The sequence below is a fragment of the Nocardiopsis sp. N85 genome (assembly GCF_028882275.1).
In the GTDB taxonomy this organism is placed as follows: Bacteria; Actinomycetota; Actinomycetes; order Streptosporangiales; family Streptosporangiaceae; genus Nocardiopsis; species Nocardiopsis lambiniae.
In genome coordinates this window covers 40,422-155,764 of the sequence record NZ_JARBUT010000008.1, presented here as the reverse complement: position 1 = coordinate 155,764, position 115,343 = coordinate 40,422, and the positions used below count along the sequence as shown (strand labels likewise).

107 protein-coding genes and 4 tRNA genes (1 of these 111 only partly in view) are annotated in these 115,343 nt (G+C 70.2%); 81 read left to right on the top strand and 30 right to left on the bottom strand.

Annotated elements, in window-relative coordinates; all coding sequences use genetic code 11:
* Together PWG71_RS13690 and PWG71_RS13685 are read left to right on the top strand one after the other, a co-directional pair.
* Window positions 1–151: the 3' end of an L-aspartate oxidase gene (locus PWG71_RS13690; RefSeq protein ID WP_274810070.1), read on the top strand. It extends 2,441 nt beyond the left edge of the window; the window shows 151 of its 2,592 coding nt (coding positions 2,442–2,592); its start codon lies off the left edge, out of view; its stop codon occupies window positions 149–151.
* An 85-nt stretch (window positions 152–236) separates the two neighbouring features.
* The gene (locus tag PWG71_RS13685) at window positions 237–1,019 is read left to right on the top strand and encodes a type III pantothenate kinase (protein ID WP_274810069.1); all 783 of its coding nucleotides are present in this window, start codon (window positions 237–239) and stop codon (window positions 1,017–1,019) included.
* A gap of 125 nt (window positions 1,020–1,144) precedes the next feature.
* Here PWG71_RS13685 and PWG71_RS13680 read toward each other — a convergent pair whose 3' ends face one another.
* Entirely contained in the window at window positions 1,145–2,104 is a 960-nt protein-coding gene (locus PWG71_RS13680; RefSeq protein ID WP_274810068.1) for a cation diffusion facilitator family transporter, read from the bottom strand.
* Window positions 2,105–2,203: 99 nt separating this feature from the next.
* Between PWG71_RS13680 and lysX the strand changes: the two genes are divergently transcribed.
* The 7 genes from lysX (at window position 2,204) to PWG71_RS13645 (ending at window position 11,101) form a co-directional block, all read left to right on the top strand.
* Entirely contained in the window at window positions 2,204–3,772 is a 1,569-nt protein-coding gene (gene lysX, locus PWG71_RS13675; RefSeq protein ID WP_274810067.1) for a bifunctional lysylphosphatidylglycerol synthetase/lysine--tRNA ligase LysX, read from the top strand.
* 712 nt (window positions 3,773–4,484) lie between these two features.
* The gene (locus tag PWG71_RS13670; protein WP_274810066.1) at window positions 4,485–4,805 is read left to right on the top strand and encodes a LuxR C-terminal-related transcriptional regulator; all 321 of its coding nucleotides are present in this window, start codon (window positions 4,485–4,487) and stop codon (window positions 4,803–4,805) included.
* A gap of 152 nt (window positions 4,806–4,957) precedes the next feature.
* Window positions 4,958–5,557: an amino-acid N-acetyltransferase gene (locus tag PWG71_RS13665; protein WP_274810065.1), complete on the top strand. Its 600-nt coding sequence runs from the start codon at window positions 4,958–4,960 to the stop codon at window positions 5,555–5,557.
* A 464-nt stretch (window positions 5,558–6,021) separates the two neighbouring features.
* Window positions 6,022–6,303: a hypothetical protein gene (locus PWG71_RS13660; protein ID WP_274810064.1), complete on the top strand. Its 282-nt coding sequence runs from the start codon at window positions 6,022–6,024 to the stop codon at window positions 6,301–6,303.
* Window positions 6,304–6,519: 216 nt separating this feature from the next.
* Window positions 6,520–6,861 carry a histone-like nucleoid-structuring protein Lsr2 gene (locus tag PWG71_RS13655; protein WP_274810063.1) on the top strand — a complete coding sequence of 114 codons (342 nt, stop codon included), beginning with the start codon at window positions 6,520–6,522 and terminating at the stop codon, window positions 6,859–6,861.
* Window positions 6,862–7,604: 743 nt separating this feature from the next.
* Window positions 7,605–10,115 carry an ATP-dependent Clp protease ATP-binding subunit gene (locus PWG71_RS13650; RefSeq protein WP_274810062.1) on the top strand — a complete coding sequence of 837 codons (2,511 nt, stop codon included), beginning with the start codon at window positions 7,605–7,607 and terminating at the stop codon, window positions 10,113–10,115.
* A 380-nt stretch (window positions 10,116–10,495) separates the two neighbouring features.
* Window positions 10,496–11,101, top strand: coding sequence for a DUF3105 domain-containing protein (locus tag PWG71_RS13645; protein ID WP_342455973.1), 606 nt, complete (start codon window positions 10,496–10,498; stop codon window positions 11,099–11,101).
* Between the two features lie 6 nt (window positions 11,102–11,107).
* Here the strand turns inward: PWG71_RS13645 and PWG71_RS13640 are convergent, their stop codons facing one another.
* Complete coding sequence (locus PWG71_RS13640; RefSeq protein ID WP_274810061.1) at window positions 11,108–11,983, bottom strand: A/G-specific adenine glycosylase; 876 nt, start codon at window positions 11,981–11,983, stop codon at window positions 11,108–11,110.
* A 64-nt stretch (window positions 11,984–12,047) separates the two neighbouring features.
* On the opposite strand from PWG71_RS13640, the gene PWG71_RS13635 reads away from it, so the two are divergent.
* Both PWG71_RS13635 and PWG71_RS13630 read left to right on the top strand, forming a co-directional pair.
* Window positions 12,048–12,806, top strand: a complete 759-nt coding sequence (locus PWG71_RS13635) for a hypothetical protein (protein WP_274810060.1) — start codon at window positions 12,048–12,050, stop codon at window positions 12,804–12,806.
* A 99-nt stretch (window positions 12,807–12,905) separates the two neighbouring features.
* The gene (locus PWG71_RS13630; protein ID WP_274810059.1) at window positions 12,906–13,274 is read left to right on the top strand and encodes an SSI family serine proteinase inhibitor; all 369 of its coding nucleotides are present in this window, start codon (window positions 12,906–12,908) and stop codon (window positions 13,272–13,274) included.
* An 18-nt stretch (window positions 13,275–13,292) separates the two neighbouring features.
* Here PWG71_RS13630 and radA read toward each other — a convergent pair whose 3' ends face one another.
* Window positions 13,293–14,645: a DNA repair protein RadA gene (radA, locus tag PWG71_RS13625; RefSeq protein ID WP_274810058.1), complete on the bottom strand. Its 1,353-nt coding sequence runs from the start codon at window positions 14,643–14,645 to the stop codon at window positions 13,293–13,295.
* A 167-nt stretch (window positions 14,646–14,812) separates the two neighbouring features.
* Between radA and PWG71_RS13620 the strand changes: the two genes are divergently transcribed.
* Both PWG71_RS13620 and PWG71_RS13615 read left to right on the top strand, forming a co-directional pair.
* Window positions 14,813–15,742: an SGNH/GDSL hydrolase family protein gene (locus PWG71_RS13620; RefSeq protein WP_446725023.1), complete on the top strand. Its 930-nt coding sequence runs from the start codon at window positions 14,813–14,815 to the stop codon at window positions 15,740–15,742.
* A gap of 240 nt (window positions 15,743–15,982) precedes the next feature.
* Entirely contained in the window at window positions 15,983–16,543 is a 561-nt protein-coding gene (locus PWG71_RS13615; RefSeq protein ID WP_274810056.1) for a C40 family peptidase, read from the top strand.
* 98 nt (window positions 16,544–16,641) lie between these two features.
* Here PWG71_RS13615 and PWG71_RS13610 read toward each other — a convergent pair whose 3' ends face one another.
* Window positions 16,642–17,334 carry a class I SAM-dependent methyltransferase gene (locus PWG71_RS13610; protein WP_274810055.1) on the bottom strand — a complete coding sequence of 231 codons (693 nt, stop codon included), beginning with the start codon at window positions 17,332–17,334 and terminating at the stop codon, window positions 16,642–16,644.
* Between the two features lie 80 nt (window positions 17,335–17,414).
* Between PWG71_RS13610 and PWG71_RS13605 the strand changes: the two genes are divergently transcribed.
* From PWG71_RS13605 to ccsB, 10 genes are all read left to right on the top strand, one after another.
* Window positions 17,415–18,347, top strand: coding sequence for a sugar phosphate isomerase/epimerase family protein (locus PWG71_RS13605; RefSeq protein ID WP_274810054.1), 933 nt, complete (start codon window positions 17,415–17,417; stop codon window positions 18,345–18,347).
* 91 nt (window positions 18,348–18,438) lie between these two features.
* The gene (proC, locus tag PWG71_RS13600; RefSeq protein ID WP_274810053.1) at window positions 18,439–19,233 is read left to right on the top strand and encodes a pyrroline-5-carboxylate reductase; all 795 of its coding nucleotides are present in this window, start codon (window positions 18,439–18,441) and stop codon (window positions 19,231–19,233) included.
* A gap of 636 nt (window positions 19,234–19,869) precedes the next feature.
* The gene (locus tag PWG71_RS13595; protein ID WP_342455972.1) at window positions 19,870–21,321 is read left to right on the top strand and encodes a DUF1109 domain-containing protein; all 1,452 of its coding nucleotides are present in this window, start codon (window positions 19,870–19,872) and stop codon (window positions 21,319–21,321) included.
* Between the two features lie 223 nt (window positions 21,322–21,544).
* Window positions 21,545–22,705, top strand: a complete 1,161-nt coding sequence (locus PWG71_RS13590; RefSeq protein WP_274810178.1) for an acetoin utilization protein AcuC — start codon at window positions 21,545–21,547, stop codon at window positions 22,703–22,705.
* 233 nt (window positions 22,706–22,938) lie between these two features.
* Window positions 22,939–23,739 carry a phosphatase gene (locus tag PWG71_RS13585; protein ID WP_274810177.1) on the top strand — a complete coding sequence of 267 codons (801 nt, stop codon included), beginning with the start codon at window positions 22,939–22,941 and terminating at the stop codon, window positions 23,737–23,739.
* Window positions 23,740–23,989: 250 nt separating this feature from the next.
* Window positions 23,990–24,193: a helix-turn-helix domain-containing protein gene (locus PWG71_RS13580; RefSeq protein ID WP_013155995.1), complete on the top strand. Its 204-nt coding sequence runs from the start codon at window positions 23,990–23,992 to the stop codon at window positions 24,191–24,193.
* A 268-nt stretch (window positions 24,194–24,461) separates the two neighbouring features.
* Window positions 24,462–25,154 (top strand): TlpA family protein disulfide reductase, encoded by a 693-nt coding sequence (locus PWG71_RS13575; protein WP_274810052.1) that lies wholly within the window; start codon window positions 24,462–24,464, stop codon window positions 25,152–25,154.
* Window positions 25,154–25,954: a cytochrome c biogenesis CcdA family protein gene (locus tag PWG71_RS13570; protein WP_274810051.1), complete on the top strand. Its 801-nt coding sequence runs from the start codon at window positions 25,154–25,156 to the stop codon at window positions 25,952–25,954. The genes PWG71_RS13575 and PWG71_RS13570 overlap by 1 nt, the downstream gene beginning before the upstream one ends.
* Complete coding sequence (gene resB, locus PWG71_RS13565) at window positions 25,954–27,561, top strand: cytochrome c biogenesis protein ResB (protein WP_274810050.1); 1,608 nt, start codon at window positions 25,954–25,956, stop codon at window positions 27,559–27,561. The genes PWG71_RS13570 and resB overlap by 1 nt, the downstream gene beginning before the upstream one ends.
* Window positions 27,558–28,553: a c-type cytochrome biogenesis protein CcsB gene (gene ccsB, locus PWG71_RS13560; RefSeq protein ID WP_274810049.1), complete on the top strand. Its 996-nt coding sequence runs from the start codon at window positions 27,558–27,560 to the stop codon at window positions 28,551–28,553. Before resB ends, ccsB begins: the two co-directional genes overlap by 4 nt.
* A gap of 6 nt (window positions 28,554–28,559) precedes the next feature.
* Here ccsB and PWG71_RS13555 read toward each other — a convergent pair whose 3' ends face one another.
* Window positions 28,560–29,531: a LacI family DNA-binding transcriptional regulator gene (locus tag PWG71_RS13555; RefSeq protein ID WP_274810048.1), complete on the bottom strand. Its 972-nt coding sequence runs from the start codon at window positions 29,529–29,531 to the stop codon at window positions 28,560–28,562.
* A gap of 162 nt (window positions 29,532–29,693) precedes the next feature.
* Between PWG71_RS13555 and PWG71_RS13550 the strand changes: the two genes are divergently transcribed.
* Complete coding sequence (locus PWG71_RS13550; protein ID WP_274810047.1) at window positions 29,694–30,989, top strand: pectate lyase family protein; 1,296 nt, start codon at window positions 29,694–29,696, stop codon at window positions 30,987–30,989.
* A 79-nt stretch (window positions 30,990–31,068) separates the two neighbouring features.
* Here the strand turns inward: PWG71_RS13550 and PWG71_RS13545 are convergent, their stop codons facing one another.
* The gene (locus tag PWG71_RS13545; RefSeq protein WP_274810046.1) at window positions 31,069–31,425 is read right to left on the bottom strand and encodes a PLD nuclease N-terminal domain-containing protein; all 357 of its coding nucleotides are present in this window, start codon (window positions 31,423–31,425) and stop codon (window positions 31,069–31,071) included.
* Window positions 31,426–31,664: 239 nt separating this feature from the next.
* Window positions 31,665–31,865, bottom strand: a complete 201-nt coding sequence (locus tag PWG71_RS13540) for a BldC family transcriptional regulator (RefSeq protein WP_017535950.1) — start codon at window positions 31,863–31,865, stop codon at window positions 31,665–31,667.
* A 419-nt stretch (window positions 31,866–32,284) separates the two neighbouring features.
* Here PWG71_RS13540 and PWG71_RS13535 point away from each other — a divergent pair, with 419 nt between their 5' ends.
* Complete coding sequence (locus tag PWG71_RS13535; protein WP_274810045.1) at window positions 32,285–32,644, top strand: DUF4229 domain-containing protein; 360 nt, start codon at window positions 32,285–32,287, stop codon at window positions 32,642–32,644.
* Here PWG71_RS13535 and PWG71_RS13530 read toward each other — a convergent pair.
* Window positions 32,641–33,867, bottom strand: coding sequence for an MFS transporter (locus PWG71_RS13530; RefSeq protein ID WP_274810044.1), 1,227 nt, complete (start codon window positions 33,865–33,867; stop codon window positions 32,641–32,643). The two genes, PWG71_RS13535 and PWG71_RS13530, sit on opposite strands and share 4 nt — an antisense overlap.
* On the bottom strand, window positions 33,864–34,451 hold the full coding sequence (locus PWG71_RS13525; protein ID WP_446725027.1) for an ArsR/SmtB family transcription factor: 588 nt from the start codon (window positions 34,449–34,451) through the stop codon (window positions 33,864–33,866). Before PWG71_RS13525 ends, PWG71_RS13530 begins: the two co-directional genes overlap by 4 nt.
* Window positions 34,452–34,642: 191 nt before the next feature.
* Here PWG71_RS13525 and PWG71_RS13520 point away from each other — a divergent pair, with 191 nt between their 5' ends.
* Window positions 34,643–35,068: a hypothetical protein gene (locus PWG71_RS13520; protein WP_274810042.1), complete on the top strand. Its 426-nt coding sequence runs from the start codon at window positions 34,643–34,645 to the stop codon at window positions 35,066–35,068.
* A gap of 36 nt (window positions 35,069–35,104) precedes the next feature.
* On the opposite strand, the gene PWG71_RS13515 is transcribed toward PWG71_RS13520, so the two are convergent.
* Entirely contained in the window at window positions 35,105–36,367 is a 1,263-nt protein-coding gene (locus tag PWG71_RS13515; RefSeq protein ID WP_446725022.1) for a hypothetical protein, read from the bottom strand.
* Between the two features lie 147 nt (window positions 36,368–36,514).
* Here PWG71_RS13515 and PWG71_RS13510 point away from each other — a divergent pair, with 147 nt between their 5' ends.
* From PWG71_RS13510 to PWG71_RS13430, 17 genes are all read left to right on the top strand, one after another.
* Complete coding sequence (locus PWG71_RS13510; RefSeq protein WP_274810041.1) at window positions 36,515–37,225, top strand: demethylmenaquinone methyltransferase; 711 nt, start codon at window positions 36,515–36,517, stop codon at window positions 37,223–37,225.
* Between the two features lie 504 nt (window positions 37,226–37,729).
* Window positions 37,730–39,046, top strand: coding sequence for a geranylgeranyl reductase family protein (locus PWG71_RS13505; protein ID WP_274810040.1), 1,317 nt, complete (start codon window positions 37,730–37,732; stop codon window positions 39,044–39,046).
* A 146-nt stretch (window positions 39,047–39,192) separates the two neighbouring features.
* Window positions 39,193–39,552, top strand: coding sequence for an NADH-quinone oxidoreductase subunit A (locus PWG71_RS13500; protein WP_274810039.1), 360 nt, complete (start codon window positions 39,193–39,195; stop codon window positions 39,550–39,552).
* 64 nt (window positions 39,553–39,616) lie between these two features.
* Window positions 39,617–40,162, top strand: coding sequence for a NuoB/complex I 20 kDa subunit family protein (locus PWG71_RS13495; RefSeq protein ID WP_274810038.1), 546 nt, complete (start codon window positions 39,617–39,619; stop codon window positions 40,160–40,162).
* A gap of 1 nt (window position 40,163) precedes the next feature.
* On the top strand, window positions 40,164–40,904 hold the full coding sequence (locus tag PWG71_RS13490) for an NADH-quinone oxidoreductase subunit C (RefSeq protein ID WP_274810037.1): 741 nt from the start codon (window positions 40,164–40,166) through the stop codon (window positions 40,902–40,904).
* A 34-nt stretch (window positions 40,905–40,938) separates the two neighbouring features.
* Entirely contained in the window at window positions 40,939–42,234 is a 1,296-nt protein-coding gene (locus tag PWG71_RS13485; RefSeq protein WP_274810036.1) for an NADH-quinone oxidoreductase subunit D, read from the top strand.
* Entirely contained in the window at window positions 42,231–42,980 is a 750-nt protein-coding gene (gene nuoE / locus PWG71_RS13480; RefSeq protein WP_446725021.1) for an NADH-quinone oxidoreductase subunit NuoE, read from the top strand. The genes PWG71_RS13485 and nuoE overlap by 4 nt, the downstream gene beginning before the upstream one ends.
* Window positions 42,977–44,296 carry an NADH-quinone oxidoreductase subunit NuoF gene (gene nuoF, locus PWG71_RS13475; RefSeq protein WP_274810035.1) on the top strand — a complete coding sequence of 440 codons (1,320 nt, stop codon included), beginning with the start codon at window positions 42,977–42,979 and terminating at the stop codon, window positions 44,294–44,296. Before nuoE ends, nuoF begins: the two co-directional genes overlap by 4 nt.
* Entirely contained in the window at window positions 44,293–46,752 is a 2,460-nt protein-coding gene (locus tag PWG71_RS13470; RefSeq protein ID WP_274810034.1) for an NADH-quinone oxidoreductase subunit G, read from the top strand. The genes nuoF and PWG71_RS13470 overlap by 4 nt, the downstream gene beginning before the upstream one ends.
* Window positions 46,749–48,116: an NADH-quinone oxidoreductase subunit NuoH gene (gene nuoH, locus PWG71_RS13465; protein WP_274810033.1), complete on the top strand. Its 1,368-nt coding sequence runs from the start codon at window positions 46,749–46,751 to the stop codon at window positions 48,114–48,116. Before PWG71_RS13470 ends, nuoH begins: the two co-directional genes overlap by 4 nt.
* Window positions 48,109–48,660, top strand: a complete 552-nt coding sequence (nuoI, locus tag PWG71_RS13460; RefSeq protein ID WP_274810032.1) for an NADH-quinone oxidoreductase subunit NuoI — start codon at window positions 48,109–48,111, stop codon at window positions 48,658–48,660. The genes nuoH and nuoI overlap by 8 nt, the downstream gene beginning before the upstream one ends.
* Complete coding sequence (locus tag PWG71_RS13455; RefSeq protein ID WP_274810031.1) at window positions 48,657–49,613, top strand: NADH-quinone oxidoreductase subunit J; 957 nt, start codon at window positions 48,657–48,659, stop codon at window positions 49,611–49,613. The genes nuoI and PWG71_RS13455 overlap by 4 nt, the downstream gene beginning before the upstream one ends.
* Complete coding sequence (gene nuoK / locus PWG71_RS13450; protein WP_274810030.1) at window positions 49,601–49,900, top strand: NADH-quinone oxidoreductase subunit NuoK; 300 nt, start codon at window positions 49,601–49,603, stop codon at window positions 49,898–49,900. Before PWG71_RS13455 ends, nuoK begins: the two co-directional genes overlap by 13 nt.
* A 14-nt stretch (window positions 49,901–49,914) precedes the next feature.
* Window positions 49,915–51,858, top strand: coding sequence for an NADH-quinone oxidoreductase subunit L (gene nuoL / locus PWG71_RS13445; protein ID WP_274810174.1), 1,944 nt, complete (start codon window positions 49,915–49,917; stop codon window positions 51,856–51,858).
* Window positions 51,859–51,861: 3 nt separating this feature from the next.
* A complete protein-coding gene (locus PWG71_RS13440; protein ID WP_274810029.1) occupies window positions 51,862–53,481 on the top strand; it encodes an NADH-quinone oxidoreductase subunit M in 1,620 nt (539 codons plus the stop codon).
* An 8-nt stretch (window positions 53,482–53,489) separates the two neighbouring features.
* Complete coding sequence (gene nuoN, locus PWG71_RS13435; protein ID WP_274810173.1) at window positions 53,490–55,121, top strand: NADH-quinone oxidoreductase subunit NuoN; 1,632 nt, start codon at window positions 53,490–53,492, stop codon at window positions 55,119–55,121.
* A 188-nt stretch (window positions 55,122–55,309) separates the two neighbouring features.
* On the top strand, window positions 55,310–56,314 hold the full coding sequence (locus PWG71_RS13430) for a polyprenyl synthetase family protein (RefSeq protein WP_274810028.1): 1,005 nt from the start codon (window positions 55,310–55,312) through the stop codon (window positions 56,312–56,314).
* Window positions 56,315–56,541: 227 nt separating this feature from the next.
* Here PWG71_RS13430 and PWG71_RS13425 read toward each other — a convergent pair whose 3' ends face one another.
* From PWG71_RS13425 to rarD, 3 genes are all read right to left on the bottom strand, one after another.
* The gene (locus tag PWG71_RS13425; protein WP_274810027.1) at window positions 56,542–57,915 is read right to left on the bottom strand and encodes a hypothetical protein; all 1,374 of its coding nucleotides are present in this window, start codon (window positions 57,913–57,915) and stop codon (window positions 56,542–56,544) included.
* A gap of 207 nt (window positions 57,916–58,122) precedes the next feature.
* Window positions 58,123–59,010: a hypothetical protein gene (locus tag PWG71_RS13420; protein ID WP_274810026.1), complete on the bottom strand. Its 888-nt coding sequence runs from the start codon at window positions 59,008–59,010 to the stop codon at window positions 58,123–58,125.
* A gap of 119 nt (window positions 59,011–59,129) precedes the next feature.
* A complete protein-coding gene (rarD, locus tag PWG71_RS13415; protein ID WP_274810025.1) occupies window positions 59,130–60,110 on the bottom strand; it encodes an EamA family transporter RarD in 981 nt (326 codons plus the stop codon).
* Between the two features lie 78 nt (window positions 60,111–60,188).
* Here rarD and PWG71_RS13410 point away from each other — a divergent pair, with 78 nt between their 5' ends.
* Window positions 60,189–61,064: a phosphorothioated DNA-binding restriction endonuclease gene (locus PWG71_RS13410; protein ID WP_274810024.1), complete on the top strand. Its 876-nt coding sequence runs from the start codon at window positions 60,189–60,191 to the stop codon at window positions 61,062–61,064.
* Window positions 61,065–61,118: 54 nt separating this feature from the next.
* Window positions 61,119–61,274 (top strand): hypothetical protein, encoded by a 156-nt coding sequence (locus PWG71_RS13405; protein WP_274810023.1) that lies wholly within the window; start codon window positions 61,119–61,121, stop codon window positions 61,272–61,274.
* An 11-nt stretch (window positions 61,275–61,285) separates the two neighbouring features.
* On the opposite strand, the gene PWG71_RS13400 is transcribed toward PWG71_RS13405, so the two are convergent.
* Both PWG71_RS13400 and PWG71_RS13395 read right to left on the bottom strand, forming a co-directional pair.
* Entirely contained in the window at window positions 61,286–61,537 is a 252-nt protein-coding gene (locus PWG71_RS13400) for a phosphatase domain-containing protein (protein ID WP_274810022.1), read from the bottom strand.
* Window positions 61,538–61,621: 84 nt separating this feature from the next.
* The gene (locus PWG71_RS13395; protein WP_274810021.1) at window positions 61,622–62,086 is read right to left on the bottom strand and encodes a winged helix-turn-helix transcriptional regulator; all 465 of its coding nucleotides are present in this window, start codon (window positions 62,084–62,086) and stop codon (window positions 61,622–61,624) included.
* Window positions 62,087–62,217: 131 nt separating this feature from the next.
* Between PWG71_RS13395 and PWG71_RS13390 the strand changes: the two genes are divergently transcribed.
* The 4 genes from PWG71_RS13390 to PWG71_RS13380 all read left to right on the top strand — a co-directional run bounded on the left by PWG71_RS13390 (window position 62,218) and on the right by PWG71_RS13380 (window position 64,693).
* Window positions 62,218–63,093 carry an aldo/keto reductase family oxidoreductase gene (locus tag PWG71_RS13390; protein WP_274810020.1) on the top strand — a complete coding sequence of 292 codons (876 nt, stop codon included), beginning with the start codon at window positions 62,218–62,220 and terminating at the stop codon, window positions 63,091–63,093.
* A 248-nt stretch (window positions 63,094–63,341) separates the two neighbouring features.
* Entirely contained in the window at window positions 63,342–63,635 is a 294-nt protein-coding gene (locus PWG71_RS28805) for a Scr1 family TA system antitoxin-like transcriptional regulator (protein ID WP_446725026.1), read from the top strand.
* Complete coding sequence (locus PWG71_RS13385; RefSeq protein WP_274810019.1) at window positions 63,632–63,805, top strand: DUF397 domain-containing protein; 174 nt, start codon at window positions 63,632–63,634, stop codon at window positions 63,803–63,805. The genes PWG71_RS28805 and PWG71_RS13385 overlap by 4 nt, the downstream gene beginning before the upstream one ends.
* Window positions 63,806–64,039: 234 nt before the next feature.
* A complete protein-coding gene (locus PWG71_RS13380) occupies window positions 64,040–64,693 on the top strand; it encodes a DUF4333 domain-containing protein (protein WP_274810018.1) in 654 nt (217 codons plus the stop codon).
* Between the two features lie 152 nt (window positions 64,694–64,845).
* Here PWG71_RS13380 and PWG71_RS13375 read toward each other — a convergent pair whose 3' ends face one another.
* From PWG71_RS13375 to PWG71_RS13365, 3 genes are read right to left on the bottom strand one after another with little or no spacing between them, the layout of a single operon-like run.
* A complete protein-coding gene (locus tag PWG71_RS13375) occupies window positions 64,846–66,405 on the bottom strand; it encodes a tripartite tricarboxylate transporter permease (RefSeq protein ID WP_274810017.1) in 1,560 nt (519 codons plus the stop codon).
* The gene (locus PWG71_RS13370; RefSeq protein WP_274810016.1) at window positions 66,405–67,001 is read right to left on the bottom strand and encodes a tripartite tricarboxylate transporter TctB family protein; all 597 of its coding nucleotides are present in this window, start codon (window positions 66,999–67,001) and stop codon (window positions 66,405–66,407) included. The genes PWG71_RS13375 and PWG71_RS13370 overlap by 1 nt, the downstream gene beginning before the upstream one ends.
* Window positions 66,998–67,990 (bottom strand): Bug family tripartite tricarboxylate transporter substrate binding protein, encoded by a 993-nt coding sequence (locus PWG71_RS13365; protein ID WP_274810015.1) that lies wholly within the window; start codon window positions 67,988–67,990, stop codon window positions 66,998–67,000. The genes PWG71_RS13370 and PWG71_RS13365 overlap by 4 nt, the downstream gene beginning before the upstream one ends.
* A gap of 232 nt (window positions 67,991–68,222) precedes the next feature.
* Here PWG71_RS13365 and PWG71_RS13360 point away from each other — a divergent pair, with 232 nt between their 5' ends.
* Window positions 68,223–69,923: an ATP-binding protein gene (locus PWG71_RS13360; RefSeq protein ID WP_274810014.1), complete on the top strand. Its 1,701-nt coding sequence runs from the start codon at window positions 68,223–68,225 to the stop codon at window positions 69,921–69,923.
* Window positions 69,920–70,603, top strand: coding sequence for a response regulator (locus PWG71_RS13355; RefSeq protein WP_274810013.1), 684 nt, complete (start codon window positions 69,920–69,922; stop codon window positions 70,601–70,603). Before PWG71_RS13360 ends, PWG71_RS13355 begins: the two co-directional genes overlap by 4 nt.
* Window positions 70,604–70,793: 190 nt before the next feature.
* Here the strand turns inward: PWG71_RS13355 and PWG71_RS13350 are convergent, their stop codons facing one another.
* Entirely contained in the window at window positions 70,794–71,948 is a 1,155-nt protein-coding gene (locus tag PWG71_RS13350; protein WP_274810012.1) for an FAD-dependent oxidoreductase, read from the bottom strand.
* Between the two features lie 5 nt (window positions 71,949–71,953).
* Entirely contained in the window at window positions 71,954–72,877 is a 924-nt protein-coding gene (locus PWG71_RS13345) for an RNA polymerase sigma-70 factor (RefSeq protein WP_274810011.1), read from the bottom strand.
* A gap of 101 nt (window positions 72,878–72,978) precedes the next feature.
* Here PWG71_RS13345 and PWG71_RS13340 point away from each other — a divergent pair, with 101 nt between their 5' ends.
* Entirely contained in the window at window positions 72,979–73,515 is a 537-nt protein-coding gene (locus tag PWG71_RS13340; protein WP_274810010.1) for a GNAT family N-acetyltransferase, read from the top strand.
* A 59-nt stretch (window positions 73,516–73,574) separates the two neighbouring features.
* On the opposite strand, the gene PWG71_RS13335 is transcribed toward PWG71_RS13340, so the two are convergent.
* The 6 genes from PWG71_RS13335 to PWG71_RS13310 form a co-directional block, all read right to left on the bottom strand.
* On the bottom strand, window positions 73,575–73,787 hold the full coding sequence (locus PWG71_RS13335) for a hypothetical protein (RefSeq protein WP_274810009.1): 213 nt from the start codon (window positions 73,785–73,787) through the stop codon (window positions 73,575–73,577).
* Between the two features lie 92 nt (window positions 73,788–73,879).
* The gene (locus tag PWG71_RS13330) at window positions 73,880–74,092 is read right to left on the bottom strand and encodes a hypothetical protein (protein WP_274810008.1); all 213 of its coding nucleotides are present in this window, start codon (window positions 74,090–74,092) and stop codon (window positions 73,880–73,882) included.
* Between the two features lie 270 nt (window positions 74,093–74,362).
* Window positions 74,363–74,881, bottom strand: a complete 519-nt coding sequence (locus tag PWG71_RS13325) for a hypothetical protein (protein WP_274810007.1) — start codon at window positions 74,879–74,881, stop codon at window positions 74,363–74,365.
* A 179-nt stretch (window positions 74,882–75,060) separates the two neighbouring features.
* Entirely contained in the window at window positions 75,061–75,723 is a 663-nt protein-coding gene (locus tag PWG71_RS13320; protein ID WP_274810006.1) for an NAD(P)H-binding protein, read from the bottom strand.
* A 148-nt stretch (window positions 75,724–75,871) separates the two neighbouring features.
* On the bottom strand, window positions 75,872–76,858 hold the full coding sequence (locus tag PWG71_RS13315; RefSeq protein ID WP_274810172.1) for a 2-oxoacid:ferredoxin oxidoreductase subunit beta: 987 nt from the start codon (window positions 76,856–76,858) through the stop codon (window positions 75,872–75,874).
* A gap of 64 nt (window positions 76,859–76,922) precedes the next feature.
* Window positions 76,923–78,767, bottom strand: coding sequence for a 2-oxoacid:acceptor oxidoreductase subunit alpha (locus tag PWG71_RS13310; protein WP_274810005.1), 1,845 nt, complete (start codon window positions 78,765–78,767; stop codon window positions 76,923–76,925).
* Between the two features lie 435 nt (window positions 78,768–79,202).
* Between PWG71_RS13310 and PWG71_RS13305 the strand changes: the two genes are divergently transcribed.
* Together PWG71_RS13305 and PWG71_RS13300 are read left to right on the top strand one after the other, a co-directional pair.
* The gene (locus tag PWG71_RS13305) at window positions 79,203–80,060 is read left to right on the top strand and encodes a M48 family metalloprotease (protein ID WP_274810004.1); all 858 of its coding nucleotides are present in this window, start codon (window positions 79,203–79,205) and stop codon (window positions 80,058–80,060) included.
* A 1,191-nt stretch (window positions 80,061–81,251) separates the two neighbouring features.
* Window positions 81,252–81,680, top strand: coding sequence for a tyrosine-type recombinase/integrase (locus PWG71_RS13300; protein WP_274810003.1), 429 nt, complete (start codon window positions 81,252–81,254; stop codon window positions 81,678–81,680).
* A gap of 36 nt (window positions 81,681–81,716) precedes the next feature.
* On the opposite strand, the gene PWG71_RS13295 is transcribed toward PWG71_RS13300, so the two are convergent.
* A complete protein-coding gene (locus PWG71_RS13295) occupies window positions 81,717–82,214 on the bottom strand; it encodes a YajQ family cyclic di-GMP-binding protein (protein WP_274810002.1) in 498 nt (165 codons plus the stop codon).
* 235 nt (window positions 82,215–82,449) lie between these two features.
* Here PWG71_RS13295 and PWG71_RS13290 point away from each other — a divergent pair.
* The 17 genes from PWG71_RS13290 (at window position 82,450) to PWG71_RS13210 (ending at window position 97,917) form a co-directional block, all read left to right on the top strand.
* Window positions 82,450–82,531: transfer RNA gene (locus tag PWG71_RS13290), tRNA-Tyr, on the top strand.
* Window positions 82,532–82,951: 420 nt separating this feature from the next.
* The gene (locus PWG71_RS13285) at window positions 82,952–83,197 is read left to right on the top strand and encodes a hypothetical protein (protein ID WP_220563428.1); all 246 of its coding nucleotides are present in this window, start codon (window positions 82,952–82,954) and stop codon (window positions 83,195–83,197) included.
* A 56-nt stretch (window positions 83,198–83,253) separates the two neighbouring features.
* Window positions 83,254–83,505: a hypothetical protein gene (locus PWG71_RS13280; protein WP_274810001.1), complete on the top strand. Its 252-nt coding sequence runs from the start codon at window positions 83,254–83,256 to the stop codon at window positions 83,503–83,505.
* An 11-nt stretch (window positions 83,506–83,516) separates the two neighbouring features.
* Window positions 83,517–83,765: a hypothetical protein gene (locus tag PWG71_RS13275; protein WP_274810000.1), complete on the top strand. Its 249-nt coding sequence runs from the start codon at window positions 83,517–83,519 to the stop codon at window positions 83,763–83,765.
* A gap of 10 nt (window positions 83,766–83,775) precedes the next feature.
* Window positions 83,776–84,060 (top strand): hypothetical protein, encoded by a 285-nt coding sequence (locus tag PWG71_RS13270; RefSeq protein WP_274809999.1) that lies wholly within the window; start codon window positions 83,776–83,778, stop codon window positions 84,058–84,060.
* A gap of 127 nt (window positions 84,061–84,187) precedes the next feature.
* On the top strand, window positions 84,188–84,694 hold the full coding sequence (locus PWG71_RS13265; protein WP_274809998.1) for a hypothetical protein: 507 nt from the start codon (window positions 84,188–84,190) through the stop codon (window positions 84,692–84,694).
* 157 nt (window positions 84,695–84,851) lie between these two features.
* Complete coding sequence (locus tag PWG71_RS13260; protein WP_274809997.1) at window positions 84,852–85,967, top strand: DUF2397 family protein; 1,116 nt, start codon at window positions 84,852–84,854, stop codon at window positions 85,965–85,967.
* Window positions 85,967–87,325 (top strand): TIGR02678 family protein, encoded by a 1,359-nt coding sequence (locus tag PWG71_RS13255; RefSeq protein WP_274810171.1) that lies wholly within the window; start codon window positions 85,967–85,969, stop codon window positions 87,323–87,325. The genes PWG71_RS13260 and PWG71_RS13255 overlap by 1 nt, the downstream gene beginning before the upstream one ends.
* The gene (locus PWG71_RS13250) at window positions 87,291–91,814 is read left to right on the top strand and encodes a TIGR02680 family protein (RefSeq protein ID WP_274809996.1); all 4,524 of its coding nucleotides are present in this window, start codon (window positions 87,291–87,293) and stop codon (window positions 91,812–91,814) included. Before PWG71_RS13255 ends, PWG71_RS13250 begins: the two co-directional genes overlap by 35 nt.
* 109 nt (window positions 91,815–91,923) lie before the next feature.
* The gene (locus PWG71_RS13245; RefSeq protein ID WP_446725020.1) at window positions 91,924–94,017 is read left to right on the top strand and encodes an AAA family ATPase; all 2,094 of its coding nucleotides are present in this window, start codon (window positions 91,924–91,926) and stop codon (window positions 94,015–94,017) included.
* A 249-nt stretch (window positions 94,018–94,266) separates the two neighbouring features.
* Window positions 94,267–94,342 (top strand) — tRNA-Thr (locus PWG71_RS13240).
* Between the two features lie 99 nt (window positions 94,343–94,441).
* Window positions 94,442–94,517: transfer RNA gene (locus tag PWG71_RS13235), tRNA-Met, on the top strand.
* A gap of 121 nt (window positions 94,518–94,638) precedes the next feature.
* Complete coding sequence (rpmG, locus tag PWG71_RS13230; protein WP_013156089.1) at window positions 94,639–94,803, top strand: 50S ribosomal protein L33; 165 nt, start codon at window positions 94,639–94,641, stop codon at window positions 94,801–94,803.
* 133 nt (window positions 94,804–94,936) lie between these two features.
* Window positions 94,937–95,380 carry a MaoC family dehydratase N-terminal domain-containing protein gene (locus PWG71_RS13225; protein ID WP_274810169.1) on the top strand — a complete coding sequence of 148 codons (444 nt, stop codon included), beginning with the start codon at window positions 94,937–94,939 and terminating at the stop codon, window positions 95,378–95,380.
* Between the two features lie 35 nt (window positions 95,381–95,415).
* Window positions 95,416–95,844 (top strand): MaoC family dehydratase, encoded by a 429-nt coding sequence (locus PWG71_RS13220; protein ID WP_274809995.1) that lies wholly within the window; start codon window positions 95,416–95,418, stop codon window positions 95,842–95,844.
* 27 nt (window positions 95,845–95,871) lie between these two features.
* Entirely contained in the window at window positions 95,872–96,966 is a 1,095-nt protein-coding gene (locus tag PWG71_RS13215; protein ID WP_274809994.1) for a UDP-N-acetylmuramate dehydrogenase, read from the top strand.
* A 357-nt stretch (window positions 96,967–97,323) separates the two neighbouring features.
* On the top strand, window positions 97,324–97,917 hold the full coding sequence (locus PWG71_RS13210) for a TMEM165/GDT1 family protein (protein ID WP_274809993.1): 594 nt from the start codon (window positions 97,324–97,326) through the stop codon (window positions 97,915–97,917).
* A 12-nt stretch (window positions 97,918–97,929) separates the two neighbouring features.
* Here PWG71_RS13210 and PWG71_RS13205 read toward each other — a convergent pair whose 3' ends face one another.
* Together PWG71_RS13205 and PWG71_RS13200 are read right to left on the bottom strand one after the other, a co-directional pair.
* Window positions 97,930–98,979, bottom strand: coding sequence for an adenosine deaminase (locus PWG71_RS13205; protein ID WP_274809992.1), 1,050 nt, complete (start codon window positions 98,977–98,979; stop codon window positions 97,930–97,932).
* A 265-nt stretch (window positions 98,980–99,244) separates the two neighbouring features.
* On the bottom strand, window positions 99,245–100,453 hold the full coding sequence (locus tag PWG71_RS13200) for a pyridoxal phosphate-dependent aminotransferase (protein WP_274809991.1): 1,209 nt from the start codon (window positions 100,451–100,453) through the stop codon (window positions 99,245–99,247).
* A 223-nt stretch (window positions 100,454–100,676) separates the two neighbouring features.
* Here PWG71_RS13200 and PWG71_RS13195 point away from each other — a divergent pair.
* From PWG71_RS13195 to rplA, 5 genes are all read left to right on the top strand, one after another.
* A tRNA-Trp gene (locus PWG71_RS13195) sits at window positions 100,677–100,749 on the top strand.
* A gap of 99 nt (window positions 100,750–100,848) precedes the next feature.
* On the top strand, window positions 100,849–101,103 hold the full coding sequence (secE, locus tag PWG71_RS13190; RefSeq protein ID WP_274809990.1) for a preprotein translocase subunit SecE: 255 nt from the start codon (window positions 100,849–100,851) through the stop codon (window positions 101,101–101,103).
* 250 nt (window positions 101,104–101,353) lie between these two features.
* Window positions 101,354–102,160 carry a transcription termination/antitermination protein NusG gene (gene nusG, locus PWG71_RS13185; protein ID WP_274809989.1) on the top strand — a complete coding sequence of 269 codons (807 nt, stop codon included), beginning with the start codon at window positions 101,354–101,356 and terminating at the stop codon, window positions 102,158–102,160.
* Window positions 102,161–102,411: 251 nt separating this feature from the next.
* Window positions 102,412–102,840 carry a 50S ribosomal protein L11 gene (gene rplK / locus PWG71_RS13180; protein ID WP_220563411.1) on the top strand — a complete coding sequence of 143 codons (429 nt, stop codon included), beginning with the start codon at window positions 102,412–102,414 and terminating at the stop codon, window positions 102,838–102,840.
* A 125-nt stretch (window positions 102,841–102,965) separates the two neighbouring features.
* Entirely contained in the window at window positions 102,966–103,643 is a 678-nt protein-coding gene (gene rplA, locus PWG71_RS13175; protein WP_274809988.1) for a 50S ribosomal protein L1, read from the top strand.
* Between the two features lie 110 nt (window positions 103,644–103,753).
* Here the strand turns inward: rplA and PWG71_RS13170 are convergent, their stop codons facing one another.
* The gene (locus PWG71_RS13170; RefSeq protein WP_274809987.1) at window positions 103,754–104,599 is read right to left on the bottom strand and encodes a hypothetical protein; all 846 of its coding nucleotides are present in this window, start codon (window positions 104,597–104,599) and stop codon (window positions 103,754–103,756) included.
* Window positions 104,600–105,056: 457 nt separating this feature from the next.
* On the opposite strand from PWG71_RS13170, the gene rplJ reads away from it, so the two are divergent.
* The 5 genes from rplJ to PWG71_RS13145 form a co-directional block, all read left to right on the top strand.
* On the top strand, window positions 105,057–105,584 hold the full coding sequence (rplJ, locus tag PWG71_RS13165; protein WP_274809986.1) for a 50S ribosomal protein L10: 528 nt from the start codon (window positions 105,057–105,059) through the stop codon (window positions 105,582–105,584).
* Between the two features lie 97 nt (window positions 105,585–105,681).
* The gene (gene rplL / locus PWG71_RS13160) at window positions 105,682–106,071 is read left to right on the top strand and encodes a 50S ribosomal protein L7/L12 (RefSeq protein WP_274809985.1); all 390 of its coding nucleotides are present in this window, start codon (window positions 105,682–105,684) and stop codon (window positions 106,069–106,071) included.
* A gap of 692 nt (window positions 106,072–106,763) precedes the next feature.
* Window positions 106,764–110,231, top strand: coding sequence for a DNA-directed RNA polymerase subunit beta (rpoB, locus tag PWG71_RS13155; protein WP_274809984.1), 3,468 nt, complete (start codon window positions 106,764–106,766; stop codon window positions 110,229–110,231).
* Window positions 110,232–110,265: 34 nt separating this feature from the next.
* Window positions 110,266–114,144, top strand: a complete 3,879-nt coding sequence (locus PWG71_RS13150) for a DNA-directed RNA polymerase subunit beta' (RefSeq protein WP_274809983.1) — start codon at window positions 110,266–110,268, stop codon at window positions 114,142–114,144.
* A 118-nt stretch (window positions 114,145–114,262) separates the two neighbouring features.
* Window positions 114,263–115,343, top strand: a 1,081-nt coding sequence (locus PWG71_RS13145) for a hypothetical protein (RefSeq protein WP_446725019.1), incomplete at its 3' end; no start/stop codon positions are given.

The following is a 115,343-nucleotide window of genomic DNA, read 5'->3' as shown; positions in this document are numbered from 1 at the left end:
CCTCGTCGCCGGGCGCGCCCGTCTGGAGTCCTCGGGCGGCCTGACCCTGCAGGTGGCCGCCGCCGTGGCCCGCACCGGGGTCGACCTCCTGGCGGTCGGAGCCCTCACCCACTCCAGCCCCGCCCTGGACATCGCGCTCGATCTGGTGTGACCGGATACACCTCCGGACTTTCCGCGAAGGGCGGGATTGGGGGAGGATTCCCTGAGAACACACACTTCGACCAGGATGAGGCTCCATGCTGCTGGCGATCGACGTCGGTAATTCCGAGACGGTCTTCGGTCTCTTCGAGGGCGAGGACCTCTTGGAGCACTGGAGGGTGGGGACCGACCCCCGGCGCACCGCCGACGAATGGTCGGTGGTGCTGCGCGGACTCCTGGAGAGCGGCGTCCACGGCGGCGTCGACGACGTCGACGGGCTGGCCCTGTGCTGCTCGGTCCCCTCGGTCCAACACGAGATGCGCGACATGTTCCGCCGCCACTTCGACGGCGTCGCGGCCGTGATCGTCGAACCCGGTGTCAAGACGGGCGTGCCGATCCGGATGGACAACCCCAAGGAGGTCGGCAGCGATCGCATCATCAACGCGCTGGCCGCCGATCACCTCTACGGCGGGCCGGCCGTGGTGGTGGACTTCGGGACCGCGACGACGTTCGACGCGGTGAGCGTCAAGGGGGAGTACGTGGGCGGCGCGATCGCCCCGGGGATCGACATCTCCGTGGACGCGCTGTCCCGGCGCGGCGCCCAGTTGCACATGGTCGAGATCGTCCGGCCCCGGGCGGCGATCGCCAAGAACACCACGGAGGCGCTGCGCTCGGGGATCGTGTTCGGTTTCGCCGGTCAGGTGGACGGGATCGTCGACCGCATGGTCGCCGAACTCACCGACAACCCCGACGACGTGACGGTGGTGGCCACCGGAGGCCTGGCCTCCACGGTGGTGGGGGAGTGCGAGACCATCGACGTCCACCAACCGTGGCTGACCCTCATCGGGTTGCGCCTGGTGTTCGAGCGCAACACCGGTTGAGTCGTCCCGGGGAGGGCCGCGGCCCTCCCCGAGGGGTTCTCCACACCGCCGAGGGACTCGGCGGTGATCGGTCCGGTGAACGCCTCCGGTGGTGACGCGCGGAGAACGTCACCACCGGAGCGGGATCACGCGGGCGTCGTGCCCGTCGTCGTCACCGTGTCGGCGTCCGCCTCCGGGCGGTACAGGTCGGGCTCGATGTAGATCATCCGCGCGATCGGCACGGCGGCGCGGATCCGACTCTCGGCCTCGTCGATCGCCCGGGTCACCCGCGTGGCGTCGTCCTCCGCGTCCACCGCGACCTTGGCCGCCACCAGCAGTTCCTCCGGGCCGATGTGCAGCGTCTTCATGTGGATGAGCCGGTCGATGTCCTCGACCGAGATCAGCGCCTCCTCGATCTGCCGCACGTGCTCGTCGGTGGCGGACTCGCCGATGAGAAGGCTCTTCATCTCCACGGCCAGCACGATCGCGATGATGACCAACAGCACACCGATGGCGACCGTGCCCAGGCCGTCCCACAGGCCGTTGCCGGTGATCAGGGTCAGGCCCACGCCGAACAGCGCGAAGACCAGACCCAGCAGCGCGCCCGCGTCCTCCAGGAGGATGACCGGCAGCTCCGGCGATTTGGCCCGGCGCACGAACTGCACCCAGTTCGCGTTGCCGCGCACCGCGTTGGACTCCTTGACCGCGGTGTACATCGCGAAGGACTCCAGCGCGACCGCGACCAGCAGGACGACGATGGGCACCCATCGCCACGCGGTGATCGGCTCGGGGTGGGAGATCTTGTGCCAGCCCTCGTACAGCGCGAACAGGCCGCCCACGCTGAACAGGACGATCGCCACGATGAAGGAGTAGACGTAGCGCTCGCGGCCGTAGCCGAACGGGTGCTCCTTCGTCGCGGGCCGTCGGGCCCGCTTGCCGCCGACCAGCAACAGCGCCTGGTTGCTGGAGTCGGCGACGGAGTGGATGGACTCGGCCAGCATCGCCGACGATCCGGTCAGGAGGTAGGCCCCGAACTTCGTCGCGGCGATTCCCATGTTCGCGCACAGGGCCGTGATGACGGCCTTCGTGCTTCCTTCAACGCTCACCGATGGTTTCCGTCTCTTGAAAAGGGGTGGTGCGGGGATGCCGGTGCGGGGCAGTGTGATCGTAGTGAGCGGGGCGCCGGTTCTCATCCCCGTGGCCGCTTGTGGCTCCCCCCTGCGGGCCGGGTCGCCCAGGCCTCCCGCGCCGGTAGGATCGCGTGTGTGAATCACACGCACGACGACACCTACGACGACCTGCCCGAACAGATGAGAGTTCGGCGCCAGAAACTGGACCGCCTGCGCGAGGAGGGCATCGACCCCTTCCCCGTGCTCTTCGCGCGGTCCACGTCGATCGGCGCCGTGCGTGACAAACACGCCGATCTTCCGCCGGACACCGGCACCGGGGTGGAGGTCTCCATCGCCGGCCGGGTGATGCTGTACCGCACCGGTGGCAAGCTGTGCTTCGCCACCCTGCGCGACGAGACCGGCGACATCCAGATCATGCTCTCCCTCGACCGGGTCGGCCAGGACCGCCTGGACGCCTGGAAGACCGACATCGACCTGGGCGACCACGTGGGCGTCGAGGGCGAGGTCATCACCTCTCGCCGGGGCGAGCTCTCGATCATGGTGAGCTCCTGGACGCTCACCGCCAAGTGCCTGCGTCCGCTCCCGGAGAAGCACAAGGGCCTCACCGACCCCGAGGCCCGGGTCCGCCGGCGCTACGTCGACCTCATCGTCAATCCCGAGTCCCGTGAGATGGTCCGCCGCAGGTCGGCCGCCATCCGCGCGATCCGGGACGGGCTCACCGCACGCGACTACATCGAGGTCGAGACCCCGATGCTGATGCAGGTGCACGGCGGCGCCACGGCGCGACCGTTCACCACCCACATCAACGCCTACGACATGGACCTGTACCTGCGGATCGCCCCGGAGCTGTCGCTGAAGCGGCTGGTCGTCGGTGGTCTGGAGCGGGTCTTCGAGGTCAACCGGAACTTCCGGAACGAGGGCGCGGACTCCACGCACAACCCCGAGTTCACGATGCTGGAGTTCTACCAGGCGTACGCCGACTACAACGTCATGGCGGACGTCACCCGCGAGCTCATCCAGGAGGCGGCCCGCGCCGCGTTCGGCACCACCGTGATCGAGCGCGACGGCGAGACCTACGACCTGGCCGGGGAGTGGCCGCAGGTCACCCTGTACGGGGCCGTGTCCGAGGCGCTCGGCGCCGAGGTCGACCCGCGCACCCCGATCGAGGAGGTCCGCCGCCTGGTCGAGGCCGAGGGCGTCGAGTACGACCCGGCCTGGGGGCAGGGCAAGCTCATCGAGCACGTCTTCGAGGAGCTGGTGGAGCACACGCTGATCCAGCCGACCTTCGTACGGGACTTCCCGGTGGAGACGAGCCCGCTCACCCGTCGGCACCGCGAGGACCCGTTGCTCACCGAGAAGTGGGACCTCATCGGCTTCGGCATGGAGATGGGTACGGGGTACTCGGAGCTGGTCGACCCGGTGGAGCAGCGCCGGCGCCTCACCGAGCAGTCGCTCATGGCCGCCGACGGCGACCCGGAGGCGATGCAGCTCGACGAGGACTTCCTGCGGGCCCTGGAGTACGGCATGCCGCCGACCGGCGGCGTGGGCGTCGGCATCGACCGCCTGCTGATGGCGTTCACGGGCAAGAACATTCGGGAAACTGTCCTTTTCCCGATCGTGAAGCCTGCGGGGGACGACGCCTGACCACGTCATCACGGTCATGACCCCTCATTTGCCGGGACCTTATCCCGGAGGGGTGGATGTCCGAAAGTGGGGATGAGGGGGCCGCACGCTTCGTGCGGTGTCCCATCCCCCTTCGCGTTCCCGGCGCAGGTGGGGAGTGCGGTGGCGGTGACCGGAGGCCGTGGGGCGTCGTGACGACCGGTGTGCCCCGGAGGCCTCGGTGAAGTTTTTCCCGGTGGGGGCACCGCCTGCGGCATCGTCGAGGTGGGTATCGTTTGCGCAGGTCAGTATCGAGATGGATTTTCCCCTATCGTGAATCTGTGGCTGATGGTCTCCGTGTGGTCACACATGGTGATTTATCTGGCCTTGACGGTATCTTCTCCTCCGCCTAGCGTGCTGAGAGCGGGCAGAGCCCCGTGAGTTCGCCGAAGTGGATCGAGTAACGCGGAGGAGCGCGAGGCAAAGCGGAGCCCGAAAGAGCACCGATCGCGCACACGCAGGACCCACCGGTGCGGTCTGTCCGTCCCAGACCGCAACGCATCAGGGATCGTGCGACCCGTGCCCGAACATCTCCCACCCCTGTGCCAGAGGGGTGATCCGAGGGGTTCGCGCCACGGGGCCGTGCGTCACCGGGACGATCGCGCAAGACGATCGAGGAACCCGGCCCGACGCACTCGCATCTCACCAGGTGACGAGTTGATGTTCCGCACTCACATCGATGAGGGAGGACGGAGTGGAACAGGCCACACTCGTACGACGCACCGTTGAGGATCAGAGCGCCCTGCCGACCCGGGAGCACCGTGAGAACGCGGTCCCGTTGCAGAGCCGCCCGCGCGAGGCCGCTGTCGGCCCCTACGCGCCGGTCGAACTGAGCCATGAGGAGATCGAGCTCCTCGCCGAGATCGCGACCGGTGTCACCACCGAGGTCGCGGCCCGGCACCTGGAGCTGAGCGCCCGCACGCTGCGTCGTCGCATCCGAAACATCTGCGACGTGCTCGGGGTCAACACCCCCATCGAGGCGGTCGTCTGGGCCGCCAGGCGGCAGCTGATCTGACGATCCGAACAGAATGAACCACCCTCTCCCGGCCCCCCGGCCGGGAGACCGACCACGGGCATGCCGGCCCGGCGCACATGGGACCCGCGTTCACCGGACAAGAGCGAGCCGGTGGACCCCAGCGGGTCCCATGGGCATAGTCTGGTCCGGCTATGCCCGTTCGTCATGTACAGGTGCGGCGTGCCCGCACCGGCGATGTCTCCCACATCCGCCGCCTCGTCGACACCTACACCGCCGATCGGCGCGTGCTCTCCAAGAGCACGGTCAACCTCTACGAGGACGTCCAGGAGTTCTGGGTGGCCGAGGCGGAGATCGCCCACGACGATCCGGGCGCTCCGGAGACCGTCCGTCCCGAGGCCGACGAAGGACGCACCGAGCACCGCGTGGTGGGCTGCGGGGCCCTGCACGTCCTCTGGGAGGACCTGGCGGAGGTCCGCACCGTCGCGGTGGACCCCTCCCTCCGAGGTTTCGGTATCGGCCATCGGATCGTCGACGCCCTTCTGGACACCGCGCGCGGTCTGGGTGTGCGCCGTGTGTTCTGTCTGACATTCGAGACCGTTTTCTTCGCCCGCCACGGCTTCGCTCCGATCCAGGGGACACCGGTCTCGGCCCGGGTGTACGAGGAACTCCTGCGCTCCTATGACGAGGGCGTCGCCGAATTCCTCGACCTCGAACGCGTCAAACCCAACACGCTCGGGAACACGCGGATGCTCGTACACCTCCGCGATGGAGTCGAGAACACCGACGGCTAAAGGTTTTCACACTCTCTTGGGACCGCGTTCCCGCAATGTGATCCGCAAACGGTCCGTGCGGCCGATCCCCTTGCCTGCTCTGGTGGCGACGATTGGGCACACCGGGTGGTATGGAAGTGGAAGAGGGAAGGTAATGTGTACCTGCGCCCGGTACCGACCGGACCCGCCGGAAGGAGTTCGGCGACGAGTTCGGTGGAGCGCGGTGACGAAGGGTCGTGATTTCACCCGATCCGGTGACCGATGCGGTTCCTTCGTCGCAGGACGCCGAAGCCCGGTCCGCATTGGCGCCGTCCGGTTTGCGGCCACGGTCCAGGTACCGTCTCGGTCAAAGCAGGGGATACGGTGTCTATGATGTCCGGTATGCGTTTGCCCGCCCCCTCGGGCGCCATCCCCCCGGGAGTGTCCCGACACTGAGTCGGGTATTTGCTGCAATAAGTAACAACCAGGAAGGGTGGCCTGCTTCGATGGGTGATTTTTTGTCCTCGGTGCTCCCCTCCGGTCTGCTCGACGTATTGTCGGCGCTCATCCCTCCGGTGGTCGTCGCCTTCGTGTTCTGCTACTTCATCATCAAGTTGCTGCGCCGTGAGATGGCGCCGCGCAGGATGGACGGAAGCCTGGTGGGCAAGGGTGCGCCCAATGCCTCCGGTGCCGCGGACGAGAGCACTCCGGTGACCCGGGAGACCGACGCGGTGAACGAGACGCCGATTGTCCGGAGCGCGGAAGGCACCGAATCCGACGATCGTTGATACGGTGCTTGATCGATCGTATCCGGGGACCGGCTTCGACAAGCCGGTTCTTCGTGTGAGCACCCCACCGTCGAGCGGCCCGACCGCTCCGGTCCCGCCGTCGACCGGAGGTCTCGACGGGTGATTTCCGGCACGTCGCCAATTGTGTTCCGCCTGGGCGCGAGATAGCTTTATATTCAGGTGTGAAGACACCGCTCTTCTGAAAGGTTTGATTCCATGGCACAGAAGGTCCAGGTTTTCCTGGTCGACGACCTCGACGGTGGCGAGGCCGAGGAGACGGTCACGTTCGGTCTGGACGGCTCCGTGTACGAAATCGACCTCAGTGCGAGTAATGCCGCCAAGCTTCGCGAGGCTCTTACTCCGTTCGTCGAGGCGGCCCGCAAGGCTTCGCCGAAGGCGGGTCGTGGCACCGGTCGTCGTACCGCGAGCCGGAATGCTCCCAGCCGTGAGCGCAGCGCCGAGATTCGCGCTTGGGCGAAGGCCGCCGGCAAGCCGGTCAATGAGCGCGGGCGTATCCCCGCGGCCATCGTCGCCGAATATGAGGCGATCAAGGGATAGTTCGCCTCGACCCCCGGTACGCCGAAATGTTGTCAGGTCTTGATCGAATTTCGACCGACGGCCTCCGGGGGCGGACCGATGTCATCGATCCCGTGCCGCACCGCGGCATCGCCGTGATGAGTTCCTCCCCGCCGAGACGGGGAATCGGGCGGAGGGACCGATGGACGGTCACGGGGCCGTGCGCCCCGTTCGGCTCGGACACGGGAACCGTGCCGGGCATCGGTGAGGACGCGTCCCGCCCGCCGCCCACGGGGGCGAGCCGGAATGATGTGCTGAACGCGATGGGTCCGGATCACCCACCGGACCGTCACGGTGGATCCCGAAGGTCCTCCAGAGGTCTCCGTCCATGGGATCACCGAGCGCTTTCCCGCCATTTCGCTTCCGGCTGAACAACGCGGAGGCTGTTCGCTGAGAGCCGATTATCCGGCCTGTACGAGCAACGACCCGGTCACTCCCGGCATGAAGGAGTGGCCGGGTCGTTCGCCTTCGGCGTACAGGGAAATCTGACGCCTCAATCGGTAGTTGGATGTTGGGTGAACGCCCTATCGTCGGGGAAAGTCTCTGGCACGGACGGCTCCGGCCGAACCGTGCGGAGATGTCCGTCCGCTCGGCAGCCGGTCGAACGGTTCGGACGGGTGCGACAGTGCTCCCCGGGGCGGTTATCCCTGTGGGGCCGATATGCGGAAGAGTCGGGTCGGTGGGAACCGGCCTTGCCTGACCGCTCTGTAGAGGAGCGACGAGACATGTTCGAGAGGTTTACCGACCGCGCGAGGCGAGTGGTTGTTCTGGCCCAGGAAGAGGCCAGGATGCTCAACCACAACTACATCGGTACGGAGCACATCCTGCTCGGCCTCATCCACGAGGGTGAGGGCGTCGCCGCCAAGGCTCTGGAAAGTCTCGGTATCAGCCTCGAAGCGGTTCGGCAGCAGGTCGAGGAGATCATCGGTCAGGGCCAGCAGGCGCCGTCGGGGCACATCCCCTTCACGCCGCGGGCCAAGAAGGTGCTGGAGCTGTCCCTGCGGGAGGCGCTCCAGCTCGGCCACAACTACATCGGGACCGAGCACATCCTGCTGGGCCTCATCCGCGAGGGCGAGGGCGTCGCCGCCCAGGTCCTCGTCAAGCTGGGCGCCGACCTCAACCGGGTCCGCCAGCAGGTCATCCAGCTGCTCCACGGCTACCAGGGCAAGGAGCCGCAGGCGACCACGGGCTCCTCGGAGTCCACTCCGTCCACCTCCCTGGTGCTGGACCAATTCGGTCGCAACCTGACCCAGGCCGCGCGCGAGAGCAAGCTCGACCCGGTCATCGGTCGGGACAAGGAGATCGAGCGGGTCATGCAGGTCCTGTCCCGCAGGACCAAGAACAACCCGGTCCTCATCGGTGAGCCCGGTGTCGGTAAGACCGCCGTGGTCGAGGGCCTGGCCCAGAAGATCGTCAAGGGTGAGATCCCCGAGACGCTCAAGGACAAGCAGCTCTACACGCTCGACCTGGGCGCGCTGGTCGCGGGCAGCCGCTACCGCGGTGACTTCGAGGAACGCCTGAAGAAGGTCCTCAAGGAGATCCGCACCCGCGGCGACATCATCCTGTTCATCGACGAGCTGCACACGCTGGTCGGCGCGGGCGCGGCCGAGGGCGCCATAGACGCCGCCTCGATCCTCAAGCCCATGCTGGCCCGGGGTGAGCTCCAGACCATCGGCGCGACCACCCTCGACGAGTACCGCAAGTACCTGGAGAAGGACGCCGCGCTGGAGCGCCGCTTCCAGCCCATCCAGGTGGACGAGCCGACCATCACGCACGCCATCGAGATCCTCAAGGGTCTGCGCGACCGGTACGAGGCCCACCACCGGGTCTCCATCACCGACAGCGCCCTGGTGGCGGCGGCCAACCTCGCCGACCGCTACATCAGCGACCGGTTCCTGCCGGACAAGGCGATCGACCTCATCGACGAGGCCGGCTCGCGCATGCGCATCCGTCGCATGACCGCGCCGCCGGACCTGCGCGAGTTCGACGAGAAGATCGCCGGTGTCCGTCGGGACAAGGAGTCCGCGATCGACGCGCAGGACTTCGAGAAGGCCGCCTCGTTGCGCGACGACGAGAAGCAGCTGCTCACGAAGAAGGCGCAGCGGGAGAAGGAGTGGAAGGCCGGCGACATGGACGTCGTGGCCGAGGTGGACGAGGAGCTCATCGCCGAGGTCCTGGCCGCCTCCACCGGCATCCCGGTCTTCAAGCTCACCGAGGAGGAGAGCTCCCGGCTGCTGCGCATGGAGGACGAGCTGCACCGTCGGGTCATCGGCCAGGAGGACGCCATCAAGGCGCTCTCCCAGGCGATCCGGCGTACGCGCGCGGGTCTGAAGGACCCCAAGCGTCCCGGTGGTTCGTTCATCTTCGCCGGCCCGTCCGGTGTCGGTAAGACCGAGCTGTCCAAGACCCTGGCCGAGTTCCTGTTCGGGGACGAGGACGCGCTGATCCAGCTGGACATGTCCGAGTTCATGGAGAAGCACACGGTCTCGCGGCTGTTCGGTTCCCCGCCCGGGTACGTCGGCTACGAGGAGGGCGGCCAGCTCACCGAGAAGGTGCGCCGCAAGCCGTTCTCCGTGGTCCTGTTCGACGAGATCGAGAAGGCCCACAACGACATCTTCAACTCGCTCCTCCAGGTGCTGGAGGAGGGACGTCTCACCGACGCCCAGGGTCGCAACGTCGACTTCAAGAACACGGTCATCATCATGACGACCAACCTGGGCACCCGGGACATCTCCAAGGGCGTGGCCATGGGCTTCGCCAAGGAGGACGACGCCCAGACCAACTACGAGCGGATGAAGGCCAAGGTCGGCGAGGAGCTCAAGCAGAACTTCCGGCCGGAGTTCCTCAACCGTGTGGACGACATCATCGTCTTCCACCAGCTGACCGAGGGCGAGATCTTCCAGATCGTGGATCTGATGATCGCCGGCCTCGACAACCGGCTCAAGGAGCGGGACATGGGCATCGAGCTCCGTCCCAAGGCCAAGAAGCTGCTGTCGGAGCGGGGCTTCGACCCGGTCCTGGGCGCCCGGCCGCTGCGCCGGACGATCCAGCGGGAGATCGAGGACCAGCTCTCGGAGAAGATCCTGTTCGGCGACCTCAAGTCCGGACAGATCGTCGTGATCGACACCGACGGCGACGGCACCGACGCCAAGCTCACCTTCAAGGGTGTGCCGAAGCCGGCGGCGGTCCCGGACACCCCGGAGGTCGAGGAGTCGGCCGCCGGTAAGGCCGAGTAGCCGCACTCGTACGGCACGGGGGCGTCCCTTCGGGGGCGCCCTCTTCGTCGTTCCCACCCCCTCCCCGAAAGAAGCGGAGCCGTTAGGGTGCGAGTGTGAATCAGCCCTTTGATCCCCGGAACCAGGGGCCGCAGCCCCCCGCCCACGGCCACCTCGGACCGGCCGGGCCACCGCAGGGACCGCCACCGCAGGGACCGCCACCGCCGGGGGCGGTGCCGCCGGGTGGGTACGGGCCGCCGCCCCCGGGCGGGTACGGTCCTCCGCCCCCGGGTGGGTACGGGCCTCCGCCCCCGGGTGGGTACGGGCCGCCGCCCCCGGGCGGGTACGGTCCGCAGCCCGGAGGATACGGACCGCCCGGACCCCCGCCGAAGAAGTCGTCCGTGGGCCTGATCATCGGCGTCGTCGCCGGTGCCCTGGTGCTCCTGCTGCTCGTCGCCGGCGGCGCGGTGTGGTACCTCTCGTCCTCCGGCGCGGGCGGCCCCGCCGACGGCACGGCCGCGGGGGAGGAGATCCTCACCTTCGAGGGTCTGGAGCCCGATCATGTGGAGCCGGGAGAGGTCGTCGACTACGACATGTTCCCCCCGGCGGGCGGTCCGCACTATCCGACCTGGCAGAACTGCGGCGTCTACACCGAACCGCTGCGCGCGGAGTTCGCCGTGCACTCGCTGGAGCACGGGGCGGTGTGGATCACCTACGACCCGTCGCTGTCTCCTGACGAGGTCGCGATCCTGAAGGACCTGTACACCCCTGGCGACTACCTGGTGATCAGCCCCATGGAGGGCCTTCCCACCCGGGTCGTGGCCTCGGCGTGGGGTTCGCAGATCCACCTGGACGATCCCGCCTCCCCGGCCCTGACCGAGTATCTGCGCGGATACGTCCAAGGGCCGGACACCCCCGAGCCCGGCGCCCCGTGCAGCGGGGGGATCTCCGAGACCGAGGCCGAGGTGGAGGCGATCCTGGAGGAGGAGGGGACCACCACCACCTGAACCCCTTCAGGACGGCAGCGCGTAGCGGCCGTCCTCCATCGGGTCCACGAGGCCGTCGACGACCAGGGCGTCCAGGGCGCGCTCACGTTGCACGTGGTCGTCCCACACGACGTCCAGCGCGTCCTTGGGCACCGGGTCCGCCGAGGCGCGCAGCACGGCCAGCAGCAGCCCGCGGACCTGTCGGTCGGTGCCCGCGTAGGTCTGTCCGCGCCGGGGCGGTCCGCTGTGCGCGGGCCGCCCCGCCGCCGTCCAGGCGCACTGGTTCGCGATGGGGCAGTCGACGCACGCGGGGGAACGGGCGGTGCACACGAGCGCGCCGAGTTCCATGACGGCCACGCCCCAGCGGGCGGCGACCGACGCCTCGGGCGGCAGCAGGGACTCGGCGAGGGCCGTCTCGGCCTTCGTCTGGGTTTTCGGTGGGTACTCGATGCCGGTTTCGGCTCTGGCCAGGACCCGACGCACATTGGTGTCCAGAATGGCGTGGCGTTGCCCGAAAGCGAAGCTCGCGACGGCCGCGGCCGTGTACACGCCGACGCCGGGAAGGGACAACAGGGTCGCGTGATCGTCGGGGACGACGCCGTCGTGCTCCTCGGTGATGACCGTCGCGCAGGCGTGCAGGCGCAGTGCCCGGCGCGGGTAGCCGAGGCGATCCCACATCCTGACGGCCTCGCCCGGCGCGTCTTTCGCCAGGTCGGACGGGGTGGGCCAGCGTTCGGTCCAGGCCTTCCAGGCGGGCAGCACCCGCACGACGGGGGTCTGCTGGAGCATGATCTCGCTGACCAGGATCGACCACGGCGATGCGTCGGGCGCCCGCCAGGGGAGGTCGCGGGCGTTGGCCTCGTACCAGGCCAGAACGGCGGTGCTGTAAGGGTTATCGCTCATCTTTAAACCGGAGATCGGCGGGTTGAGTAGGTGGCGTGGCCGCAAAACCGCAATACTACGGGCCATGGCGTCAAGTACCGGACATCCCGTCAGCCGCGAGACCTACTGGAAGCGGCGCGCCTTCGTGCTGGCCGGGGCCATGTTGCTGCTCGCTCTGATCGCCTTCGCCTGTCGGCCGGGCGCGGACGAGGGCGAGCCGACCCGGTCCGAAGCGGGCGTCGACAACGAGGCCTCCCCCAGTGTGGCACCGGAGGATCCCTCCGCGTCCCCGAGTGGGGAACCCGAGGAGGATCCCTCCGAGGCGGACGCCTCGCCCAGCGGGGATCCCGAGCCCTCCGACGACCCCTCGGACGCCGAGGGCGCCGGCGGCGGGGGAGGCGGCTCCGGCGGCGGCGAGGCGGCCGCGCCGAAGCGCCCCGAGGACGCCTGCCGCCCGCAGGACGTGGTGGTCACCTTCGACTTCGCCGAGAAGGACAAGGAGATCTACGGGTCGGGCGCGAAACCGGCCTTCGAGGTCACCGTGGTCAACACCGGCGAGCAGACCTGCACCGTCGACGTGGGCGGCGAGTCGATGGAGGTGCGCATCCACTCCGGTGACGACCGCATCTACTCGTCCGCCGACTGCGCGGACGGCGAGAGCCGCGAGGACCGCCAGTTGAGCCGGGGCGTGCCGCACGAGTTCACGGTCACCTGGGACCGGGTGCGCTCCTTCGCCGACTGCCGCGACGGCAAGCCGGAGGCCAAGCCCGGCTGGTACCGCGCCAACCTGCACGGGGACTACGTGGGCTCGGTCTCCCAGCTGGTGTTCCAGCTCAAGGGCTGACATCCATAGGAGCATCCCGGACACCCGAAACTCGAACACGGACGGCACTCATTTGATTACTATGGGTGTCGTCCGTGTTCTTATGTCAGGGAGCCCTTCGTGAAACGACTCGCCGTCCTCGGTCTCGCCCTCGTCGCCGCACTCGCCCCCGCGACGGCTTCGGCCGAGCGCTACTCCGTCCGTTACGTCCTGACCGTCACCGACGGGTACGCCGGCGGCTACCTCGGCGACCGCTCCGTGGTCACTCTGAACTGCGACCCGGCCGGCGGTACCCACCCCGAGGCCGAGGCGGCCTGCGCCGCCATCGCCGAGGCCGGGTCGATCAAGGAGATCACCCCGACCGAGGGCTTCTGCACGATGGAGTACCGTCCGGTCACCGTCACCGCCAGCGGCGCCGAGGACTTCGAGCGGACCTACGGCAACCGATGTGAGCTGCGCCTGGCCAAGGGGCCGGTCTTCGCCTTCTGAGGGGGCCGGACGTCGACCTCAGCCGCGTCGGCGGGCGACCCGCATCAGGGCCTCGCTCAGTTCCTCCACCTCGTGCACGCGGATGCCCGGGATCGGGTCGCCGAAGTGCTTGGGGACGATCGCCTCGGTGAAGCCCAGGCGTTGGGCCTCCGCCACCCGGCGGCGGGCGCCCGCCACCGTGCGCACGTCGCCGGCCAGACCCACCTCGCCGACGACGATCAGCCCTCGGGGTAGGGCGACGTCGTTGTGGGAACCGCCCGCGGCCATCGCCAGGGCCAGGTCGATCGCCGGTTCGGTGAGGCGCACACCGCCCACCGTCGAGGCGTACACGTCCAGGTTGGCGAGCTTCATCCCGGTGCGCTTCTCCAACACCGCCAGGATCATGTTCACCCGCGAGGTGTCCAGACCCGAGGTGGCCCGACGGGGCGCGGGCAGGGGGGTGGGGGCCACCAGGGCCTGCACCTCGGCGATGATCGGTCGCCGCCCTTCCAGGGCCACGGTGATGCAGGTGCCCGGGACCGGATCGGTGCGCTCGGTGAGGAAGAGCCCGCTCGGGTCGGCCAGGCCCACGATGCCGCTCTCGGTCAGCTCGAAACAGCCGATCTCGTCGGTGGGGCCGTAGCGGTTCTTGACCGCCCGCAGCAGGCGCAGCTGGGAGTGGCGTTCGCCCTCGAAGTGCAGGACCACGTCCACCAGGTGCTCCAGCAGTCGGGGGCCGGCGATGGAACCGTCCTTGGTCACGTGACCGACCAGGACGGTGGCGATCCCGCGTTCCTTGGCGATCTGGATGAGCGCCCCGGTGACCTGCCGTACCTGGGTGACACCACCGGGGACGCCGCTCGTGTCGGGGGACATCATGGTCTGCACCGAGTCGACGATGATCAGACCCGGTCCCACCGCGTCCACGTGCGAGGCCACGGTGGCGATGGAGGTCTCCGCCGCGAGGTACAGCTTGTCCGACAGGGCCCCCAGGCGTTCGGCGCGCAGCCGCACCTGGCCGGCGGACTCCTCGCCGGTCACGTACAGGACGGGCCCGGCCTGGGCTCGTTTGGCGGCCACCTCCAGCAGCAGCGTGGACTTGCCGACCCCCGGCTCTCCGGCCAACAGGACCACACCGCCCGGGACGGCGCCGCCGCCCAGCACCCGGTCCAGCTCGTCGATGCCGGTGGGCACGGCCTCCGCGCTCTCCACACTGATCTCGGTGATCGGGCGGGCGCGGGAGGTCACCGCGGCGGGGGCGACCGCCATGGGCGCCGGGGCGCCGGCCTCCTCGACGGTCCCCCACGCCTGGCACTCCCCGCAGCGCCCCACCCACTTGAGGCTGGTCCAGCCGCACTCGGCGCACCGGAACATCGTCTTCGCTTTGGCCATGTCCGACACGCTAACGCCTCCGGGAGACGCTCCAGGTGGGGGCGGTGGAGCCTGGGGACGCCACAGGAAAGTTACCTACGGGTTAGGACACTTTCCGTGAAGGTCGTGTTACAGAATCCTTAGGGTCCGAACCTCCGCACCCCCCGCTCACCGAAGAGGAGACCCGCGTGCCCCGCACCGACACGCCGTCCATGCCCCCCGTTCCCCCGGTTCCCACGGAGAAGTCCGCGATGACGCGACGCTCCCGGAAGATCGCCCTGGCGGCGGTCGCCGCGCTGGGCCTGTCCCTGATCGCCGCCCCCGCGGCCGCCGAGGAGGCCGCCGACTTCGGGCACTACGTCGCCCTCGGCGACTCCTTCACCTCCGGTCCGCTCATCCCGCCGTACGCGCCCGGCTCCGACCCCCGCTGCCTGCGCTCGTCGGCCAACTACGCCCGGCTCACCGCCGATCGCCTCGGGGTGGCCTCGTTCACCGACGCCAGCTGTTCGGGCGCGGTCACGGCCGATCTCCGCGAGTCCCAGCACCGCGGGGTGGCCCCGCAGTTCGACGCCCTCACCCCGGACACCGACCTGGTGACGGTGGGGATCGGCGGCAACGACTTCGGGTTCTCGGAGGTCTTCACCACCTGCGCCAAGCGCAGTCTGGAGAACCCGCTGGGCAACCCCTGCGAGCGCTACTACGGCGACGAACTGGAGCAGCGGGTCGAGGACCTGCGCGACGAGATCTCCGGGGTGTACGGGGAGATCGCCGAGCGCAGCCCGAACGCGACCGTGCTCGCGGTGGGCTACCTCCAGATCCTCCCCGAGAGCCGGGGGTGCTGGCCCCGCGAGCCGATCGCCCGCGGCGACGTGCCCTTCCTCGACGGGGTGCAGAACGCGCTCAACGCGATGATCGCGGAGGAGTCCACCGCCCGGGGCGCGACCTTCGTCGACGTCCTGGAGCGCGGTCACGACATCTGCTCGCCCGCCTCCCAGCGCTGGGTGGAGGGCCTGATCCCGGAGAACTCCGCCGCCCCCGTGCACCCCAACGCGGCGGGCATGGCGGCCACCGCCGATCGCGTCGCCGGCGCCCTCGGACTCCCCGCCGAGGTCGCGTAGCACCGGCTGCCACGGTGCGTGACCGGAGCGATCGAGGTGATGGTCGGTTAATCCCTCCCTGGCCTGGTTTCGGCACCCTTTGTAAAGCATGCTTTACCTTTTTTGGATACCGATTAGACTACGGAGAGTGACTTCTTGCGGTGTCTGTGTGACGAATGAAGTGCGTCGAGGCGGACCGACCCGCGTCACGGTGACGTGGACGCCACGGCGAACCGATTCGTCATGTGGAGGACCACCGTTATGCGACTACCGCGACAGCACGAGCGAACGCAGGCCTGTCGTCCCACGGAAGCGGGGCGACAGGCCACGTCCTCCCGGCGCGCTCGGAGAGGAACGCGCGGGCTCACCGTCGCCGCCCTGGCCGCCGCGCTGACGCTCGGCACCGCGTCGGTGCCCGCGCACGCCGCGCCACCCGCCGAGGCCGAACGCGTCCACCAGTTGTCCTCCTCCGCCGCGGAGAAGGCGATCGACGCCGCCGAGTCCCAGAAGGGGACCCCCTACTCCTGGGGAGGCAGCAGGCCCGGAGGCTTCGACTGCTCCGGCCTCGTCCAGTGGTCGTTCAAACAGGCCGGGGTGAGTCTGCCCCGCATCGCGCACGACCAGGTCCGCTCCGGCACCCGCGTCAGTTACGCCAACGCCAGGCGCGGTGACCTGCTCTACTGGACCGACAGCGGCGGCTACGCCTACCACGTCGCCATCTACCTCGGCAGGGGCCGGATGATCGACGCGCCCCGATCGGGCGACCGCGTCCGTGAGCGGGACGTCACCCGCTACAACCTCGCCGGAGCCGTGCGGCTGTGACGCCGCGCTCGCCGGCCGCGCGTTCGACGCCGACGGCCGCGAGCACCCGCCCTCCCGGGGGGTGACCCCGGCGGCCCGCACCCTTGGACCAGGTGCCCTCAGTACCTCCGCCACCAGAGATTGATCGCGTAGTCCACCGTCGTACCCGGGTGCGCCGCGATGATCTCCTCCGCCAGTGCCGGAGGGAACTCGATCCCCACCACCGCCTCGAAGGCGCGGCGGTCGGTGAAGTCCCAACGCATCGTCAGGGCCTCACGCTCGAAACCGCGGGAGGACCAGAACCGCTCGACGGAGACCGGGTCGTACGACGGCAGAGACCGTCGGAACCAACCGCCGAACGTGGAGCGGGTCGCGTCGTTGTCGATCACGAAGGCGACCCCTCCGCGTCGCATCACCCGGTCCAACTCGACCAGCCCGGGTTCGCAGCCGGGACCGAAGAAGTAGGCCCAGCGGGCGTGCGCGATCTCGACGACGGAGTCGGGGACGGGCAACCGCTGGGCCACTCCGCCCAACACCTCGACCCCGGGCAGGCCCGCCACCCGGGCCCGCGCCCGTGCCGCCAACGCCGGATGGGGCTCCACCCCGGTCACCCGCGCCGCGCGGCCGGCGAACCGGGGCAGGTGGAAACCGGTACCGCACCCGATGTCCAGTACCCGGGCCCCGGACATCGGACGGATGCGCTCCATCGCCGTCTCGATGACCCGATCCGGGTCCACTGCGAGATTCTCCAGCTCATAGACGTCGGGGTGACGCCAGATGTTCGGACTGGGAACGGCTTCCACGGGGATCATGACCGACGAGCGTACCGGCGGCGCGCCACGTTCACACGACGGCTACGCACAAGGCGCTCCCGAGCGCATACCCTGTCCACGTGAGCGCTATCCAGGTACCAGACGCGCCCGTCGTCCTCTCGACGGCATCGGTCTACCCTGAGAAGACACCGGCCGCCTTCGAGATCGCCGCCAAACTGGGGTACGACGGCATCGAGGTGCTCGTCTCCTCCGACCCGGCGAGCCAGGACATCGACCTGCTCAGGCGGCTCTCCGACTACCACCAGGTCCCCGTCACCGCGGTCCACTCGCCGTGCCTGGTCCTCACCCAGCGCGTGTGGGGGCGCGAACCCTGGGGCAAACTCGTCCGCTCCAAGGAGATGGCCGAGGCCCTGGGGGCCAAGACCATCGTGGTCCACCCCGCCTTCCGCTGGCAGCGCGACTACGCCCGTGATTTCGAGATCGGCGTCGCCCGCATGCAGGAGGAGACCGACGTCGTCTTCGCCGTCGAGAACATGTACCCGGTGCGCGTGCGCGACCGCGAGGTCGTCCCCTACGCGCCGAGCTGGAACCCCCTCGACCGCGACTACGCCGACGTCACCCTCGACCTGTCGCACACCGCGATGTCCGGCTCGGACGCCATGGACATGGCCAAACGCCTGGGGGACCGGCTCTCCCACATCCATGTGGCCGACGGTTTCGGCGGGCAGAACCTCGACGAGCACCTCATCCCGGGCCGTGGCCGCCAACCCGTCGCCGAGCTCCTGGAGTACCTGGCCGGCGGTGGTTTCGAGGGGCAACTGGTGCTGGAGGTGAGCACCCGCAAGGCACCGGACCGGCAGGCCCGCATGCGGGAGCTGGCCGAGGCGCTGGCCTTCACCCGGCTGCACTTCGCCCGCCCGGCCGAACCCGCCGCCCACCCTCGCGATCGACGGGAGCGGATCGCCCTGCTGCGCCGTCGCCCGACCGCCCCGCCGCGCCTGTTCGAGGTGGACTCCACCGGAACGGTCGGCGACACCGGCGAGGAACGCTGACGCCCCCGGATTCCACGGTGTGAGACGCGGTGTCCGTGCGGGTGCCCGGGGGCGGCTAGCTTTGAGAGGGACCGCAGAGAGGACCCTTTTCATGATCGCGATCATCGGCGCAGGGAAGATGGGCGAGGCGTTGCTCGCCGGGATGTTGACCAAGGGCCACGCGCCGGAGGACGTCCTCGTCACCGAGCCGCGCGAGGAGCACGCCGCCGAACTGCGCGCGCGCTACCGGGTGGAGGTCGTGCCCGCGGTCGACGCGGCCAAGCGCGCCGACACGCTGCTGCTGGCACTCAAACCGCAGGACATGGTCGCCCTGCTGGACGAGATCGCCCCGCACCTGGCCCCCGGCCGACTCGTCATCTCGGTCGCCGCCGGACTCACCACCGCCGTGATGGAGGATCACCTGCCCCCGGGCACCCCGGTGGTCCGGGCCATGCCCAACACCCCCGCCCTCATGGGGCAGGGGATGACCGCCATCGCGGGCGGGGCCCACACCGAGGCCGCCCACCTGGAGCGCGCCGAAGCGCTGCTGGCCACCGTCGGCGAGGTGATCCGGGTCGGCGAGCAGCACATGGACACCGTCACCGCGATCTCCGGCAGCGGGCCGGCCTACTTCTACTTCATCGCCGAGACGATGATCGAGGCCGGCGTCGCGATGGGGATGCCGCGCGCCACCGCGCAGAAACTCGTCGGGCAGACCATCACCGGCGCCGCCGCCATGCTCAACGACTCGGGGGAGCACCCCGTGGTCCTGCGCGAGGCGGTCACCTCGCCGGGCGGGACCACCGCGGCGGCGTTGCGGGAACTGGAGCGGCACGGCGTGCGCACCGCGTTCACGGACGCGATCGAGGCCGCCCGGGACCGGAGCAACGCCCTTTCCGGGAACTGAGGGGACACCTGCTCCACGGTGCTGAGATGCGCCGTGAGGACGGTCGGTTCCGGTCGAATGTGGCCGGAAACGGTCGGACTGCGCGAAGGGGTCGTCCGGGTACATGGATAGTGTCAAAGGGAGGGCGGGAACGCCCTCGGAAGGCCCTGCCGTCTCCCAGGAGGCAGGGCCGCCTCCCCCGTCCACCCGACCCCAGGGCCTTTCATGAGTTCTCCCCCTTCGTCCCCAGACCCCTCCCGCCCGCCGGGTGGTCCCGTTCCCCCGCCCGGCGGACCACCGCCCGCAGGGAACCGGTCCGGCGGCCCGCCTTCCGGTCCGCAGACGGGTGGCAACACCCCCTACGGTGGTACGCCCGCTCCGGGTACCCCGGCCGGCGGCCCGCCTTCCGGTCCGCAGACGGGTGGCAACACCCCGTACGGTGGTAACCCGTACGGCGGTACGCCCGCCGGCGGGATGTACTCCGGTGGCATGCCTCCCGGAGGCCCGACCGGCCCCGGAGGCCCGACCGGCCCCGGCGCCCCGATGGGTCCCGGCGGTCCCGGTGGTCCGTTCGGTCCGCCGTCCGGCCAGTTCGGTCCGCCCCCGCCCCCGCCTCCGCGGCCCAAACGCCTCGGTCTGTTCGCCTCTCCCAGCGCCGTGCGGACCGGGGCCCTCAACGCCTCCGGTCTCGGCATCGGTTACCTCCGCCTCAAGCAGTGGCCGTTCTTCGTCGCGGCCCTGATCATCACCGTCGGCCTGCTGATCACCGCGGCCTTCGTCGGCGCCGCCGACAACCTTCTGCTGTGGGTCCCCATCTTCCTGGTGTGGTTCCTCGCCGCCGCCCTGCACGGCCTCTTCGCCGGCCGTTCCCACGACGAGCGGCTCCTCGCCCAAGGGGGCACCCCGCCCCGGGGGGCACTGCCGATCCTCACCGCGGGCGGTCTGGTCGTCGCCCTCCTCGTCGCACTCACCTCCGTGTGGCAGCTCGGCGAGTGGCGTCTGCGGGTCGCCGACGCCACCCACGCGCGCGGCGACTGCGGCACCTCCGAGGCGGTGGCCGGTTACCACGCCGTCGAGGACTTCTTCCAGTTGTCCTTCTCCTCCTCCTTGATGGAGCGGGCGAGGGCGGGCGTCGCCGCCTGCGAACTGCTCGATCGGGCCCAGGACGACGTCGCGGCCGAGGACTACGAGCAGGCCCTCGACTCCTACGCGACCTACTTCGAACACCCCGCCGCCCGTTGGCAGGACACCGACGGCGAGGTCGCCGACATCCACCTGTCCTACGCGACGGACCTGGCCGAGACCGCCGACGCCGAGTTCTCCGGCTCGGTCACCCCCGAGTACAGCGACGCCATGACACGGGCCCAGGAGATCTTCTCGATCATCCCGGTCGACTACGAGGGCACCGAGGCGGCCGGGCAGGTGCCCCAGGCACTCACCGACCTCTACGAGACCGGCACCAACCGCCTGGGCTCGGACTGGTGTACGGGGCTGGAGCAGATCGACATCCTCCGGGACCTCGACTGGAGCGCCGCGCCCGAGGTCACCGAGCGCATCGACGGCGATCGGCCCGAGGCCGTCCTCGAATGCGGCTGGGCGTCCGTGGACGCCCAGGAGTTCGACCATGCCGATGACATGGTCGAGATCCTCGAAGCCGAGTACACCGAGTACGAGGCCAAGGACGTCGAGAAGATGGTCACCCACATCGGTGCCGGGCGCATCGAGTTGGAGATGGACACCCTGACCATCCTCGGTGACAGCGCGCTGGACGCCACCCCCACGGCGAGCTCCGGCAACGACAAGTTCGTCTTCGAGCTCGTCAACCACTCGCCGTACGACCTGCGCTTCCTCTACGTCGGACCGGACAAGGTCCACGGCGAGGTCGTCGCGGACGCCTGTGACGACTGCGACGTCTACAAGCCCGGCTCGCCGCCCTCCCAGGACGCCTGCTTCAGTGAGGGCGAGACCCTGGAGGTCGAACTCGACCCGGGCGAGTACCGGATCGTCATCGCCTACAGCGACCCGCTCACCCGCCCCTCGGAGGGCACGGTGAAGCTGAAGGGCGGCGATCTCTCGTCGAGCTGCTACTTCGTCACCTCGGGGAGCTAGAGGACGCCGCCCGCGGTGGCACGGCGGAGCGGGCGTTCGCTCGACACGCCCCGGCACCCGGACAACGGACGGGCCGGCGCGGGAACCCCCGCACCGGCCCGCCCCGTCGGTGGGACCCCGGGGTTCGTGGCACAGTCCGCACTTGCGTACTGTGTGCTTCGGAGCACGTACACCTGAAACGGGGGTCACCGACATGGGAGGGCGCACGTCCTGCTCGCTTCGGGTGGCATGGGACGACGGGTTGACCGCCTACGACTTCGGGCCACAGCACCCGATGGCACCGATCCGGGTCGAGCTGACCATGGCGCTCGCCCGGGGACTCGGGGTCCTCGACGCCCCCGGGGTGTCCCTCCTGGACGTCGAACCCGCCTCCGACGAACTCCTGTCGCTGGTGCACGACCGCTCCTACATCGAGGCGGTCAAACGGGCCGGGCGCACCCTCGAACCCGATGACGCCCACATGCTCGGCACCGCCGACAACCCCGTCTTCAAGGACATGCACGACGCGGCGGCGCTCATATCGGGTGCCTCCGTCGCCGCCGCCAAGGCCGTGTGGACCGGCGACACCTCCCACGCGGCCAACATCGCGGGCGGCCTGCACCACGCGATGCCCGGCAACGCCTGGGGTTTCTGCGTCTACAACGACCCGGCCCTGGCCATCGCCTGGTTGTTGGAGCAGGGCGCCAAGCGGGTCGCCTACGTCGACATCGACGTCCACCACGGTGACGGCGTCCAGCGCGCCTTCTACAACGACCCCCGAGTGCTCACCATCAGCCTCCACGAGTCGCCGGCGACCCTGTTCCCGGGCACCGGTCAGGCCGGCGAGACCGGTGGGCCCGCCGCAGAGGGGTACTCGGTCAACGTCGCCCTGCCCGCGGGCACCGGAGACAGCGGCTGGCACCGGGCCTTCGACGCGGTCGTCCCGCCGCTGCTGCACGAGTTCCAGCCGGAGATCCTCGTCACCCAGCAGGGCTGCGACACCCACGCTCTCGACCCGCTCGCCAACCTGACGCTGAGCATCGACGGCCAGCGACGCGCCTACGCCGAACTGCACAAGCTCGCCCAGCGCACCGCGGGCGGCCGCTGGGTGCTGTTCGGCGGTGGCGGGTACGGCCTGGTCCACGTCGTGCCCCGGGCCTGGACCCATCTGCTCGGGGAGGCGGCCGGCCTGCCCATCGACCCGGACACCGAGACGCCGCAGTCCTGGCGCGACTTCGTCCGGGAACGGACCGGGGAACTGGCCCCCCTGTACATGACCGATGGCCGCGAGGTGACCTTCGCGCCCTTCGAAGAGGGGTACGACCCCGGAAACCCGGTCGATCGCGCCATTCACGCGACCCGGACCGCGGTGTTCCCCAGCCACGGCATCGATCCGAGTCTCTGAAGACACCCTTTCGTTCCGATCCCTTCCTTTATCGGACCCGATGTCCGTGATCCCGGTATCGTTTCCGGGGGAGTGATGTCGCTCGATGGGACCCGGGGTGAATTCCCCAGAGGCAGGGCGTGGCGTGCGTCCAGCGGGTAGGAAGAGGTTGAATACCGGGCGAACGGGAGCAGGCGTCGTGGTGGCCGCACGGCGTGTCACGTGTTCGCCCCGACGAGGAAGGGGAACACCTGGTGACGCCGCCGACACGTGCTGAACTCATCTCCCATCTGGTGCGAACGGGGATCGCCGGACACGTCGACACCTCGCGTCAGAACAACCTTCGGCATTACCGGCGCCTCGTCCAGAAGGACCCCTACCACCAGTTCGGTCTCACCTTCTCCCACGATTGGACCTTCTCCGAGGTCCTCGCGCTCATGAACAAACGGTGCGGGGTGGTCGGCGACGAGGACTACGTCTGGGGGATCGACACCATCGACCCCGACCTCACGGTCGACGCCCTGGAGGCCGTCGCCGACCGGCTGGCCCTGGCCGCCGAACGCCGCGAGCGGATCCTGTTCGCCACGGGACACCCGAACAAGCTCCAGGGGACCTACCGGGTATGGAAGGACGCCCTCTCCGCCCGGGGGTGTCCGGTCGTCACGGCCGCCGCCCGCGGCTACACCTACGAGGTGACCACCGAACGGCCGCCCAATCGGCGCTTCGTGGTGTGGCGGGACGAGATCGCCATCGTCACGGACGGACACCTGGCCCGGCACAGCCACCACCCGTTCGCCATGCGCGCCATCCTCGGGGACCTCTCCGACCGCGGTGAGCCATGGCCGCAGTTGGTCATCGCCGATCACGGGTTCGCGGGTGCGGCAGGGGAGGCGGGAGTGCCGACGCTGGGGTTCGCGGACTGCAACGACCCCGCGCTCTTCCTCGCCGAACATGAAGGAAAACTACTGGTCACGGTCCCTTTGGATGATGGTTATCTCACCGAGGACTACGCGCCGCTGCGGGATTACGTTCTCTCCCGATCCGGTCTCTCCTGAGGCGTGGCGACCATTTATACCCACTGTTAAACCTCATCGGACGCGCCCTCCGGGTATTGCCCGGAAGAAGACGCTGACGGCCTTTCGCAGACGGGAACTCCGCTCTACTCTGAAAACGGACGTGTCAGTAGTGACAGCATGACACGCCGGCGTGGCGTTGGGACGGGCACATACCGGGGTCGCTCCTCCGGGCGTCACGTTGGGCTGAACGGTAGGCAATACTCACGTCCGGGAATGAGGGCGTCGGAAGATGAACGGGAGCAAGCCGCCTCTCGAAGAGGTCAGGTTCTTGACCGTGGCGGAGGTCGCCACGATCATGCGAGTGTCCAAGATGACCGTGTACCGAATGGTGCACTCGGGAGTTCTCCCCGCGATTCGCGTGGGGCGTTCCTATCGTGTCCCCGAACGGGCCGTGCACGACTACCTCCGCGAGGCTTTCGTCGAGGCGGGCTGATCGGGAACGGCCTGACCGGGACGGGTGCACACCCTCCCGGTCGGCCGCTCGATCGCGAGGGGCGGAAGACCCGCGCCCCCAAGGGTGATCCGCCTCTCGCGACGAGTCCCCTCCCACCAGGGGCGTACGTCTCTTGTGGCGGGGTGAAGGAACGGGCCTCAGGGCGTCTACTACACTTTGTCGTTGTTGTAGTCCGCCCTGTTCACACCCCGTTCGCGAGGTCACCTCGATGCCCAGTGCCAGTACCGGTGCGCGGCCCCTTCACGCCGTGACGCGCCTCGCCGTGACCACGGTGGTCGCCGTACTCGCCCTCACCGGATGCGCCGGTGGCAACGAGATCGAGACGGGCGGCGAAGAGGACCGCTTCATCTCCGGAGACGGCAGTGCCACCGCCTTCTCCACCGACGAACGCGTCGAGGCCCCCGACTTCTCCGGCGCCACCCTCGACGGTGACGAACTCTCCCTGGCCGACTACGAGGGACGGATCCTCGTCCTCAACGTGTGGGCCAGCTGGTGCGGCCCCTGCCGTACCGAACAACCCGTCCTGGACGAGGTGAACACCGAGTACGCCGACCTGGGCGTCGACTTCCTCGGCGTCAACATCAAGGACGACGACACCGCCGCCCGCGCCTACCTGGACAACAAGGGCGTCGAGTACCCGAGCCTGTACGACCAGCCCGGTGAGGTGCCCCAGGCGTTCCGGGGGACGGTCCCGCCCCGGGCCATCCCCAGCACCCTCGTCATCGACCCCGACGGACGCATCGCGGCCCGGGTCATCGGCCCCACCACCTACGGTCAGCTCACCGGCCTGGTGGACACCCTGGTCGTCGAGTACGACTTCGGGGACCCGGAGGAACGGCCGCGCGTGGCCGAGCAGGAGGCCCGGGAGCGCGAGGACGAGGGGGCCGGGGACACCGCCACCCCGTCGGCCTCGCCGAGCCCTGAAGAGGACGACGCCTGATGGACCCCGTCGGCACCACCGTCCTCACCGGGTCCCTCCTCCTCGCCGCCCCGCTGGCGCTCGCCGCGGGGCTGGTCTCCTTCCTCTCCCCGTGCGTGCTCCCCCTGGTCCCCGGCTACCTGTCGTACGTGACCGGGATGAGCGCCGCCGACGTTCGTCAGCGCACGTCGGTCGGCGGCGGGACCGCCACCCTCACCGACATCGACGACGAACTCGCCGCGCGCCGCTGGACCATGGTCACCGGCAGCGTGTTGTTCATCGCCGGCTTCACCCTGGTGTTCGTCGCGGTCGGCGGCTTCATCGGCTGGCTCGGCGACGTCCTGGTGGAGTACACCGACCCCATCACCCGCGGCCTGGGCGTGCTGACGATCGTCCTGGGCCTGGCCTTCATGGGCGTCCTGCCCGGCTTCGCCCGTGAGTTCCGCTTCCACCGGCTTCCCAAGGCCGGCCTGGTGGGAGCCCCCCTGCTCGGGGTGCTCTTCGGGCTCGGCTGGACCCCCTGCATCGGACCGACCCTGGCGGCGGTGCAGACCCTGGCCTTCGTCGAGGGCGGCGCCGGTCGCGGTATGTTCCTCTCCCTGGTCTACTGCGTCGGACTGGGCCTGCCGTTCATCGTCGCCGCGCTCCTCTACCGCAAGGCGCTCACCGCCTTCGGCCACCTCAAACGCCACACCCGCACGGTCACCGTGATCGGCGGAGCCATGCTCGTCCTGGTCGGCCTGGCGATGGTGACCGGTCTGTGGACCCAGTGGACCATCGCCATGCAGGGCTGGGCCGCCGACTTCCAGACGGTGATCTGATGAGTACGACCACGACCGACACGAACGCTCCCGCCGAGGGAAGGGCGGGGGAGGGGCCCAGGGGACTGGGGCCGATCGGCTGGCTCCGCTGGGCCTGGCGCATCCTCACCTCGATGCGCACCGCGCTGATCCTGCTGTTCCTGCTCGCGGTCGGCGCGATTCCCGGTTCGATCCTGCCGCAGAACGTGGTCAGCGTCGACGAGGTCACCGCCTACACCAGGGAGAACCCCGAACTGGCCCCCTGGCTGGACCGGTTCCACCTCTTCGACGTCTTCTCCTCGCCCTGGTACGCGGCGATCTACCTGCTGCTGTTCGTCTCGCTGGCCGGATGCGTCATCCCGCGCGCGCTCGTCCACGCCCGCGCGGTGCGCGCCCGCCCGGTGCCCACCCCGCGCAACCTGGGACGGATGCCGTACGCGGCGAAGTTCGGCACCGACGCCGCCCCCGAGACGGTCCTCGCCGAGGCGCGGCGGGTGCTCAAGCGCTACCGGGTGGAGGGGTACGACGACTCCATCTCCGCCGAGACCGGCTACCTGCGCGAGGCGGGCAACGTCCTGTTCCACTTCGCCCTGCTCGGCCTCCTCGTGGCGCTGGCCGCCGGCTCGTTCTTCGGCTACCGGGGCAACATGCTCCTCGTCGAGGGCGACGGGTTCGCCAACACGCTGCCCTCCTACGACGCGATCTACCCCGGTCACTGGACCGACATGGACGGGATCGCCCCCTTCACCATCCACCTCGACGACTTCGAGGCCACGTTCATCGAGGACGGGAACCTGCGCGGGCAGGCCGCGTCCTACGTCGCCGACATCACCTACACCGAGGAGCCGGGCGGGCCGGAACTGACCCACCGGTTGGAGGTCAACCACCCGCTCAGCGTCTCCGGCGCGCAGGTCTACCTGCTCGGCCACGGGTACGCGCCCGAGTTCGTCGTGCGCGACGCCGACGGGGGCGTGGCCTTCGACCAGGCCGTGCCGTTCCTGTACCGGGACACCGCGGGCTTCGTGTCCGACGGCGTGGTGAAGGCCCCCGACGTGGGGGAGGAGGACGAACAGCTGGGCTTCGTCGGCGTCTTCCTGCCGTCCGCGGCCGAGACCCCCGACGGTGAGCTCACGTCGAGCTTCCCCGGCGCCGTCAACCCGCGGGTCACCCTGGAGGGGTACCGCGGGGACCTGGGGATGCGCGAAGCACAGTCGGTCTACCAGCTGCGCACCCAGGGCATGGAGCCGGTCGGTTCCTCTCCGGTGATGGAGATCGGTGACGTCTGGGAACTGCCCGACGGTGCCGGGTCCATCGAGTTCGCCGGCTACAAGGAGTACATCAGCCTCCAGGTCAACCGGGACGGAGCCCGCCTGCCCGCGCTCATCACCGCGGCCACCGCCGTCGTCGGCCTGCTGCTGACCCTGTTCATCCGCCCGCGCCGGGTGTGGGTGCGGGCCGTCCGAGGCGCGGACGGCCGTACCCGGGTGGAGCTGGCCGGGCTCGGCAAGACCGAGGCCGCCGGCGACAACGCCGAGTTCCACGAGATCACCACAGAGCTTGCCGGACGACTTCGGAACGAGTCGGACGACAACCCCCAGAACCCTTCCGACACGAGGAGTGACCGGTGACGTACACTCTCGCCGCGCCGGTGAACGAGACCATGGCGTCGGCCAGCGACACGCTGGTCATCGCCATGATCGTGACCTACGCCGCGGCCCTGTTCCTGTTCGCGATCGAGGCCGCCTACGGGCGACGGACCAAACTGAAGGCGGGCCGGTTGATGCCGGTCGGCGCCGGAGCGGTCGACGGGGGCTTCGCGGACGACATCGAGGTCAACGTCCGCACCACCGAGGGCGAGGCCAAGGCCTCCCAGAGCGTGCTGGGCCGCATCGCCCTGGGCGTGACCGCCCTCGGCTTCCTCATGGGCCTCGCCCAGATCATCACGCGGGGCGTGGCCGCCGGGCGCTGGCCCTGGGGCAACATGTTCGAGTTCGTGGTGGCGATGTGCCTGGTCGCGGTGGGCGTGCTGCTGTTCGCCTCGTTCCGCTACCAGGCCCGCTTCCTGGGCGCGTTCGTCCTGGTCCCGGTGCTGATCCTGCTGGGCATCGGCGTCAAGTGGCTGTACGTCGACCCCGGTCCGCTCATCCCGGCCCTGCACTCCTACTGGGTGCCGATCCACGTCACCGCCGCGATCCTGGCCGGCGGCGCGTTCATGGTCTCCGGTGTCACCGGCGTCATGTACCTGATCTCGCACCGCACCGAGGTCAAGCGGGCCCAGGGTGAAGAGGTCGTCGGCATCGCCGGCCGGTTGCCCGCGCCGGAGCTGCTGGACCGGATCTCCCACCGGCTCATCCTGTTCGCGTTCCCGCTGTGGACCTTCGGCATCATCGCCGGATCGATCTGGGCCGACGAGGCCTGGGGCCGGTTCTGGGGCTGGGACCCCAAGGAGGTCTGGTCGTTCATCTCCTGGGTGATCTACGCGGCCTACCTGCACGCCCGGGCGACCGGTGGTTGGCGCGGCCCCAAGGCGACGTGGATCAACGTGCTGGGCTTCGCGACGATCCTGTTCAACTTCTTCGCGGTGAACTACATGTTCAGCGGTCTGCACTCCTACGCCTGACCGTGCTCATCCCCGGGGCGCGGGGCCCGTCGAGTCGCGTTCGACCGGTCGGGTCCCCAGCGTGACGACCTCCGGGTCGGCGCCCCGCAGCAGGAGATCGACGGCCGCCCGGCCGGCCGCCTCCACCGGCATCGCCACGGTGGTCAGGGCAGGGCGGGTGTGCCGGGCGGTCAGGGTGTCGTCCGTGCCGACGACACTGAGTCGTTCCGGGACGGCCACGCCCCGCTCCCGGGCGGCGCGCAGCAGGCCGAGCGCCATCAGGTCGTTATGGGCCAGGACCGCCGTGACACCGAGATCGAGCACGGCGTCGAACGCCGCCGCCCCGCCCTCTTCCGTCGGCTGGTGCGGACCCACCCGATACGTCCGCACACCGTGTTCCCGGGCGGTCTCCTCGGCCGCGCGGACCGCCGCCCGCCCCGTCCAGGAGGCGGGGGGACCGAGCACGGTCGCGATCTCCCGGTGCCCCAGGTCGGCCAGTCGCCCGACGACCAGACGGATCCCCTCGCCGACGTCCATGAGCACGCACGGCAGCCGCCGGAGCCGCCGGTTGACGACCACGAGGGGGACCTCGTCGGCCAGCTCCCGGATCCGCCGGTCGGACAGCCGGGGGGAGACCAGGATCAGACCGTCGACCTGGCCCACCATGGAACGGACCGCCTCCTCCTCGACGTCGATCCGCTCGTCGGTGTCGGCGATGAACACGTGGTGGTCCCGCGCCCGCGCCTGGTCCTGCGCCGCCTTGATCAGCGGGGGGAAGAAGGGGTTGGCGATGTCGGCCACGATCACGCCGAGGTTCCCGGTGCGGCGGGTGGACAGCGCCCGGGCCGCCCGGTTGGGGCGGTAGCCCAACTCGTTCGCCACGGCCAGGACCCGGATCCTCGTCTCGGGGTTGACCAGGTGCGACGCGGAGAAGGCCCGGGACACGGTGGACGTGTGGACGCCGCTGGCCCGTGCCACGTCCTTGAGGGTCACGACCATTCCGCCACCTCGTCCGTGCTCGTCGGATCCTCAGACTAGAGCAAGCGGTTGCTCTGTGGGGACGGAGATTTTCCCGTTTTTCCAGGGAAAGGAGGGTTGATTCTCCTTCGTACTTCGGGGAGTTTGATGCAAACGTTTGCAATCATCCTCCAGGAGTGGACCATGCGAAGGCCCCTTTCCCCCGCCCTCGTCCTCGCGCTGGTCGCGGCCCTGACGGTGTCCCCGTCGACGGCGGCCGCCGACACCGACATCGGCAGGCCGGTCCTGCCGGAAGGGGACGGCTGGGCCTCCGCCGGCGGTGGTACCACCGGAGGCGCCGCCGCCACCGCCGCCAACGTGTTCCGGGTGTCGACCCCGGCGGAGTTCCGGACGGCCATCGCGGGCGACCAGCCCAAGATCGTGTACGTCGACGGTTCCATCGACGCCAACACCGACTCCGACGGAACCCCGCTGACCTGTGACGACTACGCCGTCGACGGTTACTCCCTGGAGGCGTACCTGGCCGCCTACGACCCCGAGGTCTGGGGGTGGGAGGATCCCTCCGGCCCCCTGGAGGAGGCCCGGCAGGCCTCGCAGGCGGTCCAGGCGGAACGGATCCGTTACCGGGTCGGCTCCAACACGACCATCGTGGGCGTCGACGACCGGAGCGAGATCACGGGGATGAACCTGCTCGTCCAGAACGCCCGCAACGTCATCCTGCGCAACCTCACCTTCTCCGACACCCACGACTGCTTCCCCGGCTGGGACCCCGGCGACGGCGGGACCGGCAACTGGAACTCCGAGTACGACCACGTCGAGGTCTCCGGGTCGAGGAACGTGTGGGTCGACCACAACACCTTCGATGACGGAGAACGGCCCGGGGCCGAGCAGCCCGAGTACTTCGGACGCAAGTACGAGGTCCACGACGGACTGTTGGACATCGTCCGCGCCACCGACCTGGTGACGGTCTCGTGGAACCACTTCGCCGAGCGTGACAAGGCCCTGCTCCTGGGCAACAGCGACGGCCGGACCACCGACCGGGGGTACCTCCGGGTGACCTGGCACCACAACCACTTCGACGGTCTGGGCCAGCGCGCCCCGCGCGTGCGGTTCGGCCAGGTCCACGTCTACAACAACCTCTACACGGTGAGCGGCGACCTCTACCAGTACTCCCTGGGGGCGGGGGTCGAGTCGCAGTTGTACGTGGAGAACAACCTGTTCGACCTGCGTGACGGGCACGCCCCGGGCTCCTTGCTGTACAACTGGGGCGGCACCGACGTGACCGGGGTGGGGAACGCGTTCATGACCGGGGGCGGGGGCCGCATCGCGGCGATCGACCTGGTCGCCGAGCACAACGCGGCCCGACCCGACCGGCCGTTGGGCGAGGAGGTCACGTGGGTGCCGCGGTACACCACGGGGGTCCAGCCCGTGCACGCCCTGCGAGGCCTGGAGCGGAAGGTGGGCGCGGGACTGCTGTGACGGTGAGCGAAGGGGGCCGCTCCGGATCCGGAGCGGCCCCCTTCGTCATGGGCCGTGCGGGGTGGTGCCCCGGGTGCGGTCACTCTTCGGGATCGATCCTCCGACGGAGACCCCGCAGGAACTCGGGATCGTCGTCCGGTCCCAGCGGGTGCGGGCTGTTGGAGGGCCTGGTGAAGTCCGACGGGTCGAGATCGTCGATGGAGGAGGCGGCCTGAGCCGGGGAGGACGCGCTCCTCCACACGGCGCTCGAACGGCGGGGGCGGCCCAGGAAGAGCCACAGGATCGAACCGACGGGCATGAACAGCGCGATGACGACCAGCCACAGGATCTTCGGGAGGTTCCGGGCATCCTGCGCCGGGGTGGTCAGCGCGTCGAAGAACGCGTACACCCAGAGAACGATCGATACGAGCGTGATCAGGCCACCAAGCCACACCATGATTCCAGCCTACTCTCGCTGTCCACTCCCCACGATCGGGACATTCGCCGTCACCACGATGCCGTCGCGAGGAGCGCGGCGTCAGGGCCGTCCAGACGTCGCGGCGGGCTATCGACCCGGACGTGGGGGCGATCCCGTGGGCATCGGCGCGATGTCCCGGGATCGACGAGGGGTGCGGCTCCCTTCCCCAGGGGTCCGCGGTGGGACTCCGGGATGCCTGCGGGGGCGTTCCGTTCGGGTCAGGGGGTGCTCTCGCTCGGTTCCCCGAGCAGGAGGGCGCGGACTTCGGACTCGCGGAAACGGCGGTGGCCGCCCGGGGTTCTGATGCTGCTGATCCGCCCGGAGGCGGCCCAACGGGTGACGGTCTTGGGATCAACCCGGAAGAGTGAGGCCACTTCCCCGGGGGTCAACAGGCGCTCGCTTGCTCGTTCCACCTTCACATTCCCCCAATCGTGCCCGCCTCGGACTGTGGGGGCGGCGGGCGTTTGATCCCCTAGTGTGCATGAGTTGGTCCGTTTCCTCCCTAGTTTTCGGAGAAATTGCGGTGTTGGGGGGAGGAGTACGCGATATGTGACCGGAACGTGATGTTCAGACCCTGCTGTCGGGATTGAAAACATCCCATGACTATCTGAATCGAAGTCATGGGTCCGATCACCCGTCCGGAGGAACACACGTCGACCCGGTGCGCGCTCTCGGACACTCACCCTTAACCTGGAGGTGAGAGCACATGAGCGCGCGGACGTCGGCCTCTTCGCGAGACCGATCCCCCGGAAACCGCGATGACGGACCGGCCGTCCCGTGCGTTGATGGGCGTAGCCATCAATCTAGTCCAGTCAATCGTCTGTTGTGAGGCTTTTCGATGCGTAGCTGGCTGCCCTATACCGCCGCCCGCCTGGGACTGTTCCTCGCGGCGTTCGGAGTCGTGTACCTCTTCGGCGCCCGCTCGTGGATGGCACTGATCCTCGCCTGGTTGATCAGCGGACTGGCGTCCTACGTCCTGCTGTCCCGACTGCGCGACCGGATGTCCGTCTCCGTCTCCGAACGCCTGGAGAAGCGCCGGGGGACCCTGGTGGGCGACCGTCTGGAGGACGGCGCCGCCCGCGAGGACCACCTCCAGGAGGTGCCCGAGGAGACCCCGGTCGAGGGGTCCCGGGACCGGGAGGCCATCGCCGTGGAGGCCCGCACCGAGGAGACCCCGGCCGCCCCCAAGGAGTCTTAGGGCTTCTGGGCCGACGACTCGGGCGCGGTCTCGGGCCGGTCCAGCCCGTGAGCGGACCGCCCGAACAGCGGCGTCAGCGCGACCAGCAGGTAGACCCCGGCCCCCGCCAGCACCACCGGCGCGATCCCCGCCAGGGCCACCCCCGTACCGATGATCGGTCCGCCCAGGGGCGCGGCCAGCCGCGCCAGCGCGCCGATGGTCGCCGTGCCCCGGCCCACCGCCTCCGGCGGCAGCCGTTCGAACAGCACCGCGCCCAGGATCGGGTTGAGCAGCCCGCCGAAGACCCCGCTGACAGCGAAGACCGCCAGTACCACCCACAGCGGGCCGTCCAGGGCCAGCACCGCGATGTGCGGCGGCCCGGCCAGCACCAGCCCGACGAAGAACGTCAGACGGCGCGGGAGCCGGTGGCCGACGGCGGTCGCCACCAGCGAACCCAGTACCGAGGCCGCGCCCACGGCGCCGCCGACCAGCCCCACGACCTCGGGGCCCATCCCGTTCTCGTGTACCCACACCGGCACGACCAGTGAGAACACGGCCATGTCGATCGCGTTGGTCACCGCGAGCACCAGCACCAGGGTGCGCAGCGTCGGGTCGTCCCAGATCACCCGGAAGCCCGAGAACAGGCTGCCCAGGTATCCGGTGCCGGTGGCCTCCGCGACCGGCGCGCCGACCCGGACCGCACTCAGCACCAGCGCGGACAGCACCAGAAGCACCGCGTTCCCGTACAGCGCGGGCAGCGCGCCCAACGCCGCCACCACGCCGCCCGCGGCCAGCGGGCCGATGGTCTGCGACAGCCGGTCCACCGTCCCGGTCAGCCCGGTCACCCGCTCGATCCGCATTCCGGCCGCCGCGGCCACCGCGGGGGCCAGCGACACCTTGGCCGCCTCGCCCGGGCCCGTGGCCAGGCCGATGACGGTCACCAGCACCAGCAGCAGCGGGAAGGACAGCACCCCGGCCGCGTGCGCCACGGGTACGCACACCACCGCGACGGCCCCCACCAGGTCCGCCCGGATACCCATCGCCCGCTGCCCCCACCGGTCCAGCAGCGGCCCGCCCAGCAGCCGGGCCAGGGTGTAGGAGCCCACCTCGAAGAAGGCGACCGCGCCCATGTGCGCGGGGCTGCCGGTGGTCTCCAGCACGAACCAGGGGACGGCGATCAGCGCCAGCCGCGTCGCGGTGTAGCTCAGGGTCTGGGCCAGGAGCAGGCCCGCGACGGGGTTCACCGCTCGTCCGGGTCGGGGAAGGCGGCGAACTGGACGTGCACGGACCGCCCGCCGGGAACGGGCTCCTCGTGCGCGTACCGGTCCAGCACCTCCTTCATGTCCCGGCGCAGCCCCTCCAGCTGTTCCAGGGTCAGGTGCGTCCGGCGTCCGGCCATCACCTGCGCCTCGCGCCAGCCCTCCGGCTGGGCGGTCCATCCGCCGATCGCCGCCGCCAGGTCGCGGCTCCAGCTCGCCGCCAGCGCCAGCCGCACGGCGGTGCTCAGCTCGGGCTCGTCGGTGTCCAGGTGCTCGGGGAACCGGAAGCCCTTGTGGACGGCCCTCCACCAGCGCTCCCGGGAGGTGCCCAACCCCGGGTCCTCCTCGATGAACCCGTGCGTCTCCAACTGCCGCAGGTGGTAGCTCACCGACGCCGAGGACACGTTCAGCCGCTCGGCGAGCGTCTTGCCGGTCGCCGGCCCGTGCGCCTGCAACAGGTCCAGGATGTGCATCCGCAGCGGATGCGCCAGACCGCGCAGCGACCGGGCGTCCAGGTGCTTGGCGTTCTCGAAGGGATCGCGGGGGGTCTCATCGCTCATACCCGGCATCATAAACACCCAAGGTTTCTTGGCCAAGAAACCTTGGGTGAAATCCCCACCGCCGTCAGCGTCCAGGTCGGTGGGTCCCCTGCGACTGGTCACCCTGGCGACGTGAGTCGGCCCGTGCTTCAGGACATCGAGAGAGGGCTGACGGGCCTGTTCGGAGAGAAGCGGGTGGAGAAGTGATGACCCACTGCACCGTGACCGTCACCAGAGACGAGGATCTGTGGGCGGCCATGATCGGCGGCCTGCCCGAAGGAAGGTTCGGCGGCCTTGACCACGTGAACTTCTCGGACATCCGGGAAGAAGTGCCCGAGGCCATCGCAGATCTGACCGACAGCGCTCCCGAGGACTTCACGATCACCTGGCGCCACGAGCTCGACGGCAGGGACGTCACCGAGGAGCTCTCCCACTTCATCGAGGTCGAAGAGCGTTTCCACCAGGTCGTTGAGGAGCACGAGAGCGGCCGGAGCCGGGCGCTCGATGCCATGCGCGAGGCGGGCCTGTCCCAGCGGACCATGGCCGGCGCGGTCAACCTGTCCCACCAGCGTGTGCAGCAGTCGCTGAACGGGCTCGGCGGTACCGCCCGGCGGGGGCGCAAGCCGGGCGAACGCACGGCGGTGTGAGGGTGGGCCCCGGCCGAAGGTCGGGGCCCACCGGGGTCAGCCGATGGGGAACATGCCCAGGCGGGCGTGGTACTCGCCGGCCAGCCGCTCGGTGTCGCTGCCGACGTACAGCCCTTCCGGGGTGGCGTGCATGGCCTCCACACCGTGCCCCCGGGACCGGCCCGGGTTCCAGGCCAGGGCGCGTCCGGTGCGCGGGTCGACGGCGGCGATGCCCTCGCGGGCGACCGACCCCGGCCCCGGGTTGAGGGCGCCCTGCTCGTTGTCCATCCACCTCTGGTGACCGCCCGCGTACACGGCGGCCCCGGTCACCTCGACCGAGTACAGCGAATCGCCGCCGGTCTTGTTGGACCACGTGGGCGTGGAGTTCGCGGTGTCGTTGTTCTCGAACCTCACCACGGCCTTGCACAGTCCCGGCTTGGTCTGCGGGCCGCCCGCCGTCACCAGCGCGAAGTAGGAGCCGTCGGGGGCGAAGTCCATCTGCCGCATGTAGGTGTGCATCGCCGAGTAGTCGCACTCCGGCTCGAACGCCTTCGTCGACCACCGGGTGGGGCGGCCGGTCGCGGTGTCCAGCATGGCGATCTGGTATCGGCTCTGTCCGTTCACCTTGGTGAACGTCCCGTTGATCACCAGCCGTCGCCCGTCGGGGCTCAGGGCCAGTTCCTGCACCCGCAGGCCGCCCCGGCGCTCCTCGGAGACGACCGGGGAGAACCGGGGGTCCACCGCGCCGGTGACCGTGTTCAGCCGGGCGATCGCCGGACGCGCGGTCCCGCCGATCCCGCGGAAGGAACCGCCGACGTAGAGCCGGGAGCCGTCGGTGGCCAGCCGGTGGACGGCGCCGCCGTCCACGGTCGTGGTGAACGCCGCGACCCGGGAACCGTCGAAGAGCCGCAGCCGTGCGAGCCCGCGCGCGGCGGTGCCGTTGACCGCCCGGAACTCGCCGCCGATGACGACGGTGCCGTCCGGTCCGGGCACCACCGAGTTGACGGTCCCGTTCACCCGGGGGGTGAAGTCGTGGATGATCCGCCCGGTCCCGTGCTCGAACGCGAAGATGTTGTGCAGTTCGTGCGTGCGGTCCCGGTCGGCCTCGGCGACCCGGCCGAACCCTCCGGCGACGATGACGACGTTCCCGACGCGCACGATGTCCTTGACGGCTCCGTCCAGGACGTGCGGGGTCCAGCGGACGGGTCGCTCGCTCACCACGGACCGATGCGCGGTGTCGCCCGCGACGGCCGGCGTCGGAGCCCCGATCGGGACCAACAGGGCCATGCCCAACGCCAGGGCGGTGAACTTGGGTTTCACGGACGGTCTCCTCGGTGGTGCGTCAGGGAAGGACATGACCGATTCTTGCAAAGAGTTGGTCCGAAATCACACACAGTGATGAAACCGATCCCGTGCGGGGTCCGGTCCCCGGCGCGTTCGGCTCGGGGCGGCCGTAGGCTGTGGGGTATGGCCCGCGCTGAACTCGACAAGAAGCCCCAGGACGTCGCGGCGATGTTCGACGGCATCGCCGACCGTTACGACCTCGTCAACGACGTCATCTCCCTCGGTCAGGACCGCGCCTGGCGCCGGGCGACCGTCAACGCCGTCGACGCCCACAGCGGTGAGCTGGTCCTGGACCTGGCCGCGGGCACCGGTACCTCCTCGGAGTCCTTCATCCGCAAGGGCGCCCGGGTGATCGCCTGCGACTTCTCGCTGGGCATGCTCACCACCGGCGTCCGACGGCGTGGTGGCGCCTCCAGGGGCGGCGTCACCTTCGTCGCCGGCGACGCCCTGCACCTGCCCTTCGCCGACGAGACCTTCGACGCGGTGACCATTTCGTTCGGCCTGCGCAACGTCAACGACGTGGACCGGGCCCTGCGCGAACTGCTGCGGGTGACCAAGGTCGGCGGCCGTGTGGTGATCTGCGAGTTCAGCCACATCCCGGTGGAATTCGTCGACCGTCTCTACTCGACCTACCTCATGGCCGCGCTGCCCCGGATCGCCGGCGCGGTGTCGGGCAAGAGCGAGTCCTACGACTACCTCTCGGAGTCGATCGTGGCCTGGCCGGCCCAGGCCGACCTCGCCCGACACCTCCAGGACGCCGGGTGGTCCCGTGTCGCCTGGCGGAACCTGTCGTGCGGGATCGTGGCCCTCCACCGCGGCTTCCGAGAGAAGTAAAAGCGACATAAGGCGCATGATGTCGTCTTCTTCTTGAATAGCTTCAAAGCTCTCAAAACCCGAGGAGTCCTGTGCTCCTCGGGTTTTTCGTGTGTTCGGTGTGGCGCATGTGGCGATGGAAAAGACTATGAGCTGCGTATTTGTTCATCAGTGGGGCCTTTGGTGGCTCTCATGCGCCTATGGGGCGATTGAGAATGTTTCGCTGCGTATACCCCCCCGGGCTCGCAACCCGGCCCCCAAGGGTCTAGACTGCCGAAAAGAGGCTTGTGAAGTGCTTCACAAGGACACGAGGGATGAGACACATGGCCCTATGTCCGACATGGCATAAGTCCTCAACCGTACAAAGCACGCGGTCACGGACCCCGCACGGAGAGCCATGCGGCGGGACCGTTACCCCGTCCCCATAACACCGAGAGAACACGACAGGACAACCCCCCGTGAGCGGGTCGGAACCCCGCACAGGCCCGCCACGGTGCACCCGCGCGAGCAGTCGAGGAACCACCCGTGAGCGAGACAGCCACCTCCTCTCCCGACCTCAGAGGCCGAGGTCGGGACCGCGTCGAGTACGACGCCGACGTCATCGTCGTCGGTGCCGGACCGTCCGGCTCCACCACCGCCTACTACCTGGCCCAGGCCGGACTCGACGTCCTCCTCCTGGAGAAGACCGCCTTCCCCCGGGAGAAGGTCTGCGGTGACGGCCTGACCCCCAGGGCGGTCAAACAGCTCACCGCCATGGGCATCACCTTCGAGGACGAGGGCTGGATCAAGAACCACGGCCTGCGCATCGTCGGCGCCGGCGCCCGCCTCGAACTCCCCTGGCCCGACCTGGCCGCCTACCCCGGCTTCGGTCTCGTGCGCACCCGGTTCGACTTCGATCAGATCCTGGTGGACCGCGCCGTCACCGCCGGCGCCAAGCTCCTGGAGCGCACCACCGTCACCGGACCCCTCATGGACGAGCGCAGCAACCGCATCGTCGGGGTCCACGCCAAGAACGCCGACCGCGAACCCGTGACCTTCCGGGCGCCGCTGGTCGTCGCGGCCGACGGCAACTCCTCGCGCCTGTCCGTCGCCATGGGCATCCGCAAGCGCGACGACCGCCCCATGGGCGTGGCCGTGCGCACCTACTTCACGAGCCCCCGCCACGATGACGACTTCCTCGAATCCTGGCTGGAACTGTGGGACAAGAGCGGCGACAAGGACGTGCTCCTGCCCGGCTACGGCTGGATCTTCGGTGTCGGTGACGGCACCAGCAACGTGGGCCTGGGCATCCTCAACTCCACCAGCTCCTTCCAGGACGTCGACTACCGCAGGCTGCTGCGGCGCTGGACCGACTCCATGCCGGAGGAGTGGGGTTTCACCGAGGAGAACCGGACCACGCCCGTCCGCGGCGCCGCCCTGCCCATGGGCTTCAACCGGGTCCCGCACTACTCGCGCGGCCTCCTGCTCGTCGGCGACGCCGGCGGCATGGTGAACCCCTTCAACGGCGAGGGCATCGCCTACGCCATGGAGGCGGGCAACATCGCCGCCGAGGTGATCGTGCAGGCGCACGGGCGCACCACCCAGCAGACCCGCGAGCGCGCCCTGTTGCGCTACCCCCAGGTCCTCGCCGACACCTACGGCGGCTACTACACGCTGGGTCGCTACTTCGTGAAGATGATCGGCCAGCCCGAGTTCATGAAGTACGCGACCAAGTACGGCCTGCGCCAGCGCACCCTCATGAAGTTCGCGCTCAAGATGCTCGCCAACCTCACCGAACCCACGCAGGGCGACGCCATGGACCGGGTCATCAACGGCCTGTCCAAGATCGCCCCCGCGGCATAAGCAGCCCCGCCCTCCGGGCGGCCGCTCGACGCCGTGACCGGGGACGACGGGACGGATCCAGAGATGAGCCCGCACAAGTGAAAGCAATCACAAGCGCCTCGCCCCGCTCGGGCGTCCGCGCCGACCAGCCGGAAGGAGGGTGACCGGTGGAACTCTACGCACCGATATTCGTGCTCGGCGGGATCGGCGCCGCGTTCGTCGTGGTGTCCATGGTCGCCGGCGCGGTCCTGGGACCCAAGCGCTACAACCGCGCCAAGATGCAGGCCTACGAATGCGGCATCGAGCCCACGCCGCAGCCTGCCGGCGGCGGTCGTTTCACCGTCAAGTACTACATGACGGCGATGATGTTCATCATCTTCGACATCGAGATCATCTTCCTCATCCCCTGGGCCGTGCACTTCGACGCCCTCGGCTGGTTCGGCCTGATCGCGATCGTCCTGTTCCTGGTGAACGTCTCCATCGCCTACGCCTACGAGTGGCGCCGGGGAGGCCTCGAATGGGACTGACACCGCGCCTCCCCGTACCCCGCGTCCGCACCCCGCAGCCCAGCCCGGAGGAGGTCCGCAGCTGATGGGACTCGAAGAGAAACTGCCCAGCGGCATCATGCTGACCACCGTCGAACAGGTCGTCGGGCTCGCCCGCAAGAGCTCGATGTGGCCCGCGACGTTCGGTCTGGCCTGCTGCGCCATCGAGATGATGGCCGTCGGCGGCCCCCACTACGACCTGGCCCGCTTCGGCATGGAGAAGTTCGGCGCCACCCCGCGCCAGGCCGACCTCATGGTCGTCGCCGGCCGGGTGAGCCAGAAGATGGCCCCCGTCCTGCGTCAGATCTACGACCAGATGCCCGAGCCCAAGTGGGTCATCGCGATGGGTGTGTGCGCCTCCAGCGGCGGCATGTTCAACAACTACGCGATCGTCCAGGGCGTGGACCACATCGTTCCGGTCGACATGTACCTGCCGGGCTGCCCGCCCCGACCCGAGATGTTCCTGGACGCGGTGCTCAAGCTCCACGACAAGGTGCAGAACACCAAGCTCGGCGCGCACCGCGAGCAGGAGATCACCGAGATCGAGGAGCGCATGCTCCGCCGGTCGCTTCCCCTGGTGAGCAAGGACTGACATGAGCACCGACAACGAGCGCGAACGCGACGAAGAGGCCGCGCGCCTCCCCGACCAGTCGGGCACCGAGCGCCTGGCCGCACCCGTGAAGCGGACCGGCATGTTCGGCACGGCCACCAGCGGCGACACCTCCGGGTTCGGCGGGCTCCAGGTACGGGGGAGCGCTCCCGTCTCCTCCCGGCGGCCGTTCACCGACCCGGACGACCCGCGCACCGCCGACTTCGACCGGGTGGCCGACGACCTGGAGGCCGCCCTCGGCGACGCCGCGGGCGCGGTGGAGCGGGTGGAGGTGGCGTACGGGGAGATCACCTTCCACGTGCGCCGCGAGGCCCTGCTCGAACTGGTCCGCCTGCTGCGCGACGATCCGGCCCTGCGCTACGAGCTGTGCCTGGGGGTGATGGGCGTCCACTTCCCGGACCAGGCGGGACGGGAGCTGCACGCCGTCTACCAGTTCCGCTCGATCACCCACAACAGCGAGATCCGGATCACCGTGACCTGCCCGGACAGCGATCCGCACATCCCGTCGATCGTGTCGGTCTACCCGACCAACGACTGGCACGAGCGGGAGGCCTGGGACTTCTTCGGGATCGTCTTCGACGGACACCCGGCGCTCACCCGGATCCAGATGCCCGACGACTGGCACGGCCACCCCCAGCGCAAGGACTACCCGCTGGGCGGCGTCCCCGTCGAGTACCGGGGTGCCACCGTGCCCCCGCCCGACCAGCGGAGGTCGTACACGTGACCCGGCTCAACCACCACCGGAAGGGAGGCACGGCATGACCGTCACCGAGGACTACATCGACGCCTCCGGCGGCGACTGGGACGAGGTCATCGAGAAGGCGCAGGCCACGAGCGCCGAACGTCTCGTCGTCAACATGGGGCCCCAGCACCCGTCCACCCACGGCGTGCTCCGCCTCGTCCTCACCCTCGACGGGGAGACCTGCACCGAGGCCCGTGTCGCGATCGGCTACCTGCACACCGGCATCGAGAAGAACATGGAGTTCCGGACGTGGACGCAGGGCACCACGTTCGTCACCCGCATGGACTACCTGACGCCGCTCTTCAACGAGACGGTGTACTGCCTGGCGGTCGAGAAGCTCCTGGGCATCGAGGACCGGATCCCGGACCGGGCCAACGTCATCCGCGTGATGATGATGGAGCTCAACCGGATGGCCTCGCACTTCGTGGCGATGGCGACGTTCGGCATGGAGCTGGGCGCCACCACCGTCATGACCAACGGGTTCCGTGAGCGCGAGATGATCCTGGACGTCTTCGAGCTCGTCACCGGCCTGCGGATGAACCACGCCTACGTCCGGCCCGGAGGGGTCGCCCAGGACCTGCCGCCCGGCGCGGTCGGCAAGGTCCGCGAACTCCTCAAGGAGATGCCCGAGCGCATCGGGATCATGCGCAAGCTCCTCGACGAGAACCCGGTCTACCTGGCCCGCACCAAGGACGTCGCCTACCTCAACCTGCCCGGCTGCATGGCCCTGGGCGTCACCGGCCCGCTGCTGCGCGCCTCGGGGTTGGCCTACGACCTGCGCAAGGCCAAGCCGTACTGCGGTTACGAGGGCTACGAGTTCGACGTCCCGGTCTCCGACGGCGGCGACGTCTACGCCCGCTACCGGGTGCGCATCGCCGAGATGGAGGAGAGCCTCAAGATCGTCGAACAGTGCCTGGACAAGCTGGCCCCGGGCCCCGTGATGATCGAGGACGCCAAGATCGGCTGGCCCGCCAAGCTGGCCCTGGGCCCGGACGGGATGGGCAACTCGCCCGACCACATCGCGCACATCATGAGCAGCTCCATGGAAGCGCTCATCCACCACTTCAAGCTGGTCACCGAGGGCTTCCGGGTCCCGGTCGGCCAGACCTACGCGGCCGTCGAGAGCGCCAAGGGCGAACTCGGGTGCTACGCGGTCAGCGACGGGGGCACCCGCCCCTACCGCGTGCACTTCCGTGATCCCTCCTTCACCCACCTCCAGGCCGTCGCCGCCATGTGCGAGGGCGGGACGGTGGCGGACGTGATCGCGGCCGTGGCCAGTATCGACCCGGTGATGGGAGGCGTGGACCGGTGAGCGGACACGAGCACGACCACGGGGTGCCGACGGTGCCGGAGGGGACCGACGCGTTCCCCGCCGAGGTCATCGCGCGCCTGGAACAGGACGCCAAGGAGATCATCGGCCGCTACCCCAAGCCGAGGTCGGCACTCCTTCCGCTGCTGCACCTGGTGCAGTCGGAGGAGGGTCACGTCAGCCGGGCCGGGATGCACTTCTGCGCCGAACAGCTGGGCATCACCCTCGCCGAGGTGAACGCGGTCGCCACCTTCTACACCATGTACCGTCGCCGCCCCGGCGGCGACTACCAGGTGGGGGTGTGCACCAACACCCTGTGCGCCGTGATGGGCGGGGACGAGATCTTCGCCGCCCTCAAGGCGCACCTGGGCGTGGGCGACAACGGGACCACCGAGGACGGCAAGGTCACGCTGGAGCACGTCGAGTGCAACGCGGCCTGCGACTTCGCCCCCGTCGTGATGGTCAACTGGGAGTTCTTCGACAACCAGACCCCCGACTCGGCCAAGAGCCTGGTCGACGACCTGCGGCTGGGAAACGACGTCGCGCCGACCCGGGGCCCCGCGAGCCTGTGCACCTGGAAGCAGGCGTCCCGGGTGCTCGCCGGGTTCGACGACGGCCGCGCCGGAGAGGGCGTACAGGCCGCGGGCCCATCGCTCGCCGGTCTGACCATCGCCCGGGAACGCGGCTGGACCGCCCCCGACCCGGCGAACCTTTCCCGTCCCGCCCAGGGTGAGGAGGAGACCAAGTGACCACCCTGACCCCGGTCCTGTCCGACAACTGGGACCGTCCCGACTCCTTCACCCTGGAGGGGTACCGCGCCGACGGCGGTTACCGGGCCCTGAGCAAGGCCCTGGCCATGGAGCCCGAGGCCATCGTCGACCTGGTGAAGCAGTCCGGACTGCGCGGGCGCGGCGGCGCCGGCTTCCCCACCGGCATGAAGTGGGGATTCCTGCCCGCCGACAACCCCAAGCCCCGCTACCTCGTCGTCAACGCCGACGAGTCCGAGCCCGGGACCTGCAAGGACATCCCGCTGATGCTCGCCAACCCGCACTCGCTCGTCGAGGGTGTGGCGATCGCCTCCTACGCGATCAAGTCGAGCCAGGCGTTCATCTACGTGCGCGGTGAGGTCGTCCACGTCATCCGCCGCCTGCGCAAGGCCGTCGCCGACGCCTACGCCGCCGGCCTGCTCGGCAAGGACATCCTCGGCACCGGCTTCGACCTCGACGTCGTCGTCCACGCCGGGGCGGGCGCCTACATCTGCGGTGAGGAGACCGCCCTCCTGGACTCCCTGGAGGGCTACCGGGGCCAGCCCCGGCTCAAGCCGCCGTTCCCCGCCGTCGCCGGCCTGTACGCGTCGCCGACCGTGGTGAACAACGTCGAGTCCATCGCCAGCGTCCCCGGCATCATCCTGGGCGGCGCCGAGTGGTTCACCTCGATGGGCACCGAGAAGTCCGCCGGATTCGGCTTCTTCTCGCTGTCCGGCCACGTGACCACACCCGGCCAGTACGAGGCGCCGCTCGGCATCACACTGCGCGAGATCCTCGACATGGCCGGCGGCATCCGCGCCGGACACCGCCTCAAGTTCTGGACGCCCGGCGGCTCCTCCACACCGATCTTCACCGAGGAGCACCTGGACACCCCGCTCGACTTCGAGTCGGTGGGCGCCGCCGGATCCATGCTCGGCACCCGCGCCCTCCAGATCTTCGACGAGACCACCTGTGTGGTCCGCGCGGTCGGCCGATGGATCGCCTTCTACGCCCACGAGTCCTGCGGCAAGTGCACGCCCTGCCGCGAGGGCAACTTCTGGATGGTCCAGGTGCTGGACCGCCTGGAGCGCGGCGAGGGCACCGAGGCCGACCTCGACAAACTCCTGGACATCTGCGACAACCTGCTCGGCCGGTCGTTCTGCGCCCTCGGCGACGGTGCGACCAGCCCCGTCATGTCGTCGATCAAGCACTTCCGCCAGGAGTACATCGACCACGTGGAGAAGGGCGGCTGCCCCTTCGACCACGCCAGGTCCACCCTGTGGGCGGACCGCACGACCACGACGGGAGGGAACCAGTGACCGTCACCTCCAACAGCCCGGGCGGAGCGGCCCCCGCACCGCCCCCAGAGGACCTGATCACCGTCACCATCGACGGTTTCCGGATCCAGGTGCCCAAGGGCACCCTGCTCATCCGCGCCGCCGAACTCCTCGGCATCCAGATCCCGCGCTTCTGCGACCACCCGCTCCTCGACCCGGTCGGGGCCTGCCGCCAGTGCCTGGTGGAGATCCCCGACATGGGCAACGGGCGGGGCATGCCCAAACCGCAGGCCTCCTGCACCATCACCGTGATGGAGGGGATGGTGGTCAACACCCACCTCACCTCCCCGGTGGCGGAGAAGGCCCAGCGCGGCATCATGGAGTTCCTGCTCATCAACCACCCGCTGGACTGCCCGGTCTGCGACAAGGGCGGCGAGTGCCCCCTCCAGAACCAGGCCATGTCCACGGGCCGGGGCGAGAGCCGGTTCGTGGACGTCAAGCGGACCTTCCCCAAGCCGATCCCGCTGTCCAGCCAGGTGCTGCTCGACCGGGAGCGCTGCATCCAGTGCGCCCGCTGCACCCGGTTCGCCGCGCAGATCGCCGGGGACCCGCTCATCGAACTGATGGAGCGCGGTGCCAAGGAGCAGGTCGGCATCGCCGACGGTGAGCCGTTCAACTCCTACTTCTCCGGCAACACCGTGCAGATCTGCCCGGTGGGCGCCCTCACCGGGTCGGCCTACCGGTTCCGGGCGCGCCCCTTCGACCTGGTCTCCACCCCCAGCGTCTGCGAACACTGCGCCGGCGGCTGCGCCCAGCGCACCGACCACCGGCGCGGCAAGGTCACCCGCCGCCTGGCCGGCGACGACCCGCAGGTCAACGAGGAGTGGAACTGCGACAAGGGCCGGTGGGCGTTCACCTACGCCACCCGGAGCGACCGGCTCGCCCGCCCGCTCATCCGCGACGACGAGTCCCGGGCCCTGGAGTTCGCCTCCTGGCCCGAGGCCGTCTCCGTCGCCGGGGAGCGGTTGGCCGCCGCCAGGGGCCGGGTCGGCGTCCTGGTCGGCGGGCGTCTCACCTACGAGGACGCCTACGCCTACGCCAAGTTCGCGCGGGTCGCCCTGGGCACCAACGACGTGGACATGCGGGCCCGGGTCCACTCCGGGGAGGAGGCCGACTTCCTCGCCGCCCGCGTCGCCGGCACCCCCGTCGACGTGGACTTCACCGCGCTGGAGAAGGCACCCGCCGTTCTCCTGGCCGGGTTCGAACCCGAGGACGAGTCGCCCTCCACGTTCCTGCGCCTGCGCAAGGGCCACCGCAAGCGGGGCCTGCGGCTCTACTCGGTGGCCACCCACGCCAGTCTCGGCCTCACCAAGGCCGGCGGCACCCTCATCGGTGCCCTCCCCGGTGACGAGGCGCGCGTCCTCAACGCTCTGGAGGACACCGCGCCCGAGGCCGTCGAGGCCCTGGGCGCGGAGGGCGCGATCATCGTCGTCGGCGAACGGCTCGCCGCCGTCCCCGGCGCGCTGACCGCCGCCGCCGCGCTGGCCGACCGCACCGGCGCCCGCCTGGCGTGGATCCCGCGTCGGGCCGGCGAACGCGGCGCCATCGACGCCGGCGCGCTGCCCGGGCTGCTGCCCGGCGGCCGACCCGTCACCGACGCCTCGGCCCGCGCCGAGGTCGCCCGCGCCTGGAACGTCGGCTCCCTGCCGGAGACCCCCGGTCGCGACACCCGGGCCATCATCGAGGCCGCCGCCCGCGGCGAACTCGACGCACTGGTCATCGCGGGCGTCGAGCTCGACGACCTGCCCGACCCCGAGGCCGCCCGCGCGGCCCTGGCCCGGGTGCCGTTCATCGTCAGCCTCGAACTGCGCGCCGGTGAGATCACCGACCGCGCCGACGTGGTCTTCCCCGTCGCCGCCGTCGCCGAGAAGTCCGGCACCTTCGTCAACTGGGAGGGCCGCCACCGGCCCTTCGGTGACGCGCTCAAGGTCCCCGGCGCGCTGTCCGACCTGCGGGTCCTGGCCGCCATCGCCGACGGGATGGACGTCCACCTGGGCCTGCCCGACTCCGCCACCGCCTACCGCGAGCTGCTGGAACTCGGCCTGTGGGCGGGGGAGCGGGCCGCCGGTCCGGCCGTCCGTCCCGTCGAGGTCCCACGGCCGCGCTCCGGCGAGGCCCTGCTGTCCACCTGGCGCCAGCTCCTGGGCACCGGCCGGATGGAGGACGGCGAGCCGTTCCTGGCCGGGACGGCCCGTCCCGCCCGCGCCTACCTGTCCAAGGCCACGGCCCACGAGATCGGGGTGCCCGACGGCGGTTCGCTCCGCGTCACCGGCACCCGGGGCTCGGTCACCGTCCCCGTGGTCGTCACCGACATCGCCGACCGGGTCGTCTGGCTCCCGGCCAACGCCCGGGGTTGCGACATCCGCCGCGACCTGGGCAGCGGCTCGGGCGAGACCGTCCTGCTGTCGGCGCCGACCACCGCCGGGAGGCAACAGTGACCCCCGTCGCCACCAGCGTGGCGCACCTGGCGTCGGAGGAGACGCTCAGCGCCTTCGGCAACGACCCGTGGTGGATCACCACCATCAAGGCGCTGGCCATCTTCGTCTTCCTGATGGTCTGCGTCCTCATGATGATCATGGCCGACCGCAAGGTCATGGGCCGGATGCAGCAACGGCACGGACCCAACCGGATGGGCCCCTGGGGTCTGCTCCAGTCCCTGTTCGACGGCATCAAGCTCTCCCTCAAGGAGGACCTGATCCCGCGCGGTGTCGACCGGCTCGTCTACATCGCCGCGCCGATCATCGCCGCGGTCCCCGCGTTCATCGCGTTCTCGGTCATCCCGATCGGGCCCGAGGTGACCATGTTCGGGGTCGTCACCCCGCTCCAGCTCACCGACCTGCCCATCGCGGCCCTGGTGGTCCTGGCCACCGCCGCGCTCGGGGTGTACGGGTTCGTGCTCGGCGGATGGGCGTCCCAGTCGCCCTACGCCCTGCTCGGAGGCCTGCGCGCGTCCGCCCAGGTGATCAGCTACGAGATCGCCATGGGCCTGTCGTTCGTCGCGGTCTTCATCATGGCGGGCACGCTCACCACCTCCGGGATCGTCGAGGCCCAGCGCGGAATGTGGTTCGCCGTGCTGCTCCTGCCGTCGTTCCTCATCTACCTGGTGACGATGGTCGGCGAGACCAACCGGCTCCCGTTCGACCTCGCCGAGGGCGAGGGCGAGATCGTCGGCGGCTTCATGACCGAGTACGGGTCCATGAAGTTCACGATGTTCTTCCTCGCCGAGTACGTGAACATGTGCACGGTCGCCGCCGTGTCCGTCACGCTCTTCCTCGGCGGCTGGTACGCCCCGTTCGGGATCGGCACCGCCTTCCCCGGAGCCAACGAGGGCTGGTGGCCCGCCCTGTGGTGGCTGCTCAAGTTCATCGGCGTCATGTTCCTGTTCATCTGGGCGCGCGGCAGCCTGCCCCGGGTCCGCTACGACCAGCTCATGGCGCTCGGCTGGAAGGTCCTCATCCCGATCCAGCTGGTGTGGATCACCGCCGTCGCCGTCGTACGGATGCTCATCCTGGACGGCGCCTCCCCGATCGTCATCGGCGCTGTCGTCGCCGCCTTCACCATCGCCACCCTCGCCGCGTTCTACGCCTGGCTCCGGTACGTGCGCCGCGAGCGCGCCGAAGAGGCCGAACAGCGCGCCGAGAACGCACGCCGGGCCCGGGAGGACGCCGCCTTCGGCGGGTTCCCGGTGCCACCGAGCACCGCACCGCACTACGGCAGCAGTGTGCTCGCCGAACCGCCGCGGACGGCCACGGCCGCCGCGACCCAACGCGCCAAGCAGAAGGGGGAGGTCACCGGTGCTTGATTGGCTCAATCCCGTCAAGGGTTTCGGCGTCACCTTCCACACCATGTTCAAGAAGGTGCCGACCGTCGAATACCCGGAGGTCAAGCGCCCCACGGCGCCGCGCTTCCACGGACGACACCAGCTGAACAGGTGGGCCGACGGGCTGGAGAAGTGCATCGGGTGCGAACTGTGCGCCTGGGCCTGTCCCGCCGACGCCATCTACGTCGAAGCCGGTGACAACACCGACGACGACCGCTACTCGCCCGGCGAACGCTACGGGCGGATCTACCAGATCAACTACCTGCGCTGCATCCTGTGCGGACTGTGCGTGGAGGCGTGCCCGACACGCGCCCTCACCATGACCAACGAGTACGAACTCGCCGACGACAACAGGCAGAGCCTGATCTGGACCAAGGAGCAGCTGCTCGCCCCCCTCAAGGAGGGCATGGAGGCGCCGCCGCACCCCATGCGCCTGGGCGACAGCGACCTCGACTACTACGCCACCGGTCGCGGGCAGCACGGCTCCCAGGACGGCCACCACGAGGACACGGAGGCGGTCCGATGACCTCCTCCCTCGCCCTCGCCTCGCCGTACACCCAGCCGCACGGGCTCCACCTCGCCGCCCCCATCGGCGGCGGCGAGGCCTCCGCGTTCTGGATCCTGGGAACCGTGGTCGTCCTCGGCGCCCTGGGCGTCGTGTTCTCCCGCAAGGCCGTCCACTCGGCCATGTCCATGGCGCTGACCATGGTGGGCCTGGCGATCTTCTACGGGATCAACGCCGCGCCCTTCCTCATGGTCGTGCAGATCGTCGTCTACACCGGCGCGGTCCTCATGCTGTTCCTGTTCGTGCTGATGCTCGTCGGCGTCAGCTCCGCCGACTCGTTGGTGGAGACGCTCAGCGGACAGCGGATCCTCACCGCGCTCGTCGCGCTCGCCTTCATCGGCGCCCTGGCCACGGGGATCACCCGCATCTCGGTGGGCGACCCGGTCGGCCTGGCCGCCGGGGTCGCCGCCGCGGGCGGCAGCATCCCCTGGATCGCCGGCGAACTCCTGCTGCGCTACGTCGTCGCCTTCGAGGCGACCGCCGCGCTGCTGGTCACCGCGGTCCTGGGCGCCATGGTCCTGGCGCACACCGCCCGCACCAAGAAGCGGCGTACCCAGCGGGAGATCTCCGAGGACCGCATCCGCGGCGATCACCCCACCCCGCTGCCCGGACCCGGCACCTACGCCCGGCACAACGCGATCGACATGCCGGCGCTGCTGCCGGACGGGACGGTCTCCCGGCTCTCCCTCAACCCGGTGCTCACCGCCCGCGACCCCGAATACCAGTCGGGGGTGCCCGCCGACATCCGGGCCGGTCGCCCGCCGCTCCCCGGCGGGGCGTCGGACTCGGCCCACTCCAAGGAGGGCGAGCCCCCGACCGGGATCGGGGACCACCCGCACGAGGCCGACGAGACCGCGACGGTCGAGCAGGAGAACGGCGACGGTCAGGAGGTGGAGTCCTCGTGGACCCGATGAACTACATCGTCCTCGCGGCACTGCTGTTCACCATCGGCGCGATCGGCGTGCTCATCCGACGCAACGCGATCATCGTCTTCATGTGCGTCGAGCTCATGCTCAACGCCTGCAATCTGGCGTTCGTCGCGTTCGCCCGCATGCACGGGGACATCGAGGGGCAGGTCATCGCGTTCTTCGTGATGGTCGTCGCCGCCGCCGAGGTGGTCGTGGGCCTCGCGATCATCATGCAGATCTTCCGAACCCGCAGGTCGGCGTCGCTCGATGACGCCAACCTGCTCAAGCACTAGAAGGCGACGTGGCAGTGCAACATCACACTCACCTCGCCGCCGAGACCGTGACGGCGGTCGCCGCGGACGGCGCGGTGCTGTCGAACGCCTGGTTGCTCATCGCCCTGCCGCTGGTCGGTGCGGCGATCCTGCTGCTGGGCGGCAAACGGACCGACTCCTGGGGGCACCTGCTCGCCACGGCGCTGCCGGTGGGCTCCTTCGTCTGGGCGATCCTCATCCTGTTCGACCTCCTGGGCCGGGCAGAGGGCGCGCGCAGCGTTTCGGTCCCCGTCTACGAGTGGTTCTCGGTCGGCGCGTTCAACGTCGGGGCGGACCTGCTGATCGACCCCCTGTCGATCACCTTCGTCCTGCTGATCACCTTCGTCGGATCGCTGATCCACGTCTACTCGATCGGCTACATGGCCCACGACCCGGGTCGGCGGCTCTTCTTCGCCTACCTCAACCTGTTCGTCGCGGCCATGCTGGTGCTGGTCCTGGCCGACAACTTCGCCCTGTTGTTCCTGGGCTGGGAGGGCGTGGGCCTGGCGTCCTACCTCCTCATCGGGTTCTGGCAGCACAAGCCGTCGGCGGCCACCGCGGCCAAGAAGGCGTTCATCATCAACCGGGTGGGCGACATGGGCCTGCTCGTGGCGATCATGATCATGTTCACCGCCCTGGGAGCGGTGAGCTTCAGCGAGGTCTTCGCCGCCGTCCCCGGCGCCGGGAACGGGGTGCTGGTCGCCATCGGCCTGTGCCTGCTGCTCGGTGCCTGTGGCAAGTCCGCGCAGCTGCCCCTCCAGGCCTGGCTCCTGGACGCCATGGAGGGCCCGACCCCCGTGTCGGCGCTCATCCACGCGGCGACCATGGTCACCGCGGGCGTCTACCTCATCGTCCGCGCCGGACCGATCTTCGAGGGCGCGCCCGTCGCGCAGACCACCGTCGCGGTCGTCGGGGCCGCCACGATGATCACCGGCGGGATCATCGCCTCCGCCAAGGACGACATCAAGAAGTCCCTGGCCGGTTCGACCATGAGCCAGATCGGCATGATGGTGCTGGCCGCCGGGCTCGGACCCGTCGGCTACGTCGCCGCCATCGCCCACCTCGTCACGCACGGCTTCTTCAAGGCCGGGCTGTTCCTGGGCGCCGGTTCGGTCATGCACGCCATGAACGACGACGTGGACATGCGCCGTTACGGCGGCCTGGCCAGGGTCATGCCGATCACGTTCGCCACGTTCGGGCTCGGCTACCTCGCCATCATCGGCGTTCCGCTGCTGTCCGGCTGGTGGACCAAGGAGAGCATCATCACCGAGGCCTTCGGCATCGGCGGCACCCAGGGCATGATCCTGGGGTCGGCGGTCATCCTCGGTGCCGGGCTCACCGCCTTCTACATGTCCCGCATGTTCTTCCTGACCTTCCTCGGGAAGAAGCGGTGGGACGAGGGCGTACACCCGCACGAGTCGCCGGTGAGCATGACCGCTCCCATGGTGGTGCTGGCCGTCGGTTCCGTCGCGCTCGGCGCCTTCCTGGTGTTCGGCGACCGGTTCGCGAACTTCCTGGCGCCCACCATCGGCGCCGCCCCCCACCACTTCGACCTGGCGCACGCCTTCACCGCGCCCTATGGTCTGGCGGCCCTGGGCGTGCTGGTGGTCGGCGTGGTCGTCGCCTGGGCGATGTACCTGCGCCGCCCGGTCGAGCGCACCGCCCCCAAGGGGAACGTCGTCACCGTCGCGGCGAGCCGCGAACTGTACGGCAACGAGATCAACGAGGGGCTGTTCATGCGGCCCGGACAGGTCCTCACCAAGGCGCTCGTCGTCATCGAGGACAAGGTCATCGACGGGTTCGTCAACGGGCTCGGCACGAGCGTGCGCGACTCCTCGCGCGGGCTCGGGCGGGCACAGACCGGGTTCGCCCGGTCGTACGCGCTCACCATGCTCTTCGGCGCCGTCATCGTCGCCGCGACGCTGGTTGTGAGGTTGTAGACAATGATCCCCTGGCTCACCATCGCGATCGCGTTGCCCGCGATCGGCGCAGTGCTCATCTGGGCGCTACCGCGCGTCAAGACCCCCGCCGGCGAGCGGGCCGCCTCCGTCGCCGCCACGGCCGAAGGGGGTGGCGGCACCGCCACGGCGGTCCGCGCCCCCGCCGTGGCCGGCGGCGCGGCCTCCGCGGAGAACGTCAAGCGGATCACGCTCGGCTTCTCCCTGGCCACCCTGCTCGTGCTCGTCGGCATGACCCTGCGGTTCGACCTGTCGAACGCGGGATCCCTCCAGTTCGTCGAGGAGTACCCGTGGATCCCCCGGTTCGGGGTCCACTACGCGGTCGGGGTGGACGGCATCGCCCTCACCCTGATCCTCATGTCGGCGATCCTGGTGCCGCTGGTCGTCCTGGCGGCCTGGAGGGAACACGACGACCGGGAGGACGGCGGGCGCGGCTACTTCGCGCTCATCCTGGCCCTGGAGGCCATGATGATCGGGGTCTTCGCGGCCACCGACGTCTTCCTCTTCTACGTGTTCTTCGAGGCCATGCTCATCCCGGTCTACTTCATGATCGGGCGCTACGGACGCGGCGACGACCGGGCGAGGGCCGCCGTCAAGTTCCTGCTGTACAGCCTGGCCGGCGGACTGATCATGCTGGTCGCCGTCATCGGGGTGTTCGTCCACGGCGGCACCTTCCTGTGGGCCGACCTGGTGGGGGAGAACGGGGCGCTGGCCGCCCTCGACCCGTCCACCGCCCGGTGGCTGTTCCTCGGCTTCTTCATCGCCTTCGCGATCAAGGCGCCGATGTGGCCCGTGCACACCTGGCTGCCGCAGGCCGCCGGGGCCTCCCGCCCCGGGACCGCCGTCCTGCTGGTGGGCGTGCTCGACAAGGTCGGCACCTACGGCATGCTGCGCTACTGCATGGAGCTGTTCCCCGACGCCGTCGAGGTGTTCGTGTGGCCGGTGGTCGCCCTCAGCCTGGTGAGCATCGTCTACGGGGCGGTCCTCGCCATCGGGCAGAGCGACATGATGCGCCTGGTCGCCTACACGTCGATCTCCCACTTCGGGTTCATCACCCTGGGGATCTTCGCGCTGACCCCGCAGTCCCAGACCGGGGCCGCGCTGTACATGGTCAACCACGGGTTCGCCACCGGCGCCCTGTTCCTGGTGGTGGGCCTGCTCATCGCCCGCCGCGGCTCCTCGCGCATCGAGGACTTCAGCGGGGTGCGGAACGTGGCGCCCAAACTCGCCGGGGTCTTCCTGGTCACCGGCCTGGCCGGGCTGGCCCTACCCGGGCTGGCACCGTTCATCAGCGAGTTCCTGGTGTTCGTCGGCGTGTACGCGTTCAACCCCGTGCCCGCCGTGATCGCCGTCATCGGTGTGGTGCTCGCCGCGCTCTACATCCTGTGGATGTACCAGCGCACCATGACCGGGCCCACCGCCGAGAGCGTGTCCGGGTTCACGGACCTGTCCGCGCGTGAGAGCTGGGTCGTCGGCCCGCTGCTCGCGCTCATCATCGTGTTCGGGCTGTACCCGCAGCCGCTGCTCGACGCGATCGAACCGGCCGCGGAGCGCACCGTGGTGGTCACCACGGTCGACTCCGCCGAGGAAGGAGGCGCGGAGTGATCCCCCACATGGACCTCCCCGTCATCACCGAGGAGGCACCGGCCCTCGACTGGTGGCTGCTGGCACCGCTGCTCACCCTGTTCGGCGCCGCGATGCTGGCCGTCCTCTTCGAGGCGTTCGTGCCCGCGGCGCGCCGCCGACCGATCCAGCTCGGGTTGTCGGCGCTGGCACTGCTCACCACGTTCGTGCTCATCGTCCTCCAGGTCGGGTCGCTGCCCGAGGGCCAGGCCGGGGTCACCGTGGGCGTCGGGGCGCTGGCCATCGACCGGACCGTCCTGTTCTTCCAGGGCACCATCACGGTGCTGGCGCTGGTGAGCCTGCTGCTCATCGCCGAACGCCGCGACGGCCGGGACGCGTTCGCCGCCCAGGCCGCCGCCGTGCCGGGCAGCGAGGAGGAGCGGGCGCACATCCTGGCAGGCTCGCAGCACACCGAGGTCTACCCGTTGGTGCTGTTCGCGGTGCTGGGCATGCTGATGTTCCCCGCCTCGAACGACTTCCTCACCATGTTCATCGCCCTTGAGGTGATGAGCCTGCCGCTGTACCTGCTGTGCGGGCTGGCCCGCCGGCGCCGCCTGTTCTCGCAGGAGGCCGCCGTCAAGTACTTCCTGCTCGGCGCCTTCTCCTCGGCGTTCTTCCTGTTCGGCGCCGCCATGGTGTACGGCTACGCCGGGTCGGTGAACTTCGGCGAGGTGCGCGTGGCCGTGGAGAACGGCGGCGCGGCGATCTTCCAGGACGGCAACGGTGAGCCGCTGCTGCTCATGGGGATCGGGCTGGTCGCCGTCGGCCTGCTCTTCAAGGTCGGCGCGGTCCCGTTCCACAACTGGAAGCCGGACGTGTACCAGGGGGCGCCCACCCCCATCACCGCGCTCATGGCCTCCTGCACGCTGGTCGCCGCGTTCGGCGCCCTGCTGCGGGTGTTCTTCGTGCCCTTCGGCGGGTCCATCGGGGACTGGGAGCCGATGCTGTGGATCGTGTCGGTCCTCACCATGGTGGTCGCCGCGATCATCGCGGTGGGCCAGCGCGACGTCAAACGGCTGCTCGCCTACTCCTCGGTGGTGCACGCCGGGTTCATCCTCACCGCGGTCGTGGCCGGCAGCACCGACGGTCTGGCCGGGGCGATGTTCTACCTGGCGGCCTACGGGTTCACCACCCTGGGCGCGTTCGCCGTCGTCACCCTGGTGCGCACCGCCGACGGCGGGCAGGAGCTGGGCGACCTGGACCGGTGGGCCGGTCTGGGGCGCAGGAACCCGATCCTGGCGGGAGCGCTGGCCCTGTTCCTGCTGGCGTTCGCGGGCATCCCGCTCACCAGCGGGTTCATCGGCAAGTTCGCGGTGTTCGAGGCCGCCGTCGCCGCCGGGGCCACCCCCCTGGTCATCGTCGGTGTCCTCAGCAGCGCCGTCACCGCGTTCTTCTACGTGCGGATCATCGTTGTGATGTTCTTCCGGGATCCGGAAGCCGACGGGCCGACCGTCGTGCGCGCCGGCGTCGGCACCGGAGGCGTCATCGCCATCGGTGTGGCGGCCACCCTGGTACTCGGGGTGTTCCCGGGGCCGGTGCTCGACAACCTGTTGCCCTCACCGGACAGTGGGCAGGACCCGGTCTCGGTCATGGTGGACCAGGCGTCCACCGAAACCGGCTGACCTCGGTCAGAGTTTCGGCCCGGGCCGTGTGAGCTGCTGTTTCACCGCGGTCCGGGCCGTATCCGGGTGTGGCTTTGGCTGATCATTCCGGGTCGGATACCGTGGCAAGTCGGATCATGTTCATGTGCTGAGCACGCGGCGACCCCGAACGGTCGCCGCCGTGCCCGTTCAACAGGTGGAGCTTTACGGTGAGCGGTGCTGTCCCGAGCGGGTTTCTCGCTCTGCCGAGAGTCGACTCGGCCCTCGCCCGGGAGGTCCGGGACGGTCTCGAAAAGGTCGAGGACCTCCTGAGGGAGTCGGTGCGGTCGAGCGACCCGATGCTGACCGAGGCAGCCTCCCACCTGCTGGAGGCCGGTGGCAAGCGGTTCCGGGCGATGCTCGTGCTGTTGGCCGCGCACTTCGGCGACCCCGACATGCCCGACCTCGTCCCCGCGGCCGCCGTCGTGGAGCTGACCCACGTGGCGACGCTCTACCACGACGATGTCATGGACGAGGCGGAACTGCGACGCGGCAGGCCCAGCGCCAACCAGCGCTGGGGCAACACGATCGCGATCCTCACCGGCGACTACGTCTTCGCCAAGGCCTCGGAGATCCTCGCCGACCTGGGCCCCGAGGCGGTGCGCCTCCAGGCGGAGACCTTCGGCCGGCTGGTCCAGGGACAGATCCTGGAGACCTCCGGCCCGCCCGAGGGCGTCGACCCGCTCGACCACTACCTGCGGGTCATCGGGGACAAGACGGCCTCGCTCATCGCGTCCTCCGCCGAGTTCGGCGGCATGTTCGGCAAGGTCGACCCCGAGACCACGGGAAAGCTCACCCGCGCCTCCGACGCGCTCGGCATGGCCTTCCAGCTCGCCGACGACCTGATCGACGTGGCGGCCGAGACCCGCGAGTCCGGCAAGGTCCCCGGCACCGACCTGCGCGAGGGCGTGCTCACCCTGCCGATGTTCTACGCGCTCCGCTCCACCGACCCGGCCGACGAGCGGCTCAAGTCGCTGCTGGGCCGCCCGCTGGACGACACCGAGGCCGAGGAGGCCCTGTCGCTGCTGCGCGCGCACCCGGCGATGGCCGAGGCCGAGGAGACCCTGCGCGGCTGGTCCGACAAGGCCCGCGCCGAGCTGGCCACCCTGCCGGAGGGCCCGGCGCGCGACGCCTTCGAGGCGCTGTGCGACTACGTGGTGGAACGCTCCGGCTGATCCGGACACCCGCCGACGGCGCCGCCCCTCCCGGGGCCGGCGCCGTCGGCGTCTCCAGGGGCGGCGGATCCGGTCCCGGACGCGCCGATGGCGTCGCTCGGCGGAGAGCGACGCCATCGGGTGGTGCGGGGAGGGACGCCCCCGGGCGCGGTGAGGGCGCCCCGGTCGGTGCGGGCGCCCCGGTCGGTGCGGGCGGGCCCGGACCCGGGGGCCCGGGGCGACGGGGCCTAGCTCACCAGCGGCAGGGCCTCGGAACCGGGCAGGTCCATGAAGGTCGGGTGCGAGACCATGCCCTCGGGGGTCGCCGGGGCCTCGGCGGTGCCGCCGTCGATGGAGACCAGGTCGCTGGTGTCCAGGTCCTCCAGCAGCCCGGGGCCGCGGCTCAGCCCGGCGACCAGGTCCTCGATGGTGCTCATGTCGGGGCCCTCGGCGATGCTCGGCAGCGATGAGGTGTCGGCGACCTGCGGCAGCTTCCCGTCCACGGTGGGCAGCCCGGTGCCGACCTGCGGGAGTTCGGCGTCGGAGAGCGGGCCGTCCAGGCCGACCAGGTCGGTCGAGCCCAGGTCGGAGGCCCCGGTCAGCAGCGCGTTGGTGAGGTCGGACAACCCGGGCACGTCGGCCGCCCCCGGCGCGCTCTGGTGCTCCCGCAGGGACACGGCGGTGAGGTCCTCGTCCAGGTTGCGGTTGCCGATCATGCCCAGGACCTCCTCCTCTCCCAGGCTGACGTAGTTGTCGTCGGTGACCGGGTTGGACTCGACCACGTCCTGGATGGCCTTGGGGGTCTCCAGGCCGAAGGCGTGGGCGAAGTCCCACATGTTCGGCACCTCGGGCGTGCCCGCGCTCTGCGGGACGGTGCCGGCGGCGGTGGGCAGCGTCGGGGCGACGTCGAGGACCTCGGTCACGGCCAGGGCGTTCTCGCTGGTCAACGCGGTGGGGTCGGACAGGTCGACGCCCTCGCCGAGGTCGGGCAGGCGGGAGGCGTCCAGCTGTCCGGCGATCTCGGCGGGCCGGGGCAGCTCCGAGACCGAGGGGACGCCCACCTCGTCGCGCAGTTCCTGGACCGCGATCACCGTGTGCGGCAGGGTCTCCGCGGCGGCGTCCTCCACCATGCCGCCGGCGCTCTGGGCGGTGGTCTCGAACTCCGTGCCCGCGCCGGTCGCCCGCTTCTCCACGGCCGCGCCCAGGTCGTGGCCGATGGTGTCGTGCGGGTTCCCGTCCAGGCCGGTCGCGTCCTGGGTGGAGGCGACGGCGTCGCCCAGCGCGCCGCCGGGGTGGGTCAGGTCGCCGAACGGGGTGACGATGTCCCGCTCACCGGCGGGCAGGACGGCGGACAGGTCGGGGGCGGGCTTGGCGGGGTTGTGAGAGGTCTCCTGGAGTTCGGTGAGCGCCGAGCCGGCCACCGGCCCCACACCCCCCGGGAAGGCGGTGTTCATGGTCGGCGCGACGCCCTCCACGAGCGTCCGCTCGATGATGGGGGCGATCTCCGCGACGGGCGAGGCGAGGGCCTCGGCACCGGCGATCCCGGTACCGAGGGCGACGAATCCCGCGGTTCCGGCGGCGAGCAGAACGGTCCTGGCCGAGATGCGGTTGGCCTGCGTCATGGGGTTTCCTTCCGAAGGACTCTGTGGTTGCGGAGTGGATCCGGGCGGTCGCGCATCGGGCGCGGCCGACCGGGAGGCCGGAGTATCGGTGGACCACCGGCTGACATGAATCACGTGAGCGGGACCGCGATGGCGGTACGGGGCACGGGACTCAGGTCAGCTCCCAGAGCCGGATGAGGGCTGGGAACGGTCCGTCGAGGACCGTTCCTAGTCGGGGGAGACGGTGAGGTCGTCGGTGGCGCCGGCGGGCACGGGGTGCACGGCGTCGACGGCCGACAACGGCACGTCGGCGGGGGGCGCGGCGACGTGGGAACCGGTGAGGTAGCCGGCGACACCGGGGGCGGCGGCACCGGAGGGCGCCGAGGAGCCGGTGGTCGGCTTGGGCGCGGTCGGGTGATCCGGGTCGGCGGGCGCGGGGCGCTCGGTGTCGACGGTTCCGGAGCCGGCGACCGCGCCGACGGGGTGCGCCGTGTGGGCGGGGAGGTGGACCGCGAACACGCTCCCCGGTACGTCCACGGCGTCGGTCTCGCGCGCGGACCCCTCGTCGGGACGCTCGTCGCGTTCGACGACGGGTGCGGTCTCGACGGCGGCCGGCCGCTCTACGGCGGCGGGGGCGGGGGCCGGTGCGGCGGGTGCGGTGAGCGGTTTGGTCGAGGCGACGTGGGCCACGAGGTTCTCCGCGCGGTCCCGGTCGACGACCTCCAGTTCTCCGACCACGCGCCTGGCGCCGTCGCGCACGCTCACGCCCACCTCGGTGACGGAGGGGTCGGACAGCACACCGGTGGGTGCGCTCTCGGCCCGCTGCTCCAACCGCCGTTGCACGGTGCCGAGGGTGTCGGTGACGGGCGTGGCGACCTCGGCGACGCCCTCCAGGGAGGGCGGACCGTCGAGACCGTCGGGCAGGTCGGTGTCCAGCACGGTGCCCTGGGCCAACCCGAGCGGCCCGGGGGCCGTCTCGGCCTGCGCGGGAGCCGCCCCCATCAGCCACAGGGCGGCCAGGGTCGCCCCGACGAACAACGGCAACAGGAGCGGGAGGGGCGCGCACACCACCGTGGCCGCGCGCGGGGCGCGTGCCGTGCGGTTGGTGCGGGACATGAGGTGCCCTCCGGGACGTGCGGACCGAGGGGAACCGGGACGCACCCGGCTCGCGACTCGACGTTAGCACAACGTCACGGATTGTAGTTTCGGTTCGCCGGAAGCGGGGAAATCCGAGGTCAGTCGCAGGGCTCGGTGGTCGGTCGCTCCCGCGCCGACTCCGCCTCCCGCGCCGACTCCGCCTCCCGCGCCGACTCCCGATCCTCCCGGCGCCGCACCGACCGCGCTCGGGCGCCGCGCACCTGGTCGAAGGCGAACACGCTCAGGGCCAGCCACACCAGCGCGAACCCCGCCCACCGGGCGAGCGGCATCTCCTCGCCCTGGATCAGCCACCCGATGAAGAACATCATGGTCGGGGCGATGTACTGGAGCATCCCGATCACGCTCAAGGGCACCAGCCGCGCCGCGAGCCCGAACAGCAGCAGCGGCAGCGCCGTGACGAAACCGCCGCCGACCAGCAGCGCCGTGTGCGCGGGGGATACCGACATCGCCGTTCCGACACCGGAGAACTCCAGGAACAGCACGTATCCCAGGGCGGGCAGGAACATCACCAGGGTCTCCACGGTGAGGCTCTGCATCCCGTCCAGGTCCACGTACTTCTTCACCGCGCCGTAGGCGGCGAACGACGAGCCCATGAGCAGGGCCAGCCACGGGGCGGCGCCGTAGCCCACCGTCATCACCACGACCGCGATCACGCCCAGCGCCACCGCGATCCACTGCGCCGTGCGCAGGCGCTCGGAGAACAGCACGACGCCCAGGCACACCGACATCAAGGGGTTGATGAAGTACGCCAGCGACGCCTGGAGGGTCTGCGCGGTGGAGACCGAGTAGATGAACCCCCACCAGTTGACGGCGATGAGCACCGCGGCGGCGGCCACCGGCAACAGCCGGCGGGGGCTGCGGATCACGCCGGGCAGCCACTTCCAACCGCGGCGTGCGAGGAACAGGAAGACGCACATCGCGAGCAGGGACCACACCATGCGGTGGGCCAGGATCTCGGCGGGTTCGGCGGCGGAGAGGAAGGGCCAGTACAGGGCCGCGACGCCCCACAGGAGGAAGGCGCTCGCCCCGAGGGCGACGCCGCGATTGGAATCCGGCACGAATGCAATGGTAGGACGAATTGTCCGACCTGTCGCCCTTATTTCGGTCGTCGCACTCCAGCGCTAGGGTCGTGCCTCATGGACTGGGAAGAGCGTGTCGGTCGGATCAGGCAGTGGCGGAAGGACGGCAAACGGGCCCCGCACAAGCCCCTCCTCCTGCTCTACGCGCTGGGCCACCACCAGCGTCACGGCGACGCCCCCATCCTCTACAGCGCGGCCGAGGAGCACCTCCGACTGCTGCTGGACGAGTTCGCTCCGCCGACCAGGAGCGGTACCACCCCCGCCTACCCCTTCCGCCGTCTGGCCAACGACGACGGGCTGTGGCTGCTCACCACCGACGACGGCGGCGATCCCGGGGACAACGCGGGCCGACTGCGCGGCTCCGGCGCCCGGGGGAACCTCACCCCCGAGTTCTCCCGCGCCCTGTCCGACGACCCGGGTCTGCGCACCCGTATCGCCCGAGCCCTGCTGGACGCGAACTTCCCGTCCTCCCTGCACGAGGAGATCCTCGCCCTGGCGGGCCTCGCCCTCACCGACGGCCGCCGGGTCGCGGCGCACGACCGCGACCCCCGCTTCCGCGAGGCCGTGCTGGACGCCTACGGTCACCGGTGCGCGTTCTGCGGCTACGAGGGACGGCTCGGCGGTGTTCCCGTCGGGCTGGAGGCCGCCCATGTCCGCTGGTGGTCGCACGCCGGGCCCGACGATGTCGACAACGGCCTCGCCCTGTGCTCCAACCACCACCTGCTCTTCGACCGCGGCGTCCTCGGTCTCACCGGGGAGCTGACCCTGGACGTCTCCCCGCGCTTCGAGGCCCGTTCGGCCGAGGCCGAACGGATCGTCACCGACCTCGCGGGCCGCGACCTGCTCCTGCCCGCCACCGCTCCATCGGTCGCCGCCGGGCACGTCGACTGGCACCGCCGTGAGGTCTTCAAGGACCCCGGCCTGGCCGCGTGACGCCCGTTCCCGGCCGACGTCCCCGCCGATGTCCACGAGGATGCCCACGCCGAGGTGGCCCGGCCCATCGACATCGTCGGCCTGTCCGCCTCGTCGGCCACGCTCGCCCTGCGCACCTACGCGCCCCGCGTTCGGCTGCCCTTCCGGTGGCACGAAGCGGACTCGGTGAGCGGCCCGGCGGCGTCTTTCTCCCGCTCCGAACCGCGGTGATACGCCCGCCCTCAGAAATCGCCTTCCGCGACCTGGAGAACGGTCAGCCCCAACTCCCGACACATCCGGACCACCTTGTCCCGGTCGTCCAGGACACAGAGGACGCCCGTGCGGTCGCGCACATGCTTCTCGTAGAGCTCGCGCTTGACGGTGTCGTCGGAGCGGAAGTCCCCCTTGCGCCGCGTGTGCAGGTCGCCCCGCATGCCGACGTGCGCGTCGAGTCCGGCCTGGAGGCCCTCGGCCACGTCGGCGTTCCCGAGCATTCACCCATCTGGTGGCACCGCTTCTTCGACCACCTCTGACCCCGCCGGGTGCACCCCGGAGCGAACGCGCCGTGATGGTGGCTCCTAGGAGGTGGGGGCGTCGTGGGCGGCGCGGTTGTCGAGGACTTCGCCCATGTGCGTCTCGGCCCAGCTCTTGAGGCCGCGCACCTGGTGGTACAGCGACAGGCCGAGTTCGGTGAGCTCGTAGGAGACGGTGACGGGCACGGTGGCGGTCGCGGTGCGGGTGATGAGGCCGTCGCGCTCCAGCGAACGCAGCGTCTGGGTGAGCATCTTCTGGCTGACGCCCGCGAGTGTCCGGGCCAGCTCCGAGAAGCGCATCGCCCGCGGCTCGCCGGCGTGGTCACCGGTCCGGTCACCGGCGCGGTCACCGGTGGGCCCGGCCTCCCCGCCGACGAGCGCGCACAGGATCAGGGTGACCCATTTGTCGGAGATCCGGTCGAGCAGCTTCCTGCTGGGGCACACGTCCAGGAACGCGTCGTACTCGATCTTCGCCTGGGCCCTCTTCTCGGCCGCGGTCGTCGTTCCCATCGCCTACTCCTGTCACCTGAGGGTCACCAAGGCACTCTGAAGTACCTACTTCCTGCCAGGAAGTTGCATGTCCATTATGAAGAAGGGCTCCATCAGGAACCACCCACCGAATCGACACGAAAGACAGGGGCATGAGCGCGTACCCTCCTCCGCTTCCCGGCGGCACCTGGACCATGGGCGATCTGACCGTCACCCGCTTCGGCTACGGCGCGATGCAGCTCGCGGGCCCATGGGTCATGGGGCCGCCCGCCGACCACGACGGAGCCATCGCCGTCCTGCGCGAGGCCGTCGACCTCGGGATCACCCACATCGACACCAGCGACGCCTACGGGCCGCACATCACCAACCGGCTGATCCGCGAAGCGCTACACCCCTACCCGGAGGGCCTGCACGTGGTGACGAAGGTCGGTGCGCGGCGGGACGCGCAGGGCGGGTGGCCCACGGCGCGCCGTCCGGAGGAACTGCGTCGCCAGGTCGAGGAGAACCTGGAGTCCCTCGGGCGCGAGACGCTGGACCTGGTGAACCTCCGCCTCGGCGACGCCCAGGGGCCGCAGGCGGGGTCGATCGCGGAGGCGTTCGAGACGCTGGTCGATCTCCAGAAGCAGGGCGTCATCCGCCACCTCGGCGTGAGCAACGCGACCGCCGAGCAGGTCACCGAAGCCCAGGGCATCGCGCCGATCGTGTGCGTGCAGAACATGTACAACCTCGCCCACCGAGGCGACGATGAACTGATCGACCGGCTCGCCGCCGAAGGTGTCGCCTACGTGCCGTTCTTCCCGCTCGGCGGGTTCAGCCCGTTGCAGTCGTCGGTGCTCTCCGCCGTCGCCGCCCGACTGGGCGCGGCGCCCATGTCGGTCGCCCTGGCGTGGCTGCTGCACAGGTCCCCGAACATCCTGCTGATCCCCGGAACCTCATCGGTCGCGCACCTGCGCGAGAACGTCGTCGGGGCCGGGCTCCCGCTGTCCGACGAGGACCTCGCCGCGTTGGAGGGGATCGGTCGCGGGTGACGTCACCCGCGACCGATCCATCCCCGTGTGCGCGGGGGTGACGCTTGATGAACCGCGTCAACGCAGGGCGTCGTCTCCGCGTTGTGCGGTTTGGCGATGTGGTGAGGTGCGGCCGGGACCACGGTGGCATGGGGGCGCCGCGATGCCCAAGAAGGACGGCTGAACCAGCGGGGTGGAGTCCACTGGCGGCGGACCCCACCCCGCTGGATGCGGGTCACGGGTGAGGGCGGGGTTCGGCCTGCCGCGTGATGCGAGAGCAGTTGCAGCACCTGCTGGAGCTCTCCGCCTCCAGGGATATGCGAATCTTGGTCCTACCAGCGGATGCTCCGTGTCATGGCGGACACTCCGGGCCGCTCCGCGTGCTGACCTCCCTCCAGAACACGCCCTTGGTCGAGGTGGAACACGCCTCGGGCAGTGAACTGCTCAGCGACGACCGAGCTGTGACAAGGCTGCAAGCCGTGTTCGGAGACCTACAGATCTGGGCGCTGCCCCCTGCGGCGTCCCACGCCCTCACATCAGAAGCCCTAGGAGAACTACGGTGAACGAGAGCACCTGGCACACGTCCAGCTACAGCGGAGCCCAGGGCGACTGTGTTGAGGTCTCAGAAGGCCTGATCACCGCTGTGCGCGACACACGGAACCGCGAACTCGGGCACCTCGGGTTCACCGCCTCCGAGTGGACCGCCCTCCTCGGCGCGCTCGACTCGAAGTGATCACCGGGAAGCCGCCCCGCCACGGAAAGTGCGGCGGGGCGGCTTCGTGTGCGGGTGTCCGGATGGAGCCGGAAAGCCAACAGCGTTGACAAGCCGTGCGTGTGCGGTCACGGAAACGACATAAATCGGCTGATGAGGCTACAGATCCATAGAGGACCGCGTATGCGTGGAACCTCGAACCGCGTTCCGGAGTCTGTTCGGGGGCACGTTCCCCGCACACTCAAGGAGTCCGCGATGCGGCAGATCAGAACCGACCGAATCATCACCGGAGCCGTTCTGGGAGCCCTCCCCCTCTTCCTCGCCACCGGCTGCTCGTTCAGCATCGGCGGCCCCGGCTCCGTGGACGCCGAGCAGGTCGCCGAACGGTCGAGCGCGATCCTCGCCGAGCAGGTCGGCCAGACCCCCGACGACTTCACCTGCGCCGACGACCTCCCCGCCGAGGTGGGTGCCGAGATCCGCTGTGAGCTCACCAGCGGCGGCGACACCCTCGGCGTGACCGTCACCGTGACCTCGGTCGACGGCGACAACGTCCAGTGGGACATCAAGGTCGACGACGCGCCGGCCGACACCGGCGCCGCCGATGACACCCCCACCGATGACACCGCCGCCGGGGACGACTCCACGGCTCAGGGCGGCAACAGCGGCACCGCCAGCGACGGCATCGTTCCCGCCGATCAGGTCGTCCAGCGGTCGACCGCCGCGCTGGAGGCGGCCGGACACACCCTTGAGAACTTCGCCTGTTCCCAGGGGCTGCGCGCGGAGGTGGGCAACGAGATCCGCTGCAACTTCCACGCCGACAACACGATCTACGGTGCGACCATCACGGTGACCTCGGTCGACGGCGACAATGTCCAGTGGGACATCCAGGTCGATGACGAGCCCTTGTAAGCCCGGCCCCTTCCCCGAGCGACGCACCTTCGCCCCACTCCGCACGCGAACGGCCCCCGGCGGACGGGCCGGGGGCCGTGGGGTCGACCCCCGGGAGTAGAGGGTCGACCGTGAAGGCCGACCCCCGGGAGTAAGGGGTCGGCCATGGTCCGTCAGGACACGGGCTCGCGCTCCGGGCCGTCCGTCTGCGCGGTCTTCGCCGCCGCGCGGCGGCGAAGACCCGCGATCACCGGAACGAGGGCGGCCACCACCACCAGGGCGTACAGGCCGATCGAGATCCCGCTGCCCACGAGGATCGCCGGATCCCCCGAGGACGCCGCCAGCGCCCGCCGGAACTCCGTCTCGGCGATCGGTCCCAGCACCACGCCGATCAGCGCCGGCGCCACCGGAACCCCGAACGACCGCATCACCAGCCCCAGCAGTGCCACCGCCAGCAGAATCACCAGGTGCGCCACCGAGGCGTTGATCGCGTACACCGCCAGCACCGAGAACAACGCGATGCCCCCGTACAGGTACGGCTTGGGCAGCTTCAGCAGCTTCGCCCACAGAGGCGCGAACGGCAGGTTGATCACCAGCAGCAGCACACTGCCGATCAGCAGCGACGCCAGCAGCGTCCACACCAGTTCCGCGTTGCGTTCGAACAGCACCGGCCCCGGCTGGAGACCGTACTGCTGGAACGCCGCCAGCATGATCGCGGCCGTCGCCGACGTCGGCAGCCCCAGCCCCAGCAGCGGCACCAACGTGCCCGCCGCGCTGGAGTTGTTCGCCGCCTCCGGCCCGGCCACGCCCTCGATGGCGCCTCGACCGAACTCGTTCTCCGCCGGGTCGCCCGTGCGCCGCGCCCGCCGAGCGGCGAGCTTGCGCTCCAGGCCCAGCGACACGAACGTCGGGATCTCCGCACCGCTGCCCGGGATCGGCCCGAACGTGCTGCCCAGCGCCGTACCGCGCAGCCACGGGCCCCAGGACCGCTTCCAGTCCCGGCGGCTCAACCACGGCCGCCCGGTGCGGATCGCCGCGAAGTCCGGCGCCGACTTCCCGCGCGCCACCACGTACAGCACCTCGCCCAGGGCCAGCAGCCCCACGGTCACGATGACGACGTTGATCCCGTCGAGCATCACCGACGACCCGAAGTCGAACCGTGGCGCGCCGCTCTGTCCGTCGATGCCGACCACGCCGATCGCCAGGCCGATGAGCAGCGACGTCACACCGCGCAGCACCGATCCCGACACCACGGCGGCCACCGCCACGAACGAGAACACGGTCAGCGCGAAGTACTCGCCCGGCCCGAAGTTCAGCGCGAACGCCACCATCACCGGCGAGAAGAACGCCACGATCAGCGTTCCGACGATGCTCGCGAAGAACGAACCGATCACCGCGGTGCCGAGCGCCTGCGCGGCCCGACCCGCCAGCGCCATCTTGTGGCCCTCGTAGGTCGTCGCGATCGACGACGCCTGCCCCGGGGTGTTGAGCAGGATCGACGTCGTCGCCCCACCGAACATCCCGCCGTAGTACACGCCCGCGAACAGGATGAACGCGCTCGTCGGGTCCAGCCGGAACGTCACCGGCAGCAGCAGCGCCACCGCCATCGCCGAGCCCAGACCCGGCAGCACCCCCACCGCGGTGCCCAGCACCACGCCCAGGAACGCCCACATCAGATTGCCCGGGGTCAGGGCCGCGACCAGCCCGTCCCCGAGACCGACCAGAGTCTCCATCACAGTCCCCACCCCAGGATCCCGGTCGGCAGGTTCAGCCCGAGGCCGAGCGAGAAGCCCACCTGGACGGCCGCCGACACCGACAGCGCCACCACGGCGTCACGCACGTACGCGCGCGCCCCGAACGCGAAGGCCACCGCCCAGAACAACAGCGCCCCGGACAACAGCCAGCCCAGGAACTCCAACAGCACGATGTGCGCCACCAGCCCGGCCAGCACGATCAGGACGGGTCGCGTCTCGAACCACGTGAGGGCGTTGGAGACCCCCGTCGTCCGCCCGCGCAGGCCGGTCACCACCAGGGACACCGCCGCCACCAGCAGCAGCGCACCGATGACCCCGGGGACGAAACCCGGTCCGGGCCTCGTCGCGTTGGTCGGGGCCTCGATGGTGAACGCGCCCCACAGCATGACCACGCCGACGGCCGCGGCCAGCGCGGGTATCGCCCATCGGGCGGGACCGCTCCACGGCGCCGTCTCCGGATCGGGCGTCGCCGTCTCGGCCGCCGCCCGCGCGGCGGTGATCTCCGCCGCCTCCGCGGTGGTCTCCCCGGGCTCCGTCACCACCGGAGCCCCCTTCCCGGTCTCGTTCACGGTCACAGCCCCAGCTCCTCGACGGTCTCCTGCGTGAGGGCGACCTCCTCCTCCAGGAACGCGGTGAACTCCGCGCGGTCCTGGTAGGTGTCCGTCCACCGGTTGCGCTCCAGGGTGTCGGCCCATGACGGGCTCCCCCTCAGTTCCTCCACCAACGCGACCAGCTCGTCGGCCTGCTCGTCGCTCAGTCCGGGCGGCGCGATGACCCCGCGCCAGTTCGACATCTCCACGTCGTAGCCCTGCTCGATGATCGTCGGCACGTCCACCCCGTCCAACCGTTCGGGGGAGGACACCGCGATGACCCGCAGCGGGCCGCCGTCGGCCGCCTGGTCGGCGAAATCGCCCAGGGTGCCGAACCCGACCGCCGACGTGCCCGACAGCAGCGAGGTCAGCACCTCGCCGCCGCCCGAGTAGGGCAGGTAGTTGATCTCCCCGGGGACCAGTCCCATGGACTGGGCGACCCGGGCCGCGAAGATCTGGTCCACACCGCCCATCGATCCGCCCGCCACCGGCAACGTCTCCGCCTGCGCGATCCAGTCCTCGGCGAGGTCGTCCAGGGTCTCGTGGGGGGAGTCGGCGGACACGACCACGGCCAGGTACTCCGAGGCCAGCTGCGCGATCGGGGTGACGTCGTCCATCGTGTACGGCGACCCGGTGGTCTCCACCGCGCCCACCATGCCCAGTCCGGTCATGGACAGCACGTTGTCCTGGCCCTCACGGTTGGCGATCTGGGCCAGCCCGATCGTGCCGCCCGCCCCCTCGGCGTTGCGCACCTCGACGTTGAAGCGCAGGTCCTCCTCGCGCAGCCCGTTCTGCATCTCCCGGGCCAGGGTGTCCCACCCGCCGCCGGGGGCCGCCGGTGCGATGAGCAGGATCTTCTCCTGCTCCCCGGTCCCCGACGCCGCGCTCTGGCGCACGTCGAACAGTGCCGTTCCCACCAGCAGGAGGGCACAGAGCCCACCCGCGACACGGAGTGGCACGCCGCGTTCGCGCATCGCTGTCTCCTTCCGACCTCGTCTCGCCCCCTCGCCTTGCGGGAACGAGGAGAGCCGGATCACAGTGTGACCCGGCGCACGCCCGTGTAAGGGTGTTGTTAAAACTGGCGTCATATTGGTCGTATTGTTCGTGTCACGCTCTTGAACGCGGTGCCCACCTGGGCGTTCGCCGATCCGAACGTCGCCGCGTCCACCTCGGAACCGCACCGATCCCCTCTCGGAAGGCACCGGCATGACCGCGCGCACGCTGCCACGGCCGCCGCGCACCCCTGCCCCGCGCACCCGGCCCCGCCTCACCCTGACCGGCTCGCTCTTCGTCGGCTACGTGCTCCTGCTCGCCGCCGCGCTGGTCGCCGTCGGCTCCCTGTGGGTGGTCCAGCTCGACCGCCACACCGACCGCCAGTACGCGGAGCGGGTCCTCAGCGTGGCCCGGACCGTCGCCGTCATGCCGGAGGTCGTCGCGGGAGTCCAAGGCCCCGAACCGACCGCCGCCCTCGACCCGCTGGCCGACCGGATCGCCTCCGCCACCGGGGTCGAGTACCTGGTGATCGCCGCGCCCGACGGCACCCGGTACACCCACCCCGACAAGGACCTCATAGGGGAGATCGTGTCCACCCCGCCCGGACCGGCCGCCGAGGGCGAGGAGTGGACCGGGGTGGAGACCGGCACCCAGGGGCGCACCGTCCGGGCCAAGGTCCCCGTGTTCGCCCACGGTGGTTCGGTCAACGGCGGCGATGCCCGCGGCGAGGTCGTCGCCTACGTCTCCCTGGGCATCCTCACCTCCGACGCCGCCACCGAGGCGCGCGCCGCCGTCCCCGCCGTCCTGGGCACGGTCGCCGTGGTCCTGGGCCTGGGCATCGGCGGGGCCTGGGCGCTCTCCCGCCAGGTCAGGACCAAGACGCACGGTCTGGAACCCGCCGACATCACCGCGCTCCTCGAAAGCCGCGAGGCCCTCCTCCACGCCGTCCGCGAAGGCGTGCTCGCCGTCGACACCGAAGGCCGCCTCCTCCTGGTCAACCCGCCGGCCCGCGCCATGCTCGGGCTTCCCGAGGACGCCGAGGGGCGTACCCTTGACGAACTCGGCGTCTCCGAGCGGATCCGTGACATCGTCTCCGGGGACGACCCGGGTCGGGACCTCCTCCTGCTGTCCGGCGACCGCATCCTGGTCGCCAACCGCAGGACGGTCCGGATCCGGGGTGAGGACACCGGCGCGGTCGTCACCTTCCGGGACCGCACCGAACTCGACCGGCTCACCGGTGAACTCGACGGCGCCCGCACCGTCACCCGGGGGCTGCGGGCGCAGACCCACGAGTTCGCGAACCGGATGCACACCCTGGCGGGCCTGCTCGACCTGGGCGCCCATGAGGAGGCCCGCTCCTATCTGGCGGACCTGTCGGCGGCGCACACCCGCACCACCGCGGGGATCGCCGAGCACGTGACCGATGCGGCGGTGGCCGCCCTGACCATCGCCAAGTCGGCGCAGGCCGCCGAGATCGGCGTGGACCTGCGGATCTCCCCGATGACGGACGTGCCCGCGCTCGACAGGGAATTGCGCACGGACGCCCTGCTGGTCCTGGGCAACCTGGTGGACAACGCGCTGGACGCCGTCGCGGGCGCCGGCCGGGGATGGGTGGAACTGATGGTGCGCCTGCATCGGGCCGGTGAGGACGGTCCGCCTCGCGACCTGCTGGAGATCCGGGTGACCGACTCCGGGCACGGGGTGGCCGACGGGATCGCCGAGGAGATCTTCCGCCTCGGTTTCACCACCAAGGCGTCCCGCGACGGCGGGGGACGCGGACTCGGTCTGGCCCTGGTCAAGCAGGTGTGCGAGGGGCGAGGGGGCAGCGTGGAGATGGAGGTGCCCGACCGCGAGGAGGGCGCGGTGTTCACCGCCTACCTGCCCGCGACCGGCACGGTGGAGGTGAACCGATGATCCGTGTGCTGGTCGTCGACGACGACGTTCGAGTGGCCCGCAACCACCGGGAACTGGTGGAGTCGCTGCCCGGCTTCACGGTGGTGGGGGTGGCGCACACGGCCGCGGCCGCGCTCGTCCAGATCCGGGGACACCGCCCCGACCTGGTCCTGCTCGACCTGCACCTGCCCGACGCCTCGGGGATCTCGGTGATGCGCACGCTGCGCGCCGCCACCGCCGACGAGGCCCGCCGCACCGACTTCCTGATGATCACGGCCGTGCGCGACATCGCCCAGGTCCGCGACGCCCTGCACGGGGGAGCGGTGCACTACCTGCTCAAACCGTTCCCGCTGAGCGCCCTGCGCGACCAGTTGGAGCGCTACGCGGTGGCCCGCCGCCAGATGGACACCGAGGGGGAGACGACCCAGCAGGACGTGGACCGGCTGTTCGGACTGTTGCGCCCGCCGGGCGGCCGATCACTGCCCAAGGGACTGACCGCCGCCACCGTCGACCTCGTCGCGGGGGTGCTGCGCGCCGCCGACGGCGACCTGTCCGCCTCCGACGTGGCCGAACGCTCCGGTGTGTCCCGGGTGACCGCCCGTCGCTACCTGGAACACCTGTGCGCGGACGGCCGCGCCGAACTGCGCATGCGCTACGGCTCGGCCGGCCGCCCCGAACACCGCTACCGCTGGGTGGCGTAGGGCCTGTTCTTCGCGTGCTCCTCCGCGCCTCGGAGGTGCGAGGGCGTCCACGGGGTTCCGGAGGCCGGCGGAGGAGACGTCCGAGGGACGAGGATGTCGACGCAGCGGCCGAGGGTTCGCGTTCTCCGGGTGCTCTCGCGCGGACCGAAGCGGAGCGGAGGTTCACAGGAACACGGCCGGGCCGCCCTCCTCAGACGTGCCGGTGAGCGTGGGAACCCGTCGCCGCGGCGGCCGCGCGCACCGCGCTCGCCACCGAGACCTCGCCGAGCAGGCCCGGCGCGGCCACCGAGTCCCCCGCCAGGTACACACCGTCGCCCCGGTCGATCGCCGGCCGGTCCCGCCACGTGGTCCCCGGCAGGTCGAGCGCCCCCGTCCGCCCCTTGGCCACCTGGTCGCGGCGCCACGTCACCCGCGCCCGCCACTCCGGCAGCGACGCGTCGAGCAACCGCTCCAGCCGCTCGGTCACCCGCGCCCGCGACTCGCCCGGCCGCACCGGGATCTGCGCCTGCACCAGCTCCTCGCCCGCAGGGGCGAGCGTCCGGTCCACCCGCGTGTACCGCTCCACGAACCCGCACTCGTCGGCGTCGAACACCGCGAACGGGTCCCGCCGTCCCCGGCGCAGCCCCAGGTCCACCAACAGCGCGTGCCCGCTCTCCCAGGTCGGCGAGTCGTCACCGAGCAGAGACCGGGCCGACGCCAGGGAGGTCGCCACGATGACCGGCCGGTCCGACGGCAGGGAGTCCACCCGCGCGCCCGTCTCGATCCGCACCCCCATCTCCCGGGCCCGCGTCGCCAGCCGCTCGACCAGCGCCGTCCACCCGCCGACGATGTACAGCGCCGAGGGCCGACCGGGCGACCACACCCGCTGGAACCTCTCCCACACGAACTCCGCCGACAACCGCGAGGGGTCGTGGTCGAACAGCGCCACCCCCATGTGGTTCGCGGCCACCCGCGCGGTCCTCTCGCCCAGGCGCTCCCGTGCCCAGGACCCGAAGTCGCGATCGTGCGGGGCGCGCAGCCCCCGGCGTGCGACCGCCCGCAACAGCGCCGGGGGCGGTGTCGACCGCATCCGGCCTCCCGCACGCACCCGGACCCCGAAGAGCGCCGACCACGGGAACCGGTGGTGGGGCGGTATCAGGTCCCGTTCGCCCAGCCACCGGGCGGCCGAACCGTCCCCGTACAGCACGTGCGGCCCCTCGTTGGCCAGGTACGGCGGATCGCACGTCCGGGCCCGGCCGCCCAGGGTGGAGTGCGCCTCCAGCAGGGTCACGGCGGCGCCGGCCTCGGCGCCGGCGATGGCGGCGGTCAGTCCGGCGAGGCCCCCGCCCACAACGGTGATGTCCATGCCTCTCAAGACGGGTCGGGCACCCGCAGGTGTGACATCTTGTCCGGGTTGGCGATCACGTACACGGTCCGGACCCGGTCGCCGTCCACGTCCAGGATCATGGTGCTGATCACCCGCCCCGAGACGATGACCAGCGCCGCCGGGGCCCCGTTGACCTCGGTGACCTCCAGCCGCGGTTCACCGGGGGCCACCCCGATCGACGCCAGGAAACGCTCCAGGTTGCTCGGCAGCGACAGGAGGAACCGGCCGACCTTCGTCCGGCCGACCAGCACCCGCAGCGGCGCCTTGGCCTTGCCGCCGCCGTCCCCGACCAGGGTGGCGTCGTCGGCGAGCAACCCGGTCAGACCCTCCATGTCGCCCTCCGCGCAGGCCTGGAGGAAGCGTTCGGTGATGCGCCGCCGCGCCGCCCGGTCCGCCTCGAACCTGGGTCGGCGTTCGCGCACGTGGTCGCGGGCCCGCCGGGACAGCTGCCGGGTGGCGGCCTCGCCGCGACCGATGATCTCGGCGATCTCCGCGTACGGCAGCTGGAAGGCCTCGCGCAGCACGAACACCGCCCGCTCCAGCGGACTGAGCGTCTCCAGCACCACGAGGAGCGCGAACTCGACCGTGTCGGCGAGCTCGGCCCGCTCCGAGGCGTCGGGCAGGTCGCTCACCGGTTCGGGCAGCCACTCGCCCACGTACGACTCCCGGCGGGCACGGGCGCTGCGCAACCGGTCGATGGCCAGGCGGGAGACGATGGTGACGAGGTAGGCGCGCGGGTTCTCGACCCCTTCCCGGTCGGCGGCCGACCAGCGCGGCCACGCCTCCTGGACCACGTCCTCCGCGTCGGAGGCCGTGCCCAGGATCCGGTAGGCGACCCCGGTCAGGAGGGAACGGTGGGCTTCGAAGACACCGGCGGCGTCGGCGGCGTCGGAGGTATCGGTGGTCATGAAGAGAAGACGTACCACGCACCCCGGAACGTGACACCCGTTCGCGGGATGATTCCGTGGGCCCGACCCCTGTCCCCTGCGACGGAACGAGGAACGAACGGATGTACCGACTGCGGCCCTGGGGGCCGAGGGACGCCGAACGGCTGCTGTCGGCCTTCGCCGAACCCGAACTGGCATGGCAGTCCCCGGAGGTGCCCGCCACCACCGATGAGGCGCTGGAGTGGATCGACCGGCAACGGGCCGCGGCCGAGGCGGGCTCCTCGTTCGGGTTCGCGGTCACGGCCGGGGAGGACGTCGCCCTCGGGCACGTGCAGGTCTCGGTGACCAGCCGCGTCCACGGCCTGGGCTGGGTGTCGTACTGGACGCACGCCGACGCCCGGGGGCGCGGGGCCGCCACGGCGGCCGTGCCGCTGGCCGCGGAGCGCGTCTTCGCCGAGACCGACCTGTTCCGGCTGGAACTCGGACACCGGTTGAACAACCCGGCCTCGTGCCTGGTGGCGTTGCGCTCCGGGTTCCGGCCCGAGGGGATCGAACGGCGGAAGCTGCGCTACGGGGACGAACGGTTCGACACCGGGACCCACGCGCGGTTGCGCACCGACCCGGCCACGCGCCTTTCGGTCGCGGTCTGCGGCGTCTGAGAACACGAGGGCGGGGCGCGATCGATGATCGCGCCCCGCCCCCGCGCTACCGGACGTTACTACTTCACGATGGCGATGCCGGAGGTGGAGTTGCTGGAGATGACGTTGCAGCCGTCCATGTTCACCAGGGAGAAGGTGATGATGTCGGCGCAGATCGGCACGGTGACGTTCTGGATGTTGGCGTTGTTGTCGGCCGCGGCGGTGCCGGTCATCGCGCCCAGGGCGAGGCCGGTGGCGAGGACGAGGCCGGAGACGGTGGCGAAGCGCTTCATGGTGAAGATCCTTTTCGGTTGGCGTTGCGATGGTCGTTGTCGATGGGACGGTGGCGTCCCGAGGTGCCCGGTGCGAGGGCGATCCGAACGATCTAGTCGTCGATGGCGATGCCGGAGGTGGAGTCCCAGCTGACGACGTTGCAGCCGTCGGAGCTGATGCCCGCGGCCTGGAGAACGTCCACGCACACCGGGATGGTGATGTTCTGGACCTTGGCGTTGTTGTCGGCCGCGGCGGTGCCGGTCATCGCGCCGAAGGCGAGGCCGGTGGCGAGGACGAGGCCGGAGATCTTGGCGATGCGGGTCATCGTGGATACCTTTCGGAAGCTCATAACGGGGTGGCTGTAGCCGCCGGAAATAACTTAGCGTAGTCATCAGCGTGCTCGGAGTACTTCAAGGGAAGAATCCAGAGTTTCTTCGAGCTTTTCTCGGGTTCCTTTCGGACATGCACGACATGTCGGAGCCCACGATCCGCACCGCGTTACAGAACCGAGAGGTCGCCGTGCGCACGAAGGGGCCCGCGCGGTGTTCCTCCACCGCGCGGGCCCCTTCGGACGCCCCTCATCGAGGGGCCGTGATCACCAGCCCTGCTGCTGACCGTAACCCGGGTACTGCTGCCCATAACCGGGCTGCTGGCCGTATCCCGGCTGCTGACCGTAACCGGGGTACTGCTGCTGGTCGTAACCCGGGTACTGCTGCTGGCCGTATCCCGGCTGCTGGCCGTAGCCCGCGTACGGGTCCGGCTGCTGGGCACCGGTCGGCTGCGGGTAGGCCTGCTGCTGACCCGACGGCTCCGGCTGGTGCTGGGCCTCGTGCCTGTCCACCGCGTCCTTCTTGGCGTCGGGGTCGGGGCGGAAGATGAACATACGGGCCGGCTTGTCCTTCTCGCCGTCCTCGCCCGGGGTGATCAGCTCCAGCCGCCAGCCGGCCTCCTCGATCCCTTCGAGGATGCGCGTCAGGCCCGGGCGCAGCTTGCTGGAGGGCTCGTCGTAGGCGTTGATCTCCAGCTGGATGATGAACATCCGACGCTTCTGCTGAGCCGCGACCTTGGCGTGCTCGACGACCGTGCTGTCCCTCACGACCTGTGTGACGCTCATGAATAACCGTGCCCATCTGCTCTGTTCGGAGCCGTCAGTACCCGTCGGGTCGCTACCCGGTCATCCGCGTCCAACCTTGGCGGGACTCCGCCGGGTTCCGTCACCATGATGCCTTCTATGGGTGCATCTGGCCACAGAATGCCCGAAGCGGCCGCTCTGAGCGGCCACGATCGTGTGCCTCAGACGGCGGCGGCGCGGACGGCCTCGACGACGGGCGTCTCACCGTTCACGAGGTTGAGAACCCTTCCGACCGTCCCCGGTTCGTCCAGGAGCGCCACGATCACGGCGGCCACGTCGTCCCGGGTCACCGAGTCGCGCTCCACCTTCTCCCCGAGCGACACCTCCCCGGTCCCGGGTTCGTCGGTGAGGCGGCCCGGCCGCAGGATCGTCCAGTCCAGCTCCACCGAACGTTCACGCAGGTCGGCGTCGGCGGCGCGCTTGGCCTCGACGTAGGCGGCCCACACCTCGTCGCTGTCGGCGGGCAGCGGGTTGTCCACCCCGATCGCGGAGACCTGGATCAACCGGCGCACCCCCGCCAGAGAGGCGGCGTCGGCGGTCAGCACGGACGCCTTGCGGTCGACCGTGTCCTTGCGGGTGGCCCCGCTGCCCGGCCCGGCGCCGGCCGCGAACACGACGGCGTCGGCGTTCATGACCTTCTCCGCCAACTCGGTGACGGTGGCCTGCTCCAAGTCGATGACCACGGGCTCGGCGCCCGCGTCGACGACGTCCTGAGAGTGGTCGGGATTGCGGATGAGGGCGACGGGCTCGTCCCCGCGCGCGGCCAGCAGCCCGGCCAGCCGCAGCGCGATCTTCCCGTGTCCCCCGGCGATGACGATACGCATACCGGCACCCTAACCGTTCCGTCCGGATGTCAGGGGGTGGCCCGCGGACCCGTGCCCGACGACCACGGACCTCCCGGACGGCGGAGGGCGGCCGCCCGGCCCGGGGCCGCCCTCCGCCGGTCCCCGGCGGAGGGCGGCCCCGACCGCGCTACCCGACCGTCCAGACGTCCCCGCCCGCGAGCAGGGCCGACAACTCCCCGTCGCCGCGTTCGGCACGCGCGTCCGCCACCTGCTCGTTGACCAGATCGTCGTAGGTGGGTCGGCGCACCTCACGGAACACCCCGATCGGCACGTGCTCGAACGCCGGCCGGTCCAGCCGGGACAGCGCGAACGCGTACCCCGGGTCCTCCCGGTGCGCGTCATGGCGGATCAACCGCTCCTCACCGACCGACGCGACGTCCACCACCTCCAACCCGCCGTACTCCCCGGCGACCACGCCCCGGCCGTCGCCCAGGCGCAACGGCTCACCGTGCTCCAACCGCAGCAGCCGGGTGTCCTTGGCCGCGGGGTCCTTGAGCGGTTCGAACGCGTCGTCGTTGAAGATGGGGCAGTTCTGGTACACCTCCACGAACGACGCTCCCGGGTGTTCGGCGGCGGCCCGCAGCACCGACGTCAGGTGCCTGCGGTCGGAGTCGACCGACCGCGCCACGAACGTCGCCTCCGCGCCCAACGCCAACGACACCGGGTTGAACGGGTGGTCCAGCGATCCCACCGGCGACGACTTGGTGATCTTGCCCGCCTCGGACGTCGGCGAGTACTGCCCCTTCGTCAACCCGTAGATCCGGTTGTTGAACAGCAGCACGTTGACGTTGACGTTGCGGCGCAGCGCGTGGATCAGGTGATTGCCGCCGATCGACAACCCGTCACCGTCACCGGTGATCACCCACACCGACAGGTCCGGGCGACTCGTGGCCAGACCGGTGGCGATCGCCGGGGCCCGCCCGTGGATCGAGTGCACCCCGTACGTGCTCAGGTAATAGGGGAACCGGGAGGAACAGCCGATCCCCGAGACGATGACGATGTTCTCGCGCGGCACGCCCAGCTCGGGCAGGAACGCCTGGAAGGCGGCCAGGATCGCGTAGTCACCGCAGCCCGGGCACCAGCGCACCTCCTGGTCGGACTTGAAGTCCTTCATCTTGTAGGAGGTGTCGCTCTTGGGCACCAGACGCAGCCCCGCGAAGCCGGTGTCGTGCGTGTGCTCAGTCACGATCGATGACCTCCTGAAGCGCTCCCGCCAGCTCCTCCGCCTTGAACGGCAGGCCGCGGACCTTGTTGTAACCGATGACGTCGACCAGGAACCGGCCGCGCAACAGCAGGGCCAGCTGGCCCAGGTTGATCTCCGGGACCACCACCCGGTCGTAGGCGCGCAGCACCTCGCCCAGGTTCGCCGGGAACGGGTTGAGGTGGCGCAGATGCGCCTGCGCGACCCGACGGCCGGTGCGGCGCACCCGCCGCGCCGCGGCGGTGATCGAGCCGTAGGTGCCGCCCCAGCCCAGGACCAGCACCTCGGCCTCCCCGCTCGGGTCGTCGACCTCCAGGTCCGGGACGTCCACGGCGTCGATCTTGGCCTGGCGGGTGCGGACCATCAGGTCGTGGTTGGCGGGGGTGTAGGAGATGTCACCGGTCTCGGCGTGCTTCTCGATGCCGCCGATCCGGTGCTCCAGCCCGGCCGTGCCCGGCACCGCCCACGGCCGGGCCAGGGTCTCGGCGTCGCGCAGGTACGGCAGGAAGTCCCCGTCGGGCCCGTTGGGGGCGGTCGCGAACCCGGGCTCGATGACCGGAAGCTCCGAGACCTCGGGCAACCGCCACGGCTCCGACCCGTTGGCGAGATACCCGTCGGAGAGCATCACCACCGGGGTCCGGTACGTCACGGCGATCCGCACCGCCTCCAACGCCACCGCGAAGCAGTCGGCGGGGGAGGCCGGCGCCACCACCGGCAGCGGGGACTCGCCGTTGCGCCCGAACAGAGCCATGAGCAGGTCGGTCTGCTCGGTCTTGGTGGGCATGCCGGTGCTGGGCCCGGCCCGCTGGACGTCGACGATGACCAGCGGAAGCTCGGTCATCACCGCCAGACCCACGGTCTCCTGCTTGAGCACCATCCCCGGGCCGGAGGTGGTGGTCACGCCCAACGCCCCGCCGAACGCCGCGCCCAGGGCGGCGCCCACACCGGCGATCTCGTCCTCCGCCTGGAACGTGCGCACCCCGAACTCCTTGTGCCGGGACAGCTCGTGGAGGATGTCGGAGGCCGGGGTGATCGGGTACGAGCCCAGGAACAGGGGCAGCCCCGAACGCCGGGAACCGGCGATGAGCCCGTAGGCGGTGGCCAGGTTCCCGGTGATGTTGCGGTAGGTGCCCGCGGGCAGCCGGGCCGGTTTGATCTCGTAGGAGACCGCGAAGTCCTCGGTGGTCTCACCGAAGTTCCAGCCCGTCTGGAAGGCGGTCAGGTTGGCCGCCAGGATGTTCGGCTTGGTGGCGAACTTCGACTTCAGGAACGCCGCGGTGCCCTCCGTCGGCCGGTTGTACATCCACGACAGCAGACCGAGCGCGAACATGTTCTTGGCCCGCTCGGCGTCCTTCTTGGAGATGTCCAGACCGGCCAGGGCCTCCACGGTCATGGAGGTCAACGGCACCGCGCTCACCTTGAACCCGTCCAGGGTCCCGTCGGTGAGCGGGTCCGCCGCGAAGCCCACCTTGGCCAGGGCGCGCTTGGTGAACTCGTCGGTGTTGACGATCACCGTGGCCCCGCGGGGCAGGTCGCCCAGGTTGGCCTTGAGCGCGGCGGGGTTCATCGCCACCAGGACGTCGGGCGCGTCGCCCGGGGTCATGATGTCGTGGTCGGCGAAGTGCAACTGGAAACTGGAGACACCGGGGAGGGTCCCGGCGGGCGCACGGATCTCCGCGGGGAAGTTCGGCAGGGTCGACAGGTCGTTGCCGAACGTCGCGGTCTCCTGGGTGAAGCGATCACCGGTCAGTTGCATCCCGTCGCCGGAGTCACCGGCGAAACGGATGACGACGCGGTCGAGCTGTTCGATCTGTTTGGACACTGAGATCGACGACCTCCTCGGCCGCCGGTCGTTGTGGCGGCGGCGCTCGTGAGTGTCAGCCCTCCGGTCGGGGCGCACCGCCGTGGGGCGGCCCCCCGATCGCGTGAGGACACGGACGGGGTGTGCGGCCCCCGCGTCCACCGGGTGCGCCAACCCTGGAGGACGTGGTGAGGCGTCCACGCCCGTGGACGCGGAACGGTGTCCGCGACCTCGCGCGCAAAGTGATGAGGGCCACGTTCGCACTATAGGTCGTCGGGGCGGAATCGACCGAAGGCGGGTGGTGATTGTCACATCGGGGCGGCGATCGCGGGGCGGTACCGGATACCGGAACGCGACGGGTGTGATGGACGGCCCCCCGGCCGGGGAACGCGGGACGCCGACCCGCACGTTCATCACCATGTACACATCACGGACGAAGAGCGGGGAGGTGGCGGCGTGCACGTCGGCCTGATCCGGGCGATCGGCCTGTTCATCGGCGTCGCGGTGGTCCTCCTCGTCGCGGGCTGGCTGTGCGCCGAGAAGACGGGACTCCAGTTCGCCGTCACCCTGGTGGTGTGCGCGGCGATCCTGGTCCACCTGTTCGGCGACTCGCTGGCGCTGCGCGCCATGCGGGCGCGCCCGGTGGGGGAGATCGAACGGCCCGAGCTGTACCGGATGGTCCGCGAACTGGCCACGGCCGCACGCCAGCCCATGCCGCGCCTGTACCTGTCGCCGATCCGATCGCCCAACGCCTTCGCCACCGGGACCGGCCGCCGGGCCGCGCTGTGCTGTACGACGGGCCTGTTGCGCACGCTCGACGAACGTCGGCTGCGCGCGGTGATCGCCCACGAACTGGCGCACATCAAGGCCGCCGACACCCTGGCCGGATCCGTGACGGTCACCCTCACCGGTCTGATCACCGCGTTGAGCGCGCTGGCCCTGGTACTGCCGCTCGGCGACTCGGAGGAGACCGACGTCCCCGAACTCCTGGGCGGACTGATGGTGGCGCTGCTGGCGCCGCTGGCCTTCCTCGTGGTGCGCGCCGGAGTGGGGCGTCAGAGCGAGTTCCGGGCCGACGAACAGGCCGCCCGCACCACGGGGGACCCCGAAGCGCTGGCCGAGGCCCTGCTCGCGATCGAGAAGGGGATGCGCGCCCATCCGTTGCCCCGCCGGAGGACGCTGCTGCCGGCGGCCCACCTGATGACCACCAACCCGTTCCCCACGGGGGTCTGGCGGCTGTTCGCCGCCCACCCCCCCACGGAGGAGCGGGTGCGGCGGCTGCGTGAACTGCGCCGGGACTGGGACCTGGGCTGATCGATCCCGCCCCGGAGGCCTCCGGGGCGGAGGGAGGACACGACGGCCGCCCTCGACGGGCGACCGCTCGGTGGTTCCGCCCGGTCCTGGCGGTGGTTGACGAACCGAGAAGGGCATTCCCGTCTCCCAGCTCAGGAGACGGGGATGCCCTCTGACGTGCTGCTACGCCTCTTGCTGCTTCTCGCCGTTTCGCACTACATCCCGGCTTGATGCGCCCTGGATGTGCCTTGCGCCCTACGGGCTTTGTAGGCCTGCCGGACGCGAACGCCAGCCGGAGCGGGAGATCAGGGAGAGCAAGTTTCCATGCCCTACGGGCTTTGTAGGCCTGCCGGACCGCACCGACAGCGGAGCAGCGCAAGGCATCAGGCGTTTCCATGCCCTACGGGCTTTGTAGGCCTGCCGGACCCGCGTCGTTGTACTACGCATCACTTACTACTGAGTTTCCATGCCCTACGGGCTTTGTAGGCCTGCCGGACCCTTCCCGATTTTCATCGGGCCTGACCTGCGACGATGCACTCCGTCTGCACGCAACACCCCTTCCAGGCCCCCGGAAGCATGTGACCGGGTGCACATTTCCCGACCGTGAGGCTGTGGCCAGCGCAAACACCTTGCACGCGCGGGCCGGTTTCCGCACCCGAACCAGATTCGGTGTACACGCCCCAACCCATCACGGGCCATTCCCAGTCTGCCACGAGCACCCCCATCACCGCCTCCCGCTTCTCTGCCTTTCGCGCCTGCCCGAACCCCTGGACTCCTCGCCCTGCCCGTGGTGCTCCGATCGCCGTTCCGGCCCGGTTCGCCTGGAAGCCCGTTCCCGGCCCTGTCCCTGGTGATCGGTCTCCACCCCCACTTCCTGGATCCCCGAGTCCCCGCCGGAGGCACCCCCACCACCCACTCGCACCCAACCGCAAACCCCGGCCCCCGGCTGCCCCGGCGCGAAGGGACGGGCTTGAGGAAGTAAGGAAACCTTCAACAGGTCAGACGACCGGAAGTCGATAGGTCGGCTCGTAGCGGTCTCCGGGGAGGAGAGATCTTCGGCCTCGAACTCGATGCCATCGACTTCGAGCGCCGGGAGATCGACGTGCGGCGACAACTCATCGCCGTGACCGGCGGAAAGCCCTTTCTGGGGCCTTCCAAGACGCAGACCTCTGCTCGGACGGTCCGAACCTGCCCGAGGTAACTGCGGAAGCCTTGAAACGGCATCTGGAGCGCTTCGCGCCCGTGGAAATCGAGATTGAGGACGAGACGGACCCAGGCAAACCCCGCCGCCGCAAGGCGAAGCCGGTCTTCCTCTGGGGCGGGGCCACGGGCAGCGGCCTCGCAGACCTGGCACCGATCCATCGCGCCGACCGGTCTCATGCCCGGTCTCCTGCCGTCCGTGCGGTCGGCATCCCGAAGGGTGTCGGACTCCACTGCCCGCGGCACTACTTCGCGACCCTGCTCATCCACGAAGGTGCCTCGGTCAAGACGGTGCAGATGGCCTTGGGGCACTCCACGCCGACCGTGACGCTCAACACCTACGTGGGGGAGTGGCCCGAAGCCCAAGACCGAACACGTGCCCTCGTGGACAACGCGCTCGGTCTTGTGCCCCGGATGTGCCCTCCGCTGGACGCCGCCTAGCTTTCTGGCAGGTCACAGTGGTGAACCTTCGTGGTTTCAGCGGTAGTTGACGAACTGGAGGGCCAGGTCGAAGTCCTTCTCCTTGATCAGGTTCTGGACCGACTGGAGGTCGTCCTTCTTCTTGGAGCTGACGCGCAGCTCGTCGCCCTGGATCTGCGCCTTGACGCCCTTGGGGCCCTCGTCGCGGATCAGCTTGGAGATCTTCTTGGCGTCATCGGAGGTGATGCCCTCCTTGAGGCCGATGGGCAGGCGGTACTCCTTGCCGGAGATCTTGGGCTCGTCGGCGGCGTCGAGGATCTTCAGGGAGAGCTTGCGCTTGATCAGCTTCTCCTTGAAGACTTCGAGGGCGGCGAGCGCGCGCTCCTCGGAGCTGCTGCGGATCTCGATGCCCTCCTCGCCCTGCCAGGCGATGGTGGTCCCGGTGCCCTTGAAGTCGAAGCGCTGGGAGAGCTCCTTGCCCGTCTGGTTCAGGGCGTTGTCGACCTCTTGACGGTCGAGCTTGGACACCACGTCGAAACTGGATTCGGCGGCCACGTTCTCTCACACCCCGTAGTTGGGTCGGTCATCGGGGCGGGCCTCCTCGGAGCGCCCGCGCGGTCGGTCGGGCCCGGCCGCGCGCGGCGCGGGCACGGTCCCAGAGCTTAGTGGGACCCTGCTCAGGGTGTCCGAAGGGCGGCCGGGGGCGCGCCCGCGAAACCGATTTCAGGTTCGGGGGGTTCATCCGCTATTCTCGTTCATGCGACACGGGGAACCCCGAAGTCGCAGCCCAGGCAGGTTGCCCGAGCGGCCAATGGGAGCGGACTGTAAATCCGTCGGCTTAGCCTTCGAAGGTTCGAATCCTTCACCTGCCACCCTGGGAACGAGGCCCCGACACCATCAGGTGTCGGGGCCTCGTCGTGTTTCCCGAGAGATACCGGCCTCCGAACATGGTGCCGAGACCCAGGTCACACGACGGCTTCGGAACGCGGACGAATCGGGCGTTGTGGCCCAAGTGTCGGGCGGGTCCGGGATTCGGACCATCGCGAGTCCATAGCGCTGCGGACACGGTGGGGTAACAGCTCTTCGCCCATGTGTCGGAAAAGACGCGAAAAAAAGGATTCGACGGACCGGCAAAAAGAATTCTCCCGACAAAATGGACAATCGAACTCCGCGGGTTTCGGCGTTGACAAAAAACAAAGGGCGGATGATGATTGCCTCAGTCCACCGCGACACAGGTGCAAGAGCGCCTGCGTCTTTTTCTGTCAACACCTCGAAGATTTCCGGGGGAAGTCATGATCAAGAAGATGGCCGCTGCTGGCCTGGTCGCCGGTGCCGCGATGGGCGCGCTGCTCCTCGGAGCTCCCGCACACGCTTCGCACGGCGGTGACCAGCAGTTCAACCAGAACCTGCAGCTGGTGCCGATTCAGTCCTGCAACCTGACCGGCAGCGTCGGCCTGGTCGCCGTCACCGTGCCGATCCTGTCGCCGCAGACCACCGGCGACTGCGTGAACGGGCCCATCGGCACCAACATCAGCTAGTTCCGGCAATTAGTCCGACTGCGACGATTTCTCAAACTTTCTCGAAAGGTAATTCAATGCTGCGTAAGCTCGGCGTTGCCGGTCTCATCGCGGGTGCCGCTCTCGGCGCCGTTCTCTCCGCCACCCCGGCCTCCGCCTCCCACTCCCACGGTGGCGACCAGCAGTACAACCAGAACCTTCAGGCCATTCCGGTCCAGCTGTGCAACACCAGCGCCGCCGTGGGCCTGGTCGCCGTCAACGTGCCGATCCTGTCGCCGCAGACCACCGGCGACTGCGTCAACGGCCCGATCAGCACCAACATCAGCTAGGAGATCTCGACATGCTGCGTAAGTTCGCCACCGCCACCGCCATCGCCGGGATCGCCCTGGGCGCCGTTCTGGCCGCGTCTCCGGCCTCCGCCTCGCACGGCGGTGACCAGCAGTACAACCAGAACCTCCAGCTGGTTCCGATCCAGCTGTGCAACACCGAGCTGGCCGTCGGTCTCCTGGCCGGCGTCAACGTGCCGATCCTGTCGCCGCAGACCACCGGCGACTGCGTCAACGGCCCGATCAGCACCAACATCGACTAGGAGCCACCACATGCTGCGCAAGCTCTCGATCGCGGGTGCTGTCGCCGGTATCGCCCTGGGTGCGGTCCTGGCCGCGTCTCCGGCCTCCGCCTCGCACGGCGGTGACCAGCAGTTCAACCAGAACCTGCAGTTGGTTCCGATCCAGCTGTGCAACACCGAGCTGGCCGTCGGTCTGATCGGGGCGAACGTGCCGATCCTGTCGCCGCAGACCACCGGTGACTGCGTCAACGGTCCGGTGGGCACCAACGTGGACCACGATCGCCGTGGCCACCACGACCACCCCGGCTACCACTAGTCACCACCCTGTGGTGACGACGGGGTCCTTCCGGCCCCGTTGACGGAAAAGAGCGGTTCCCAGAGGCCCCTCGGTGCACACCGGGGGGCCTCGTCGCGGATCCGGAACCCACGCTGGAGGCAAAGGAATGCAGCGCATCGCCCTGACCGGGGTCGGCGCGGCCGCCCTGTTGGCGGTCATCGGGTGCGGAGGCGAAGAGCCGGAAGGGGGCGGGGCCCTCCCGGAGGAGGAGACCGCCCCACAGGCCGAGGAGACGAGCCCCACCACGACCACCGGCGACGCCGAGGTGTACGTCCTCAACCGGTACGGCGACGAGAACGGGTTCGACGACCGGCGCCCCACCGAGTACGTCGCCACGGAGTTCACGACCTTCAGCGACATGGAATGGCGGGAGTGGTCGGACGAGCGGGCCCGGGGCGAGGGGGGCCTCCTCGGCACCTGGTGCATGGACCAGGAGTGCCAGAACGACCCCTACGACGTGGAGGTCGAACTCGGCGACCCGGTCGAGGCCGACGGGACCCGCTACTTCTCCACCTACACGATCACCGGGTACGACGACGACATGACCGACGAGGTCCGGCGGGCGCTGGAGGGCGCCGACGACGGCCGACTCGAACATCCGGCGGCGCGGTGACCGGGACCACCCGGATCGGGGCTCCCGCGAGAATCGTGCCAAAGTTCCTGAAACAGTTGTCATCGCTGTTCAGACATGGTGGTACGGGGTCCCGAGCAGGGGTCGGAAGGGCGGAATCCGACGTGCCGTGTCCCTGAGGTCTCTACCCTGCTGAGGTGTGGGACTCAACCAATGGGCGGATGACCGCGCGGACGATGAACGAAGCGATGGCGACCGATCGGCGCCACGCCACGGCCGCGCAGCCCTGCTGCGCCTGGCCTCGTGGTTCGAGGAGGCGGGGCAGGAACGCGCCGACGCCCTGGCCGGCGCGGCCTACGCCCTGTACCCGGCCCGTCACCTGAAGGGGCGGGTCGACGACGGCGTCGCCGCCACCACGGCGTGGTGGCAGGCCGAACCCGACCGCAGCACGGTCATCGAGCGCCCGGGGACCCGACCGCCCGAACCCGTCCGCGACCACCGCGCCCAGCAGTCCCGGTTGCGCGACGCCGCCGAGTCCTCCGCGCACTGGCGCCGCACCGGCGCCGCCCAGGTCCGCGCTCTGCTGTCGCGTCCCACGGGGCCGCGCGCCCACCTGGACCTGTCCGGTGCGGGCATGGAGGTGCTCATGGAGCTCCTCACCGCGGCACTCGGCTCCGGTGACGCCGGTCGCCGGCCCACCTCCGCCGGCGACCTGGAGTTCTCCCTGCGCCTGCACGTGGTCTCCGCGCCGGGGTCCGAGGTGGTGATCCAGGGCGAGGGCGGCGAACTCACCCTCGAAGGCCTGTGCCTCTGTGTCACCCCCTACGAACAGCACGGACTCGACCCCTCGCTCTTCGCCCCGAAGTCCGGAACCGCCCCGTCGGCCTCGTCCGGAACCCCGGCAGCCCCGGAGCCCGCCGTCCCCCCCGCCCCCGCCGTCCCACCCGCGCCCTCCGAGGCTCCGGAGGAGGACGCTTCAGCGCCTTCCGCCGCACCGGAGGTGGACGCCCCGGCGCCCTCCGCCGTCTCCGCGACCGCGGCGCGGGGGTCCGGGCCGACGGCACCGGACGCGGCACCGGACGCGAGGCCTGCGGAGGAACCCCCCTCGGACACACGGGCCCGGCCCGGGGAGCAGGCCCCGCCGCCCTCGTCACCGGCCCCGCCGCCCGGTGCGCCGGTCGTCGACCCGCCGACCCCGCCGGTCCCCGTCGCCGAGGACGAGGACGACACCACAGACGACACCGATCCGGACACCCGGACCACCGGCCCGATCGACCTCGGTCGGGACCGGCCGTGGACCCGGACATGGGGGTGATGGAGACGGACATCCACAGCGAGGACACCGCGCTCATCGGCGAACGCCAGGCCGCCGCGCGCGCCCTCATGGCACGCCCGCTCCTGACCGAGCGCGCCCATTCCGCCGAGTTCTCCCTCGTGCGCTCCCACGCGGAGTGGCTCGCCCAGCGCTTCCATCGGGTGCTGGGTTACCGGCTCACCGTCGCCGACGACCACGCCCGACTGGTCAAACGCGGCCCCGGCGCCCCCGCGCCGTTGGCACGGAGCACCGGCGCGCCCTTCACCCCGCGCACCCACACGTACCTCGCCCTGGTCCTGGCGGTACTGGTCGAGGACACCGGCCCCATCGGCGTCCGGGCCCTGGCCGTCCGGCTCCGCGAGGCGGCCCGCGAGGCCGGCATCGACGCCGACCCCGGCCGTGGCCTGGGCGAACGCCGCGCCTACTGCGCCGCCCTGGAGCTGCTGGTCGAACTGGGGGCCCTCGCCGAGACCGAGGGTTCCATCGGTGACCACCGCGCCGACGCCACCGCCGACGCGCGTCTGCTCCCGCACACGCGCGTCGCGCGCTCGGTCGCCGTCCACCTGCCCCGCGCCGGCGACGACCCCGACTCCTTCCTCGCGGCGGCCTCCGTGAGCGACCCCGACGGCGACAACCAGGGCGAGCTCCTCCTGCGTCGGCTGCTGGCCGAGACCGCCGTCGTCTACCGCGAGGACCTCCCCGACCGTCAGCGCGACCGGCTGTCCGCCCATCAGTGGCGGGCCGCGGCGGCACTGTCCAACCTCCTCGGCTGCGACGTCGAGGTCCGGGCCGAGGGCGTCGCGCTCATCCTGCCCGACGAGGTCGTCGCGGGCCTGCCCTCCGACGACCCCGTCGGCCAAGTCGCGCTGTCCCTGATCCGGCACCTCTCCGGCCGCCTGCACCCCGGTCGCCCCGTCACCTCCGTCACGGTCCCCGACCGGGAACTGGACGCCGCGCTGGAGGCCTTCTGCGGGGCGGACGCCCCCGAACGCGCGGAATGGGCCCGCACCGCGGGACCCGAGATCCCCGACCCCGAGCGACTCCGCGGACGGGCGCTGACCCTGCTGGCCGACCTCGGCCTGCTCCGCGGCGGCCCCGGGCGGTGGCGGCTCACCGCCGCGGCCGCCCGCTACGGGGCCGAGGCGGACGATCGCGTCCCCCGAATCCAGGACAATGACCATGACAGCCGGACACAACCCTCCCGAACGAGCGGTTCCGGTCAGGAAGACGGCACCCCCGAATCCCCCATCGACCCTCGGGGCGACCTGAATCGGGTGGCGTCCGTGCTGCAAGCGGTGGCGAACGAGAAGGTGAGCGCGACCAGTGGTGACCCAGGAGACCGGAACGGCGACGGCTGAGCCCCGCTACCGCCTCGAACGGGCGGGCATCCGCAACGTCTGGCAGTACGACGACCACGTCCTCGAATTCGCCGAGGGCCGGCTGCTGCTGCGCGGCCGCAACGGCGCCGGCAAGTCCAAGGCGCTGGAGATGCTCCTGCCCTTCCTGCTGGACGGCGACACCCGCCGCCTGGACACCACCGGCACCAACCGCACCAGCCTGCGCTGGCTCATGTCCGAGGACCCCCGTGCCGGACGTGCCCCCGTACCCGAGGAGGCCGGCCCCGACCTGCTGGGCGGCCCCGAGGAACCCCGGGACGAACCGAACGCGGAGTCCGACGACGACACCGCCCCGGCGATCCGCCTGGGCTACCTGTGGGTCGAGTTCACCACCGCCCGCGGCGATCGCGGCCTGGACGCCGCGGCCCGCGGCGCCACCACCGCCTCCGCCCTGCTGGCCGCCGTGGCCGGCGTCGACCGCGACCGCGACGACACCGCCCGCCACCTGACCCTGGGCGCCGCCGTCATGGCCGTCGGCGACGCCGACCCGCGCTGCGTGTTCTTCGTCACCGAACGCCGCGTCGGCCACGACCTCGACCTCGTCGTCGACGGTCGCCCCAAGCCCGTCGACCGACTGCGCTCGGAGATCGGCGCCGACAACTGCTACACCTCGCCCGTCCCCTACCGGGCCCGGGTCATGCGCGACCTGTTCGGCATCGACGACTCCGTCCGCTACCGCAATCTCATCCACCTGCTCTACCGGTTGCGCCGCCCCACCATCGGCGACCGCCTGGAGGCCGGTGAACTCGTCGGCGTCCTCTCCGAGGCGCTGCCCCCCATGGACGAGTCCGTCCTGGACGAGGTCGCCCGCAACATCGCCGACCTCGAACAGGCCCGCACCGACAAGGACTCCCTCACCGAGGCGGGCGACGGGGTCACGGCCTTCCTCGCCGATTACCGCGCCTACCTGGTGGGCGCCCTGCGCGAACGGGTCGCCGAGGTCCGCGAACAGCTCGACGGCTGCGCCCGCCGCACGGTCGAGACCGACCGGCTGCGCGCCGAACTCGACGGCCTCATCACCACCGAGAGCCGCATCGCCGAGGAACGCGACCAGGCCCGCCGCACCCGCGACACCGCCACCGCCGACGAAGGCACCCTCAGCGCCGCCCAGGGCGCCGCCGCCACGGCCACCGCCGGCGAGCGCCGCGCCTACGACGCCGCCGTCGGCGCCTACATCCGGGCCGCCGAGGCCTCCTGGGTCGCCGCAGAACACGCCGAACGCGTCGAACGCCACGCCATCGGGCTGCTCGGGGACGACACCTCCGTCATCGAACGAGCCCTCGACGTCCTGCGCCAGACCCACGCCGAGGCCGTCCGCGCCGCCACCGCCTCGGGGCTGGACCCCGAGATCATCGGTGTCGTCCCCGACACCACCACGATCGTCCACACCCCCCGCGAGAGCAGCACCCGCGTCGACATCCAGGGCCTGGAACAGGCGGTCGAGCGCGACCCCGTCGAGGGCATCGACCTCGACGCGCTGCGCGAACACCTGGGCCGGCTGCACGACCACCTCACCGACACCGCCGAACGGGCCACCGAACGCGCCGACCAGGCGGCCCACCTCACCGGCCTCACCGCCGCCGAGGCCGCCGCCGACCGCCGCCTGGTCGCCCTCACCAGCGAGGCCGAGAGCGCCGACTCCGTCCTCGAACGCGCCCACGACCGCGAGCAGGAGGCCATCGCCGCCCTGCGCGCGCGGAGCGCCGACTACGCCGACGGCGTCCGGGCCTGGGCGGCCCGCCTGCGCGACTCCAGCCACGCCCACGCCCTGGGCGACGCCATCCACGAACTGGAGGGCAGTGTCGAACTGCCCATCACCGACGCCCTGCGCGTCCTCGACATCACGGTCCCCGCCACCGTCGCCCACCTGGCCCACGCCGCCGTCGACCCGCTCCTGGAGGAGCTGCGGGCCCGTCGCGACGTCGCCGTCGGCGAAGAGGGACAGCTCGCCGAAGAACTCGCCGAACTGGCCGACCGGCGCGCCCGCGGCACCGAACACGCCCCCGAACGCCCGGCCTGGGCCGCCTACCCCCGCCCGGCCGCCGACGGCGTCCCCTTCCACCTCGCCGTCGACTTCGCCGAGGGCCTCTCCACCCGTGAACAGGCGGGACTGGAGGCGGCCTTGGAGGCCGCCGGCCTCCTCTCCGGGTGGATCCGCGCGGACGGCACCCTCTACGACCCGGCCACCCGGGACCTCATGCTCACCCCGGCCCGCCCGGCCAAGGGCCGCACCCTCCTCGACGTGCTCGTCCCCGTCGTCATCCCGGACCGGGGCGTGGGACACGAATCCCTGCGCGCCCTGCTGGCCTCCATCGCCCTGCTCCCCGAACCCGGAACCGCCGGTGTCGGCGGGGCGGAGGGCGGCGAGGCCAAGCACCGCCGCGACGACTCCGTCGCCACCGTCAGCGCCATGTCCACGTTCGGGGCCTGGCGGCTCGGCGTCGCCTCCGGCGCGCACTTCAAGGACGAACCCGAGTACATCGGCGAGGCCGCCCGCAAACGCGCCCGGGACCGCCAGTCCGCCAACACCGACCGGCGCATCGCCGTCGCCGAGGCGCTCCTCGCCGAGGCGGGGGAGCGGCGCTGGGGCCTGGAGCACTCCTACGCGGAGCTCCTGGAGGTCTCCCGGGACCTGCCCGACCCCTCACAGCTCATCCGCGCCTGGGCGGTCCTGGACATCGCCCGCGCCGCCACCGCCGCCGCCCGCCGCGCCCACGACACCGCGGCCGGCGCCGCCGACGCCGCCCGCACCGAACTCCTCGACATCCGGGCCCGGCTGCGTTCGGCCGCCGCCGAGCACGGCCTGTCCACCCTCCGCGCCGACCTCGACAGCGCCCTGCGCGCCCTCGACCACCTGCGCGTCCTCGTCACCTCCGGCCTGCGCGACCTGGAGATCCTGGCCTGGTCCCTCGCCGACCACGAACGCCACATCGACTCCTGGCACCGGGCCCGCGCCGATCGCGTCCTCGCCGAGGACGTGCGCGCCGCGGCCATCGACGACATGATCACGGTGCGCCGCCAGATCGAACTCGGCGACCGCGCCAAGGGCGTCCCCGACGAGCAGCTCGACGCCGCCCGGGCCCAGGTCCGCGAACGCGCCGAGGCAGCCGCCCGCCGCCTGCCCGAGCTCGAACGGGCCGCCCAGCGCGCCCGCGACGAATGGGTCGGCGCCGAGGCCCGCCTGGACGTGGCCACCGTCGAACGCTCCGAGCAGATCCGCCGGACCCTGACCGCGGGGGACCGCCTCGTCGCCGCGCTCTCCCTGCCCGGCGAGGGCGAGGAGCCCGGCCGCCCCGACGCCGTCCTGCTGGGCGCCGCCGGCCTGGCCTCCCGCGCCGCCGCCGACGCACCCCTGGCCGCGCACCTGGCCGCCCGCCCCGGCCCCTCCGTCGACCCCGCCGCCACCGCGCCCGACGCCCGCCTGGCGCTCCTGGACGCCTGCGTCAGCGACCTGGAGGAAGGGCTCGCCGAACAGGGCGAGGTCCCCGAGGTCGACGACAGCGCCATCCTGGGCAGCCGCGAGGAACTCCACCGCCTCCTCACCTCCGTCGGCTGGGCCCAGACCCGCACCGAGCTCACCGAGCCGCGCGGCCTCAAACGCCTCACCGTGCACGACGAGGAGGACGCCTACGACGTCACGGCCTACGCCGAGCGCATCGCGGCCTCCGTCTCCCGGGCCGCCGAGACCGTCGCCATCGCCGAGGAGGAGGCCTTCGAGCGCCACCTGCTCGGCGAACTGGCCGGCCACCTGGCCCACCAGATCGACGAGGCGCGCGCCCTCATCGAGACCATGAACGACGTGCTCAAGGACGTCACCACCTCCGCGGGCCTGGGCGTGCGCCTGGACTGGCGACTGGCCCCCGACGCCGGAGCCGACATCGAGGCGGTCGTCCCGCTCCTGGCCACCCCCGCCGAGGAGCGCACCCGCGTCCAGACCACCCGACTGCGCGACGCCCTGCGCCGGTGCATCGAGGCGATCCGACGCCTGGACCCCACCGCCACCGGCGGCGCCCAGCTGCGCGCCGCGCTCGACTACCGCTCCTGGTTCACGTTCACCGTCTATGTGACCGACGCCACGGGGGCCGAGCGTCGCCTCGGTCACCGCACCGCCCTCAGTCAGGGCGAGCAGCGCGTCGTGGCCTACCTGGTGCTGTTCGCCGCGGCCGCCGCCCACTTCGACGCCCTCGCGGCCCGCGCGCCGTGGGCGCCGCGCCTCATCCTCCTCGACGACGCCTTCGCCAAGGTGGACGAGCCCACGCACGGCCGCCTGCTCGGCCTCCTCGTCGAACTCGACCTCGACTTCGTCCTCACCTCCGAGCGGGTGTGGGGCTGCTTCGCGAGCGTGCCCAGCCTCAACATCTACGAGTGCCTGCGCGACCCCAACGTCCCGGGCATCGCCACCCTGCACTTCACCTGGGACGGGAGCAGACGCCGCCTCATCGGCGTCTGACCCCCGCCCTGAGGCGGGGTCCGGGCGGGAGAACCGACCTTTACGGGCGGTTCTCATGCGGGCTGTCCTAGTCTGCTTGTGCAGGAACGACGACAGATGGGGTACGACAATGACCCGGGTGCCCGAGGAGATCGAGATCGGCGACCACGCCGTGGCCGTCACCGGTGACGACCCCACCGCCACGGTCCTCCTGGACGCCCTGGCGCGGTCCGGACTGCCCAGGGGGACGCACTCCTGGGTCACCGCCGCACTGTGGGGCGACGAGGCGCTGGAGGCCCGCGCCGAGGGCCGGGAGATCCCCGATCCCCGGCCGACCGCCCCCGCGCCGCCCCCGCCGGGCCGGGTCCGGCGGGCCTACCTCACCCGCATCCGGGTCCAGGGTTTCCGGGGCATCGGCCGCCCCGCCGAACTGGTCTTCCCGTCCGGGCCGGGGCTCACCGTCATCGTCGGCCGCAACGGCTCGGGCAAGTCCAGCTTCGCCGAGGCAGCCGAGGCCGTCCTCACCGGACGCAACCCCCGATGGGACGCCATGCCCACGGGCTGGCGCGACGGATGGCGCAACCTGCACTACGACGAGAGCACCGAGGCGACCGTCGACATCCTCATCGCCGGCGACGAGGCGCCCACCCGGATCAGCCGCCGCTGGAACGGGGACAGCGTCCGTTCGGCGCGCGGCGAGATCATCCGCCCCGACGGCACCGTCACCCCCCTGCGCGCCCTCGACTGGGGCGAGGACCTGGTCCGGTACCGGCCGTTCCTGTCCTACGACGAGCTGGGCCGCACCGTCACCGGCCGTTCCGCGGAGCTGTACGACACGCTCACCTCCCTGTTGGGGCTCACCGGGCTGGCGGACGCCGAGCGCCGTCTCGCCCGCTTCTGCGACACCCTGGCCAAGCGCCGCGACCGACCCTCGCGGGAACTGCCCCGGCTCCTGGACTCGCTCCGCGCCTGCGACGACCCGCGCGCCGCCCGCGCCGTCGAACTCCTCACCGGCCCCGGGCTCGACCTGGAGGCGCTGCGCGGGTTGGCCGAGGACGACGGCCCCAGCGACCCCGCCCTGCACGTGGTGATGCGCCGCCTGCGCCGCCTCTCGCTACCCGAACGCGTCGTGATGAGCGACGTCGTCAACGAACTGCGCGGCGCGGCCATGGAACTGGCCATGGCCGCGGGCAGCAAGGGCGACCACGCCCACGGTGTGGTCCGCCTCCTGGAAGAGGCCATCGAACACCACGGACGCCATCCCACCGAGACCACCTGCCCCACCTGTGACACCCCGAGCGCCCTGGGGTCCGACTGGGTCCGGCGGGCCACCGCCCGTCTGCGCGCCCTGCGCCCCCAGGCGGCGGCCGCCTCCGCCGCCTACGAACGCGCCGAGGCCGCCCGCGACCAGGCCAGGTTCCTCCTGGCGCCCGCCCCCGGCTGGCTGCCGCCCGACAGCGAACTGGGAAGGGTGTGGTCCCTGTGGGAGTCCGGGGCCACCATCACCGACCTCGGAGAACTGGCCGAGCACATCGAGACCGTGGGCCGGAGCCTGCGCGCCGCCGCCGTCAGCGCCCGCCGCGAGGCCGGCGAGCGGCTGGAGGACCCCACCTCGGGATGGGCGGAGGAGGCCGAGCGGCTCGCCTCCTGGCTCGACGACGCCCAGGACGCCCTCGGCGCCCGGGACACCCTGGGCGAGGCCGAGGCGGCGCTCACGTGGTTGTCGGAGCAGGCCCGGATCCTCCGGGAGCAGCGCCTGGGCCCGGTGGCGGCCCAGGCCGAACAGGTGTGGTTCCGGCTGCGCCAGGAACGCCACATCGACCTTCAGGGCATGCGCCTCATCGGGCGCGGGGCCCGTCGCCGGGTCGAGGTCGACGTCACGGTGGACGGGGTCGGCGACCAGACCAGCGCCCCCGGTCTGCTCAGCCAGGGCGAGTTCCAGGCCCTGGCGCTGTCCATCTGTCTGCCGCGCACGTTGGTCGAGGGCAACCCGTTCGGCTTCCTGGTGCTGGACGATCCGGTCCAGGCCATGGACACCGAGACCGTCGAAGGGCTCTCCTCGGTCCTGGCGGAGGTGGGTCGGCACCGACAGTTGGTGGTGTTCACCCACGACACCCGGCTGCCCGACGCCCTGCGCCGACTCGGCCTGCCCGCCACCATCCGCACCATCAACCGGGACGCCATGTCCAACGTGTGGGTCTCCGACGGATCCGAGCGTGCCTGAGGGGGCGTCGCGCGTCACATTCGGCTTTTCCCCAGCCGCCCAAGGCCCCCTTCTCGGCCCTGGAACCCTTGCCCAACAGGGGTTTCGTGCTTGTCCGGGGTGGGGTGAGGGGGTGGTCGGGGGAGGCCCCGGCATTTGATTTGGCAGACCACCCCCCAACCCCTGTATAGTCATGACCAGCGCAAGGGGGAACGCCCCGGAGGGCCGGACCGCAAGGGTCGGAACGAAGGAGCGGGAACCGAGCAGCGCGCCCCTTTAGCTCAGTCGGCAGAGCGTCTCCATGGTAAGGAGAAGGTCTACGGTTCGATTCCGTAAAGGGGCTCCACCACTTGATGAGGTCCGGTCCACTCAGGTGGGTGGTCGGTGGATCCTCGCCGGCCTAAGGGGACGGATCCGAAGCTGCGGATCGTGTCCCTCTGATCGGGGCGGAGTAGCTCAGTCGGTAGAGCAAGCGGCTCATAATCGCTGTGTCGTCGGTTCAAGTCCGGCCTCCGCTACCACCCCGCTGACCCCTGGCGCGTGAGAACGATAACCAGGGGTCGTTGCGGGGACTTCGCGGTGTTCACTGTCAGGTGGGCATCGCACGACCAAGTCCGACTCCCACGAGAAAGGCACTCCGACGTGGCTGCCACCGACGTGAGGCCGAAGATCACCCTGGCCTGCCAGGAGTGCAATCACCGTAACTACATCACGCGCAAGAACCGTCGGAACACCCCCGACCGGCTCGCGATCAAGAAGTTCTGCCCGAACTGCCGCAAGCACAACGAGCACCGCGAGACCCGCTAGTCGAGTCTGCGTGAGCCGTTGCGGTCGATCGAGCCGCGCGTGAGGAGCAGGGCTTCTCATAGACTTCGAGCCCGGTGAGCTTTCCGCTCACCGGGCCGTTCGCGTCCCAGGGCACCGTCAGGAGAGAATGAGCGTGGCGATCAACCCCGACTACGTGGGCCGGGAGTACCGCGCCCCGGAGGTCTACGAGGTCACCAGGGTCAAGATCCGCGAGTTCGCGGAGGCCGTGGGCGATCCCGACCCCGTTCACATCGACCCCGTCTCGGCCAAGGCCGCCGGATACCCGGATGTGGTGGCACCGCCCACCTTCCCCGTCATCCTCGGCATGGCCGGCTCCGCCCAGGCCATCGCCGACCCCGAGCTCGGGGTGGACTTCTCCCGGGTGGTCCACGGCGATCAGGGCTTCCACTACAGCCGTCCCGTGGTCGCCGGCGACGTGCTCGACACCGTCACCCGCATCACCGATGTCAAGGCGCTGGGCGGCAACGAGCTGCTCACCCTGGAGACCGTCGCCACCGACGCCTCCGGAGAACACGTGGTCACGGCGGGCATGATGCTCGTCGTCCGCGGCGAGTAGAACGTCCGACCAACCCCAACGTGAGGAACGCGACCGTGAGCAACAGGCTGCGCCACGCCGACGTCGAGGTCGGCACCGAGATCCCCGAGCGGACCTTCACCGTCCGCCGCCTGGACCTGGTCCGCTACGCGGGCGCCTCGGGCGACTTCAATCCCATCCACTGGAACGAGCGATTCGCCAAGTCCGTCGGCCTGCCCGACGTGATCGCGCACGGCATGTTCACCATGGCGCAGGCGGGCCGCCTGATCACCGACTGGACCGGCGACCCCGGTGCCGTCGTCGACTACTCCGTGCGCTTCTCCGCGCCGGTCGTGGTCCCCGACGACGATGAGGGCACCGACATCGTCGTCGGCGGCACCGTCAAGAAGAAGCACGACGACGGCACGGTCACCGTGGCCCTCAGCGCCCGCTCCGGCGGAGCCAAGGTCCTGGCCCGCTCCACCGCCGTCGTCCGCCTGGCCTGAGGCCGCAGCAGCAGGAGGAACACCCCCGTGTCCGCACACCCCGAACCCACCGCCGTCCGGCTCGCCGAGCACACCACGCTGGGCCTGGGCGGCCCAGCCCGGTCCTACCGGCGGGCCGAGACCACCGAGGCGCTCATCGCCGCGGTGACCGAGGCCGACGCCGTGGGCGAACCGGTCCTCGTCCTGGGTGGCGGGAGCAACCTGGTGATCGCGGACGCGGGGTTCCCCGGGACCGTGGTGCACGTGGCCTCCACGGGGGTGTCCTTCGAGGAGACCGGCGAGACCGACCCGGCCACCGGCGAACCCGTCGTACTCCTGCGCGCGGAGGCGGGTGTGGAGTGGGACCCGCTCGTGGAGCGGGTCGTCGCCGAGGGCCTCAACGGCCTGGAGTTCCTCTCCGGCATCCCGGGACGGGTCGGCTCCACCCCGATCCAGAACGTCGGCGCCTACGGCCAGGACGTCTCCCAGACGGTGCGCGAGGTGCTGGTCCACGACCGGCGCACGGGGGAGCGGCGGGTGTTGGGCACCGCCGAATGCGGGTTCACCTACCGGGACAGCGTCTTCAAGGGCGACGACCGGTACGTGGTCTGCGAGGTCGTCTTCGCGCTGCGCCGGGGCAAGGCGAGCCGCCCGGTGGCCTACGCCGAGGTCGCCCGCACCCTCGGCGTCGAGGCGGGGGAACGGGTGCCGATGGAACGCGCCCGGGAGACGGTCCTGGCGCTGCGCCGGGGCAAGGGCATGGTCCTGGACCCCGGCGACCCCGACACCCGGAGCGCCGGCTCGTTCTTCACCAACCCCGTCGTCACCGCCGAGGTGTTCGAGGCGGTGCGCTCCCGGGCGACCGAACGCCTGGGCGCGGACGTGACCGTGCCGGGCCACCCCGACACCGACGGCAACGTCAAGCTGTCCGCGGCCTGGCTCATCGACCGCGCCGGTTTCACCAAGGGGTACGGCGACGGGCCCGCCCGCATCTCCGGCAAGCACGCCCTGGCCCTGACCAACCCCGGTGGTGCCACCACCGCCGACCTCCTCGATCTGGCCCGCGAGGTGCGCGCCGGCGTCGAGGCGGCCTTCGGGGTCCGTCTGGTCAACGAACCGGTGATGGTCGGCGTCTCGCTCTAGCCTCCGCGCGTTCTCCGGAATTCTCGCCGAAGAAACGAGTGCCCCTCATCGAATTCCAAAGTGAGGCCGGCCGAACATCCTTATTCGACCGGCCTTCAAGGTGAATTCGACGAATCCATGAATTGCGAATCCGAGTAAGTGTGCCCTAAAGTCGGACACGTCGAAGGGGAGTAGTCCCCGATCGCGTGGTCGACATGCTGGACCCCTCGCGGTCCCGGTCACGCGGGCCCGATCGCGCCCCTCCGAGGGTGTGCGGTCCAGGGCGGACGAGACCTTCGACCCGGTAGACACCACCGCCGGGTCGAAGAGACGTATCCGCCCTCTTCCGCCCACGACCGCCCTGAGGGAAGAACGCGTATGACGGCATTTCTCGTCGGCCTCGGATTCAGCGCGCTGGCCGTTTTCATCGCCGAAATGGGAGATAAGACCCAGCTCGTCGCCATGTCCCTGGCGACCCGTTACCGGGCGCTCACCGTCATCCTCGGCATCACCGCGGCCACGGCCGTCGTGCACATCGCCAGCGTTCTCGTCGCCGAGGTCCTCGGCGCGGCCCTGCCCACCGACTGGATCACCTTCGTGGCGGGCGTCGCCTTCCTGGTCTTCGGCGCCTGGACGCTGCGCGGCGACGAGATGACCGACAAGGACGAGGCGCGCGCCGCCTCCCGGCGGATCAAGTCGGTGTTCCTCACCGTCTTCACCGTCTTCTTCGTCGCCGAACTCGGCGACAAGACCATGCTGACCACCATCACCGTCGGCGCGCGGTACGACTGGCTGCCGGTGTGGATCGGCTCCACCGTCGGCATGGTCGCCGCCGACGCCATCGCCATCGCCCTCGGCGCGGTCCTGGGCAGGAAGCTCCCGGAGAAGGCCATCCGGATCGGCGCCGCGACACTGTTCTTCGTCGCCGGCACGGTGATGGTCGGCCAGGGCGCCTGGATGCTCCTGAACTGAGCCGGCTCCCCGTCAGCCCTCGACCGGCTCGGGCTCCGCGGCCAGCCAGACGTCCACGCCCGACAGCAGCTCCTTCTTGAGGGGGTCCGGCGCCCCCGAGCCCCGGATGGACATCCGTGCCAGCTCGGCCAGCTCCGGGTCGGTGAACCCGAACACCTCACGGGCGATCCGGTACTGCTCCACCAGACGCGGCCCGAACAACAGCGGGTCGTCGGTACCCAGCGCGATGGGCACCCCGGCGTCGAACAACCGCCGCAACGGCACGTGCGACAGCTCGTTGAACACCCCCAGGCCCACGTTGGAGGTCGGGCAGATCTCCAACGTCACCCCCTGGGTGGCGATCCGCTCCACCAGGTACGGGTCCTCGATCGCCCGCACCCCGTGCCCCACCCGGTCGGCCTCCAACTCGTCCAGGCACTCCCGGATGCTCAACGGCCCCTGGAGCTCTCCGCCGTGCGGGGTCGACAGCAGTCCGGCCCGACGGGCGATCCGGAAGGCGGCCTCGAACTCGCGGGCCCGGCCCCGGCGCTCGTCGTTGTTGAGACCGAACGACACCACTCCCTCGCCGGCGTACTGACGGGCCAGCCGGGCCAGCGCCCGGGCGTCCAGGGGGTGGCGGGTGCGGTTGGCGGCGACCATGATCCCGATCCCCACGCCCGTTTCGCGCTCCGCGACCCGGGCGGCGTCCAGGACCAGTTCCATGGTGGCGGTCAGCCCGTCGAAGAGCGCGGCGTACCCGCTGGGGTCCACCTGGATCTCCAGCCAGCCGGAACCGGCCGCCCGCTCGTCCTCGGCGGCCTCGCGCAGCAGCCGGTAGAGGTCCTCGGGCTCGCGCAGCACCGATCGGGCGATGTCGTAGAGGCGCTGGAAGCGGAACCAGCCGCGCTCGTCCGTCGCGCGCAGGCGCGGCGGCCACTCGGTCACCAGGGCCTGGGGCAGGTGCACGCCCCGCCGTTCGGCCAGTTCCACCAGTGTGGAGTGCCGCATCGACCCGGTGAAGTGCAGGTGCAGGTGGGCCTTGGGCAACCGGTCCAGTCGGCGACCGGTGATGGGTGTCCCCATCGGGTCCTCCCTTCGTCGTTCCACCCCGTGACGGGCACGGACGTCCTGATCCGGTCTCACGGTCGGGGCCGGTCCGGTCCCACCCCTTCCCCGACGGGGGCGGGGCGGTCCCACCCCTGTCGGAGGCGAGGGAGGGGTCACGACCCCAGAGTGCCGTATCGGTGGGCCCGGTGGTGTCCGATCATCGTATTTCGATGATGGTCCTGAACACACGACGGGGCGCGTCCGGAACCTCCCGGACGCGCCCCTCGTGGCCGGTCTCCCGCTACTTGGCCTCGGCCAGCAGCTTCTGGATGCGGCTGACGCCCTCGGCCAGGTCCTCGTCACCCAGCGCGTAGGACAGGCGCAGGTAACCCGGGGTGCCGAAGGCCTCGCCCGGGACCACCGCGACCTCGGCCTCTTCCAGGATCAGCTCGGCCAGCTCGGCGGAGTCCCGCGGACGGCGGCCGCGGATCTCCTTGCCCAGCACGCCCTTGACCGACGGGTAGGCGTAGAACGCGCCCTGCGGCTCGGGGCAGAGGACGCCGTCGATCTCGTTGAGCATCCGCACGATGGTCTTGCGGCGGCGGTCGAACGCCTTCTTCATCTCCTCGACGGCCGTCAGGTCGCCGGAGACCGCGGCGATCGCGGCGGCCTGGGACACGTTGGCGACGTTGGAGGTGGCGTGCGACTGAAGGTTGCTCGCGGCCTTGACGACGTCCTTCGGGCCGATGAGCCACCCCACGCGCCAACCGGTCATCGCGTACGTCTTGGCGACGCCGTTGACGATGACGGTGCGGTCGGCGATCTCGGGAACCTCGACCGGCAGCGAGGAGAACTCGGCGTCCCCGTAGACCAGGTGCTCGTAGATCTCGTCGGTGAGCACCCACAGGCCGTGCTCGTTCGCCCACTGCCCGATGGCGCGCACCTGCTCACGCGGGTACACGGCGCCGGTCGGGTTGGACGGGGAGACGAACAGCAGGACCTTGGTGCGCTCGGTGCGCGCCGCCTCCAGCTGTTCGACGTCCGCCAGGTAGCCGGTGGTCTCGTCCGTGACCACGTACACCGGCACACCGCCCGCGAGCTTGATCGACTCGGGGTAGGTGGTCCAGTACGGGGCGATGACGATGACCTCGTCGCCCGGGTCCAGCAGGGCGGCGAACGCCTCGTAGATGGCCTGCTTGCCGCCGTTGGTCACCAGGACCTGGGCGGGCTCGACCTGGTAGCCGGAGTCGCGGGCGGTCTTCTCGGCGATCGCCTTCTTCAGCTCGGGCAGGCCGCCGGCCGGGGTGTAGCGGTGGTACCTGGGCTCACCGGCGGCGGCGATGGCCGCCTCGACGATGTAGTCCGGAGTCGGGAAGTCCGGTTCCCCCGCGCCGAAGCCGATGACGGGACGGCCCTCCGCCTTCATGGCCTTGGCCTTGGCGTCCACGGCGAGGGTTGCGGACTCGGAGATGGCGCTGATGCGTGCAGAGACACGGGGTCGGTTGGTCATGCCTTCCATGGTGTCATGCGCGGATCGGCCCGTGGCGGGTGGGAAGGCTCACGTGATCCGGACGAAGTGCCTTTTCCGAGGGCGTGGAAGGGCGAAACGGTTTGGCTCCGCGGGGATGAACCCGTAGACTGCCTCGCGTCGGCCGGTCGTGGCCCAGGTGTTACGCACCGGCGGTGTGCGCACCCGTCACCGACCGGCTATGGTGGGAACGCGGTTTCCGCTTAGGGCAGTGGCTCAATTGGCAGAGCACCGGTCTCCAAAACCGGCGGTTGGGGGTTCGAGTCCCTCCTGCCCTGCACGACCGTTCGCGCGGCGTGGCGGCTCATCCGGTCGCCGCGTCGCGCGAACGGGCTCTCCTGCTACTCGGGGACACCCCGCGACCCTAAGGACCCCAGGTGACTCAGACTGACGCCGACGCCAAGCCCGACAGGGAGCCCGCGCGCCGTACCGGTCCGGTGACGTTCACCAAGCAGGTCGTCGGCGAGCTGCGCAAGGTCCGCTGGCCGACGCGTCGCGAACTGGTCACCTACACCATCGTGGTCCTGGTCTTCGTGATCATGGTCCTGTCCTACATCTCCCTCATCGACTGGGGTTTCGGCGAGGCCGTCACCTGGTTGTACGGCACCTTCGGCACCCCCGAGGGCTTCTAGACCGAACGTTCCGGGCGTCCCCGGAAGGGGTCACCGATCGCACAGGCCGCGTTCCGCACCACCGGGACGCGGCCTCGCCCGTGCGCGCGTTGGTCCCGCGTCGCGCCGGGAGAGCTTAAGCTGACATGACCGGGCCCGTTAACCGGGCGCCTTCGTGGTGTTCCGGTCCCGGCGCAGCGCATCGAGAACCGCTGGGCGGAACCGAGTGAGGGGCCGCGCAGCGCACCCGACGAGAGAAAGAGCAGCAGCCGTGTCCGAGTCCCCACCGACCAATGACGACTTCCACGAAGAGGAGCCGGGTCAGACGTCGGCGGAAACGACCGGCCTGGCGGGCGAGCCGTCCGAGGAGGCCGCGCAGGCCGACCTCGACGAAGCCGAGCCGACCGGCGATGACGAAGCCGAGTCGCCCGGTGACGCGGACGAGTCCGAGGAGGAGGCCGAGGAGGCCCCGCGCCCGGACCCCGTCGAGGAGTTCAAGAACGAGCTGTTCCTGCTGCCCGGCGACTGGTACGTCGTGCACACCTACGCCGGGTACGAGAAGCGGGTCAAGGCCAACGTCGAGAGCCGCACCCAGTCCCTCAACATGGAGGAGTACATCTTCCAGGTCGAGGTTCCCGAGCACCAGGTCACCGAGGTCAAGAGCGGTAAGCGCCAGCAGGTCACCGAGAAGGTCCTGCCCGGTTACGTGCTCGTCCGCATGGACCTCACCGACGAGTCCTGGTCGGCCATCCGCAACACCCCCGGCGTCACCGGGTTCGTCGGCCTATCCAACAAGCCGGCCCCGCTGAGCCTGACCGAGGTCGCCAAGCTCCTCGCCCCCGAGCCGGAGGAGGAGCCGGAGCAGGCCCAGAAGGCCAAGGCCGGCGGTATCGAGATCCGCTCCGACGTCGCCTACGAGGTCGGCGAGTCCGTCACGGTCATGGAGGGTCCGTTCGCGACCCTGCCGGCCACCGTGAGCGAGATCAACCCCGACACCCAGAAGCTCAAGGTGCTGGTGTCGATCTTCGGTCGCGAGACCCCGGTCGAGCTGTCGTTCAACCAGGTCGCCAAGATCTGATCCGGTGACCGCGCCCGGGTACTCGCCCGGGCGGCGTAGACTTGGTGGGTCCGCCTCGTGCGGACCCACTCGCGTGCCCTGCCTCCGGTGGGGCACGCCCGGCCCGCCCGGTCCCGGCGGGCCGTCGCCCGGCGCCTCGCGCGCCGGCGCCGTTCCTCCCATCGCGGTGGTTCCCACGGCCGTTCCCGGTCCCCTGGTACCCCGGGAGGACAGGGACCGGTACACAACGCAGATCAGGCAAAGGACCCGATATGCCTCCGAAGAAGAAACTGGCCGCACTCGTCAAGGTGCAGCTCCCCGCCGGTCAGGCCACCCCGGCTCCGCCCGTCGGTACCGCACTCGGTCCGCACGGCGTCAACATCATGGACTTCTGCAAGCAGTACAACGCTGCCACGGAGTCCCAGCGCGGCAACGTGATCCCGGTCGAGATCTCGATCTACGAGGACCGGTCCTTCACCTTCGTCACGAAGACGCCGCCGGCGCCGAAGCTGATCCTCAAGGCCGCCGGCCTGGACAAGGCCGCCACCGACCCGGGTCGCAGCACGGCCGGTTCCATCACCGCCGAGCAGGTCCGCGAGATCGCGCAGACCAAGCTGCCCGACCTCAACACCGACGACATCGAGGCCGCGGCCAAGATCGTCGCCGGCACCGCCCGCTCGATGGGCATCGAGGTCAAGTAGCCCCTCACCGTGCGCCGACCCCTCCGGGTCGGGGCGAGGGCCGCTCGACAGCTCAGAGCAGAACCGAAAACGTGGCAGGGCCCGGCGCTGGCCCACAGACCACACGTTCCCTTGAGGAGAACAGCGTGAAGCGCAGCAAGAACCACCGCAAAGCCAGCGAGCTGGTGGACCGCGAGAAGCTCTACAGCCCGGCCGAGGCCGTGAAGCTGGCCAAGGAGACCTCCAACACCAAGTTCGACGCGACCGTCGAGGTCGCCATGCGCCTGGGCGTCGACCCGCGCAAGGCCGACCAGATGGTCCGCGGCACCGTGAACCTGCCGAACGGCACCGGTAAGACCGCCCGGGTCCTGGTCTTCGCCACCGGTGAGCGTGCCGAGCAGGCTCTCGCCGCCGGCGCCGACATCATCGGCGACGACGAGATGATCGAGAAGGTCGCCAAGGGCTTCACCGACTTCGACGCCGTCGTCGCCACCCCGGACCTCATGGGCAAGGTCGGTCGTCTCGGCCGCGTCCTGGGTCCGCGCGGCCTGATGCCGAACCCCAAGACGGGCACGGTCACCCCCGACGTGGCCAAGGCCGTCACCGACATCAAGGGCGGCAAGATCGAGTTCCGCGTGGACCGCCACGCGAACCTGCACTTCATCATCGGCAAGGCCTCCTTCACCGAGGAGCAGCTCCTGGAGAACTTCCAGGCCGCCATCGACGAGGTGACCCGTCTCAAGCCGTCCGCCGCCAAGGGCCGCTACATCAAGAAGGCCGTGGTCAGCACGTCCATGGGCCCGAGCATCCCGCTCGACGCCTGACGGTCCTCCTGACGCGAACGGCCCCCGGATCCTGGCGGATCCGGGGGCCGTCGTCGTGTTCGGGGCCGTGAGGGCCCGCCGGGCACCCCTCGGGGAGGGGCCCCGGGCGACTACAGGTCGCTGATCTGGTCCTCGGCCGGGATCTCGAACGAGGTGGTGCCGATGGAGGAGAACTCCAGCTCCATGTCCATCTCGTCGTCCGCCAGGTGCATGCGCATCGGGAAGCCGTCCTCGGCGATCCAGATGGAGACGTCGACGGCCCCCGCCAGGTCACCGCCGAGGAAGTCCAGGACGGCGCTCTTGGACTCGGCGTCCATGGCGTCGACGTCCTCCTGGGTCAGGGTGCCCTCGACCACGGTGGTGGCGACGCCGTCGACGTCCTCGGATCCGGTCTCCTCGATCTGGTCGACCTCGGCGAAGGCCCCCACCATGTCGGGGAAGGTGGACAGGTCGAACAGGTCCTCGGGGGCGAGCTGCCCGGCGTCGTCCAGGCCGCGGGCCCACGGGGTGTCGACATCCTGGAGACCGTTGTGGTTGGAGATCAGGCTCTCGCCCTCGGGCGGCAGGATGATGATGGTGGTGCCCAGCTCCTCCGCGCTGAGGTCCGGGGCGGCACCGCCGAGGGCCGCCAGCTCGGCCAGCACCTCGCCGATGGACGGCATCACCATGGTGACCTGGGTGGCCTGCGGGTCGTCCATGATCTCGTAGGTCATGTCGACCTCGATCTCACCGAGGTCGGGGTCGGGCATCGCCATGGAGATGTCGAGGGTGTAGTTCGTGACCTCGGCGGTGCTCTCGCCCAGGTTGCTCAGCAGGTCGAAGAGGCCACCGCCCTTCTCCTCTTCGGCGGCCTCGGCGACCTCGGCGACCTCCTCGGGGGCCTCTTCGGAGCCGCAGGCGGTGAGGGACAGGGCCAGGACCCCGGCGCTGAACAGGGCCGGGACGCGGGTCTTCACGGTGCTTGTTCTACTTTCTTTCAAGGGGGACGAGCACCAGGGAGCGGGGTGTGCTCGATCTCGGGGATGGTCTCACGAAAAGCGGACATTCCCGACTTTTTAAACAGCCACCCCTGGGATGGGGCCGAACCCCGGATGGTTCCCCGTCCGGGTGGGTGAGCGCCGTCACCGGGGGATGCGCCGGGCAGGGTTAGAGCGGCCCGTGACTCGGGTATGATGGTGTCTTGCCGAAGACCGCTGGTCGTCACCCGAACGGGTGACCTAAGGATCCATCCACGATGGGCGCCCGCGCAGGTGTCACAAGAGCTTTCCCGTACCGCTCCATCGCGCCCCGCGCGCTCGGAGTCGGATACGCGGACCTGCCCCGTGCGCCTGGCGCATCGGGGCTTTTCTCGTGCTGACGCCCTTTGTGCGGGTCCTTGGGAATCAACCGGCGTTCAATGTTGGAAGGAGTCCCATGGCGAGGCCGGACAAGGCAGCCGCGGTCGCCGCGCTCTCGGAGGAGTTCCGTGAGTCCAGCGGTGCCGTGCTGACCGAATACCGGGGGCTCACTGTGGCTCAGCTCACCGAGCTGCGCCGTAGCCTCGGCCAGAACGCGCGTTTCTCCATCGTGAAGAACACGCTGACCAAGTTGGCGCTCAAGGAGGCCGGTGTCGAGGCGCAGATCGATGATCTGCTCGTCGGCCCGTCCGCCGTCGCCTTCGTCCACGGTGACGTGGTCGAGGCCGCCAAGGGTCTGCGCGACTTCGCCAAGGCGAACTCGCCGCTGGTGATCAAGGGCGGCATCATCGACGGTAAGTCGATGACCGCCGAGGACGTCACCAAGCTGGCCGATCTGGAGTCCCGAGAGGTTCTCCTCTCGAAGCTTGCCGGCGTGCTCAAGGCCAAGCAGGGCCAGGCCGCCGCCGTCTTCCAGGCGCTGCCCTCCAAGACCGTGCGTCTCGCACAGGCCTTGGCGGACAAGCGTTCCGAGGAAGCCGCTTAAACCTTGTGAACCACGGCGGGTGCCGACGGCGCCCGGCCATTGGCTCGCACGCGCAGCCCACAGGCGCGCGTGTTCGTAAAGAAAGAGAGATCGCATCATGGCGAAGCTCAACAACGAGGACCTGCTTGCCGCGTTCGAGGAGATGACCCTCCTCGAACTGTCCGAGTTCGTGAAGCTCTTCGAGGACAAGTTCGACGTCACCGCCGCCGCTCCGGCCGCCGTCGTCGCCGCCGCCCCGGGTGCCGGTGGCGGCGCCGCCGCCGAGGAGGAGGAGAAGGACGAGTTCGACGTCGTCCTGGAGGCCGCCGGCGACAAGAAGATCCAGGTCATCAAGGAGGTCCGCGGCCTCACGAGCCTGGGCCTCAAGGAGGCCAAGGACCTCGTCGACAACGCTCCGAAGGCGCTGCTCGAAGGCGTCAACAAGGAGACCGCGGAGAAGGCCAAGGCCGCTCTCGAAGGCGCCGGCGCCACCGTCACCCTCAAGTAGTCCTCAGGCGGGTCCCTGAGGCCCGTCGACTGCGCTCGCGGCCGTCCGCTCCCTTCGGGGGAGGGGCGGCCGCTTTCGTGTCCCCAGGGGCCGGTGGGGGCCGAAAGGCCCGGTGGGAGGCCCCTCGGCCCCGTCGTGGCTTTTCCCTGATCGGCCCCGTGTCCGACACCGATCACGCCGGGACGTGTGCGAAGCTTGTGCGGGCTCGGGGGCGGACCGTTCGGAGGTCGGGGCCGCGGATGCGGATCGTCCCCGGAACACGGTAATCTCCGGTGCCGGGAATCTTGAGCGGCTCGGGGGCGAGTGTTTACCCGCCCGCCCCGGGGGAATCCTTCCGGATGTCCGATGGCTCACAAACCCCCCAGGGGCCAGGGCGAGAGCGCAGTCCACCGGACGGATCGCCCCCGCGTAGGGGTTGACGGATCGCCTTCCACAGGTGATCCTGCCGGTGTCGTGAGTTGCGCTGTGGACCATGAGTGGACAGCGGTGTGGTGTTCGGCTACACTGCTCTTTTGCGCTGCCCTTTGGTGATCCCTGTGCCGGTGACCGGCTGCCGACCAGCCCGTTTCGTCTGGACAAGGCACCCGTTCCCGCTCGATGTGACCGTCTCAACCGCGTTGCGGCGGTCCTTCTCGTGACGGATCGTCTGGCGTGCGCGCTTCAACCGCCACAAGCCTTCGGAAGGACCCCTGTTGGCAGCCTCGCGCAACGCCTCCGCTAACGCCCTTGGTCCGCACCGCGTTTCCTTCGCCCGTATCCAGGAACCCCTTGAGGTTCCGAACCTGCTTGCCCTGCAGACCGAGTCGTTCGACTGGCTGCTGGGCAACGACAAGTGGAAGGCCCGGGTCGACGCGGCCCGGAACGCTGGCCGCAAGGACGTTACGGAGCAGTCCGGTCTCGAAGAGATCTTCGAGGAGATCAGCCCGATCGAGGACTTCTCGGGCACGATGTCCCTGTCGTTCCGTGACCACCGCTTCGAGCCGCCCAAGAACACGGTCGACGAATGCAAGGAGCGGGACGCCACCTACTCCGCGCCGATGTTCGTCACCGCGGAGTTCATCAACAACGACACGGGTGAGATCAAGAGCCAGACGGTCTTCATGGGCGACTTCCCGCTCATGACCGACAAGGGCACCTTCATCATCAACGGCACCGAGCGTGTCGTGGTGTCCCAGCTGGTCCGCTCCCCGGGTGTCTACTTCGACAGGTCCGTCGACAAGACCACGGACAAGGACCTGTTCGGCTGCAAGGTCATCCCGTCCCGCGGCGCCTGGCTGGAGTTCGAGGTCGACAAGCGCGACTTCGTCGGCGTCCGCATCGACCGCAAGCGCAAGCAGGGCGTCACCGTCCTGCTCAAGGCGCTGGGCTGGACCACCGACCAGATCCTGGAGCGGTTCGGTCAGTACGAGTCCATCCGCAACACGCTGGAGAAGGACCCCACCGCCGGCACCGACGACGCGCTGCTGGACATCTACCGCAAGCTGCGTCCGGGAGAGCCGCCCACGAAGGAGTCGGCCCAGGCGCTGTTGGAGAACCTCTACTTCAACCCCAAGCGCTACGACCTGGCCAAGGTCGGCCGCTACAAGATCAACAAGAAGCTCGGTCTGGAGACCGACTACACGCAGGGCACGCTGACCGAAGAGGACATCGTCGCCACCATCGAGTACCTCGTCCGCCTGCACGCGGGTGAGAAGGAGAGGGACACCCCGCTCGGTGTCCTGCCGATCGAGGTCGACGACATCGACCACTTCGGCAACCGCCGCCTGCGCACCGTCGGCGAGCTCATCCAGAACCAGGTCCGCCTGGGCCTGGCCCGCATGGAGCGCGTCGTCCGCGAGCGGATGACCACTCAGGACGTCGAGGCGATCACGCCCCAGACCCTGATCAACATCCGTCCCGTCGTCGCCTCCATCAAGGAGTTCTTCGGCACCTCGCAGCTGTCCCAGTTCATGGACCAGACCAACCCGCTGGCGGGCCTGACCCACAAGCGCCGTCTCTCGGCGCTGGGTCCGGGCGGTCTCTCCCGTGAGCGCGCCGGCTTCGAGGTCCGCGACGTGCACCCCTCCCACTACGGCCGCATGTGCCCGATCGAGACCCCCGAGGGTCCCAACATCGGTCTCATCGGTTCGCTGGCCGCGTACGGTCGGGTCAACCCGTTCGGCTTCGTGGAGACCCCGTACCGCAAGGTCGTCGACGGTCGCATCACCGACCAGGTCGACTACCTCACCGCGGACGAGGAGGACCGGTACATCATCGCGCAGGCCAACACGCCGATGAACCCGGACGGCACGTTCGCCGACGACCGCGTGCTGGTCCGCCGTAAGGGCGGGGAGTTCGAGCAGGTCGGCACCGACGACGTCGACTACATGGACGTGTCGCCGCGCCAGATGGTGTCGGTCGCCACCGCCATGATCCCGTTCCTGGAGCACGACGACGCCAACCGCGCGCTCATGGGCTCCAACATGCAGCGTCAGGCCGTGCCGCTGCTGCGCGCCGAGGCCCCGTTCGTCGGTACCGGCATGGAGTACCGCGCCGCCACCGACGCCGGTGACGTCGTGCTCGCCGAGAAGGCCGGTGTCGTCGAGGACATCACCGCCGACTACGTCACCGTCATGGCCGACGACGGCACGCGCAAGACCTACCGTCTGCACAAGTTCCAGCGCTCCAACCAGGGCACCTGCTTCAACCAGCGACCCATCGTCACCGAGGGCCAGCGGGTCGAGGCGCGCCAGGTCCTGGCCGACGGCCCGTCCACCGACCAGGGTGAGATGTCGCTGGGCAAGAACCTCCTCGTGGCCTACATGTCGTGGGAGGGCCACAACTACGAGGACGCCATCATCCTCTCCCAGCGCCTGGTGCAGGACGACGTCCTCTCCTCGATCCACATCGAGGAGCACGAGGTCGACGCCCGTGACACCAAGCTGGGCCCGGAGGAGATCACCCGGGAGATCCCCAACGTCAGCGAAGAGGTCCTCGCCGACCTCGACGACCGGGGCATCATCCGCATCGGCGCCGAGGTCGTCGACGGCGACATCCTCGTCGGCAAGGTCACGCCCAAGGGCGAGACCGAGCTGACCCCGGAGGAGCGTCTGCTGCGCGCCATCTTCGGTGAGAAGGCCCGCGAGGTCCGCGATACCTCCCTGAAGGTGCCGCACGGCGAGTCCGGCAAGGTCATCGGCGTCAAGGTGTTCAGCCGTGAGGAGGGCGACGAGCTCGCCCCCGGCGTGAACGAGATGGTCCGCGTCTACGTGGCCCAGAAGCGCAAGATCACCGACGGCGACAAGCTCGCCGGCCGTCACGGCAACAAGGGCGTCATCTCCAAGATCCTCCCGCAGGAGGACATGCCGTTCCTGGAGGACGGCACGCCCGTCGACATCATCCTCAACCCGCTGGGCGTCCCCGGCCGTATGAACGTCGGCCAGGTCCTGGAGGTCCACCTCGGTTGGCTGGCCAAGAACGGCTGGCTGGTCGAAGGGGTCGAGGAGGAGTGGCAGCAGGCGCTCGCCGCCATCGGCGCCACCGACGTGCCGCCCGACTCCAAGGTCGCAACGCCGGTCTTCGACGGCCTGCACGGTGACGAGCTCAGCGGTCTCATCAAGTCGGTCCGCCCGAACAAGGACGGCAACCCCCTCATCAACGAGGACGGTAAGGCCCGCCTGTACGACGGCCGCACCGGTGAGCCCTTCGCCGAGCCGATCTCCGTCGGCTACAAGTACATCCTGAAGCTCCACCACCTCGTGGACGACAAGATCCACGCGCGTTCCACCGGCCCGTACTCCATGATCACCCAGCAGCCGCTGGGCGGTAAGGCGCAGTTCGGCGGTCAGCGCTTCGGTGAGATGGAGGTCTGGGCGCTGGAGGCCTACGGCGCCGCCTACGCCCTCCAGGAGCTGCTCACCATCAAGTCCGACGACGTGGTGGGCCGGGTCAAGGTCTACGAGGCCATCGTCAAGGGCGAGAACATCCCCGAACCGGGCATCCCTGAGTCCTTCAAGGTGCTCATCAAGGAGATGCAGTCGCTCTGTCTGAACGTGGAGGTGCTGTCCAGTGACGGTATGTCCATCGAGATGCGGGACAGCGACGAGGACGTCTTCCGCGCGGCGGAAGAACTGGGAATCGACCTGGGTCGGCGTGAGCCGAGCAGTGTCGAAGAAGTCTAACTTCCGCATTCTTCGAGAGCAGGGGACGAATTAAGTGCTCGACGTCAACTTCTTCGACGAGCTGCGCATCGGTCTCGCCACGGCCGACGACATCCGCCAGTGGTCGCACGGCGAGGTCAAGAAGCCCGAAACCATCAACTACCGCACCCTCAAGCCCGAGAAGGACGGCCTCTTCTGCGAGAAGATCTTCGGCCCGACCCGGGACTGGGAGTGCTACTGCGGCAAGTACAAGCGCGTCCGCTTCAAGGGCATCATCTGTGAGCGCTGCGGCGTCGAGGTGACCCGCGCCAAGGTGCGCCGTGAGCGGATGGGCCACATCGAACTGGCCGCGCCCGTCACGCACATCTGGTACTTCAAGGGCGTGCCCTCCCGCCTGGGCTACCTGCTGGACCTGGCGCCGAAGGATCTCGAAAAGATCATCTACTTCGCCGCCTACATGGTCACGTGGGTGGACACCGAGGCCCGCGAGCGCGACCTCCAGTCCCTGGAAGCGCGGATCGCGGTCGAGAAGCAGCACATGGAGCAGCGCCGCGACTCCACCATCGAGGAGCGGCACCGCAAGCTCGAAGCCGACCTGGCCGAGCTTGAGGAGCAGGGCGCCAAGGGCGACGCGCGCCGCAAGGTGCGCGAGGGCGCCGAGCGCGAGATGCGCCAGCTGCGCGACCGCGCCCAGCGCGAGATCGACCGCCTCGACGAGGTCTGGAACCGGTTCAAGAACCTCAAGGTCCAGGACCTTGAGGGCGACGAGATGCTCTACCGCGAGATGCGGGACCGCTTCGGGAAGTACTTCCGCGGCGGCATGGGCGCCCAGGCCATCCAGGACCGGCTCGCCAACTTCGAGCTGGACGTGGAGGCCGAGAGGCTCCGGGAGATCATCCGCACGGGCAAGGGCCAGAAGAAGGCCCGCGCCCTCAAGCGGCTCAAGGTCGTCTCGGCGTTCCTCAACACCACCAACAGCCCCATGGGCATGGTGCTGGACTGCATCCCGGTCATCCCGCCGGACCTGCGTCCGATGGTGCAGCTGGACGGTGGCCGCTTCGCGACCTCCGACCTCAACGACCTGTACCGCCGTGTCATCAACCGGAACAACCGCCTCAAGCGGCTGCTCGACCTCGGCGCGCCCGAGATCATCGTCAACAACGAGAAGCGGATGCTCCAGGAGGCCGTCGACGCACTGTTCGACAACGGCCGCCGCGGCCGTCCCGTCACCGGGCCCGGCAACCGCCCGCTGAAGTCGCTGTCCGACATGCTCAAGGGCAAGCAGGGTCGTTTCCGCCAGAACCTGCTCGGTAAGCGAGTCGACTACTCCGGCCGTTCGGTCATCGTCGTCGGCCCGCAGCTGAAGCTGCACCAGTGCGGTCTGCCCAAGCAGATGGCCCTGGAGCTGTTCAAGCCGTTCGTGATGAAGCGCCTGGTCGACCTGAACCACGCGCAGAACATCAAGAGCGCCAAGCGCATGGTGGAGCGGTCCCGCGCCGTGGTGTGGGACGTCCTCGAAGAGGTCATCACCGAGCACCCGGTTCTGCTCAACCGCGCCCCGACGCTGCACCGCCTGGGCATCCAGGCCTTCGAGCCGCAGCTCGTCGAGGGCAAGGCCATCCAGATCCACCCGCTCGTGTGCACCGCGTTCAACGCGGACTTCGACGGTGACCAGATGGCCGTGCACCTGCCGTTGTCCGCCGAGGCCCAGGCCGAGGCGCGGCTGCTGATGCTCGCCACCAACAACATCCTCAAGCCGTCCGACGGCAAGCCCGTGACCATGCCCACCCAGGACATGATCATCGGCCTGTACTACCTGACGACGGAGCGGGCGGGGGCCGCCGGCGAAGGCCGCGCGTTCCGCGGTCCGGCCGAGGCGATCATGGCCTACGACCTGGGCGACCTCGACCTTCAGGCGAAGATCCGCCTGCGCATCGAGGACGGCGCCCCGGCTCCCAAGGACTGGACGCCGCCGGAGGACTGGAAGCCGGGCGAGGCGTACACCCTGGAGACCACTCTGGGTCGGTACCTCTTCAACGAGACCACCCCGGTCGACTACCCGTACATCAACTACCAGGTCGGCAAGAAGCAGATCTCGGTGCTGGTCAACGACCTCGCCGAGAACTACCCCAAGGTGCAGGTCGCCACGACCCTGGACGCCCTCAAGGACGCCGGTTACCGCTGGGCCACCCGGTCCGGCCTGACCATCGGCATCGAGGACGTCGTCGCGCCTCCGCGCAAGGCGGAGATCCTCGCGGGCTACGACCGCAAGGCGGACAAGATCCAGCGCGAGTACGAGCGTGGTCTGATCACCGACGACGAGCGTCGCAACGAGCTCACCGAGGTGTGGACCCAGGCCACGGCCGAGGTCGCCAGGGACATGGAGGACAACTTCCCCGCCGACAACCCGGTGTGGATGATGGTCCAGTCCGGCGCCCGAGGCAACCCGATGCAGGTGCGTCAGATCGCGGGTATCCGTGGTCTGGTCTCCAACACCAAGGGTGAGACGATCCCGCGTCCGATCAAGTCCTCCTACCGTGAGGGCCTGTCCGTGCTGGAGTACTTCATCTCCACCCACGGTCAGCGCAAGGGTCTGGCCGACACCGCGCTGCGGACCGCCGACTCGGGTTACCTGACCCGTCGTCTGGTGGACGTCGCCCAGGACGTCATCGTCCGCGAGATCGACTGCGGTACCGACCGTTCGCTGTGGCACGAGATCGGTGAGAAGAACGCCGCCGGCGTCATCGTGCGCAAGCACAACGTCGAGAACACCGGTTTCGGCCGCACCCTCGCCGAGGACGTCGCCGACGCCAACGGCGACCCGGTGCTCCAGGCGCTCTCCGACACCTCCGAGCAGAACATCGACAAGCTCATCGCCGCCGGGATCACCCGGGTGCGCATCCGCTCGTCGCTGACCTGTGAGGCGAAGATCGGCGTCTGCACCACCTGCTACGGCCGCTCCATGGCGACCGGCAAGCCGGTGGACGTCGGTGAGGCGATCGGTATCATCGCGGCCCAGTCCATCGGTGAGCCCGGTACCCAGCTGACCATGCGGACCTTCCACATGGGTGGTTCGGCCGGTCAGGACATCACCCACGGTCTGCCCCGTGTCCAGGAGCTCTTCGAGGCCCGCATCCCCAAGGGTGTGGCCCCGATCTCCGAGGTCGAGGGTCGGATCCGGATCGACGACACCGAGAAGAGCCGCAAGATCGTCGTCATCCCCGACGACGGCACGGACGAGATCGCCTACCCGGTCCCGATGCGCGCCCAGCTCCTCATCAGCGAGGGAGACCACGTCAAGGTCGGCGAGCAGCTGATCCAGGGCGCGATCAACCCGCACGAGGTCCTGCGCATCCAGGGTCCGCGCGCGGTGCAGCAGCACCTGGTGTCCGAGGTCCAGGAGGTGTACAAGTCGCAGGGTGTGTCCATCCACGACAAGCACATCGAGATCATCGTCCGCCAGATGCTCAAGCGGGTGAACATCCTGGAGTCGGGTGACACCGAGCTGCTGCCCGGTGAGATGGTCGAGCGGCCGAAGTTCGAGCGGATCAACCGCCGCGTCGTGTCCGAGGGCGGTCAGCCCGCGGCCGGTCGTCCGGTGCTGCTCGGTATCACCAAGGCGTCGCTCGCCACCGAGTCCTGGCTGTCGGCGGCCTCCTTCCAGGAGACCACCCGGGTGCTCACCGAGAACGCGATCCACGGCAAGAGCGACCCGCTGCTCGGCCTCAAGGAGAACGTCATCATCGGTAAGCTCATCCCGGCCGGTACGGGCATTCCGCAGTACCGCAACATCCGGGTGGAGCCGACCGAGGAGGCCAAGGCCTCGATGTACTCGGTCTCCGGTTACGAGGAGCCGAGCGAGTACACCTTCGGGCAGGGCTCGGGAGAAGCCGTGCCGCTGGAGGAGTACGACTTCGGTCCGTACAACCGGTAGCTGAGGTGAACTGACGGCGGCGGTCCGCCTCCCCTGCGGGGGTGGTGCCGCCGCCGTTCGGCGTAAGGGGTCCGTACGCGGACCGGGGAGAGGGCGCCACGGCGCCGGCGGGAGAGGCATGACTGATAACGGGGGCGGACGGGATTCCGGCGGTGACGCTTCGTGGTTCAGGCCCAGTGAGGACCGCCACCTGCGGCAGTCGGAGTACGAGGACCCGCTCGAAGGTCCGGAGCAAGAGGAGACGGTCTTCCCGGACAGCGGGGGGTACGCGGGCCTGAGTTCGTCGCGCCCCGCGCTGGTGGACCCGTACCCGGAGGCCCTGGGCGGGCCTCCCGTCGAACCGCCCAACCCGCTGTCCTACCCGGGTGCCGGCGACGCGGCCTACCGGCCGCTCACCCGCATCCCCGGAGAGCGGGACGAACCGCGGACCCGGGAGATCCCGGCCCTGCGCCCGGATGACGAACCCCTGTGGACCGGATCGGATCACTCCGAGGCCGGCCGTGAAGACCCGCGTGACGGTGTTCCCGCCTCTTCCGTCAGCGATTCCCCGTGGACCTCGGACATCTCCTCCTCCACCGCCGGCGAACGTGTCGGTCTCGGTGGCGATGACGTTCCTCCTCGCTCGGATCCGGCCTGGGGCTCGGACCCGTCGGACCTCGCTTCCGGGTGGGGCGCCGATGAGACCTCCCCGAGGGCGGACGCCGACCCCGACCCCGACGCCTCCGGTGCCGCTGTGGCCGCCGAGCCCTGGGACACGGGTGAGGCGCCGTACGGCGGTGAGCGCGGTGCCCACGGTGCCTTCCCCGGTGCCGTCGACTCTCCGTGGACCTCGGAGCCGCCGGCCCTCGCCGACGAACACGACGGTCCCGGTATCGAGCGGGCCTGGGACACGGCCGCTCCCGCGGCCGGCGGCTGGGAGGCCGATGCCGAGCCGCGCCCCATCGTCGGCGACGCACCGTGGGAGTCAGAACGGTCCGCCCGCCTCGACGAGCGTGGCGGGTCGGGCGTCGAGGACGCTCCCACCTCCGGGTGGGGTGCCGAGAGCACCTCCTCGCGCGCCGACGCGGCCTGGGACACCGGTGTCGATCCGCGTCCCGCCGGTGAGCCGGCCCGGGACGCGGACGTGGCCGGTGGGTACGGCGATCCGCTTCGTTCCGGTGAGGGTGACGGTTCCGGTGTTCCGGTTCGGGACGCGGGGG

Excerpts from the sequence above, each read along its gene's own strand:
- PWG71_RS13545 (WP_274810046.1), bottom strand. The coding sequence starts at position 31,425 with ATGGTGTGGCTTGGTGGCCTGATCACGCTCGTATCGATCGTTCTCTGG.
- PWG71_RS13485 (WP_274810036.1), top strand. The coding sequence starts at position 40,939 with ATGACCGTCACCGAGGACTACATCGACGCCTCCGGCGGCGACTGGGAC.
- PWG71_RS13655 (WP_274810063.1), top strand. The coding sequence starts at position 6,520 with ATGGCACAGAAGGTCCAGGTTTTCCTGGTCGACGACCTCGACGGTGGC.
- PWG71_RS13610 (WP_274810055.1), bottom strand. The coding sequence starts at position 17,334 with ATGATCCCCGTGGAAGCCGTTCCCAGTCCGAACATCTGGCGTCACCCC.
- rplK (WP_220563411.1), top strand. The coding sequence starts at position 102,412 with ATGCCTCCGAAGAAGAAACTGGCCGCACTCGTCAAGGTGCAGCTCCCC.
- PWG71_RS13345 (WP_274810011.1), bottom strand. The coding sequence starts at position 72,877 with ATGACCACCGATACCTCCGACGCCGCCGACGCCGCCGGTGTCTTCGAA.
- nuoN (WP_274810173.1), top strand. The coding sequence starts at position 53,490 with ATGGACCTCCCCGTCATCACCGAGGAGGCACCGGCCCTCGACTGGTGG.
- PWG71_RS13650 (WP_274810062.1), top strand. The coding sequence starts at position 7,605 with ATGTTCGAGAGGTTTACCGACCGCGCGAGGCGAGTGGTTGTTCTGGCC.
- proC (WP_274810053.1), top strand. The coding sequence starts at position 18,439 with ATGATCGCGATCATCGGCGCAGGGAAGATGGGCGAGGCGTTGCTCGCC.
- PWG71_RS13360 (WP_274810014.1), top strand. The coding sequence starts at position 68,223 with ATGACCGCGCGCACGCTGCCACGGCCGCCGCGCACCCCTGCCCCGCGC.
- PWG71_RS13495 (WP_274810038.1), top strand. The coding sequence starts at position 39,617 with ATGGGACTCGAAGAGAAACTGCCCAGCGGCATCATGCTGACCACCGTC.
- PWG71_RS13510 (WP_274810041.1), top strand. The coding sequence starts at position 36,515 with ATGGCCCGCGCTGAACTCGACAAGAAGCCCCAGGACGTCGCGGCGATG.
- PWG71_RS13285 (WP_220563428.1), top strand. The coding sequence starts at position 82,952 with ATGATCAAGAAGATGGCCGCTGCTGGCCTGGTCGCCGGTGCCGCGATG.
- PWG71_RS13535 (WP_274810045.1), top strand. The coding sequence starts at position 32,285 with ATGCGTAGCTGGCTGCCCTATACCGCCGCCCGCCTGGGACTGTTCCTC.
- PWG71_RS13400 (WP_274810022.1), bottom strand. The coding sequence starts at position 61,537 with ATGCTCGGGAACGCCGACGTGGCCGAGGGCCTCCAGGCCGGACTCGAC.
- radA (WP_274810058.1), bottom strand. The coding sequence starts at position 14,645 with ATGGCCAAAGCGAAGACGATGTTCCGGTGCGCCGAGTGCGGCTGGACC.
- PWG71_RS13330 (WP_274810008.1), bottom strand. The coding sequence starts at position 74,092 with ATGACCCGCATCGCCAAGATCTCCGGCCTCGTCCTCGCCACCGGCCTC.
- PWG71_RS13200 (WP_274809991.1), bottom strand. The coding sequence starts at position 100,453 with ATGACCAACCGACCCCGTGTCTCTGCACGCATCAGCGCCATCTCCGAG.
- PWG71_RS13490 (WP_274810037.1), top strand. The coding sequence starts at position 40,164 with ATGAGCACCGACAACGAGCGCGAACGCGACGAAGAGGCCGCGCGCCTC.
- PWG71_RS13365 (WP_274810015.1), bottom strand. The coding sequence starts at position 67,990 with ATGCGCGAACGCGGCGTGCCACTCCGTGTCGCGGGTGGGCTCTGTGCC.
- PWG71_RS13210 (WP_274809993.1), top strand. The coding sequence starts at position 97,324 with ATGACGGCATTTCTCGTCGGCCTCGGATTCAGCGCGCTGGCCGTTTTC.
- PWG71_RS13255 (WP_274810171.1), top strand. The coding sequence starts at position 85,967 with ATGGAGACGGACATCCACAGCGAGGACACCGCGCTCATCGGCGAACGC.
- PWG71_RS13245 (WP_446725020.1), top strand. The coding sequence starts at position 91,924 with ATGACCCGGGTGCCCGAGGAGATCGAGATCGGCGACCACGCCGTGGCC.
- PWG71_RS13615 (WP_274810056.1), top strand. The coding sequence starts at position 15,983 with ATGCGACTACCGCGACAGCACGAGCGAACGCAGGCCTGTCGTCCCACG.
- PWG71_RS13280 (WP_274810001.1), top strand. The coding sequence starts at position 83,254 with ATGCTGCGTAAGCTCGGCGTTGCCGGTCTCATCGCGGGTGCCGCTCTC.
- PWG71_RS13350 (WP_274810012.1), bottom strand. The coding sequence starts at position 71,948 with ATGGACATCACCGTTGTGGGCGGGGGCCTCGCCGGACTGACCGCCGCC.
- rplJ (WP_274809986.1), top strand. The coding sequence starts at position 105,057 with ATGGCGAGGCCGGACAAGGCAGCCGCGGTCGCCGCGCTCTCGGAGGAG.
- rplL (WP_274809985.1), top strand. The coding sequence starts at position 105,682 with ATGGCGAAGCTCAACAACGAGGACCTGCTTGCCGCGTTCGAGGAGATG.
- PWG71_RS13270 (WP_274809999.1), top strand. The coding sequence starts at position 83,776 with ATGCTGCGCAAGCTCTCGATCGCGGGTGCTGTCGCCGGTATCGCCCTG.
- PWG71_RS13410 (WP_274810024.1), top strand. The coding sequence starts at position 60,189 with ATGGACTGGGAAGAGCGTGTCGGTCGGATCAGGCAGTGGCGGAAGGAC.
- PWG71_RS13550 (WP_274810047.1), top strand. The coding sequence starts at position 29,694 with ATGCGAAGGCCCCTTTCCCCCGCCCTCGTCCTCGCGCTGGTCGCGGCC.
- PWG71_RS13440 (WP_274810029.1), top strand. The coding sequence starts at position 51,862 with ATGATCCCCTGGCTCACCATCGCGATCGCGTTGCCCGCGATCGGCGCA.
- PWG71_RS13570 (WP_274810051.1), top strand. The coding sequence starts at position 25,154 with ATGGACCCCGTCGGCACCACCGTCCTCACCGGGTCCCTCCTCCTCGCC.
- PWG71_RS13355 (WP_274810013.1), top strand. The coding sequence starts at position 69,920 with ATGATCCGTGTGCTGGTCGTCGACGACGACGTTCGAGTGGCCCGCAAC.
- PWG71_RS13525 (WP_446725027.1), bottom strand. The coding sequence starts at position 34,451 with ATGCCGGGTATGAGCGATGAGACCCCCCGCGATCCCTTCGAGAACGCC.
- PWG71_RS13395 (WP_274810021.1), bottom strand. The coding sequence starts at position 62,086 with ATGGGAACGACGACCGCGGCCGAGAAGAGGGCCCAGGCGAAGATCGAG.
- PWG71_RS13455 (WP_274810031.1), top strand. The coding sequence starts at position 48,657 with ATGACCTCCTCCCTCGCCCTCGCCTCGCCGTACACCCAGCCGCACGGG.
- PWG71_RS28805 (WP_446725026.1), top strand. The coding sequence starts at position 63,342 with ATGCGAGAGCAGTTGCAGCACCTGCTGGAGCTCTCCGCCTCCAGGGAT.
- PWG71_RS13425 (WP_274810027.1), bottom strand. The coding sequence starts at position 57,915 with ATGACGCAGGCCAACCGCATCTCGGCCAGGACCGTTCTGCTCGCCGCC.
- PWG71_RS13580 (WP_013155995.1), top strand. The coding sequence starts at position 23,990 with ATGAACGGGAGCAAGCCGCCTCTCGAAGAGGTCAGGTTCTTGACCGTG.
- PWG71_RS13555 (WP_274810048.1), bottom strand. The coding sequence starts at position 29,531 with ATGGTCGTGACCCTCAAGGACGTGGCACGGGCCAGCGGCGTCCACACG.
- resB (WP_274810050.1), top strand. The coding sequence starts at position 25,954 with ATGAGTACGACCACGACCGACACGAACGCTCCCGCCGAGGGAAGGGCG.
- PWG71_RS13340 (WP_274810010.1), top strand. The coding sequence starts at position 72,979 with ATGTACCGACTGCGGCCCTGGGGGCCGAGGGACGCCGAACGGCTGCTG.
- PWG71_RS13315 (WP_274810172.1), bottom strand. The coding sequence starts at position 76,858 with ATGAAGGACTTCAAGTCCGACCAGGAGGTGCGCTGGTGCCCGGGCTGC.
- PWG71_RS13635 (WP_274810060.1), top strand. The coding sequence starts at position 12,048 with ATGGCGTCAAGTACCGGACATCCCGTCAGCCGCGAGACCTACTGGAAG.
- PWG71_RS13335 (WP_274810009.1), bottom strand. The coding sequence starts at position 73,787 with ATGAAGCGCTTCGCCACCGTCTCCGGCCTCGTCCTCGCCACCGGCCTC.
- PWG71_RS13325 (WP_274810007.1), bottom strand. The coding sequence starts at position 74,881 with ATGAGCGTCACACAGGTCGTGAGGGACAGCACGGTCGTCGAGCACGCC.
- PWG71_RS13660 (WP_274810064.1), top strand. The coding sequence starts at position 6,022 with ATGGGTGATTTTTTGTCCTCGGTGCTCCCCTCCGGTCTGCTCGACGTA.
- PWG71_RS13375 (WP_274810017.1), bottom strand. The coding sequence starts at position 66,405 with ATGGAGACTCTGGTCGGTCTCGGGGACGGGCTGGTCGCGGCCCTGACC.
- PWG71_RS13380 (WP_274810018.1), top strand. The coding sequence starts at position 64,040 with ATGCGGCAGATCAGAACCGACCGAATCATCACCGGAGCCGTTCTGGGA.
- PWG71_RS13275 (WP_274810000.1), top strand. The coding sequence starts at position 83,517 with ATGCTGCGTAAGTTCGCCACCGCCACCGCCATCGCCGGGATCGCCCTG.
- PWG71_RS13640 (WP_274810061.1), bottom strand. The coding sequence starts at position 11,983 with ATGAGCGATAACCCTTACAGCACCGCCGTTCTGGCCTGGTACGAGGCC.
- PWG71_RS13420 (WP_274810026.1), bottom strand. The coding sequence starts at position 59,010 with ATGTCCCGCACCAACCGCACGGCACGCGCCCCGCGCGCGGCCACGGTG.
- PWG71_RS13685 (WP_274810069.1), top strand. The coding sequence starts at position 237 with ATGCTGCTGGCGATCGACGTCGGTAATTCCGAGACGGTCTTCGGTCTC.
- PWG71_RS13320 (WP_274810006.1), bottom strand. The coding sequence starts at position 75,723 with ATGCGTATCGTCATCGCCGGGGGACACGGGAAGATCGCGCTGCGGCTG.
- PWG71_RS13265 (WP_274809998.1), top strand. The coding sequence starts at position 84,188 with ATGCAGCGCATCGCCCTGACCGGGGTCGGCGCGGCCGCCCTGTTGGCG.
- PWG71_RS13665 (WP_274810065.1), top strand. The coding sequence starts at position 4,958 with ATGCCCGTTCGTCATGTACAGGTGCGGCGTGCCCGCACCGGCGATGTC.
- PWG71_RS13205 (WP_274809992.1), bottom strand. The coding sequence starts at position 98,979 with ATGGGGACACCCATCACCGGTCGCCGACTGGACCGGTTGCCCAAGGCC.
- PWG71_RS13390 (WP_274810020.1), top strand. The coding sequence starts at position 62,218 with ATGAGCGCGTACCCTCCTCCGCTTCCCGGCGGCACCTGGACCATGGGC.